Source organism: Sanguibacter suarezii NBRC 16159 (assembly GCF_001552735.1).
GTDB lineage: Bacteria > Actinomycetota > Actinomycetes > Actinomycetales > Cellulomonadaceae > Sanguibacter > Sanguibacter suarezii.
On record NZ_BCRT01000021.1, the window covers coordinates 1 to 115,343 of the forward strand.

103 protein-coding genes (1 of these 103 running past the window's edge) are annotated in these 115,343 nt (G+C 69.2%); 41 read left to right on the forward strand and 62 right to left on the reverse strand.

Annotated features, from left to right (window positions below):
• The first annotated feature begins 202 nt into the window (after window positions 1-202).
• A complete protein-coding gene (locus SS2_RS13505; protein WP_245643576.1) occupies window positions 203-826 on the forward strand; it encodes a GDSL-type esterase/lipase family protein in 624 nt (207 codons plus the stop codon).
• Window positions 827-882: 56 nt separating this feature from the next.
• Here SS2_RS13505 and SS2_RS13510 read toward each other — a convergent pair whose 3' ends face one another.
• Window positions 883-1,749: a DUF4097 family beta strand repeat-containing protein gene (locus SS2_RS13510; RefSeq protein ID WP_066465015.1), complete on the reverse strand. Its 867-nt coding sequence runs from the start codon at window positions 1,747-1,749 to the stop codon at window positions 883-885.
• Window positions 1,750-1,810: 61 nt separating this feature from the next.
• A complete protein-coding gene (locus SS2_RS13515) occupies window positions 1,811-2,899 on the reverse strand; it encodes a type IV pilus twitching motility protein PilT (RefSeq protein ID WP_066465017.1) in 1,089 nt (362 codons plus the stop codon).
• A gap of 210 nt (window positions 2,900-3,109) precedes the next feature.
• On the opposite strand from SS2_RS13515, the gene SS2_RS18305 reads away from it, so the two are divergent.
• The gene (locus SS2_RS18305) at window positions 3,110-3,184 is read left to right on the forward strand and encodes a 50S ribosomal protein bL37 (RefSeq protein ID WP_099052597.1); all 75 of its coding nucleotides are present in this window, start codon (window positions 3,110-3,112) and stop codon (window positions 3,182-3,184) included.
• A gap of 123 nt (window positions 3,185-3,307) precedes the next feature.
• Here SS2_RS18305 and rsrA read toward each other — a convergent pair whose 3' ends face one another.
• A complete protein-coding gene (rsrA, locus tag SS2_RS13520; protein WP_066465019.1) occupies window positions 3,308-3,553 on the reverse strand; it encodes a mycothiol system anti-sigma-R factor in 246 nt (81 codons plus the stop codon).
• The gene (locus SS2_RS13525; protein ID WP_369405217.1) at window positions 3,550-4,251 is read right to left on the reverse strand and encodes a sigma-70 family RNA polymerase sigma factor; all 702 of its coding nucleotides are present in this window, start codon (window positions 4,249-4,251) and stop codon (window positions 3,550-3,552) included. Before SS2_RS13525 ends, rsrA begins: the two co-directional genes overlap by 4 nt.
• Window positions 4,252-4,439: 188 nt before the next feature.
• On the opposite strand from SS2_RS13525, the gene SS2_RS13530 reads away from it, so the two are divergent.
• The 5 genes from SS2_RS13530 (at window position 4,440) to hisN (ending at window position 8,989) form a co-directional block, all read left to right on the forward strand.
• On the forward strand, window positions 4,440-4,985 hold the full coding sequence (locus tag SS2_RS13530; protein ID WP_066465021.1) for a ferritin: 546 nt from the start codon (window positions 4,440-4,442) through the stop codon (window positions 4,983-4,985).
• Between the two features lie 128 nt (window positions 4,986-5,113).
• The gene (locus tag SS2_RS13535; protein ID WP_066465022.1) at window positions 5,114-5,671 is read left to right on the forward strand and encodes a DoxX family membrane protein; all 558 of its coding nucleotides are present in this window, start codon (window positions 5,114-5,116) and stop codon (window positions 5,669-5,671) included.
• 103 nt (window positions 5,672-5,774) lie between these two features.
• Window positions 5,775-7,106: a 3-phosphoshikimate 1-carboxyvinyltransferase gene (aroA, locus tag SS2_RS13540; protein ID WP_066465026.1), complete on the forward strand. Its 1,332-nt coding sequence runs from the start codon at window positions 5,775-5,777 to the stop codon at window positions 7,104-7,106.
• Between the two features lie 7 nt (window positions 7,107-7,113).
• The gene (gene rsgA / locus SS2_RS13545) at window positions 7,114-8,148 is read left to right on the forward strand and encodes a ribosome small subunit-dependent GTPase A (RefSeq protein ID WP_066465790.1); all 1,035 of its coding nucleotides are present in this window, start codon (window positions 7,114-7,116) and stop codon (window positions 8,146-8,148) included.
• A 37-nt stretch (window positions 8,149-8,185) separates the two neighbouring features.
• Window positions 8,186-8,989, forward strand: a complete 804-nt coding sequence (gene hisN / locus SS2_RS13550) for a histidinol-phosphatase (RefSeq protein WP_066465028.1) — start codon at window positions 8,186-8,188, stop codon at window positions 8,987-8,989.
• Window positions 8,990-9,035: 46 nt separating this feature from the next.
• On the opposite strand, the gene SS2_RS13555 is transcribed toward hisN, so the two are convergent.
• The 3 genes from SS2_RS13555 to SS2_RS13565 are packed head-to-tail and all read right to left on the reverse strand — an operon-like array spanning window position 9,036 to window position 11,813.
• The gene (locus tag SS2_RS13555; RefSeq protein WP_066465030.1) at window positions 9,036-9,524 is read right to left on the reverse strand and encodes a DUF6912 family protein; all 489 of its coding nucleotides are present in this window, start codon (window positions 9,522-9,524) and stop codon (window positions 9,036-9,038) included.
• Between the two features lie 4 nt (window positions 9,525-9,528).
• Window positions 9,529-11,124, reverse strand: a complete 1,596-nt coding sequence (locus tag SS2_RS13560) for a CpaE/TadZ family protein (RefSeq protein ID WP_066465032.1) — start codon at window positions 11,122-11,124, stop codon at window positions 9,529-9,531.
• Complete coding sequence (locus tag SS2_RS13565; RefSeq protein ID WP_066465037.1) at window positions 11,121-11,813, reverse strand: hypothetical protein; 693 nt, start codon at window positions 11,811-11,813, stop codon at window positions 11,121-11,123. Before SS2_RS13565 ends, SS2_RS13560 begins: the two co-directional genes overlap by 4 nt.
• A gap of 131 nt (window positions 11,814-11,944) precedes the next feature.
• Here SS2_RS13565 and SS2_RS13570 point away from each other — a divergent pair, with 131 nt between their 5' ends.
• Window positions 11,945-12,160: a helix-turn-helix domain-containing protein gene (locus tag SS2_RS13570; RefSeq protein ID WP_066465792.1), complete on the forward strand. Its 216-nt coding sequence runs from the start codon at window positions 11,945-11,947 to the stop codon at window positions 12,158-12,160.
• Window positions 12,161-12,188: 28 nt separating this feature from the next.
• Here the strand turns inward: SS2_RS13570 and SS2_RS13575 are convergent, their stop codons facing one another.
• The gene (locus tag SS2_RS13575; protein WP_066465039.1) at window positions 12,189-12,848 is read right to left on the reverse strand and encodes a hypothetical protein; all 660 of its coding nucleotides are present in this window, start codon (window positions 12,846-12,848) and stop codon (window positions 12,189-12,191) included.
• Window positions 12,849-13,014: 166 nt separating this feature from the next.
• Here SS2_RS13575 and SS2_RS17445 point away from each other — a divergent pair, with 166 nt between their 5' ends.
• Window positions 13,015-14,085, forward strand: coding sequence for a LysM peptidoglycan-binding domain-containing protein (locus tag SS2_RS17445; protein WP_066465041.1), 1,071 nt, complete (start codon window positions 13,015-13,017; stop codon window positions 14,083-14,085).
• A 128-nt stretch (window positions 14,086-14,213) separates the two neighbouring features.
• The gene (locus tag SS2_RS17450) at window positions 14,214-14,834 is read left to right on the forward strand and encodes an Rv3235 family protein (RefSeq protein WP_157607344.1); all 621 of its coding nucleotides are present in this window, start codon (window positions 14,214-14,216) and stop codon (window positions 14,832-14,834) included.
• Between the two features lie 189 nt (window positions 14,835-15,023).
• Here the strand turns inward: SS2_RS17450 and secA are convergent, their stop codons facing one another.
• The 7 genes from secA to mtrA all read right to left on the reverse strand — a co-directional run bounded on the left by secA (window position 15,024) and on the right by mtrA (window position 25,560).
• A complete protein-coding gene (gene secA, locus SS2_RS13590) occupies window positions 15,024-17,819 on the reverse strand; it encodes a preprotein translocase subunit SecA (RefSeq protein WP_066465045.1) in 2,796 nt (931 codons plus the stop codon).
• 118 nt (window positions 17,820-17,937) lie between these two features.
• Complete coding sequence (locus tag SS2_RS13595) at window positions 17,938-19,224, reverse strand: winged helix-turn-helix domain-containing protein (protein ID WP_245643578.1); 1,287 nt, start codon at window positions 19,222-19,224, stop codon at window positions 17,938-17,940.
• Window positions 19,225-19,424: 200 nt separating this feature from the next.
• The gene (gene hpf / locus SS2_RS13600) at window positions 19,425-20,084 is read right to left on the reverse strand and encodes a ribosome hibernation-promoting factor, HPF/YfiA family (RefSeq protein ID WP_066465048.1); all 660 of its coding nucleotides are present in this window, start codon (window positions 20,082-20,084) and stop codon (window positions 19,425-19,427) included.
• A 114-nt stretch (window positions 20,085-20,198) separates the two neighbouring features.
• Window positions 20,199-21,059 carry a ComF family protein gene (locus SS2_RS13605; RefSeq protein WP_245643579.1) on the reverse strand — a complete coding sequence of 287 codons (861 nt, stop codon included), beginning with the start codon at window positions 21,057-21,059 and terminating at the stop codon, window positions 20,199-20,201.
• 102 nt (window positions 21,060-21,161) lie between these two features.
• Window positions 21,162-23,120 carry an LpqB family beta-propeller domain-containing protein gene (locus SS2_RS13610; protein WP_066465050.1) on the reverse strand — a complete coding sequence of 653 codons (1,959 nt, stop codon included), beginning with the start codon at window positions 23,118-23,120 and terminating at the stop codon, window positions 21,162-21,164.
• Complete coding sequence (gene mtrB / locus SS2_RS13615) at window positions 23,117-24,880, reverse strand: MtrAB system histidine kinase MtrB (protein WP_083942244.1); 1,764 nt, start codon at window positions 24,878-24,880, stop codon at window positions 23,117-23,119. Before mtrB ends, SS2_RS13610 begins: the two co-directional genes overlap by 4 nt.
• Window positions 24,877-25,560, reverse strand: coding sequence for an MtrAB system response regulator MtrA (mtrA, locus tag SS2_RS13620; protein ID WP_066465052.1), 684 nt, complete (start codon window positions 25,558-25,560; stop codon window positions 24,877-24,879). The genes mtrB and mtrA overlap by 4 nt, the downstream gene beginning before the upstream one ends.
• Window positions 25,561-25,669: 109 nt before the next feature.
• Between mtrA and SS2_RS13625 the strand changes: the two genes are divergently transcribed.
• The 6 genes from SS2_RS13625 to SS2_RS18155 are packed head-to-tail and all read left to right on the forward strand — an operon-like array spanning window position 25,670 to window position 31,519.
• A complete protein-coding gene (locus SS2_RS13625) occupies window positions 25,670-27,064 on the forward strand; it encodes a hypothetical protein (RefSeq protein WP_157607345.1) in 1,395 nt (464 codons plus the stop codon).
• Window positions 27,061-27,750: a DUF4129 domain-containing protein gene (locus tag SS2_RS13630; RefSeq protein WP_083942245.1), complete on the forward strand. Its 690-nt coding sequence runs from the start codon at window positions 27,061-27,063 to the stop codon at window positions 27,748-27,750. Before SS2_RS13625 ends, SS2_RS13630 begins: the two co-directional genes overlap by 4 nt.
• Window positions 27,747-29,051: a DUF4350 domain-containing protein gene (locus tag SS2_RS13635; protein WP_066465056.1), complete on the forward strand. Its 1,305-nt coding sequence runs from the start codon at window positions 27,747-27,749 to the stop codon at window positions 29,049-29,051. Before SS2_RS13630 ends, SS2_RS13635 begins: the two co-directional genes overlap by 4 nt.
• A gap of 47 nt (window positions 29,052-29,098) precedes the next feature.
• A complete protein-coding gene (locus tag SS2_RS13640; RefSeq protein ID WP_066465795.1) occupies window positions 29,099-30,085 on the forward strand; it encodes an AAA family ATPase in 987 nt (328 codons plus the stop codon).
• Window positions 30,086-30,101: 16 nt separating this feature from the next.
• Window positions 30,102-31,394 carry a DUF58 domain-containing protein gene (locus tag SS2_RS13645; RefSeq protein ID WP_066465058.1) on the forward strand — a complete coding sequence of 431 codons (1,293 nt, stop codon included), beginning with the start codon at window positions 30,102-30,104 and terminating at the stop codon, window positions 31,392-31,394.
• The gene (locus SS2_RS18155) at window positions 31,394-31,519 is read left to right on the forward strand and encodes a hypothetical protein (protein WP_281178690.1); all 126 of its coding nucleotides are present in this window, start codon (window positions 31,394-31,396) and stop codon (window positions 31,517-31,519) included. The genes SS2_RS13645 and SS2_RS18155 overlap by 1 nt, the downstream gene beginning before the upstream one ends.
• 242 nt (window positions 31,520-31,761) lie before the next feature.
• Here SS2_RS18155 and SS2_RS13650 read toward each other — a convergent pair whose 3' ends face one another.
• Window positions 31,762-32,751 (reverse strand): stage II sporulation protein M, encoded by a 990-nt coding sequence (locus SS2_RS13650; RefSeq protein WP_066465060.1) that lies wholly within the window; start codon window positions 32,749-32,751, stop codon window positions 31,762-31,764.
• Window positions 32,752-32,813: 62 nt separating this feature from the next.
• Here SS2_RS13650 and SS2_RS13655 point away from each other — a divergent pair, with 62 nt between their 5' ends.
• Window positions 32,814-33,632: an RDD family protein gene (locus tag SS2_RS13655; RefSeq protein ID WP_066465796.1), complete on the forward strand. Its 819-nt coding sequence runs from the start codon at window positions 32,814-32,816 to the stop codon at window positions 33,630-33,632.
• 65 nt (window positions 33,633-33,697) lie between these two features.
• On the opposite strand, the gene SS2_RS13660 is transcribed toward SS2_RS13655, so the two are convergent.
• The 3 genes from SS2_RS13660 to ahcY form a co-directional block, all read right to left on the reverse strand.
• On the reverse strand, window positions 33,698-34,354 hold the full coding sequence (locus SS2_RS13660) for a response regulator (RefSeq protein WP_066465064.1): 657 nt from the start codon (window positions 34,352-34,354) through the stop codon (window positions 33,698-33,700).
• Between the two features lie 15 nt (window positions 34,355-34,369).
• A complete protein-coding gene (locus SS2_RS13665; protein ID WP_245643580.1) occupies window positions 34,370-35,785 on the reverse strand; it encodes a sensor histidine kinase in 1,416 nt (471 codons plus the stop codon).
• Between the two features lie 167 nt (window positions 35,786-35,952).
• Window positions 35,953-37,461: an adenosylhomocysteinase gene (ahcY, locus tag SS2_RS13670; protein WP_066465065.1), complete on the reverse strand. Its 1,509-nt coding sequence runs from the start codon at window positions 37,459-37,461 to the stop codon at window positions 35,953-35,955.
• A gap of 606 nt (window positions 37,462-38,067) precedes the next feature.
• Here ahcY and SS2_RS13675 point away from each other — a divergent pair.
• From SS2_RS13675 to SS2_RS13685, 3 genes are all read left to right on the forward strand, one after another.
• Window positions 38,068-39,579 carry a quaternary amine ABC transporter ATP-binding protein gene (locus SS2_RS13675; protein ID WP_245643581.1) on the forward strand — a complete coding sequence of 504 codons (1,512 nt, stop codon included), beginning with the start codon at window positions 38,068-38,070 and terminating at the stop codon, window positions 39,577-39,579.
• Window positions 39,576-40,460, forward strand: a complete 885-nt coding sequence (locus SS2_RS13680) for an ABC transporter permease (protein ID WP_066465067.1) — start codon at window positions 39,576-39,578, stop codon at window positions 40,458-40,460. The genes SS2_RS13675 and SS2_RS13680 overlap by 4 nt, the downstream gene beginning before the upstream one ends.
• A gap of 116 nt (window positions 40,461-40,576) precedes the next feature.
• Window positions 40,577-41,512, forward strand: a complete 936-nt coding sequence (locus SS2_RS13685) for a glycine betaine ABC transporter substrate-binding protein (protein WP_066465068.1) — start codon at window positions 40,577-40,579, stop codon at window positions 41,510-41,512.
• Window positions 41,513-41,620: 108 nt separating this feature from the next.
• Here SS2_RS13685 and SS2_RS13690 read toward each other — a convergent pair whose 3' ends face one another.
• From SS2_RS13690 to SS2_RS13710, 5 genes are all read right to left on the reverse strand, one after another.
• Window positions 41,621-42,568, reverse strand: a complete 948-nt coding sequence (locus SS2_RS13690; RefSeq protein WP_066465070.1) for a cation diffusion facilitator family transporter — start codon at window positions 42,566-42,568, stop codon at window positions 41,621-41,623.
• Window positions 42,569-42,621: 53 nt separating this feature from the next.
• A complete protein-coding gene (locus SS2_RS13695; RefSeq protein WP_066465072.1) occupies window positions 42,622-42,882 on the reverse strand; it encodes a Trm112 family protein in 261 nt (86 codons plus the stop codon).
• Window positions 42,883-42,982: 100 nt separating this feature from the next.
• Window positions 42,983-44,584, reverse strand: a complete 1,602-nt coding sequence (locus SS2_RS13700) for a phosphohexomutase domain-containing protein (protein WP_066465074.1) — start codon at window positions 44,582-44,584, stop codon at window positions 42,983-42,985.
• 9 nt (window positions 44,585-44,593) lie between these two features.
• A complete protein-coding gene (locus SS2_RS13705) occupies window positions 44,594-44,962 on the reverse strand; it encodes a hypothetical protein (protein WP_174523204.1) in 369 nt (122 codons plus the stop codon).
• A 4-nt stretch (window positions 44,963-44,966) separates the two neighbouring features.
• Window positions 44,967-45,323 carry a DUF3499 domain-containing protein gene (locus SS2_RS13710; RefSeq protein WP_066465076.1) on the reverse strand — a complete coding sequence of 119 codons (357 nt, stop codon included), beginning with the start codon at window positions 45,321-45,323 and terminating at the stop codon, window positions 44,967-44,969.
• A gap of 127 nt (window positions 45,324-45,450) precedes the next feature.
• On the opposite strand from SS2_RS13710, the gene SS2_RS13715 reads away from it, so the two are divergent.
• Complete coding sequence (locus SS2_RS13715; protein ID WP_083942248.1) at window positions 45,451-45,882, forward strand: metallopeptidase family protein; 432 nt, start codon at window positions 45,451-45,453, stop codon at window positions 45,880-45,882.
• A 21-nt stretch (window positions 45,883-45,903) separates the two neighbouring features.
• On the opposite strand, the gene SS2_RS13720 is transcribed toward SS2_RS13715, so the two are convergent.
• The 3 genes from SS2_RS13720 to SS2_RS18160 all read right to left on the reverse strand — a co-directional run bounded on the left by SS2_RS13720 (window position 45,904) and on the right by SS2_RS18160 (window position 51,404).
• Window positions 45,904-47,724 carry a DUF5719 family protein gene (locus tag SS2_RS13720; RefSeq protein ID WP_157607346.1) on the reverse strand — a complete coding sequence of 607 codons (1,821 nt, stop codon included), beginning with the start codon at window positions 47,722-47,724 and terminating at the stop codon, window positions 45,904-45,906.
• The gene (locus tag SS2_RS13725) at window positions 47,721-50,999 is read right to left on the reverse strand and encodes a glycosyltransferase (protein WP_066465080.1); all 3,279 of its coding nucleotides are present in this window, start codon (window positions 50,997-50,999) and stop codon (window positions 47,721-47,723) included. Before SS2_RS13725 ends, SS2_RS13720 begins: the two co-directional genes overlap by 4 nt.
• Window positions 51,000-51,068: 69 nt before the next feature.
• Window positions 51,069-51,404 (reverse strand): WhiB family transcriptional regulator, encoded by a 336-nt coding sequence (locus SS2_RS18160; RefSeq protein WP_066465082.1) that lies wholly within the window; start codon window positions 51,402-51,404, stop codon window positions 51,069-51,071.
• 228 nt (window positions 51,405-51,632) lie between these two features.
• Between SS2_RS18160 and SS2_RS13735 the strand changes: the two genes are divergently transcribed.
• The 3 genes from SS2_RS13735 (at window position 51,633) to SS2_RS13745 (ending at window position 54,856) form a co-directional block, all read left to right on the forward strand.
• Window positions 51,633-52,460 (forward strand): TIGR03089 family protein, encoded by an 828-nt coding sequence (locus SS2_RS13735; RefSeq protein ID WP_066465801.1) that lies wholly within the window; start codon window positions 51,633-51,635, stop codon window positions 52,458-52,460.
• A gap of 249 nt (window positions 52,461-52,709) precedes the next feature.
• Window positions 52,710-53,252 (forward strand): hypothetical protein, encoded by a 543-nt coding sequence (locus SS2_RS13740; RefSeq protein WP_066465086.1) that lies wholly within the window; start codon window positions 52,710-52,712, stop codon window positions 53,250-53,252.
• A gap of 125 nt (window positions 53,253-53,377) precedes the next feature.
• Entirely contained in the window at window positions 53,378-54,856 is a 1,479-nt protein-coding gene (locus tag SS2_RS13745) for an LGFP repeat-containing protein (protein ID WP_169796309.1), read from the forward strand.
• Between the two features lie 70 nt (window positions 54,857-54,926).
• Here the strand turns inward: SS2_RS13745 and SS2_RS13750 are convergent, their stop codons facing one another.
• The 8 genes from SS2_RS13750 to rfbA all read right to left on the reverse strand — a co-directional run bounded on the left by SS2_RS13750 (window position 54,927) and on the right by rfbA (window position 63,507).
• On the reverse strand, window positions 54,927-55,922 hold the full coding sequence (locus SS2_RS13750) for a glycosyltransferase family 2 protein (protein WP_157607347.1): 996 nt from the start codon (window positions 55,920-55,922) through the stop codon (window positions 54,927-54,929).
• Window positions 55,923-55,942: 20 nt separating this feature from the next.
• A complete protein-coding gene (locus SS2_RS13755) occupies window positions 55,943-56,365 on the reverse strand; it encodes a DUF2304 domain-containing protein (RefSeq protein WP_083942252.1) in 423 nt (140 codons plus the stop codon).
• Window positions 56,362-57,102, reverse strand: a complete 741-nt coding sequence (locus SS2_RS13760; protein ID WP_439646321.1) for a glycosyltransferase family 2 protein — start codon at window positions 57,100-57,102, stop codon at window positions 56,362-56,364. Before SS2_RS13760 ends, SS2_RS13755 begins: the two co-directional genes overlap by 4 nt.
• A gap of 5 nt (window positions 57,103-57,107) precedes the next feature.
• Entirely contained in the window at window positions 57,108-58,397 is a 1,290-nt protein-coding gene (locus SS2_RS13765; RefSeq protein ID WP_157607348.1) for a hypothetical protein, read from the reverse strand.
• Window positions 58,394-60,319 carry a DUF6541 family protein gene (locus SS2_RS13770; protein WP_157607349.1) on the reverse strand — a complete coding sequence of 642 codons (1,926 nt, stop codon included), beginning with the start codon at window positions 60,317-60,319 and terminating at the stop codon, window positions 58,394-58,396. Before SS2_RS13770 ends, SS2_RS13765 begins: the two co-directional genes overlap by 4 nt.
• Before the next feature lie 128 nt (window positions 60,320-60,447).
• On the reverse strand, window positions 60,448-61,545 hold the full coding sequence (locus SS2_RS13775; protein WP_066465098.1) for an NAD-dependent epimerase/dehydratase family protein: 1,098 nt from the start codon (window positions 61,543-61,545) through the stop codon (window positions 60,448-60,450).
• A gap of 83 nt (window positions 61,546-61,628) precedes the next feature.
• Window positions 61,629-62,519 carry a glycosyltransferase family 2 protein gene (locus tag SS2_RS13780; RefSeq protein WP_066465100.1) on the reverse strand — a complete coding sequence of 297 codons (891 nt, stop codon included), beginning with the start codon at window positions 62,517-62,519 and terminating at the stop codon, window positions 61,629-61,631.
• Between the two features lie 127 nt (window positions 62,520-62,646).
• Window positions 62,647-63,507 (reverse strand): glucose-1-phosphate thymidylyltransferase RfbA, encoded by an 861-nt coding sequence (gene rfbA / locus SS2_RS13785; protein ID WP_066465102.1) that lies wholly within the window; start codon window positions 63,505-63,507, stop codon window positions 62,647-62,649.
• Between the two features lie 156 nt (window positions 63,508-63,663).
• On the opposite strand from rfbA, the gene rfbD reads away from it, so the two are divergent.
• Window positions 63,664-64,521 (forward strand): dTDP-4-dehydrorhamnose reductase, encoded by an 858-nt coding sequence (rfbD, locus tag SS2_RS13790; protein ID WP_066465104.1) that lies wholly within the window; start codon window positions 63,664-63,666, stop codon window positions 64,519-64,521.
• Here the strand turns inward: rfbD and SS2_RS13795 are convergent.
• Together SS2_RS13795 and SS2_RS13800 are read right to left on the reverse strand one after the other, a co-directional pair.
• Window positions 64,518-65,135 carry a dTDP-4-dehydrorhamnose 3,5-epimerase family protein gene (locus SS2_RS13795; protein ID WP_066465106.1) on the reverse strand — a complete coding sequence of 206 codons (618 nt, stop codon included), beginning with the start codon at window positions 65,133-65,135 and terminating at the stop codon, window positions 64,518-64,520. The genes rfbD and SS2_RS13795 overlap by 4 nt on opposite strands.
• Window positions 65,136-65,319: 184 nt before the next feature.
• Complete coding sequence (locus SS2_RS13800; protein ID WP_169796310.1) at window positions 65,320-66,429, reverse strand: acyltransferase family protein; 1,110 nt, start codon at window positions 66,427-66,429, stop codon at window positions 65,320-65,322.
• A 74-nt stretch (window positions 66,430-66,503) separates the two neighbouring features.
• Between SS2_RS13800 and rfbB (SS2_RS13805) the strand changes: the two genes are divergently transcribed.
• Window positions 66,504-67,499, forward strand: coding sequence for a dTDP-glucose 4,6-dehydratase (gene rfbB / locus SS2_RS13805; RefSeq protein WP_066465110.1), 996 nt, complete (start codon window positions 66,504-66,506; stop codon window positions 67,497-67,499).
• A 47-nt stretch (window positions 67,500-67,546) separates the two neighbouring features.
• Here the strand turns inward: rfbB (SS2_RS13805) and SS2_RS13810 are convergent, their stop codons facing one another.
• The 5 genes from SS2_RS13810 to glf all read right to left on the reverse strand — a co-directional run bounded on the left by SS2_RS13810 (window position 67,547) and on the right by glf (window position 73,615).
• On the reverse strand, window positions 67,547-68,779 hold the full coding sequence (locus tag SS2_RS13810) for a polysaccharide pyruvyl transferase family protein (RefSeq protein WP_500799068.1): 1,233 nt from the start codon (window positions 68,777-68,779) through the stop codon (window positions 67,547-67,549).
• 79 nt (window positions 68,780-68,858) lie between these two features.
• Window positions 68,859-69,605: an ABC transporter ATP-binding protein gene (locus SS2_RS13815; RefSeq protein WP_245643585.1), complete on the reverse strand. Its 747-nt coding sequence runs from the start codon at window positions 69,603-69,605 to the stop codon at window positions 68,859-68,861.
• Window positions 69,606-70,469 (reverse strand): ABC transporter permease, encoded by an 864-nt coding sequence (locus SS2_RS13820; RefSeq protein ID WP_066465114.1) that lies wholly within the window; start codon window positions 70,467-70,469, stop codon window positions 69,606-69,608.
• A 3-nt stretch (window positions 70,470-70,472) separates the two neighbouring features.
• Window positions 70,473-72,431: a glycosyltransferase gene (locus tag SS2_RS13825; RefSeq protein WP_066465115.1), complete on the reverse strand. Its 1,959-nt coding sequence runs from the start codon at window positions 72,429-72,431 to the stop codon at window positions 70,473-70,475.
• Window positions 72,428-73,615, reverse strand: coding sequence for a UDP-galactopyranose mutase (gene glf / locus SS2_RS13830; protein WP_066465116.1), 1,188 nt, complete (start codon window positions 73,613-73,615; stop codon window positions 72,428-72,430). Before glf ends, SS2_RS13825 begins: the two co-directional genes overlap by 4 nt.
• 177 nt (window positions 73,616-73,792) lie before the next feature.
• On the opposite strand from glf, the gene SS2_RS13835 reads away from it, so the two are divergent.
• The 8 genes from SS2_RS13835 (at window position 73,793) to SS2_RS17080 (ending at window position 82,670) form a co-directional block, all read left to right on the forward strand.
• Window positions 73,793-75,199, forward strand: coding sequence for a CDP-glycerol glycerophosphotransferase family protein (locus SS2_RS13835; RefSeq protein ID WP_157607351.1), 1,407 nt, complete (start codon window positions 73,793-73,795; stop codon window positions 75,197-75,199).
• A gap of 79 nt (window positions 75,200-75,278) precedes the next feature.
• Complete coding sequence (rfbB, locus tag SS2_RS13840; RefSeq protein ID WP_066465120.1) at window positions 75,279-76,274, forward strand: dTDP-glucose 4,6-dehydratase; 996 nt, start codon at window positions 75,279-75,281, stop codon at window positions 76,272-76,274.
• A gap of 87 nt (window positions 76,275-76,361) precedes the next feature.
• Window positions 76,362-78,092 (forward strand): nucleoside-diphosphate sugar epimerase/dehydratase, encoded by a 1,731-nt coding sequence (locus SS2_RS13845; RefSeq protein WP_083942254.1) that lies wholly within the window; start codon window positions 76,362-76,364, stop codon window positions 78,090-78,092.
• Window positions 78,089-79,243: a DegT/DnrJ/EryC1/StrS family aminotransferase gene (locus tag SS2_RS13850; protein ID WP_066465122.1), complete on the forward strand. Its 1,155-nt coding sequence runs from the start codon at window positions 78,089-78,091 to the stop codon at window positions 79,241-79,243. Before SS2_RS13845 ends, SS2_RS13850 begins: the two co-directional genes overlap by 4 nt.
• Window positions 79,240-79,872 (forward strand): sugar transferase, encoded by a 633-nt coding sequence (locus tag SS2_RS13855; protein WP_066465125.1) that lies wholly within the window; start codon window positions 79,240-79,242, stop codon window positions 79,870-79,872. The genes SS2_RS13850 and SS2_RS13855 overlap by 4 nt, the downstream gene beginning before the upstream one ends.
• Window positions 79,869-80,501, forward strand: a complete 633-nt coding sequence (locus SS2_RS13860) for an acetyltransferase (RefSeq protein ID WP_066465127.1) — start codon at window positions 79,869-79,871, stop codon at window positions 80,499-80,501. The genes SS2_RS13855 and SS2_RS13860 overlap by 4 nt, the downstream gene beginning before the upstream one ends.
• 25 nt (window positions 80,502-80,526) lie before the next feature.
• Window positions 80,527-81,465: an NAD-dependent epimerase/dehydratase family protein gene (locus tag SS2_RS13865; protein WP_066465129.1), complete on the forward strand. Its 939-nt coding sequence runs from the start codon at window positions 80,527-80,529 to the stop codon at window positions 81,463-81,465.
• 62 nt (window positions 81,466-81,527) lie between these two features.
• Entirely contained in the window at window positions 81,528-82,670 is a 1,143-nt protein-coding gene (locus SS2_RS17080; RefSeq protein WP_169796311.1) for a glycosyltransferase family 4 protein, read from the forward strand.
• On the opposite strand, the gene SS2_RS13870 is transcribed toward SS2_RS17080, so the two are convergent.
• The 10 genes from SS2_RS13870 to SS2_RS13915 form a co-directional block, all read right to left on the reverse strand.
• A complete protein-coding gene (locus tag SS2_RS13870; RefSeq protein ID WP_066465130.1) occupies window positions 82,603-83,676 on the reverse strand; it encodes a glycosyltransferase in 1,074 nt (357 codons plus the stop codon). The genes SS2_RS17080 and SS2_RS13870 overlap by 68 nt on opposite strands.
• A gap of 61 nt (window positions 83,677-83,737) precedes the next feature.
• Window positions 83,738-85,009, reverse strand: a complete 1,272-nt coding sequence (locus tag SS2_RS13875; RefSeq protein WP_245643586.1) for a nucleotide sugar dehydrogenase — start codon at window positions 85,007-85,009, stop codon at window positions 83,738-83,740.
• Window positions 85,010-85,110: 101 nt separating this feature from the next.
• Window positions 85,111-86,370, reverse strand: a complete 1,260-nt coding sequence (locus tag SS2_RS13880) for a hypothetical protein (RefSeq protein WP_157607352.1) — start codon at window positions 86,368-86,370, stop codon at window positions 85,111-85,113.
• Between the two features lie 15 nt (window positions 86,371-86,385).
• The gene (locus SS2_RS13885) at window positions 86,386-87,819 is read right to left on the reverse strand and encodes a hypothetical protein (RefSeq protein WP_066465134.1); all 1,434 of its coding nucleotides are present in this window, start codon (window positions 87,817-87,819) and stop codon (window positions 86,386-86,388) included.
• A 271-nt stretch (window positions 87,820-88,090) separates the two neighbouring features.
• Window positions 88,091-89,161: an O-antigen ligase family protein gene (locus SS2_RS13890; protein ID WP_169796312.1), complete on the reverse strand. Its 1,071-nt coding sequence runs from the start codon at window positions 89,159-89,161 to the stop codon at window positions 88,091-88,093.
• 432 nt (window positions 89,162-89,593) lie between these two features.
• On the reverse strand, window positions 89,594-90,409 hold the full coding sequence (locus SS2_RS13895; RefSeq protein ID WP_066465138.1) for a glycosyltransferase: 816 nt from the start codon (window positions 90,407-90,409) through the stop codon (window positions 89,594-89,596).
• A complete protein-coding gene (locus SS2_RS13900; protein ID WP_245643588.1) occupies window positions 90,406-91,380 on the reverse strand; it encodes a glycosyltransferase in 975 nt (324 codons plus the stop codon). The genes SS2_RS13895 and SS2_RS13900 overlap by 4 nt, the downstream gene beginning before the upstream one ends.
• A complete protein-coding gene (locus SS2_RS13905; RefSeq protein ID WP_066465808.1) occupies window positions 91,377-92,678 on the reverse strand; it encodes a nucleotide sugar dehydrogenase in 1,302 nt (433 codons plus the stop codon). Before SS2_RS13905 ends, SS2_RS13900 begins: the two co-directional genes overlap by 4 nt.
• A 123-nt stretch (window positions 92,679-92,801) precedes the next feature.
• Window positions 92,802-93,947 carry a glycosyltransferase family 2 protein gene (locus tag SS2_RS13910; protein WP_083942256.1) on the reverse strand — a complete coding sequence of 382 codons (1,146 nt, stop codon included), beginning with the start codon at window positions 93,945-93,947 and terminating at the stop codon, window positions 92,802-92,804.
• Window positions 93,944-95,059 carry a glycosyltransferase gene (locus tag SS2_RS13915; RefSeq protein WP_066465145.1) on the reverse strand — a complete coding sequence of 372 codons (1,116 nt, stop codon included), beginning with the start codon at window positions 95,057-95,059 and terminating at the stop codon, window positions 93,944-93,946. Before SS2_RS13915 ends, SS2_RS13910 begins: the two co-directional genes overlap by 4 nt.
• 112 nt (window positions 95,060-95,171) lie before the next feature.
• Here SS2_RS13915 and wecB point away from each other — a divergent pair, with 112 nt between their 5' ends.
• Complete coding sequence (gene wecB / locus SS2_RS13920) at window positions 95,172-96,236, forward strand: non-hydrolyzing UDP-N-acetylglucosamine 2-epimerase (protein WP_066465148.1); 1,065 nt, start codon at window positions 95,172-95,174, stop codon at window positions 96,234-96,236.
• Between the two features lie 65 nt (window positions 96,237-96,301).
• Entirely contained in the window at window positions 96,302-97,285 is a 984-nt protein-coding gene (locus SS2_RS13925) for a hypothetical protein (protein ID WP_245643590.1), read from the forward strand.
• On the opposite strand, the gene SS2_RS13930 is transcribed toward SS2_RS13925, so the two are convergent.
• The 10 genes from SS2_RS13930 to SS2_RS13975 are packed head-to-tail and all read right to left on the reverse strand — an operon-like array spanning window position 97,249 to window position 110,320.
• Window positions 97,249-98,409 (reverse strand): glycosyltransferase family protein, encoded by a 1,161-nt coding sequence (locus SS2_RS13930; RefSeq protein WP_066465150.1) that lies wholly within the window; start codon window positions 98,407-98,409, stop codon window positions 97,249-97,251. The genes SS2_RS13925 and SS2_RS13930 overlap by 37 nt on opposite strands.
• Window positions 98,406-99,554 carry a glycosyltransferase family protein gene (locus SS2_RS13935; protein WP_066465152.1) on the reverse strand — a complete coding sequence of 383 codons (1,149 nt, stop codon included), beginning with the start codon at window positions 99,552-99,554 and terminating at the stop codon, window positions 98,406-98,408. Before SS2_RS13935 ends, SS2_RS13930 begins: the two co-directional genes overlap by 4 nt.
• Window positions 99,554-100,696, reverse strand: a complete 1,143-nt coding sequence (locus SS2_RS13940) for a glycosyltransferase family 4 protein (RefSeq protein WP_083942257.1) — start codon at window positions 100,694-100,696, stop codon at window positions 99,554-99,556. The genes SS2_RS13935 and SS2_RS13940 overlap by 1 nt, the downstream gene beginning before the upstream one ends.
• Window positions 100,697-100,699: 3 nt before the next feature.
• Window positions 100,700-101,821, reverse strand: coding sequence for a glycosyltransferase family A protein (locus SS2_RS13945; RefSeq protein WP_066465154.1), 1,122 nt, complete (start codon window positions 101,819-101,821; stop codon window positions 100,700-100,702).
• Window positions 101,818-104,541, reverse strand: a complete 2,724-nt coding sequence (locus tag SS2_RS13950) for a glycosyltransferase (protein WP_066465159.1) — start codon at window positions 104,539-104,541, stop codon at window positions 101,818-101,820. Before SS2_RS13950 ends, SS2_RS13945 begins: the two co-directional genes overlap by 4 nt.
• Window positions 104,538-106,355: an ABC transporter ATP-binding protein gene (locus SS2_RS13955; protein WP_066465161.1), complete on the reverse strand. Its 1,818-nt coding sequence runs from the start codon at window positions 106,353-106,355 to the stop codon at window positions 104,538-104,540. Before SS2_RS13955 ends, SS2_RS13950 begins: the two co-directional genes overlap by 4 nt.
• A 51-nt stretch (window positions 106,356-106,406) precedes the next feature.
• Complete coding sequence (locus SS2_RS13960) at window positions 106,407-107,624, reverse strand: glycosyltransferase (protein ID WP_245643592.1); 1,218 nt, start codon at window positions 107,622-107,624, stop codon at window positions 106,407-106,409.
• Window positions 107,617-108,615 carry a Gfo/Idh/MocA family protein gene (locus tag SS2_RS13965; RefSeq protein ID WP_066465164.1) on the reverse strand — a complete coding sequence of 333 codons (999 nt, stop codon included), beginning with the start codon at window positions 108,613-108,615 and terminating at the stop codon, window positions 107,617-107,619. Before SS2_RS13965 ends, SS2_RS13960 begins: the two co-directional genes overlap by 8 nt.
• Window positions 108,615-109,724 carry a DegT/DnrJ/EryC1/StrS family aminotransferase gene (locus SS2_RS13970; RefSeq protein ID WP_066465166.1) on the reverse strand — a complete coding sequence of 370 codons (1,110 nt, stop codon included), beginning with the start codon at window positions 109,722-109,724 and terminating at the stop codon, window positions 108,615-108,617. The genes SS2_RS13965 and SS2_RS13970 overlap by 1 nt, the downstream gene beginning before the upstream one ends.
• Window positions 109,721-110,320: an acyltransferase gene (locus tag SS2_RS13975; protein ID WP_066465168.1), complete on the reverse strand. Its 600-nt coding sequence runs from the start codon at window positions 110,318-110,320 to the stop codon at window positions 109,721-109,723. The genes SS2_RS13970 and SS2_RS13975 overlap by 4 nt, the downstream gene beginning before the upstream one ends.
• Before the next feature lie 85 nt (window positions 110,321-110,405).
• Here SS2_RS13975 and SS2_RS13980 point away from each other — a divergent pair, with 85 nt between their 5' ends.
• The 5 genes from SS2_RS13980 to SS2_RS17085 form a co-directional block, all read left to right on the forward strand.
• Window positions 110,406-111,116: a glycosyltransferase family 2 protein gene (locus SS2_RS13980; RefSeq protein ID WP_066465170.1), complete on the forward strand. Its 711-nt coding sequence runs from the start codon at window positions 110,406-110,408 to the stop codon at window positions 111,114-111,116.
• A gap of 28 nt (window positions 111,117-111,144) precedes the next feature.
• Window positions 111,145-111,513, forward strand: a complete 369-nt coding sequence (locus SS2_RS13985; protein WP_066465174.1) for a DUF2304 domain-containing protein — start codon at window positions 111,145-111,147, stop codon at window positions 111,511-111,513.
• A gap of 100 nt (window positions 111,514-111,613) precedes the next feature.
• Entirely contained in the window at window positions 111,614-112,735 is a 1,122-nt protein-coding gene (locus SS2_RS13990) for an LCP family protein (RefSeq protein WP_083942259.1), read from the forward strand.
• Between the two features lie 183 nt (window positions 112,736-112,918).
• Window positions 112,919-114,148 carry an LCP family protein gene (locus SS2_RS13995; protein WP_245643593.1) on the forward strand — a complete coding sequence of 410 codons (1,230 nt, stop codon included), beginning with the start codon at window positions 112,919-112,921 and terminating at the stop codon, window positions 114,146-114,148.
• An 11-nt stretch (window positions 114,149-114,159) separates the two neighbouring features.
• Window positions 114,160-115,343, forward strand: the 5' portion of a protein-coding gene (locus tag SS2_RS17085; RefSeq protein WP_083942326.1) for an LCP family protein. 373 nt of this gene lie beyond the right edge of the window; 1,184 of the gene's 1,557 nt are visible here — the first part of the coding sequence; the start codon lies at window positions 114,160-114,162; the stop codon falls past the right edge of the window.

A 115,343-nucleotide genomic window follows, 5' to 3' on the forward strand; every position in this document is an offset into this window, starting at 1 on the left:
ACGACGGCGGGGTGCACCGCACGCTTCGGCGTGTTGGCGCACCCCGTCGTCGCATTCCTCCAGGACAATGGGCACGACGCGCTCGGCCAGGCAGTGCGCTCCCGACCCGCACGGCGCTGCTCCTCGGCCCGTCACCACCGGGAGAGCGGCCCGGCAGACGCCCACTCACGCGCCATCCGACCGACCTCATTGGGAGTCCTCCGTGACCACGCCACCCCCGGACCAGCTGCGCATCTGCGTCGTCGGAGACGAGCTCGCCGCCGGGGTGGGTGACCCCAAGGGGCTGGGGTGGCTGGGACGGGTCACCGCACGCACCCACGCCCCCTCCCTGACCATGGTCTTCCCGCTCGCCGTGCCCGGTGAGACGACCACGGCGCTGAGCGCGCGCTGGGAGGACGAGTTCAACCGACGGGCCTCCCACGACCCGCGCATCGATCAGCGGATCGTCATCGCCCTGGGACGCTCCGACCTCGCCGCGGGCCTGACCCTGGCGCGCAGCCGGCTCAACCTCGCCAACATCCTCGACGTCGCCGACGACCGGCGGATCTCCGCCTTCGTCGTCGGTCCGCCGCCCGGCCTGGCCGCGGACCGCGACCGTCTCGCTGAGCTCTCTGCGGCCTTCGCCGACGTCGCCAACCGGCGCCGGGTGCCCTATGTCGACACCTTCACCCCGCTGGTCAACCACGAGCAGTGGCTCGGCGACCTGGCCGCCAACGGCACCGTGTACCCCGGGCAGGCCGGGTACGGCCTCATGGCGTGGCTCGTGCTGCACACCGGCTGGTACCGCTGGCTCGGCCTGCCCGACGACGAGGCCTCCGGCAGCTGACCCCAGCCCCCGTGCCTGCACCGGCTCGTCCTGGGGCAGGCACGGGGGCTTCTGGGCTACTCCGTGCGGGAGACGACGACGTCGCCGGAGACCGTGTTCGCGGTGAGGAACACCGTCGCGCCGGGCTCAGCGCGCTCGACGAGCGCCGTCCGGCCGCCCTGACTGCCGTCCTGCCCGCCCCGGTTGCGCAGGTCGGCGCCGTCGAGGCTGATGGTGCCGGTGACCGACCGCACCCGCAGGTCGACCCCGCTCTCGGCAGGCACCCGCAGGGCGACCCGGGAGGAGATGGACTTCGTGCTGATCGCGCTGGCCCCGGGGGCCGTCTCGATGCTCACCTCGCCGGAGATCGTGCTCACGTCCACCCGGCTGAGCCGACCCGTCAGGCGCACCGAGCCCGTGGCGGTCCGTACCGCGACCGGTCCGCTCTGGTCGGTCACCGACACCCGGCCCGCGGCGGTGGAGACGGTGACCGCCCCGGTCACCGCGATGGTCTCGACGCTGCCGTCGACCGTCGTCACCGAGACCGGTGCGGTGAGGTCCTGGACGGTCACGTCCGCGCGCACGGTCGTGACCCGCACCGAGGCGGCACGTGGCACCCGCACGATGATCTCCGCCGCGTCCTGGTCCCGCAGCCCCTGCACCCGCCGGGCGATGCCGTCGATGCCGGTGAAGTCGTAGGAGACCTTGAAGGTGTCGTCGGTCAGCGTCGCGGCCAGCGGCCGCTCGGAGAGGGAGACCACATCGAGCTCGACGTCGAGGCGGTCGTGCGCCTCCACCCGCACCGAGCCGGCGGTGGTCGCCACGACCACCGAGGTGATCGGCCCACCGGTCGCGGTGACGTCCGCGCCGACGTCGCTCGCGTTGGCGACCAGCGTGGTGCGTACCGTTCGTGGCTCGGCGATGACCCAGGACTCGTTCCTCATGCGTGCTCCTTCGTCGCGGTGTCCACCCACCGTAGACCGGAGCCCCGACCAGGACAACGGGTCAGGCGAGCAGTCCCGCCCCACGCAGCTCGACCGTGAGGTCCTGCGGGTTCGTGGAGGCCCCGCAGGCCTCCTCGTAGGTGATGACGCCGTCCCGGACCAGGTCGAAGAGGTGCTGGTCGAAGGTCTGCATCTTGTAGTACTCCCCGTCCTTGATGAGGTCGAAGAGCGGCGGGTTGTCGGCCGGGCTGACGATCGCCTCGGCTGTGCGCCCGGTGTTGACCAAGACCTCGGAGACCACGCGGCGGCCCGTGCCGTCCGCGCGGCGCACCAGGCGCTGGGAGACGATCCCGCGCAGCGCCTGGGACAGGGCCGTGCGGGCCTGCACCTGCTCGTGCGGGGGGAAGAAGTCGACGATGCGGTTGACCGTCTCCTGCGCGTCGATGGTGTGCAGGGTGGACATGACCAGGTGGCCGGTCTCGGCGGCCTGCAGCGCGGCGCGAACGGTCTCGGCGTCGCGCATCTCGCCCACGAGGATGACGTCGGGGTCCTGACGCATGGCAGCGCGCAGCGCGGAGTTGAAGTCGGCGGTGTCGTGGCGCACCTCACGCTGGGAGATGATCGCCTTCTTGTCGGTGTGCAGCACCTCGATCGGGTCCTCGATCGAGATGATGTTCACCTCGCGCAGGGTGTTGATGAGGTCGACCATGGAGGCCAGCGTCGTCGTCTTGCCCGCACCGGTGGGGCCGGTGACCAGGACGAGGCCGCGCGGCTCGAGCGCCAGCTCGCCCACCACCTCGGGCAGGCCCAGCTCAGAGATGGACAGCACACCCTCGGTCACGCGACGGAAGACCATCCCGACGTGCCCGCGCGCCTGGTAGGCGTTGACGCGGAACCGCCCGACGCCGTCGAGCTGGTAGGCGAAGTCCGCCTCGTGGGTGCGCTCGAAGTCGGTGAGGAAGGAGTCCGGGAGCACCTCGGAGAGCATGCTGATGGTGTCCTCGGGCGTCAGCTCAGGCGTCTGCAGACGTCGCAGCCGGCCGTCGACCCGCACCCGTGGGGAGGATCCGACCTTGCAGTGCAGGTCGGAGGCACCGGTGCTCGCAAGGGCGTGGAGGAGCGGGATGATGGACTGGCGCTGTGAGCTCACGCCCCATCATCGGCACTCAGGCGGCCCCACTTGAGGGACCCGCACACCTCGTCGGCGTCTCCTGCGACCCCCGCCCAGCCCCCGCCCGAGCCACGATCTGGCGCTGGCGCAGGCGCAGGTGCGGGGCACCCCCGGTTTTGTGGGACCATAGTAGCCAGGCACGTGCGGCCACACGCGCGGCTTCCAGTCCTTCGATTCAAGGAGATCACTATGAGCAAGCGCGGACGCAAGCGTCGTAGCCGCAAGGGCAACGCAGCGAACCACGGCAAGCGTCCCAACGCCTGATTCGCGTTGTGAGCATGCAGAAGGGCCCCGTCGCACAGCGACGGGGCCCTTCGTCTTGCTCTGTATCTCTCGCTCCGACCAGGACAGCGACCCGACGCTGGGTCGTCCCGGTCCGGGGCCCGGTCAGCCCTGTGAAGCGAGCTTGCTGATCTGCAGGTGGATCTTGAGCCGCAGGTGCTCCGGAGCCTGCTCCGTGCACGAGCGGCGCAGGAGCCGCTTGACGAGCTCGTCGATGCTCAGCTCGGCCAGGCACGGGCTGCAGTCCGCGACATGGGCCCGCATCCGTTCAGCGTCGCTGTCGGTCATCTCCGAGTCGAGGTACTCGAAAAGATGAGCGATGACGTCGTCGCAGTTGTCGTTGGTGCTCACCGCACATCCTCCTTACCGTCGTGTCCTGTCGTGGCGGGGCCCTTCTGACCCGAGCCGGTAAATCCTCGGTCGATCGCGTAGTCGTTGAGCAGCTCGCGCAGCTGCGCACGCCCCCGATGCAGCCGGGACATGACCGTCCCGATCGGGGTGCCCATGATCTCCGCGATCTCCTTGTACGGGAAGCCCTCGACATCGGCCAGGTACACCGCGATCCGCCGGTCCTCGGGGATCTCCTGCAGCGCTCGCTTGACGTCGGAGTCGGGGAGGCGGTCCAGCGCCTCGGCCTCGGCCGAGCGCAGACCGGTCGAGGTGTGCGACGCGGCACGCGCGATCTGCCAGTCCTCGACGTCCTCAGCGGCCGACTGCAGCGGTTCGCGCTGCTTCTTGCGGTAGGTGTTGATGAAGGTGTTCGTCAGGATGCGGTACAGCCACGCCTTGAGGTTCGTGTCTGGCCGGTACTGGTGGAAGGCCGCGAAGGCCTTCGCGAACGTCTCCTGGACCAGATCCTCGGCGTCGCTCGGGTTGCGCGTCATGCGCAGCGCGGCCGAGTAGAGCTGGTCGAGATGCACCAGAGCATCCTTCTCGAACCGCTGGGTCCTCGCGAGGTCGCCCTCGGTCTCGGGCGCGCGGTTGGTGTCCTCAGTCATCACGACCGAGCCTAGTGCCACCATTGCCCCCCTGCCTGCACGCGTGCCCACCCGGGGGCCGCTGTCTTCGAGTACACATGTCGTCACTCTGCCTTCAACACGGCCACCCAGCTGCTCATTCCCGCCGCCTCACGGCGAGGTGCCCGCGGCGGCGCCCGGCGCCGCGCCCGGGTGCGCCACCACCCCGGCGACACGTCTCACCAGGCCAGAGGCCGACGTCGGGCGCTACGGTGGACCTCATGACGACGACAGCCAGCGACTCCCAGTTCCTCTCCCTCCTGCGCGCACAGGTCGGCCACGAGCTCGACGCGCACCAGCAGTACATCGCGATCGCCGTGTGGTTCGACAGCGAGGACCTGCCCCAGCTCGCCGCGCACTTCTACGCCCAGGCCGTCGAAGAGCGCAACCACGCGATGATGCTCGTCCAGTACATGCTCGACCGGGACATCCGGGTGACCATCCCCTCCGGCGGCCCGGTGCGCAACGAGTTCTCCACGGTCGTGGAGCCGTTGCAGCTCGCCCTCGACCAGGAGAAGCAGGTCACCGACCAGATCGAGGCGATCTTCCGTGCCGCGCGCGCCGAGGGTGACGCCCTCGGCGAGCAGTTCCTGCTGTGGTTCCTCAAGGAGCAGGTCGAGGAGGTCGCCTCGGCCAACACGCTGCTGACCATCGCCCGCCGCGCCGGGGACAACCTCTTCGACATCGAGAACTACGTCGCCCGCGAGCAGGTCGGCGACTCCGGCAAGTCCTCTGACGCGCCGTCCGCCGCCGGCGGCGCACTCTGACCTGCCCGACGCCGGGGACCTGCGCTCGCACGCCGGGTCCCCGGCGTCGGACCTCTCGCCGCGGGAGCAGCGCACCGCGACCGTCGGCGATACAGTGACCTGGACACACGCCTGTAGGGAGACCACCGATGCTGCTCCGCAAGATTGCCCGTCCGCTCCTCGCCACATGGTTCATCCGCGACGGGCTCGACGCAGCCCGCCATCCCGGCGTGCACGTCGTGACCGCACGGGGCACGGTCGACCAGGCGACGAACGCGCTGGGGCGCGCTCCGCTCACCGACCGTCAGCTGCGCACGATCATCCAGGTGCACGGCGGGCTCACCGTCGCAGCCGGGATCTCCCTCGCCGTGGGACGCACCCCGCGCGTGGCCGCCCTGACGCTCGCCGCGCTCTCCCTGCCGCTCGCGGTCGCCGAGCAGCCCTTCACCTCAGGCCCGCGCAGCCGCGGTGACCGCACCGAACCCTTCGTGCGCCGGCTCGGCGCGATCGGGGCGGCGCTGCTCGCCGGCGTCGACTACGAGGGACGCCCGGGCATGGGCTGGCGCCTCGAGCACGCTCGCGCGGAGCGTGCCGCGGTGAAGACCGCCACGCACACCGCGGAGATCAAGACCGCAGCCAAGGTCGCCAAGAAGACCGCCAAGAAGACGGCGAAGCAGACGGCCAAGAAGCTCTCCAAGGAGGCCTGAGCCCGGCCGGTGAGCATCCTCGCAGCACCCACCGGTCGCGCGAGCGACCGTGGGACTGCGAGACCACACCCCTGACCGCTCCCAGGTGCCATAACCTTGGGGGATGACGACCACATCTCCTGGCCTTGACCTGTGGACCGCGCCGACCCTCGCACCGGCGCCCGGGCAGCTCTCCGCGACGGTGGAGGTACCCGGGTCGAAGTCCCTGACCAACCGCTACCTGGTGCTGGCCGCCCTGGCCGACGCACCGGGGGTGCTGCGCGGGGCGCTGCGCAGCCGGGACACCGACCTCATGGTCGAGGCGCTGCGTGCCCTCGGCGCCACCATCACCCAGGGCGCGAGCCCGAGCGAGTGGCTCGTCACCCCCGGCACCCACGCCGGTGACGTCACCATCGACTGCGGCCTGGCCGGGACCGTCATGCGCTTCATCCCTGCCGTGGCGGCCCTGTCCACCGGGCAGATCACCCTCGACGGCGACGCGGGCGCGCGGGTGCGCCCCATGGGCCCCATCCTCGACGGCCTGCGCGGCCTGGGTGTGCGCGTGGACGACGGCGGGCGCGGGCTGCTGCCCTTCACCATCACCGGGGCCGGCGCTGTCCGCGGGGGCTCGGTCGACGTCGATGCCTCCGCCTCGAGCCAGTTCGTCTCCGGGCTGCTGCTCGCCGCCGCGCGCTTCGACCAGGGCCTCACCCTGCGCCACACCGGGGCCACCCTGCCGAGCCTGCCGCACATCGACATGACGGTGGCGGTGCTGCGCGAGGCCGGCGTCGAGGTGGACGACTCCCGCCCGACGATCTGGCAGGTGCGTCCCGGGCCGATCGCCGGCCGTGACGTCCGCGTGGAACCCGACCTGTCCAACGCCAGCCCGTTCCTCGCCGCCGCCCTGGTGGCCGGCGGCACCGTGCGGGTCCCCGGCTGGCCCGCCCAGACCACCCAGCCCGGCGCGATGGTCCCGGAGATCTTCACGGCGATGGGCGCCACCACGAGCCTCGACGGCGACGTGCTCTCGGTCACCGGGACCGGCGCCGTCCACGGGATCGACATCGACCTGCACGCCGGGGGCGAGCTGGCACCCACCGTCGCTGCCCTGGCCGCACTGGCCGACTCTCCCAGCCGCCTGCGCGGGATCGCGCACCTGCGCGGACACGAGACGGACCGGCTGGCAGCGCTGGCGACCGAGATCACCCGGCTGGGCGGTCAGGTCGAGCAGACCAGCGACGGCCTGGTCATCACCCCGCGCCCGCTGCACGGCGGCGTCTTCCACACCTACCACGACCACCGGATGGCCACCGCCGGCGCCATCATCGGGCTGCGCGTGCCCGGGGTCGAGGTCGAGAACGTCGAGACGACCGCCAAGACCCTGCCCGGCTTCACCGGGCTGTGGGGCTCGATGCTGGGCAGCGATCCGTCCGCGAGCACGGGACCGGCGATCTGACCTGATGATGTCGCGCCGCCCCACCGACGAGTCGGACTTCCACTCCCGCCCCAGCAAGCGCGGGAGCCGACCGCGGACCAAGACCCGCCCCGAGCACGAGGACGCCGTGACCGGCCTGGTCACCGGAGTCGACCGCGGCCGGTACACCCTGCTCATCGACGAGAACCTGCCTGACGAGCACTCCATCATCGCGATGAAGGCCCGCGAGCTCTCCCGCAACCGGGTGGTCTGCGGCGACCGGGTCGACGTCGTCGGCGACACCTCCGGGGAGGACGGCACCCTCGCCCGGATCGTGCGGATCACCGACCGCACGACCGTGCTCCGCCGCACCGCGGACGACACCGACCCCTACGAGCGGATCATCGTCGCCAACGCCGACCAGCTCGTCATCGTCACCGCGCTGGCCGAGCCCGAGCCGCGTACGCGGATGATCGACCGTTGCGTCGTCGCCGCCTACGACGCGGGGATGGACGTGCTGCTCTGCCTCACCAAGGGCGACCTGGCCTCCCCCGACGCGCTGCGCGCCCTGTACGAGCCGATCGGCGTGTCCGTGGTGACCACCTACCGCGACGCCGACGGCGCCATCACGCCCCTCGACGAGGTGCGGGCAGCCCTGGCCGGCCGCACCTCGGTGTTCGTGGGTCACTCCGGTGTTGGCAAGTCCACCCTGGTCAACGCCCTCGTGCCGGGTGCCCGGCGCACCGTCGGCGTCGTCAACGACGTCACCGGACGCGGCCGGCAGACCTCGACCTCGGCGGTCGCGCTGCGGCTGCCCGAGTACGACGGTGAGCGCGGCTGGGTCATCGACACCCCCGGTGTGCGGTCCTTCGGTCTGGCGCACGTCCAGGTGGAGAACCTGCTCACCGCCTTCGACGACCTCGCCGAGGTGGCCGAGGAGTGCCCGCGCGGGTGCACGCACCTGGAGGGCTCCCCCGACTGCGCCCTCGACGAGTGGGTGGCTGCTGCTCCGGACGAGACGGTCCGCGAGGCCCGTGCCGCACGGCTGGACTCCTTCCGCAGGCTCCTCACAGCGCGCGCCTAGTCGCTGGTCACCACCGCGCAGCGCTACGGTGAGGACCATGATTGCGCGCCCCCACTACGACGACGACCTCCGCCTGGCCCTCGTCATCGCCGACCAGGTCGACTCCCTGACCATGTCCCGGTTCAAGGCCCTCGACCTGCACGTCGAGTCCAAGCCGGACCACACCCCCGTCTCCGACGCTGACCGGTCCGCCGAGGAGATCATCCGCGGGCAGCTCAGCCGGGCTCGTGGGCGCGACGCGATCCTGGGCGAGGAGTTCGGGGCCACGGGGCACAGCTCACGGCGCTGGATCATCGACCCCATCGACGGGACCAAGAACTTCGTCCGCGGCGTGCCGGTGTGGGCCACGCTCATCGCCCTCGCCGAGGGTGACGACATCGTCGTCGGTGTGGTCAGCGCGCCGGCGCTCGGCCGACGGTGGTGGGCAGCCAAGGGCACCGGCGCGTGGACCGGGAAGTCCCTCGCCGCCGCGTCGCGCCTGCGCGTCTCCGGCGTCACGGACATCGCTGACGCGTCCTTGTCCTACTCGAGCCTGAGCGGCTGGGACGAGCGCGGCAAGCTCGACCAGTTCGTCGACCTCACCCGCCAGGCCTGGCGCACCCGCGCCTACGGCGACTTCTGGTCCTACATGCTCGTGGCCGAGGGCGCCGTGGACGCGGGGATGGAACCTGAGCTCGAGCTGTACGACATGGCCGCGCTCGTGCCGATCGTCACCGAGGCCGGCGGGCGGTTCACCTCGCTGGACGGCGTGGACGGACCGTACGGCGGCAACGCCCTCGCCAGCAACGGGCTGCTGCACGACCACATCCTGGCGTCGCTGGCGGACAAGCCGAGGCACTGACCCCGCGGGTCAGCGCCTGATCAGCAGGTCAGGGCTGATCAGCAGGTCAGCGCGGGATCGCGGTCAGCTCGGTCGCGTCGTACCAGAGCAGGTCGCGGTCGGCGAGGCGCTCGATGGCGTCGTCGTCGCCGCCCATGACGGCTTCGATGTCGGCTGCGGCGTCGGGCTCGTCGACATGGACGCAGACGATCTTCACGCCGCTGACCGGCTCCGTGGTCTCCACAGCGCTGGGTGCGACGTCGTCGTCGTCGCCGTCACCCGCGAGGAGCGGGCGGACGACCGCGTCGGGGACGTCCACCGACATGACCACCCGCAGCCACGGGACGGCCGGCCCGGAGGCGATCGCCACGAGGGAGTCGTCCGCAGCAGCGAGCTGCGCGACGTACTCGACCTCTTCGAGGTCGTCGATCCCCTCGTCGGCGAGCTCGGCCACCAGTGCCGGCGTCGCGGCGTGCGCGCGGCGAGGTGCGAGCGTGATGGTCGTGGAGGTCAGGGCATCAAGCTCGGCGAGCGTCGAGGGGACGTAGAGGCGCATGGCCTTAGTGTGCCACCGTCGGCGACCACGCGGAGGCAACCGGTGACCCGGCGGCGGGCTCTGCGCCCCGGCCGTGCGCTGCGGGGTGTCCCGCGGGCGCCCGCTCGCGCACTGCCTCCGCCAGCTCGCTGATCGCCCGGCGCGCCGCAGAGGCCGGCGCCACCTCCCCCAGCGCACGCCCGGCCAGCAGCGCGGCGTCGCAGGAGGCCTGGTCCTCGGGCACGAGCTGGACGTCGGTGACGTTGGCGTAGCGCAGCAGCGTCTCTCGCAGGACCGTACCGGCCTGGCGTCCTACGGCGGAGGCGCGGACCCGGTTGACCACGACGACCGGCTCGTTCGTCGCCACGCCCGTCCCGCGCAGGTCGTCGAGGGCGCGCACCAGACGCTGCATGCTCACCGCGTCGGCGCCTCCGACCACCACGACCACGTCGGCCGCCGCGAGGGCGCTGAGGGTCGCGGCGTTGCGCTGGGGTGCCCGGGTGTCGTAGGTGAGCATCTCGTCGCTCTCGACCGCGAAGCCGCAGTCGATGACGGTCCACCGCGCGAGCCGGCGGCACTCCTGCCACACCGTCTCCAGCCCCGCGGCGGACAGCTCGGGCCACCGGCTCGCCCGTGCGATCCCGGTGAGGATGCGCAGGCGCGGCGTGAGGGCTGGGGTGATCGTCGCCAGCTGATGCAGGGTCAAGGTCCCGTTCCCTGCCGCGCGGCAGGCCGCAGCGATGCCCGAGGACTCGTCCAGCAGCCCCGTCATCTGGGCGAGCGCACCGGAATAGGTGTCGGCGTCCACGAGGAGGGCGGTGTCTGCGGCCGGCGCAGGAGAGCTGGACGGCTGCCCCGGCACACCAGGCGCCTGCGCGAGGTCGGTCCAGGGGTCCGCGGCCGGTCCGTTCGCCCACCCGCTCGGGGTCCGGCCCTGCCGGCGACGACGCTCTCGCCGGTCGCGTCGGTCGCGTCGGTCGCGTCGGCCGCGTGCGGGGTCGGCGACCAGCTCGGCTGCGAGGTTCAGCGCGATGGTCGACCGCCCCGGCGCGCCGGTGGGGCCCCATACCGCGACGACGATCCCCAGGCCCGCAGCGCCGTCTCTGGTGCCGGTGCCCGCTCCCCACCCGTCACCGGCGCCCGTCTCCCACTCCCACGCCGCGCGCGGGTCCGCGGTTCCGGGCGCGGCCCCATCGGGGTGCCCGACGGCCGCGAGCGCGCCGGCACCGGAGACCGCGGCCGACCGGACGAGGTCGACGAGCTTCGCCGGCACGTCTGCGTCCTCACAGACCGCGTCGACTCCCAGCGCCTGCACCCTCTCGCGCTGCCACGGCACGTCCGGGCACAGGGCGAGGACACGGGTGCCGTCAGCGTGCAGCGCAGCCACGACAGGTCGGTCGAGCCCTGGCAGGTCGCAGGAGACGACCGCCACCCGTCCCAGGCCCGCGGCGGAGGCCGCCAGCAGCTCCGCGATGTCCGCGCACCGGCGAGTGAGGTCGACGGCGTCCGGGACGGTGGCGAGCGCAGCGACCGAGACCGCCTCGACCGGGCCGACCACCGCGCACAGCACAGTCACCGGTCCGCGCGCCTCGGTCTCGTCGGTGCCGTGGACGGGAGTCACAGCTCTGGCCCGGGCACCGGCACGATCGCCACCTCGCCGTCGCCGGCAAGAGCGGCGAGGACCTGCGGCAGTGCGCTGGTGGGCGTGAGCACATGGACGGTGGGCGCACCCCCGGCGAGCAGGCTGCTTCCCCGTTCACCGAGCTCGGCGACGACGAGCCCGTCCGCGAGCAGCACGGGCGCCGGAGCGGCGGTGCCAGCGGTCGCGGCGCCGGCAGGCTGAGGGGAGACGAGCCAGAGGTCCACGAGCGAGCCCGCGGTGACCTTCGAGGAGAGCGCGTCGGTGACGGGGATCGCGACCGACCGGTAGTCCAGCTCGGTCGCGGACCCCACCGCCGACCGCGCGAGCAGCTCTCGCTCGCCCACCGTGCGCAGGACGACGAGCCCTTCGGGCGGCGAGGCAGAGACGGGATAGTAGAGGTCCAGGTCGTCCCCCAGGCGCACATCCACCGCGACGAGGTCCTGCGGCCCGACGGCGTCCCCCGGCGTCAGGGTGGTGGCGACGGCGTAGACGGCGACCGTACGCCCGGCGTCGGCCACGGCCCAGGTACCCAGCGCCACTGACCCTGCCACGAGCAGGATGCCGAGGGCGAGCCGCGGGTCCCGCCACGTCGGTCGCCGCAGGCGCACGGCGGCGGGCGCCGGGAGGTCTGGGGCCGTCGTGGACTCACGGTGGTACGTCTCGAGCATCGCGATCTCCGTCCTTATTCCACCCGTTTGCCTCACATCCTGCCTGGCTGTGATGAAATCCGCGCGGCGCCTGTGGACGAAGCGGTGTGGACGACGCATTCTCAGGCTGCGGTGCGTGCCAGACTGGTGCCATGCCGACCCGCTTTCTCACTCTCGCCGACGTGACCGAGGCGTTGAACATCTCCGCCGCGCAGGCCTACGCCCTCGTCCGCTCGGGCGACCTGCCGGCGATCCAGGTGGGTGGACGGGGTCAGTGGCGCGTGGAGACGACGGAGCTCGAGGCATACATCCAGCGCCTGTACGCCCAGACCCGCGCGAAGGTCGATGCCAACGGCTTCGAGGACTGAGCCGGCGCCCACGGCAGGCCACGGGACGTCACTGCACGGTCGAGCCGATCATCACGACGCCGTCCACACCGATGACCACCCGGTGGTCGCTCCCCCGACGCCGCTCGCCCCACTCCTGAGCCAGGACCGGCTGCAGGTCGAAGTGGTCACGCCCCACCCGCTCGATCCGCCCGTGATGCTCCCGCGACGCGGTGTGCACGACGACGACCGCACGGTCCCGGGACAACCGGCGCAAGGCCTGCCCCAGGCCGAGCACCGCCCCGGTGGGCCGCTGCCCGCCTACCCCCTGCGCCGTCGCGCCCTGTCGAGGGCCCTGGGACGCCCCGGCGCCTGATCCCTGGCCCTGCGGCGCACGGAGCCAGGCGACCGCCTCACGGACGCTGGGCGGCGTCGCTCCTACCCCGAGGCCGGACCAGGACTCCACGGCGCGCAGCGGCACGATGACCTCGCGGCCGTCGACCGCGAGCAGCACCCACTCCGGGAAGACCTCGCGCACCTCACCCTCGATGTCGCGGCCCGTGGTCAACGCGGCGCGCACCGCGCTGCCCCGCAGTCCGCGCAGCCGGTCGGTGAGGACGATCGTGGCCGCCTCGGCACGGGTGAGGTCGGCGGCGGCAGCGTCGCGATCGAGCGACTGCACGGCGTCGACCTGGGACTCGAGGTCCGCGAACAGCATCTCCCATCGCATGCGACCACTGTGCCGCAGCGCCGCGGGTCCCGCCCGCCGGCCTCGCCCTCGCTCGCGTCGTCGTCCACAGGGGCGCCTTCCGGTGGACAGGGGACCACTCGGTCGAGTTATATCGAGTGACATCAAGATGCATCAAACGCCATCAAGCATGATCAAGGGAGATCCCATGGCATCCCCGGTATCCCTCGCCGGCGGCCGATCCCGCGCCCGACGCTCCGGGCCGCTCGCCACCGCAGCTCTGGGCACGGTCGCGCTCGCCGTCACGACCACCGTGCTCGCCGCCCGGCTGGTGGCCGTCTGGCCCGAGGCTCTGGCTGCCGGCCGCCAGTGGCCAACTCCAGGCACACTCACCATCGACGTCCTGGTCGCGGCACCGCTGCTCGCGACGGGTGCGCTCGTCGCGGCCTGGTGGACGCTGAGCCTGCTGCTGGTCACGGCCACGCTGATGGCGGACCGGGCCGGCCTGCACAGCGCCGCCCTCATGCGGTGCGTCCAGTCCGTCGCACCCCGCACCCTGCGTCGCCTGGCGGTCGCCGGCATCGGCGCCGGGCTCACCTTCTCCGCCCTCCCCGCCCAGGCCGCCCAGGAGCCGCCAGACGTGGGATGGACGACCACCCAGGAGCACTCCGCCCCGGGGACGACCATCCCGGCCCAGGAGCAGCGCGGCGCACCAGCGGACCCGACAAGCCTGGGCGCCCTCGTGCCGCTCGCCGAGGCGCCGACGCCAGCAGTCCCGCCGGCGACGCCCTCGGACACCGCCTCCCCTGCCCCGGTCCCGCCGCCGGAGGCCGCCCCGACGGGGGCGCCACCGGTCACCGAGCAGCCCGCCGGAGCAGCGCACGTACCGGCACCTCCGGCCGCTCAGCCCCACGTACCTCAGCCCCACGCACCTCAGGTTCCAGCCGCCCCATCAACCTCAGCTCAGCCGGGGGCCGGACCGTCAACGACGGGGTACCAGCGCGCCGTCCAGGAGCGCGGGATCCACGAGCGCGCGGCCCAGCAGGACGCAGCCCAGCCTGGCGACACCGCTCGGCCGGATCTCGCTGCGGGCGTCATCGTGGTCGCCCCGGGGGACACCCTGTGGGACCTCGCCGCCGGCACGCTGCCCCCTGGGTCCACCGACGCCGAGATCACCGCGTCCTGGCACGCCTGGTACGAGATCAACCGGGCGGTGGTCGGGGACGACCCGGACCGGCTGCACCCCGGACAGCTCTTGCAGGCTCCGCCTCTCCCGTGACGCACCTGCCCCCGATCCTCATCCGACCGACCCCAGCCCGCTGCCTCGCTGCCCGTCCGCACCGCCCGACCGTCCGCACCGCCCGACCGTCTGCACCGTCCGACCGTCTGCCCGCCAAGGAGCTCGTCATGACCGCATCGACGCTACGCACCGCACAGCACACCCCGTCCCGCACCCCGGGTGCACCGCGCACCCCCGCAGCAGCCGCCGGGAGCACCCGGACTGCCCCGCCCCGGGCGGAACCGCTCGCTCATCCCCTGCGGGCGCTGCACCGCACCGACTTCCTTCCCCCGACGCACCAGCCGGACGGCACCCAGCGGCGCCGGGGTGGGCTCCAGGAGTTCAGCCACCGGCCCGACCGCTCGGCCGAGCTGCCGCTGCGCCCCTCGTCCTCCTCGGCACCCGCGCTCGACGACCCGACGGGCCTGTGCTGCGCGGTGGCCCGAGCCGCGATGGAGTCGCTGCGCGGTGTGCGACCGCTGTCCCAGCTGGTGCGCTCGGTCTCCCCCGAGGTGTTCGACGCCCTGCACGCCCGCTATCAGGTCCGGGAGCAGGCACGGACCCGCCCCGGCGCCCCGCCGGTCTCCCAGTCACGCGCCCGGGTGCGTGCCGCTCGGATCATCCGCCTCGCACCCGACGCCGCAGAGGCGAGCGTCGTGGTCGACGACGCCGACCGGGTCCGCGCAGCGGCCCTGCGGGTCGAGGAGCACCGCGGACGGTGGTGGGTCGTGGTCCTGGAGATCGGATGACGTCACCCATGCCGTCCCCTGGCGTGGTCCACCGGCGGCGCCTCTCGACGTCGCTTCGCCGGCGGCCGGGCAGGTACGCAGATGAGGGCGCCTCCCCTGCGGGAGGCGCCCTCATCTGTGTGTCATGGCCGGACCGGGAACCGGCCAGCCGGGCTGATCAGCTGGCCGAACAGTTGGTCGAACAGCTGGTCAGATCTGCTTCTTCTGCTTGGCTGCCTTGCGGCGGGCCTCACGGTTGACGGGCTCCGCCCCGACCTCCTCGTCGATCGAGCGGACGGCCTTGACGCGGCCGGCTCCGTCGGTGACCACTGCAGCGTCGTCGCCGTCCTCGCTCGGGGCGGTGTAGCTGAGCGGGACCTTGCGCTCGGGGCCTTCCAGGCCCTTCGCGACGAGGACCGGCTCGCCCGCACCAGCGCCCAGCGCCTGAGCGGCGGCCGTCCCCGCGGCAGCCGCAGCACCCGCTGCGGTGACGGCGGGAGCAGCCGGCTCGACCTTGACCTCGAGGTTGAACAGGAAGCCCACGGACTCTTCCTTGATCGCCTCGGTCATCGCCTGGAACAGCAGGAAGCCCTCACGCTGGTACTCCACGAGCGGGTCGCGCTGGGCCATGGCACGCAGGCCGATGCCCTCCTTGAGGTAGTCCATCTCGTAGAGGTGCTCGCGCCACTTGCGGTCCAGGACCGAGAGCACCACGCGGCGCTCGAGCTGACGCATGTTGGCCTCGCCGAGCTGGGCCTCACGGGCGTCGTAGGCGTGCCGGGCGTCGGAGAGCACCTCGGTGAGGATGAGGTCGTGAGTCAGCGCGTCGACGGACCCTGCCTGCTCGATGACCTCCTCGACCGTGATCGAGACGGGGTAGACGGCCTTGAGGGCGGTCCACAGCGCGTCCAGGTCCCAGCCGTCGGGGTTGCCCGCAGCCGTGGCTCCCTCGACGTAGGCGGTGAGCACATCGGTGAGGAAGTGCTGGATCTGCTCCTGCATGTCCTCACCGTCGAGCACCCGGCGACGCTCGCTGTAGATGACGGTGCGCTGGCGGGAGAGCACGTCGTCGTACTTGAGGACGTTCTTGCGGATCTCGAAGTTGCGGCTCTCCACCTGGCCCTGGGCCGAGGCGATGCCGCGCGTGACGATCTTGGACTCCAGCGGCATGTCGTCGGGGAAACCGACGCGCTGCATCATCGACTCGGCGAGACCGTTGCCGAACAGGCGCATGAGGTCGTCCTGCATGGACAGGTAGAAGCGGGACTCCCCCGGGTCACCCTGACGTCCGGAACGACCACGCAGCTGGTTGTCGATGCGGCGCGACTCGTGCCGCTCGGTGCCCAGCACGTAGAGACCACCGAGACCGGCCACCTCGTCGTGCTCGTCCTTGACGGCCTTCTTCGCCGCGTCGATGGCCGCCGGCCAGGCGGCTTCGTACTCGTCGGGGGTCTCGGAGGCGTCCAGGCCGCGTGCGGCGAGGTCGGCGATGGCGAGGAACTCGGCGTTGCCGCCGAGCATGATGTCGGTTCCACGACCGGCCATGTTCGTGGCCACGGTGACCGCACCCTTGCGCCCGGCCTGGGCGACGATGCTCGCCTCACGGGCGTGCTGCTTGGCGTTGAGGACCTCGTGCGGGACGCCCTGCTTCTTCAGCTTGGACGCGAGCAGCTCGGACTTCTCCACGCTCGTGGTCCCCACGAGGACCGGCTGACCGGCCGCGTGACGCTCGACGATGTCCTCGACGACGGCGTTGAACTTGCCGTCCTCGTTCTTGTAGACGAGGTCAGGCTGGTCGATGCGCTGCATGACGCGGTTGGTGGGGATCGGGACGACGCCGAGCTTGTAGGTGCCGTGGAACTCGGCAGCCTCGGTCTCAGCCGTACCGGTCATGCCACCGAGCTTGTTGTACAGGCGGAAGTAGTTCTGCAGGGTGATCGTGGCGAGCGTCTGGTTCTCGGCCTTGATCGCCACACCCTCCTTGGCCTCGATCGCCTGGTGCATGCCCTCGTTGTAGCGGCGGCCAGCCAGGATACGACCGGTGTGCTCGTCGACGATGAGCACCTCGCCCTTGATGACGACGTAGTCCTTGTCGCGCTTGAAGAGCTCCTTGGCCTTGATGGCGTTGTTGAGGAACCCGATGAGCGGGGTGTTGAGGGACTCGTAGAGGTTGTCGATGCCGAGGTAGTCCTCGACCTTGGCGATCCCGGGCTCGAGCACACCGATGGTGCGCTTCTTCTCGTCCACCTCGTAGTCCTCGCCGGCCGTGAGGCGGCGGGCCACCCGGGCGAACTCGCCGTACCACTTGTCGGCGTCGCCGGAGGAGGGGCCGGAGATGATGAGCGGGGTGCGCGCCTCGTCGATGAGGATCGAGTCGACCTCGTCGACGATCGCGAAGTTGTGCCCGCGCTGGACGAGGTCGTCGATGGACCACGCCATGTTGTCGCGCAGGTAGTCGAAGCCGAACTCGTTGTTCGTGCCGTAGGTGATGTCCTTGGCGTACTGCTCACGGCGCTCGGCCGGAGTCTGCCCGGACACGATGCATCCGGTGCTCATTCCCAGGAAGCGGAAGACGCGTCCCATGAGCTCGCTCTGGTACTGGGCGAGGTAGTCGTTGACCGTGACGATGTGGACGCCCTCGCCGGTCAGGGCGTTGAGGTACGCAGGCAGGGTCGCGACGAGGGTCTTGCCCTCACCGGTCTTCATCTCGGCGATGTTCCCCAGGTGCAGCGCCGCCCCGCCCATGAGCTGGACGTCGAAGTGACGCTGACCGAGGGTGCGGCGAGCAGCCTCACGGACCGTGGCGAAGGCCTCCGGCAGCAGCTCGTCGAGCGTGGCACCGTCGGCCAGGCGCTCCTTGAACCGGTCGGTCTCCTCGCGGAGCTCCTCGTCGGAGAGCGCCTCGAAGCTGTCTTCGAGCGCGTTGACCTGCTTGGCCATTCCGGACAACTTCTTGAGAATCCGACCCTCGCCGAAGCGTAGGACCTTCTCGAGGATCGCAGCCACGCAGTACTCCCGGTTCGAGTTTCGCTCTCTCGCCCGTACCGAACAGCACGGACCACATACAACTGCCCATCGTATGCGAGGAGCGGTGCTCCCCGTCACATCGCTCCATCTCTGCGCGTCACAGCCCTGGCGCGGGGTGCGGACCTCCTCGGCCACCCTCGAGCACCGCAGCGGCTGCCTGTGGCCCACCTGCGGCGCGCGCGGCGGCCACGGCGGTGGCGAGGTCGACGGCGAGGTCGCCACGGCCGGCCACCACGATCTCACCCAGTCCCAGCCATCCGGCCAGCACGACGAGCTCGTCGGCGAGCAGCCGGGCGGTGCTCGTCGTGGCGGCTGCGTCACGGTATGCGGCCTGCACCCGCAGCACCCCGGCCGCCCGGTCGGCCTTGAGGTCCACCCGGGCGGTGATCTCCTCCCCCTCGAGGAAGGGCAGGACGTAGTAGCCGTGCACCCGGTCCTTGGCCGGGACGTAGATCTCGATCCGGTAGTGGGTGGCGAAGAGCTCGGCCAGGCGTCGCCGCTCGAAGATCAGCGGGTCGAAGGGGCTGAGCAGGGTGCGCGCGGTCGCCATGCGCGGGGTGACGGCGTCGCGGTGGACGTAGGTCTCTCGGTCCCAGCCGCGGACAGTGACCGGGACCACCGTGCCCTCCTCGACGAGCTCGGCCAGCGCTGCGCGCGGCGCGGGCCCCTTGAGGCGGAAGTAGTCGGCGAAGCAGCGTGCGGTGCCCACCCCGTGCGCTCGGGCGCCGATCTCGACGAGGGCACGCACGGCGTCGGCGTCGGCGACGGGTGGGGCGGCGAGCACCGCGGGTGGCAGGACCCGCTCGGTGAGGTCGTAGACCCGTTCGAAGGTGGTGGTGCGTCCGGCGGCGGTGACCTCGCCGGTGAAGAACAAGAACTCCAGCGCCCGCTTGGCCGTGCTCCAATTCCACCCCCAGGCGCTCGTGTCGCGCGGGTGGCTCTCCACCAGGAGCGCTTCGACCTGGGCGGCGGTCAAGGGCCCGCGGTCGTGCAGGATCGCTCGGATCTCGGCGATCTCGGCGGAGTGGTTCATCTCCGCGGCGCTGATCTGCCCCCACGCCTCGGTGCGGTAACGGCGCTGACGCCACTCCAGCAGGCGATAGGTCTGGGGCGGGACGAAGGACGCCTCGTGCGCCCAGTACTCCACGAGCCGGCGAGGCTGCTGCTGCGTCGCGCGGGTCAGCAGCGCCGGGTCGTACGGTCCCAGCCGGGAGAACAGCGGCATGAGGTGCGCCCGCGCGAGCACGTTGACCGAGTCGATCTGCAGCAGGCCCAACCGCCCGACGACGCGGTTGAGACCCGCCATCGTCACCGGCCCGGGCTGGCGCGGGCGGTGCAGACCCGAGGCGGCGAGCGCCGTGCGCCGCGCCTGGGACAGCGTCATGGTGCGTTCGGGGGGACGCGCGGGCATCAGCGCGTGCCGTCGCGGCGCAGTCCGGAAGAGGTCATGGCGACATTCTGCCTCGGGCCGGTGACATCCCCGCGCGCAGCGACGGCGTGGAACCCGGAGGTTCCACGCCGTCGTCTCGCGAGGTCTCGCGCACTGCTGGATCGTCAGGTCAGCGCGAGGTCACCGAGGGGTCGTCACGACTGAGCCGCGGCCACTGCTGCCTCGACGTGCTCGAGGCTGCATGACGTGTCGAGGGCGATCACCCCGTACGTCCACCCCCGGCGGCGGTAGACCACGGACGGGCGGGCGGTCTCGGCGTCGATGAAGAGGAAGAAGTCGTGACCGACCAGCTCCATCTCGTAGAGCGCGTCGTCGATGGTCATCGCGGACGCGGAGTGCAGCTTCTGCCTGATGACGACTGGCGAGTCGCCCAGCTGGATCTCGACCGTCTCACCCGGCTCGGTCGGCGTGGTGGGCTGGGCCGGCGCGGGCTCGGGCTCAGGGACGAAGGGCCGGACGTCGACGGTGTCCATCGGCGTCGGCTGGCGGAACCGGTTCTTGCGGCGGTCGTTGGCGCGCCGCAGGCGCTCGGAGAGCTTGTCGAGCGCTAGGTCGAGGGCTCCGAAGCGATCGTCCGCAGCAGCCTCGGCGCGGACCACAGGGCCCTTGCCCCGCACGGTCAGCTCGACCCGTTCGCGGTTGCCGGACTGGCGGGGGTTGTTCTCGTGAGTGACCTCGACGTCCACGCGCTGCGTGGTCGGTGCGAGCTGCTCGATCTTGCCGAGCTTGTCCTCAACGTGTCGGCGAAAACGATCGGCCACTTCAGTGTGCCTACCGACGACAACAATCTCCATAAGAGCCTCCAAGGGAGCGGGGGCGTTGTTCACGCCCGGACGATGATCAGGTCGGCGCCATTTCTGGGCACCGCTACGAACCACCTCCCAACGCTGATGAGATCTTGCTACAGGCTATCGCGCTTGCGGGTGTGCTTGCACCGACGCGCCCGCCGAGAGGCCCCGGGAGCCCGGTGCGGGCGTCGCCGCGAGGACCACACCGGCCAGCACGAACCCGCCGCGCCGACCGATCGCCCGGGCACACTCGGCAAGGGTGGCCCCGGTGGTCAGCACGTCGTCCACCAGCACGCAGAGGACGGGCTGGCCGCCGCCCGCTCGTCCCTCCAGGGCCGGGCGCCAGCGCCGGCGGACGTCGAGGGTCCCGGCGAGGTTGCCGCTGCGCGCCCGGACCCCCAGACCGACCTGGTCGCGGACCGCGGTCAGCCTGTGGACGTGGGCGAGCGCCCGGACCATGCGCGCGCCCGCGGACAGGCTCACCTGGTCGGTCACGATCCGGGCCAGCTCGGTGACCGGTTCACGGCCTCGACGCCTCCGGGCGGCAGGGGTCGAGGGGACCGGCACGATCCAGATCTCGCGCCCGCCGGGCACCTCGCCCAGCAGCTGCTCGGTCAGCCCGTCGGCCAGCCGCCGCACGGCGGGGGCCAGGGCCGCGGTGAGGTCCGCCCGGTCCCGGTCCTTCCACGCCACGACGAGCTCACGGACCGGACCGGTGTAGTCCCCTGCTGCGAGGACGGGCCACGGCGCTCCGTCATGGAGCCGGTCCAGGCGCGGCGCGCCGGCCTCGGCACGGCGCACGCCAGCCAGATGCGCGGCGCACCCCTCGCACAGGCGTACGTCGGGCTCACCGCACCCGCCGCACTCCAGCGGCACGAGGAGCCGGGTCAGCTCGCCGCCCGCGCTGCGCAGCGCTGCCAGCACCCGCCGCGGCTCGCCGGCTGCGCCCGTGGCGCGTGCCTCCGCCCTGTTCTCCCCCATCGCGCCACCCTGCCCGACGCCGGCCTGGGGCTCCGGAGCGCTCCGGAGCCCCGGCGGGCCCGGGGCTCCGGGAGCGGGCTGTGGACCAGCCGATCCGAGTGCTCAGCCCGGGAAGGCCGGCACCCGGATCCCGGCGACCACCACGGACCAGGTGCTCCCGGTCGCCGCGCGGGAGAGCAGCTCACCGTCGGAGGTCGCCACGTAGACGGACCGCAGCCCCTTCCCAGCAGAGATCCACACGGTGTCGTCCACGCCGGACAACGCCGCCGACCGACCCGACAGCGGCACCTCGTAGACCGTGGCGATGCCGGAGGACACCCCGCGGGCCAGCACCCCGACGGTCGACTCGTCCACCCACACCACCTGCGTGGCCGCAGGCACCGAGGCGCCGATGGCCAAGGCCTCGTCGGACAGGCGCACCGGGACGTCGGAGTCGTCGCGGACGATCGCCGCGACGTCGATCCGGCTCTGCCCGGCCAGGCTGGACACGACCGCGATCCGCGCGCCGTCGTGGGAGACGCGGATGGACTCCAGAGTCCGTCCGCTCAACCAGTCGGCGGCGATGGTGACCTGCACCCCTGTCTCGGTCACCGCGCGCAGCCCGTCGTCGGCCACCCGGTCACCGGTCCACACCCAGCCGAAGCGGTCGATCGACGGTGCGACCAGGTCCGTGCCGGTGACCAGCGTCGCCGCGTCGGAGACCGGGGTGGGTGCGGTGAGGATGGCGGAGCTCCCCGAGCGCAGCACGACGAGGTCTGCGGCGTCGTCGGTCGCGAGCGCCGTCGGGTCCAGGCCGGTCAGGGCCCGGAAGGTGGCCACGGGTGTGGCACCGTCGGCGCCGAGCTGACTGATCTGATCGCCGGCGAGCACCAGCGGCGCGATGAGGGAGGGTGACGGGTCACGGATCGGGTTGACCGAGGTCGGTATGGACAGCGGGAGGGAGTTGGCGAAGATCACGACCGAGCGCACCCGAGGGATCTTCATGAGCACCGCGCTGAGCTGAGCCTGGAGCAGGGCACGGTCGGCGTCGGAGGCAGCCAGCACCTCCTTGGTGAGGTCGATCCTGGCCACACCGCTGTCGTCGATGGTCACCGAGTCCAGCAGCAGGCGGGTGCCCCCGGGGGCCACCACCGCGACGGAGTCACGCAGCCACGGTGACGGCCCGGCCAACACGGCGTTGACGGCGTGGGTGGCGGTGTTGATCTTGGAGTACCACCGGACCTCGGGGACGAGGAAGGCCCCGTCCTGGGACGGGAAGTACAGCGTCGTCGCCCGGTAGACGAGCTGGAAGTTGGGGTCGGAGACGAAGATGCCGTCCTCGGTCGTGGCGATCCGCCACTCCCCCGCCGCCGACTTCTCCAGGGTGAAGGTGAGGTCTTGGACCGTGCCCTGCGCGGCCTCGGTGAACCGGCCGTCGGCGTCCAGCGTGGCGACCACGGACACCCTGCTGAGGATGGACACGGAGGTCGCCGACTCCGGGGTGTCGGTCGTGGGCTCGGGGACGGGCGGCGCGGAGGGCTCGGGCACGGCGTCGCCCGGCTCGGCGTCGGCGGCCGGCGCGATACCGGGACCGGGTCCCGCAACGGTGTCGATGTCGGTGACGGAGTCGGAGTCGGAGTCGGTCTCTGGCTCCGTCTGGGCGTCGCTCTCCGTCTCGGTGGCCGGTGCTGGTTCCTCAGCGGTGACGGACTGGGTGAAGTTGGCCTCCCCGGAGTAGACGATGGTCCGCACGGACGGGTCCCACGCCTGCGCCCCGCGCGGGGTGAGGAACTCTCGGGCCGTGGCCCAGTCGTCGTTGAGACCGACCGGCTGCGCGCTGAGGAAGCCCTGCACGATCTCCGCCGGGCTGGCGCCCGGAGCCGGGCCGTAGGACTGGGGGAAGATCGGCCCCAGCTCGCTGACGGTGACGTCGCGGCGTTCGACCGGGCCGCTGCTGGGGATGGTCGCGCAGGCGGTCAGGGCACCGACGAGAATACCGACACCGACCACCCGGGCGAGCGCGCGGCGGGCGATCCGCGCGGCGGCTCCACGAGACGGGATGGCATGGCGCACTGAGCTCACCGGTTTCCCTCCTTCAGGTCGTGGCGGGAGTCGTCTGTGCCAGCGCCAGCGCCAGCGTCACTGGCTCCGGATGCGTCGAAGCCGTCGATGTCCGGCAGGCTCGACGGACCCGCCGCCTGGGGCTCGCGGGCGTCGAGGTCTCTCACATCATCTGTCGTCAAGGGCTCCAGGTCGATGGGAGAGCCCGTCAGGACGATGCCCGCCCGCCGTGGGAGGGTCAGGCGGAAGGCCGCGCCCAGGCCGGGGCGGCCCCACACCTCGAGCCAGCCGCCGTGCAGCAGGGCGTCCTCGAGCGAGATGGCCAGTCCCAGACCGGTGCCGCCGGACGTCCGCGCACGCGCCGGGTCCGCACGCCAGAACCGGTCGAAGACGTGACTCACCTGCTCCTTGTCCATCCCGATGCCGTAGTCGCGCACGTGCACCGCGACCGCCGTCTCGTTGGCGGCCACGCGGACCTCGACCGGGCCGCTCTCGGCGTACTCGACCGCGTTGACCAGCAGGTTGCGCACCACCCGCTCGACGCGGCGCCGGTCGATGTCCGCGGTGGCGCGTTCGTCGTCGAACAGCACCGACAGCCACACGCCCTTGTGCGCCGCCAACGACGTCGCCTGGTCTACCGCGGAGCTGACGACGTCGCGCAGGTCCAGGGACTCCGCGTCCAGGACGGCCGCACCCGCGTCGAAGCGGCTGATCTCCAGGAGGTCGGCGAGCAGGTCCTCGAACCGGTCCAGCTGGGTGAAGAGGAGCTCCGCGGAGCGCTTGACCACGGGATCGAAGTCCTCACGGCTCTCGTAGATCATCTCGCTGGCCATGCGCACCGTCGTCAGCGGGGTGCGCAGCTCGTGGGAGACGTCAGAGACGAACCGGCGCTGCACGGTCGAGAGCGCGTCGAGGCGCTGGATCTGGTCCTGCAGGCTCGTCGCCATCTCGTTGAAGGAGCGGCCGAGGGTCGCGATCTCGTCCTGCCCCTTGACCACGAGGCGCTCGTCGAGGTGACCGTCGGCCAGCCGCTCAGCCACCTGCGCGGCCTGCTGGACCGGCCGGACCACCTGGCGGGCCAGGGTCCACGTGCTCACCGCGAGGAAGGTGATGAGCACGACCCCGGCGATCCCCAGCACCCGCTGCATGAAGCTCAGAGTCTGCTGCTCGGGTGCGAAGGAGTAGAGGAAGTAGAGCTCGAAGGTCCCCGCCACCGGGACCTCGAGGGTGGTGCCGACCATGACACCCGGGACGGTGGAGCTTCCTTGCGCGAGAGGGATAGCCACGGACTGCCACTGCTGCCCTTCACCCTCCGCCGTCGCCTCGCGCAGGCTCGGGGAGATGAGGGAGCTCAGCTGCGGTGCGGTCGAGATGTCGAGCACGCCGACCGGGGTGGTGTTGGACTCGCTGCGGAGGAGGAACACCTCGCGGCCGCCCGAGCCGCCCGCCTGCAGCGCCGGGACCATGTCGTTGAGCAGCTGCTGGACCTGAGGTGCGGTCGAGGCGGTCGTCGAGGACAACGTGGCCTGGGCCTGGACGGCGGAGCGGGTGCTCTCGGTGAGCACCTGGTCGATGCGCTGGTCGAAGAGGCCGTCGCGGATCGTGCCGGACAGGTAGGCGCTGAGCACCATGACCGCCACCACGCCGATGGCCAGCGCGGTGGAGGTCACCCGCAGCTGGATGGATGACCGCCAGGTGCGGACCCAGGACTGCGCCCAGGTCCGCACCGCGCGAAGGCCTCGCCGGACGGCCAGGGCCACCCGGCGCGCACGCCGTCTCATGGTTGCGCTGCGCCCGCCTTGTATCCGACGCCGCGCACCGTCAGCACGATCTCCGGGACCTCCGGGTCGTGCTCGATCTTTGACCGCAACCGCTGGACGTGGACGTTGACCAGCCGGGTGTCGGCAGCGTGCCGGTAGCCCCAGACCTTCTCCAGCAGTACCTCGCGGGAGAACACCTGCCAGGGCTTGCGGGCCAGGGCGACAAGAAGGTCGAACTCCAAGGGGGTCAGCGAGATGGCCGCGCCGTCTCGGGTGACCCGGTGGCCGGTGACGTCGATCTCGAGGTCGCCGATGGACAGCCGCTCGGGAGCAGGTTCGTCCGTGCGGCGCAGGCGCGCGCGGATCCGCGCGACGAGCTCCTTGGGCTTGAAGGGCTTGGAGATGTAGTCGTCCGCTCCGGACTCCAGCCCGAGCACGATGTCGACCGTGTCGCTCTTGGCGGTGAGCATGATGATCGGTACGCCGGACTCCGCACGGATCTGACGGCACACCTCTGTGCCGTCCTTGCCCGGGAGCATGAGGTCGAGCAGGACGATGTCCGGAGCTGAGCTCCGGAAGATTCCGATCGCCGAGTCACCGTCTGCGCAGAACACCGGATCGAAGCCCTCCGACTTGAGGACCAGTCCGATCATCTCTGCGAGCGCAGTGTCGTCGTCAACCACCAGCACACGTGACTTCATGTCGTCATCTTGCCATCTCCCCCTCACGCCTCGGGTCGTGGCACGATGGGCACGCCGGATGATCTTCCGATGCAGGTCAGCATGTCCCCGACACAAGAGGTCAGCACCCATGACGACGCCCGACGACGCGCCAGAGCCACGACCTGCGCCGTTCGCCCCTCCGGGGGGAGGTGTGCCGTCCGAGGACGCCACGCCGACGCCCGACGTCGCGCCCCCTGCCGCACCGGCAGACCCGGGTGCTGCGGGTGCACCGGGCGGATGGGGCCAGCCGACCGGGTCCGTCGGCTACGGCCAGCCGAAGTACGGCCAGTACGCCCCTGGCGGCGGGCCTGCGCCCGTCGCGGGCCAGCCGGCAGCGAACCCGCAGTATGGGCAGCCGCAGTATGGGCAGCCCGGCTACGGGCAGCCGGGCTACGGTCCGCAGTACGGCCAGCCGGGGTACGGGCAACCGGGGTACGGCCCGCAGCACGGCCAGCCCGGCTACGGCCAGCCGCAGTACGGCGGACCGCAGTACGGCCAGCCGCAGTACGGCGGACCAGCCGGGTTCGGCGGGCAGGGTTGGCGCCCGATGGCCGCCAAACCGGGCATCATCCCGTTGCGACCGCTGAGCCTGGGTGAGCTCTACGACGGCGCCTTCGCGGCCATCCGCACCAACCCCAAGGTCATGCTCGGCGTCGTCGGCCTGGTCATCTCGGTGGCCACGATCATCCCGGCGCTCCTCAGCTACCTGCTGTCCCCCTCGACCAACCGGTGGTTGGACGACTGGGTCGGTGACGTGGACCCGAACGGCGAGCTGGGCCTGACCAACGTCGGTGGGCAGCTCTCCCAGTCCGTCTTCATCAGCATCGGGGTGTACCTGGCCACCATCATCACCACCGGTCTGCTCATCGTGGCGATCTCTCGCGCGGTGATCAACAAGCCGTTCAGCGTCTCCGACCTGTGGCAGCAGGTGCGCGGCAAGCTCCTCGGACTCATCGCGATCTCGCTGCTGCCGGCGATCGGGGTCCTCGTCGTCTCCGCCGTCTTCGGTCTGCTGGCCTTCGGCGCGGCCCAGGCAGGCATGGACGGGCTGGCCGTGATCGCCCTGCTGGTGCTCATGGCAGCGGTCATCGTCGTCGCGATCTGGCTGACGGTGCGGTTCCTGCTCACCTCGGCGGCCTACGTCCTGGAGGGCCAGCGTCTGGGTGCCTCCATCCGCCGCGGGTGGCTGCTCAGCCGGGGCAGCTTCTGGCGACTCTTCGGCATCTACCTGCTCTCCTCGATCATCACCTCGATCGTCTCGGGCCTGGTGGCACTGCCTGGGTCGCTCATCGCGGAGATCTTCTACCCTGGTGACTACGCGTCGCACCTGGGCGGCGTCGCGATCATCGTCGTGACGCAGATCCTCGCCTCCACGATCTCCACCACCTTCCTGTCCTCGGTCATCGCGCTGCTCTACATCGACGTGCGGATGCGGCGTGAGGGCCTGGACGTCGAGCTGGCAGCCGCGGCAGAGGCGGTGTGAGCAGCTCTGCGACCGCCGCCCTCGTGCTCGCCTCCGTGACGGCGGCGAGCGCGAGGTGCGAGGTGCCGGTGACCCCCGACGCCCCGACGGCACGCGAGTGGCTCCAGGACGAGCTGACCAACCCGATCTACCATCAGGGCCCCTCGCTGCTCGAGCGGTTCCTCATGTGGCTCCAGGAGACCTTCGCCGGGACCTCGGCCCTCGGCCTCTCCGGTGCGTGGGTCGCGGCCGTGCTCGTCGTGGTCATCGTCGTGATCTCGGCTGTGGCGCTGTACGTGTCCGGTCCCCTGCGACGCACCCGGCGTGCGCACCACGCGCCCGTGCTCGGCCTGGACGACACCCGCACCGCAGACGACCTGCTCGCCGCCGCTGCCCAGGCAGCCTCCCGCGGCGACTACACGGCCGCGACCCTGGACGCCTTCCGCGCGCTCGCCCGGCGCAGCGAGGAGCGGGCGATCCTCGATCCCGCCCCCGGGCGCACGGCGCACGAGGCCGCCGTGACCATCGGCCTGCGGCTGCCCTCCCTCGCTCCCACCCTGGCCGGGGCAGCCAGCGCCTTCGACGCGATCTACTACGGCAAGCGTCCGGCCGACGCCGCCAGCTACGAGCAGATGCGGACCCTGGAGGCGACTGCCGCAGCCACCCGCCCCGCCCCGCTGCCCTCCGCCGCGATGGTGCGCTCATGAGCCCCCGCGACGCGGCACCGGACCTGGCGCCCCCGCCGGTCTCCCCGGCCCCGGCCCCGGCCGAGCCGCGTTCTGCCGCCTCGTCCACCACGACCACCTCGGTCTCTGCCGCCACCACCACCGTCCGCGGCGACGGCACGACGACCGCCTCCCGGTTCAGGGCGCGCCTGCGCTCCTGGCGCTGGCCGGCAGCCGCGCTGGTAGCGACCCTGCTGGCCGGCGCGGTGCTGGTGTCGCTGACGACCCAGACGTCCACCGTGCGATTCGCCCCCGACAACCCCTCCGACGACGGTGGCATGGCCCTCGCCCAGGTCCTCGGGGACCGCGGCGTGGAGGTGGTGCACACGACCTCGGTCGCCGAGGCGATCGGGGCGAGCGGACCGGGATCCACCCTCCTCGTCGCCAACGACTACGGCATGGCCGAGGACGTGGCGCGCTCCCTGCTGGAGACCGGTGCCGAGGTGGTGCTCGTGGCCCCCGGCGCGGATCTTCTCGCCGCCGCGACCTCGCAGGTCACCCACGCCGGCACCACCTCGGCGGGCGCCGCCACCGCCCAGTGCACCGATCCCGACGCCGTGGCAGCCGCAGAGATCACGAGCTACGGGTCCGGCTTCCGCCTGAGCGAGGACTCCACCTCTGCGACGCTGTGCTTCCTGCAGCCCACCGCCGCCGGCCCGCCGGTCGGTCACTACGCCGTCGCTCCCCTGGACGGCGCCGCCGACGGGCAGACCGTGCGGGCCCTCGACGACGCGACGGCCCTGACCAACGGCTCGATCACCGAGACTGGCAACGCCGCTCTCGGGCTGCGCATGCTCGGCCAGACCGACCGCCTGGTGTGGTTGCTTCCCGAGCAGCCGCCGGTCGGCGACGAGCCCCCCGGCCTGGCCGGCATGCTGCCCCCGTGGGCCGGTGCGGTCGGCGCCCAGCTGCTGCTGCTCGTCCTGGTCACCGCGCTGTGGCGGGGACGACGCCTGGGGCCGCTGGTCACCGAGGACCTGCCCGTCGTCGTGCAGGCCTCCGAGGCCACGCGTGGTCGCGGGCGGCTCTACCGGCGCTCGCGCGCCTACGGCCATGCCGGTGCCGCGCTGCGCGCCCGGTCCGCCGACCGCATGGCCCAGCGCCTGGGCGTGCCACGATCTGCCGGGGCGGACGCCGTCGTCGACGCCGTCGCCCGGGCCAGCGGCCGACCTGCCCAGCAGGTCGGTGCGCTGCTGTACGGCCCACCACCCTCCGGCGACGTCGAGCTGACGCGTCTGGCCACCGATCTCGACCAGTTGGAGAGCGAGGTTCACCGCGCGTGAGCACATCTGAATCCACCAGCCCTGTCCCCGGTGCCTCTGCCGGGGCCCTGCACCAGCCGGCACCCACCTCGGCCGGCGCGCCCCGCGCCGACCTGCGCGCCGCTCTGGCGGGCGTGCGCACCGAGGTCGCCAAGGGCGTCGTCGGGCAGGACGCCGCGGTGACGAGCCTGCTCATCGCACTGCTGTGCCGCGGGCACGTGCTGCTCGAGGGCGTGCCCGGGGTCGCCAAGACGCTGCTCGTACGGACCCTCGCCGCGAGCCTGGCGCTGGACACCAAACGGGTGCAGTTCACCCCGGACCTCATGCCTGGAGACATCACCGGGTCCCTCGTCTACGACGCGCGGACCTCGGAGTTCAGCTTCCGCGAGGGCCCCGTCTTCACCAACCTGCTGCTCGCCGACGAGATCAACCGCACGCCCCCCAAGACCCAGGCCTCGCTGCTGGAGGCGATGGAGGAGCGTCAGGTGAGCGTGGACGGCACCCCCCGCCCGCTGCCCGACCCGTTCCTGGTCATCGCCACCCAGAACCCCGTCGAGTACGAGGGCACCTACCCGCTGCCGGAGGCCCAGCTCGACCGGTTCCTGCTCAAGGTGCTGCTCCCGCTGCCCGAGCGCGACCAGGAGATCGAGGTCATCGCCCGGCACGCGGCCGGCTTCAACCCGCGCGACCTGGGCGCGGCCGGGGTGCGTCCCGTCGCCACCGTCGCCGACCTGGAGCAGGCCCGGGCCGAGGTCGCCCAGGTGCAGGTCTCCCGGGAGGTGCTCGGCTACATCGTCGACGTCTGCCGGGCCACGCGGCACTCCCCCTCCCTGTCCCTGGGTGTGTCCCCGCGTGGTGCGACCGCGCTGCTGGCGACCTCGCGCGCGTGGGCATGGCTGTCCGGACGCACCTTTGTCACCCCCGATGACGTCAAGGCGCTCGCGCACCCCACGCTGCGGCACCGGGTGCAGCTGCGCCCCGAGGCCGAGCTCGAGGGCGTCAGCGCCGAGGGCGTCCTCAACACCGTGCTCGCCTCCGTCCCCGTCCCCCGCTGAGCGGCCTGGCTGTCCCATGGTCCTCACCTGGCGCGCGGTGGTGCTCACCGCGCTCGGCATCGTCCCGGTCCTGCTGTCCGGTGACCTGGGGATGGTCCTCGTGTGGACCGTCGCCGTCGCGGTCGTCGCCGGCGGCGACGCGCTGCTCGCCGCGTCGCCGCGCCTCCTCGCGATCCAGCGGACCGTGCCCCGCACGGTCCGCCTGACCGAGCGCGCCCAGTCAGTGCTCGTGGTCACCAACGAGTCGCGGCGCACCGTCACCGGTCTGGTGCGCGACGCGTGGGTGCCCTCGGCCGGGGCGCTCGCCAACCGGCACCGGGTGTCCATCCCGCCGGGTGAGTCCCGGCGCCTGACCACCGAGCTGGTGCCCACGCGCCGGGGGGACCGCCGCGCTGACCGGGTCACCGTGCGGACTCTCGGGCCGCTCGGTGTCGCCGGGCGTCAGGCGTCCATCCCCGTCCCGGGTGTGCTGCGGGTGCTGCCGGAGTTCGCCGCCCGCAAGCACCTGCCCAGCCGGCTCGCCCGGTTGCGCGAGCTCGACGGCCAGGCCGCGGTGCAGATCCGCGGGGAGGGGACCGAGTTCGACTCCTTGCGCGAGTACGTCATCGGCGACGATGTCCGGTCCATCGACTGGCGGGCCTCGGCCCGGCGCACCGAGATGGTGGTGCGGACCTGGCGTCCCGAGCGTGACCGCCGGGTGCTCATCGTCGTGGACACCGCCCGGACCTCCGCGGCGCGGATCGGGGACGAGCCTCGCCTGGACGCGAGCATCGAGGCCGCGCTGCTGCTGGGCGCGCTGGCCGCCAAGGCCGGGGACCGCGTCGAGCTCATCGCCTTCGACCGGACGCTGCGTGCCCGGGTCGCTGGTGCGGCCGGGCCACGGCTGCTGCCAGCTCTCGCCGACGCGATGGCTCCCCTCGAACCAGCGCTGCTGGAGACGGACTGGCCCGCCCTCGTGGGACTGGTCCGTGAGCGCCTGTCCCAGCGCGCCCTCGTGGTGCTGCTGTCCACCGCGGAGCCGGCGGCCTTGGAGACCGGGTTGCTGCCCGTGGTCGAGCAGCTGAGCTCGGTGCACCAGGTGGTGCTGGCCTCGGTGGCCGACCCGGACGAGGCCGAGCTGGCCGCGCAACGCGAGACGGCGTCGGAGGTCTTCGACGCGGCGGCGGCCGCCCGTACCGAGCTCGAGCGGATTGCGGCGACAATGGTGCTGAGCCGTCGTGGAGTCGAGGTCGTCTCGGCACTGCCGGACGATCTCGCGCCGCGGCTGGCTGACATGTATCTCTCACTCAAAGCCGCAGGAAGGCTCTAATGCGTCCCACGATCCAGCGAACCCCGTCCCGTGAACGCCGCAACCGCCGGATCGCGCTCTTCGTGATCATCGCGATGGTGCTGGCTGTCGTGGCCCCGGTCCTCTTCCTCCTCCTGACCGCCTGACCCCCTGCCCGTCCACCGCCCCTCGCTCCACCCATGAACCCCTCGCCCACCTCGTGAACCGTTCGCCGAACTCGTGAACCGTTCGTCGAACTCGTGCACCAGGGCCCGCTGCGCTGCCATCCGCCGACCGGACTCACGAGTTCGCGGGCTGGGTCACGAGCTCGAGGGGTGACTCACGAGCTCGGGGGCTCACGAGCTCGGGGGGCACGAGTGCCGGGCGGGTCAGGGACGAGGGCGGTGGGTCATGCCGCGACCGGGCGGGTGGCGCCGGCGAGGTCGGCGTCGAGATCTCCGGTCTCGCCCTCGGCGACGGCGCGGCGGCCCAGCACGATGACGTAGACCCAGAAGGCCGCGAGCGCGAGGGCTCCGATGACGATCTTGAGCCACCACGGCAGGTCCGAGCCGGTGACGAACCCCTCGATGAGACCTGACACCGCGAGGGTCAGGACGAGCCCGCCGGCCACGGTGAACAGGGCACGGCCGTCCTCGGCCAGGGCGCGAGAGCGCGGGCGCGGACCGGGGTCGACGAGGGTCCAGAAGATCTTCAGCCCGGCCGCGCCGGCCACGAAGATCGAGGTCAGCTCGAGCAGCCCGTGCGGGGCGATGAGCTTGAGGAACATCCCGAGCTCCCCGTAGTGGGCCATCATCCCGCCGATAGCCCCCACGCTCACCGCGTTCTGCACGAGCACGAACACCGGCCAGATGCCCGAGATGCCGAAGGCGACGCACTGCGCGGCGATCCAGGCGTTGTTGGTCCACACCACCGCGGCGAAGCCGGCGCCGGGGTCGTAGTAGGAGGCGAAGGCGTTGGTGACGTACTCCTCGCGGAAGCTCGGCGGCCCGACGGCGGCCAGGCCCTGCGGCGTCGTGGCCACCCACACCCCGGCGATCACCGCCAGGACCACGCACCCCAGCGTCACGGCGTTGATCCACCAGCGCAGCCGGAACAGAGCCGCAGGCAGTGACACCAGCAGATAGCGCTGGACGTCGCGCCAGGCGGGCTCGTGGGCCCCCGCGATGGTCGTGCGGGCGCGGTTGAGGGTCTGGGAGAGCTGGGAGATGAGCACCGGGTCCGGGGCGGAGGACCGGATGGTCGACAGGTGGGTCGCCACAGCCTGGTAGAGGCGGACGAGCTCGTCGGCCTCCGCGCCGCTGATCCGGCGCCGCGTGCTCAGCTCTTTCAGGCGCGCCCACTCGTGGGAATGCACGTCTGCGAAGGCGTCGAGGTCCACGGACGATACCCTGCCATAGAACGTCGGTCCGCGGCGTGCACATCGAGGGCTTGGAGGGTCGCATGGACGACGGCGTCGTCATCGGCGAAGGCGTCATCATCGATGCGCGCCCGGCATCCTTCGCCACCCGCATGCTCGGGTCGGCGCTGGACATCACGGTGCAGGTCGTGGTGCTCGTCGCGCTGCTGCTCCTGGTGACCGGCAGCTTCGACGTGAGCGGGGAGAACGTGGCCCCCGCGGTCATCATCGCGGTGATGGTCCTGGTCATGGTCGTCATCCCCACGACCGTGGAGACCCTGACCCGGGGGCGGTCCCTGGGCAAGCTCGCGACCGGCATCCGCATCGTGCGCGACGACGCGGGCCCGGTGCGGCTGCGTCACTCCTTCATCCGCGCCCTGGTGGGCGTCGGGGAGCTGTGGCTGACGGCGGGCACCGTGGCCCTCTTCGCCTCGTTGACCAACACCAAGGGCAAGCGGGTGGGCGACATGCTCGCCGGCACGTACGCGATCCGGGTCCGGGGCGGCGGCACCGCCTCCGTCCCGGTGGTCATGCCCCCTCCGCTGGCAGCGTGGGCGGCCGCGGCGGACATGCGGCGTCTGCCTGACGGTCTGGCGCTGGCCACCCGGCAGTTCCTCGCCCGGGCACCGCGGATGCACGCCGCGTCGCGGGTGCGGGTGGGTCGCGACCTGGCCGGGCGGCTCGAGCAGTTCATCGCCCCGGGACCGCCGCCGGGCACCCCGACCGAGATGTTCCTCATGGCGGTGCTCGCCGAACGGCGCACCCGTGAGTGGTACGCCGCCCAGCGTGCCCGCGCCGTCGCGCAGGAGCAGTCGGAGATGGTCCGCCGCCTGCCGTACAGCATCCCCGACCCCACCACCTGAGCGGATCGCTCCCCGCGCACGGGCGGGCGAGCGGGACGCGGGTGGACGACCCGGCCCGGTCCGGCTCAGGCGTTGAGCATCCGCAGCACCGCGAGGACGCGTCGGTGGTCGCCGGCGTCCTGGGGCAGGTCGAGCTTGGTGAAGATGGACGAGACGTTCTTCTCCACCGCCCCGTAGGACAGCACGAGGAGCTCGGCGATCGCGGAGTTCGACCGTCCCTGGGCCATGAGCTCGAGCACCTGGCGCTCGCGCGGGCTGAGCCGGGCGAGGCCGTCGTCGTCGTGCGCTGCGCCCATGAGCTGGGTGACCACCTCGGGGTCGAGCACGGTGTGACCGGCGGCGATGCGCTCGAGGGCGTCGAGGAAGTCTGAGACGTCGGCGACCCGGTCCTTGAGCAGGTACCCCACCCCGCGGGCGTCCCCGGTGAGCAGTTGGGCCGCGAAGCGGGTCTCCACGTACTGGGAGAACAGCAGCACGCCTTGGCTCGGGTCCTGCGCCCGGATGGTCAGGGCTGCGTGCAGTCCCTCGTCGGTGAAGGTCGGCGGCATCCGGATGTCGATGATGACCACGTCGGGGCGGCGCTCGGGCGCCAGCGCAGCGAGCTCCGCGCACAGCGCCTCACCGTCACCGACCGCGCCGACGACGTCGTGCCCGCGCCTGGTGAGCAGGGCGACGAGACCGTCGCGCAGGATGACCGAGTCCTCGGCAATGAGCAGTCGCATGGGGTCCTCTCGACGCTAGACGTGCATAGGAAGGGTGATGGTCACCAGTGTGGGGCCACCGGCCGGGCTGGAGATGACAAAGCCCCCGTCGACCGACCCGACCCGCTCGGCGAGTCCGGCCAGGCCGGAGTGGTGACCGTCGACGTCGGGCACGAGGATCACGGCGCCGCCGATGCCGTCGTCGCTCACCCGCAGGGACAGCGCGCCCTCGCGCGCCTCGACCACGATGTACATGCCGGTGGCGTTGGCGTGCTTGATGGTGTTGGTGAGCAGCTCGGTGACGCAGAAGTAGGCGATGGTCTCGATCGCCTCGGCCGGGCGCGGGGCGGGTGGGCCGGGCAGGTCGATGTCCACGGTGACCGGCAGCGGGCTGCGCGCGGCGAGGGTCTCCAGCGCCACCGCGAGGCCGTTGTCCAGCGCCGGGGGGTGGATGCCCCGCGCGAGCTCACGCAGCTCGACGAGGGTGTCCTTGGTGGCGGCATGGGCGTCGGCGATGAGCTGGGTGAGCTCGGGCCCCGCCTCGCTGGCGACCGCCTGCTCCTTCGCCTCGCCGAGCTGCATGGCGATGGCCACCAGGCGGGCCTGGGTGCCGTCGTGCAGGTCTCGCTCGATCCGGCGCAGGGTCGAGTCGGCGTCCTCCACGGCGCGGCCGCGGGACTGCTCCAGGCGCGCCACGCGCAGGCTCGCGGAGGTCGGCCCGAGCAGCGCGCTGGCCAGCATGCGATGCAGGTGCGCGACGCCGCGGACCACCGCGGTGCCCACGAAGAGCAGGAACAGTCCGACCAGGGCCATCCCGAGGTTGCGCAGCGGGGTGTCGATGAAGACGCCCTCGACGATCTGGGAGCCGTTGTGCAGGAGGCCGTCCGCACCCTCCTGGGTGGGCAGGTAGCGTCCCCAGGCCCAGTGCGTCATCGCGCCGAGGGGCACTGCGATGAACGTCACCGCAACGGCGAAGGTGACCAGCGACAGCGGGAACTGGATGACCATGTAGGCGATCGCTCGCCACCCCGCGCCGTCGGAGATCATCGACCACACCGCACCCCAGAATCCGGGACGCCGGCGGAAGGGGGTGGGGCTGTCGATCGGTGACCGGAGAAGTCCGCGGGCCAGCCCGCGGTCGATGCCGGTCATGCCCCGCGCGCCCACCACCATGATGGCCAGGACCCCGGTGCCGCCGACCACCGTGATGAGGAGACCGACGGTGAGGGAGATCATCATGACGAAGTACACGAGGCCGACGAGCGACCAGGGCAGCGCCAGGACGATGTAGCCGAACTCGCGCCACGACCGGGTCGCGAAGGGACCGCGCCAGAAGCCGACCCGCTCCAACGGCGGGACCGCTGCGCCGGCCGGGGTGGACGGACCCACCGGGGCGGCGGAGCCCGCTGGGCTGGCCGCGCTGGCTGCGCTGGGCTCGGTGCTCGTCAACATGGCATCCATCGTCGAGGGTGCGGGGCTGTCCGGTCTACGGGGTCGCGCGTCGCGTGACCAGGGGAATCCCCGCCCGAGGGCGAGGACAGGTCAGACGCCGCCGCCCGTCGTCTCGTCCTGGCAGGACGAGACGACGGGCGGGGCGGCGGCTGGAGAGCCGGGTGGGCTCAGTAGCGGTAGTGCTCGGCCTTGTACGGTCCGGCCGGGTCGATGCCCAGGTAGTCGGCCTGGGACGGGGTGAGGGTCGTCATGCGCACGCCCAGGGCGTCCAGGTGCAGGCGGGCGACCTTCTCGTCGAGGACCTTCGGCAGACGGTGCACCGCGACGGGGTACTCCTCGTCGGTGCCAGCCTTGGTGAAGACCTCGATCTGCCCGATCACCTGGTTGGCGAAGGAGTTGCTCATGACGAAGGACGGGTGGCCGGTCGCGTTGCCGAGGTTGAGCAGACGCCCCTCCGACAGCACGATGATCGAGCGCCCGGGGTTCTCCCCCTCGGTGAAGGTCCACTCGTGGACCTGCGGCTTGATCTCGGTGCGGGTGACGCCGGGGACCTGGGCCAGGCCGGCCATGTCGATCTCGTTGTCGAAGTGACCGATGTTGCCGACGATGGCCTTGTTCTTCATCGCCGACAGGTGCGCGGCGGTGATGACATCCTTGTTGCCGGTCGTGGTGATGAAGAAGTCGGCCTCGTCGAGCACGTCCTCGATGCGGGCGACCTGGTAGCCGTCCATCGCCGCCTGCAGGGCGCAGATCGGGTCGATCTCGGAGACGATGACACGCGCGCCCTGGCCGCGCAGCGCCTCCGCGGCGCCCTTGCCGACGTCGCCGTAGCCGGCCACGAAGGCCACCTTGCCGCCCATGAGCACGTCGGTGGCACGGTTGATGCCGTCGGGCAGGGAGTGGCGGATGCCGTACTTGTTGTCGAACTTGCTCTTGGTGACCGAGTCGTTGACGTTGATCGCGGGGAACAGGAGTTGGCCCGCCTCGGCGAGCTGGTACAGGCGGTGGACGCCGGTGGTGGTCTCCTCGGTGACGCCGAGGATGTTCTCCCCGATCGTGGTCCAGCGCAGCGGGTCCTCCTGGAGCACGCGACGCAGCAGCGCGTGCACCACGTTGGCCTCCTCGGAGTGGTCAGGCTCCCCGGGGACCGTGTCGGGCGGGACAGCGCCCACGCGCTCGTAGGCGAGACCGTTGTGCACCAGGAGGGTGGCGTCGCCGCCGTCGTCGAGGATCATGTTGGGGCCGGCGTACTCGCCGTCCTCGTCCTGGGGCCAGAGCAGGATCTGCTCGGTGCACTCCCAGTACTCCTCGAGGGACTCGCCCTTCCAGGCGAAGACCGGCACGCCGGCGGGGGCCTCGGGGGTGCCGTCGACGCCCACGACGACCGCCGCGGCAGCCTCGTCCTGGGTGGAGAAGATGTTGCAGGAGGCCCAGCGCACCTTCGCGCCCAGGGCGGTGAGGGTCTCGATGAGCACTGCGGTCTGCACGGTCATGTGGATGGACCCGGCGATGCGGGCACCGGCCAGCGGCTGGGCCTCGCCGTACTCGGCGCGCAGCGCCATGAGTCCGGGCATCTCGTGCTCGGCGAGACGGATCTGGTGGCGTCCCGCCTCCGCGAGGGAGAGGTCGCGGACCTTGTAGTGGCCGGGGGACTCGCTGAAGCTGGACGTCGACATGGTGCTCCGAGATTGGCGCGGTTGGGGTCACCTCAGCCTACTCGGGCAGGCCAGCGCGGGTAAGGGTGTCCGGTCGTCGGTCGGGGGCGGGGTCTGACGGGCCGACGGCGGGCCGACGGCGGGCCGACGACGCGGGGTGCAGCCGGGTTATTTCATGACCTCGCTCACATTCTTGCCGTGACCGGAAACACATTCTTACCGGCCCGGTCGCTCCTTTTCTCCTCGCCACCACGTTATTGATCACGAATGGGTAACAATTCAATTACTGGCAAAATCGCTGGTAGACAGCGCCGTTGCAGGTAAAGACTTGGCCTCGTTGACACCCTGTTTCGCCTCACGCCGGTAGAAATTCGGGCTGCAATGAGGCATGGTGGACAAGACCGATCATGGAAACGATCGGCCTGCGAGAAGTCGTCAGAGTCGTGTGAGCCGTGTGGGCATTACCCACGCCAGGCCCGATCTCCGACGCTCAGCGGCGCAGCAGCCAGTCTGCTGCGCGTCGCCTCATGAGGTGACCACCGCACCCCCAGGTGCGGGTCGTGACGCTTCGCAGGCCGCACCGTGCCCCCCGCCTGGGGCTGGCACGGACACGCGAACGGGGAACCAGTGACAGCAGGACCGCAGCGCGCCGACGAGCGCGCACAGCTTGACGCAGCATCCGCAGGATCCGCAGCAGTCGTGGAGGACGTGCCCGCAGCAGCGGGCGTCGACCGTGACAGCGCGACCGCCGCGAACGGTGCCGTCGGCACCGACGGCACCACGTCGGTCGTCGTCCAGGTCGACAACGTCTACAAGGTCTTCGGTCGCCGGCCGAACGAGGCCGTCCGCCAGCTCAAGCAGGGCGCGGGCCGCGACGCGGTCAAGCACCTCGGCACAGCGGCAGTCATCGACGCCAGCTTCGCGGTTGGCCGTGGCGAGATCTTCGTCATCATGGGCCTGTCGGGATCAGGGAAGTCCACGCTCATCCGCATGCTCAACGGGCTGTGGAAGCCGACCTCTGGCAGCGTCCAGATCGGCGGCGCCGACCTGAGCAAGGTCTCCACCAAGGAGCTGCGCGCCATCCGCCAGCGCAGCGTGAGCATGGTCTTCCAGCACTTCGCGCTGCTCCCGCACCGCACGGTGCGAGACAACGCCGCCTACCCCCTGGAGATCCAGGGCATGGCCAAGGCCGAGCGTCTCGCCAAGGCGCAGACCGCCCTCGACCTCGTGGGCCTGGCCGGCTGGGAAGACCACCTGCCCTCTCAGCTCTCCGGTGGGATGCGTCAGCGCGTGGGCCTGGCCCGTGCCCTGGCCGCGGACACCGAGGTGCTGCTCATGGACGAGGCCTTCTCCGCCCTCGACCCGCTCATCCGGCGTGAGATGCAGGAGCAGCTCGTCGAGATCCAGCACAAGCTGGGCAAGACCATCATCTTCATCACCCACGACCTCAACGAGGCCATGTTCCTCGGTGACCGCATCGCCGTCATGCGCGACGGTGAGATCGTGCAGATCGGGACGAGCGAAGAGATCCTCTCCGACCCGGCCAACGACTACGTGGCGCAGTTCGTCGCCGACGTCGACCGCACCCGGGTGCTCACCGCAGCCTCGCTCATGAACAGGCCTGCTGCCGTGGTGCCCCTCTCCGCCGGTCCGCGTGGCGCCTCGCGCACCATGCGCGACGCGCAGGTGTCGGCCGCCTACGTCGTGGACCGCTCGCGCCGTCTGCGCGGCGTCGTCTACGACTCCGAGGTGGTCGCCGCCCTGCGCGCTGGCACCACCTCCCTCGAAAGCCTGGTGCGCGACGACGTCACCGCCGTCACGCAGGACACCTCGCTCTCAGAGATCTTCGCCCCGGCTGCGGAGTCTCCGCTGCCGGTGCCCGTGACCGACGCCGACGGCCGCCTCGTGGGGGTCATCCCCCGCGTCGTGCTGCTCGAGGCGATGGTTCCCCCGCAGCTCGAAGAGACCTCCTCCGAGGGCACTGAGGACACCGTGGACTCCAAGGAGTCCGTGGACTCTGTCGAGCCCGCCCTCGGACTGCACCTCGCCGCGCCGACGGACGACCCGCGACCGCTCGAGACCGCAGACCCGACACCCCCGGCCGACCCGACCGAGCCGACGACAGGAGCACGCCCGTGATCACCGCAGCAGCCACCACATCAGGCCTGCCCCGCATCGCCCTCGGCGACTGGGTCGAGTCCTTCATCGACTGGGTGACGGCGACCTTCGGGTGGTTCTTCGACCAGCTCAAGACCATCCTCGTGTGGTGCTACGACCAGATCGACGTCGTCCTGTCGAGCCCGCCCTTCTGGGTCGTGGCGCTCGTGCTGGCGGCCCTGGCCTTCTGGGCCAAGGGCTGGAAGCTGGGCCTCGGCACCCTCGTCGGCTTCGTCGTCATCGACGTCGTCGGTCAGTGGACCAACGCGATGGACACCCTCGCCCTCGTCATCCTCGCCAGCGTCATCGCGCTGGCCATCGGGATCCCGCTGGGCATCTGGGCTGCGCGCAACGACGTGGTCTCGTCCGTCCTGCGGCCGATCCTCGACTTCATGCAGACGATGCCAGCCTTCGTCTACCTCATCCCCATGGTGGTCATCTTCCTCACCGGTGTGGTCCCCGGGATCGTCGCGACGGTGATCTTCGCCCTCGCCCCGGGCGTCCGCTTCACCGAGCTGGGCATCCGCGGCGTCGACAAGGAGGTGGTCGAGGCCGGCCACGCCTTCGGTGCCACCGACGGACGCATCATGCGCCAGATCCAGCTCCCGCTGGCGATGCCGACCATCATGGCCGGCGTCAACCAGGTCATCATGCTCTCGCTCTCCATGGTGGTCATGGCTGGCTTGGTCGGCGCGCCCGGCCTGGGCCGTGACGTCATCGCCTCGCTCCAGCGCGTCAACATCTCGCTCGGCTTCGAAGCCGGCCTGTCCGTCGTCGTCCTGGCGATGTTCCTCGACCGCGTGACGTCTGCCCTGGCAGCGCGCGCCCCCGTCTCCAAGGCGCTCTCAGCGGCCTCGGTCTGACCAGGCAGCAGCAGCCCTGACGCACAGCGTCAGGGCCGCTGCCTCCCGGTTCTTCGCACCACCCCCAACCCCGCGGCGGCAGGTCAACCGGACCCGTCGCCTTCAGGAAGGAACCCATGTTCAACCGCACCACCGCCCGCACCAGCATCGTCGCTGCCTCCCTCGCGCTGGCACTCGGCGTCGCAGGCTGCTCCAGCACTGACTCCAGCGAGGGATCGACGTCGTCGAAGGGCGCCACCGTCGCCAACGGCGACCAGTCCACGGTCTCCATCGGGGTCCACTCGGGCTGGGACGAGGGCATCGCGGTCTCCCACCTGTTCAAGGTCATCCTTGAGGAGGAGGGCTACACGGTCGAGACGACCGAGGCCGACGCCGGGATCGTCTACACCGGTCTGACCGGGGGCGACTTCGACATCAACTTCGACATGTGGCTGCCCGTCACCCACGCCCAGTACCTGGAGACCTACGGTGACGAGATGGAGCAGCTCGGCGCCTGGTACGACAATGCCAAGCTGACCATCGCGGTCAACGAGGACTCCCCCGCGACGTCGCTGGCCGACCTCGCCGCCAATGCCGACGCCTATGGCAACCGCCTCGTGGGCATCGAGGCCGGTGCCGGTCTGACGAGCATCACCGAGGACAAGGTCGTGCCGACCTATGGCCTGGAGGACATGGACTACCTCATCTCCTCGACCCCGGCGATGCTCGCCGAGCTCAAGGGTGCGACCGCCGCGGGCAACAACATCGCTGTGACCCTGTGGCGTCCGCACTGGGCCTACGACGAGTTCCCCGTCCGCGACCTCGAGGACCCTGAGGGTGCGCTCGGCGAGGCCGAGGAGATCAACTCGGTCGGCCGTCTCGGCTTCACCGAGGACTTCCCGACCCTCTCCTCGTGGGTCTCCGCCTTCACCCTCACCGACGAGCAGCTGTTCTCCCTCGAGAACATCATGTTCAACGAGAACGACGGCGCGGACAACGACGCCTCGGCTCGCACGTGGCTGGACCAGAACCCGACCTTCGTCGACGATCTGAAGGCTGCTGCGACCGCGTGACCCTTCCCGGCACAGCCGGGAGCACGACGGCCTCAGTGCCGGATGCACGACGACGGCCGATCCCCGAGGGGGTCGGCCGTCGTCGTGCATCGGGGCGTCGGGTGTGCGCTAGTGGTCACGCCCCGGCGCAGCACTCACGCGCACATCCCGGTCACGCAGGTCCGGCTCGAGGTAGATGCGCGTGGCGATGGGTACAGCGGCACGCACCCGTGCCTCGGCCGCGTCGATCGCGTCAGCGATCTCGGGGGCACCGCTGCGCACGTCGACCTCGATCTTCGCGGCCACGAGGAGCTCCTCGGGGCCGAGGTGGAGGGTCTTGACGTGGATGACCGACGGGACGCCGGGGCCGACCAGGGCCGCCTCGATCGCCGCGACGTCCTCCTTCGTGGCCGACTCCCCCAGCAGCAGCGACTTGGTCTCCAGCGCCAGGACGATCGCGATGAGCACGAGCAGGATGCCGATGCACGCGGTGCCCGCGGCGTCCCAGCGGCCGTCACCGGTGATGAGGGTCAAGCCCACCCCGAACAGCGCGAGGACCAGACCGATGAGCGCGCCGAGGTCTTCCAGCAGCACCACGGGCAGCTCAGGGGCCTTGGCCGTGCGGACGAACTGCACCCAGGTCTTCTTGCCGCGCACCGCGTTCGACTCGTGGATCGCTGTGCGGAAGGAGTAGCTCTCCATGGCGATCGCCGCGACGAGGACGACGACCGGGACCCACTTCCACGCATCGATCGGGTGCGGGTCGTGGAACTTGTGATACGCCTCGTACAGGGCGAACAGACCACCGACGGTGAACAGCACGATGGAGACGATGAAGGCGTAGATGTAGCGTTCGCGGCCGTAGCCGAAGGGGTGCTTCTCATCCGCGCCGCGCCGGGCCTTCTTGCCGCCGAGCAGCAGCAGGGCCTGGTTGCCGGAGTCTGCCAGGGAGTGCACCGATTCCGCCAGCATCGACGAGGAGGCGGTGAGCAGGAAGGCCACGAACTTCGTCACGGCGATGCCGAGGTTCGCCGCCAGGGCCGCGATGATCGCTTTGGTTCCGCCGTGCGTGGACATGGAGCTCCCGGTCGTTCGAGGTCTGACGCGGTCGGTGGTACCGCGGCGACAGACTACACGCGCCCGGGAGCGCCGGCCGGCCAGAGCCGGCGGGCGTCGTCCACCAGGAGCACCGGGATGCCCTCCCGCACGGGGTAGGCCAGCGGGTCGACCTCAGCGGTGGAGTGCAGCTCTGCCTGCCCGTCCGGACCGACGCCGTCGACCAGGGTGGCTCCGCTCACCGGGCAGCGCAAGATCTCGCGTACCCACGGGTCCAGCGGGAAGGTCCCCGCGTGGCTGCCTGCCGTGCTGCCCGACGACGTGCGCTGGCTCATGAGTGTGTCTCGCCTTCTGTGGTCCGTGAGGGGGTGGCCGCCGAGGCGGCTGGTGTGCGGGTGGTCGCAGCGGCTGCGACCACCGTGGTCGTGGTGGCGGTCATGGCTGGGTCTCCTCGCGGACGAGGGAGAGCACGTCGTCGCGGACCTTGACCATGATGTCCTCGTCAGCCGCCTCGACGCTCAGGCGGACCACCGAGCCGGTGGTGCGCAGACTGAACCACCACTGCGGGTGGTCGTCCCAGTGGGACACGGTGAGCCCGTCGAGCTCGTCGACGGTGACGTCGCCGGCGCCGCGACGGGTGACATAGGCGTCCACGACCCGATCGCGGGCCGCCGCCGTGTCGGTGACCGTGGAGCTGATCTCGCCGCTGGAGGTGTACGGCTCGTACACCTCGGCGAGGGCGGACAGCGGGTGCGGCTGACCGCCGAGGGTGGCGATCACGTGCAGCGCGGCGAGCATCCCGGACTGGGCGTAGAAGAAGTCACGGAAGACGTAGCCCCCGCTGTGCTCCCCGCCGAAGACCGCGTGGTGGGCGCGCATCTGGGCGGAGACGGCAGAGCGACCGACCCGCGTGCGCACGGTCTGCGCGCCGGCCGCGGACATGAGGTCCGGCAGCGCCGCTGAGGTCACGGCGTCGTGCACGACGGTGGCTGGACGGCCCTCCGCCTGCTCGCGCACCACCTCGCGCAGCCCGATGAGGGCCATGATCGCTGACGGGCTCACGAGGGCTCCGCGCTCGTCGACCACGATGCAGCGGCCCGCGTCGACGTCGAAGGACAGCCCGAGGTCCGCGCCGTGGGCGAGCACCGCCGCCTGCAGGTCCACCAGGCCCGGCGCGAGCGGCGGGTCGGTGTCGGGGTCGGTGTCCAGGCTCTGGTCGCCGGCCTGGTCCCAGGTTGCCAGGGGCGCCGAGCCGTCGTGGTCGAAGAACAACGCGACGAGGTCGAGGGAGAGGTCAGGCTCGTCGCCCGCCTGCAGCACGGCGGGCACGGTGCGCCCCGCCATGCCGTGACCGGCGTCGACGACGACGGTGAGCGGGCGAATGGCCGACAGGTCGACGAGGTCACGCACGAAGCTCGCGTAGTCGGTGAGCACGTCCCGCTCGGTGCGCTGGCCCAGCTGGGTGGCCGGGCCGGGCATCCCGTAGGTGAGGTACTGCTCGGCGAGCTCACGGACCCGGTCCAGGCCGCTGTCGGAGTCGACCAGCCGCGCACCGGCACGTCGCAGGGTGAGCCCGTTGCGCTCGGCGGCCTCGCCGTCCGCGGCGATCATCACCGCGGGCACCTCGAGCACGCCGCTGGCGTAGGTCACCTCGTCGCTCGAGCAGGGTCCGAGGGCCAGGACGTCGACGCCGGCGCTGGTGAGCCCCTGCGAGAAGGCCGCGGCCAGCTCCGGTCCCGAGCTGCGCACGTCCCAGCCCAGGACCACCACGGGGCGGGGTCGGGTGGCTGTCGTGGCGGCGATGTCTGTGGGGGTGGCCTGTGCGTCTGCGTCCACGGGGCCGTCGAGCTCGGCGGGGGTCTGGTCGTCGCCGGACTCGGGGAGCACCACGACCGTGGCGAAGGCTGCTGCGACGGCGGCGGCAACCTGCGGGCTGAGCGGGTCGGGGACTGCTCCGCGCACGTCGTCGGAGGTGAAGAGGTCCGCGAGGTCCACGGGGTCCACGGGGTCCGGGGCACCAGGTTCCATGGTCGGCATGGGGAAAGCCTACGTCTCCGGTGTGCCGTCCGGCTCCGCAGCCGTGAGGAGGACGGTGTCCCGGCTGACCTCGTGGCCGCCGTCGACGGCGAACCAGCCTGACCGCTCGCAGTCGTGGCAGGAGACGAAGACCGCGGGCACCCCCACGGGGTTGGCCACGACGAGGCGAGTCAAGGAGGCGGAGGAGCAGTCCGGGCAGGCCGGTGGGCCGGCGACGGCGCCCTGGGGCTGGCTCAGCGAGCCGAGCGGGACCTCGGGAACGGCCGCCTTGCGACGACGACGGACCGGCTTGGCGGGGCCGCCCCCCTCGGTGGAGGCGCCCGGAGCGCTCGGTACGTCTGGCCCGTCGACGGTGACGGGTCGCGTGGTCTTGGTCATGCGGTCAGCCTTCGCCTCGAAGGACTCGCAGGTGCCCGCGGCGTGAGACCTCACCGGTCTGGACCGGCTCGGGATCAGCCAGATGCTTGGGACGCCCGGCCTCACGGACGGCGTCGGCCAGGGCGGAGAGGTCGTCCTGGGTGGGCCCCTGCTCGACGTAGGCAGGCGCCAGGCGCACGATCTCCCAGCCACGGGGCGCGGTGGTGCGCTCGGAGTGCACCTCGCACAGGTCGTAGCTGTGGGGCTCGGCGTGGACGGCCAGCGGTCCGAGCACGGCGGTCGAGTCCGAGTACACGTAGGTCAGGGTCGCCACGGCGGCGCGCGCGCAGGCAGTTCGGGAGCATTGGCGTACGGGGATCACAGCACACACCGTAGCCCCCTGGCCGCCCACCGACGGTCTCCCACGCCGGAGTTCCAGGTCACACCACGTCCACCGGTCCATCACTGTTCCCCCACCCTTGCACGGTGCGGCGACTACAGTGGCTCAGATGAGCCCGTCCTCCCTGCCCACCCGCCGCCGCGACCGTCGTGGACGCGGTCTGCGCGGTCCCGTGCTCCCTCCCACGGTCCCGGCGCACCGCACCCGCGCGGAGAAGTTCGACGAGTGCGTCCTGGTGACCGTGCAGCGCCTGGAGATGTCATGGGGCGCAGAGCTGGTGGGCACCGAGTTCGCCGTCGAGGACGTGCCGCCCTCCGACCCTGCTCCGTGGGAGCACGGCGGTGTGCCCATGGGACGCTACTTCCCGGCCGAGGCCGGCCAGCCGGGCCGCGTGGTCATCTACCGCCGCCCCATCGAGAACCGCGCATCCGACCCGGGCGACCTCATCGACCTGGTGCGGGACGTCGTCGTCGAGCAGGTCGCGCACCTGCTCGCGCGCTCACCGGAGGAGATCGACCCGCACTTCCGCGATCTCGGCTGACGGTCTGGGCGACGAGCCGGCTCAGTCGAGCGGCAGCCCGACCGCCGGCGAGCGGCGCACGGCCACCTCGCCGCTGGTGACCACCGGCGAGGTGGGCAGCACCACGGAGATCGAGCCGGAGACGTCAGGGGCGGTGAGCAGCACCGACCAGTCGAGGGTGACGCCGTCATTCGTGTCATCGGCATCGGCATCGGCATCGGCATCGGCATCGGCATCGGCATCGGCATCGGCATCGGCATCGGCATACGACACCACGGCGACTGCGCCGATCGCAGCGCCCTTGCTCAGCGTGGCCGGGTCGATCACCAGCGTCTGACCCGTGGCGAGGCTGATCGTCTGGGTGCCGACGAGGGCCCCGTCGGTCCCGTAGACCCGCAGCTCGCCGCGGTCGACCGGGGTCCACTCCGCAGCTCCCTGGTCAGCCTCGGCTGACTCGGCCTCCCCGGACGCGTCGGATGCAGGAGTCTCGGTCTCGGTCTCGGTCTCGGTCTCGGTCTCGGTGTCGGTGTAGACGATCGGCACGTCCGCGGCGACGTCGAGCCCGTCCGCGCCGTCGATCTGCGCGGGCAGCGCCGTCAGCACGACGCGCGCCTGGGTGCCGTTCGGGATCGCGGCGATCCCCGTGGCAGACCGGTCGTGGCGGGCGGCGACCCAGGCGCGGTCCGTGGGCGTCCCGACCACCGGCTGGTCAGGGTCGGCGACGCCGGTCCGAGTCATCTGCGCCCCGGCCACCACAGGCGTGTCGGCCTGCACCACGACCGTGTACGTGCCAGCAGGCAGCCCGGCCAGGCTCACGTCGGTCACCGCGCCGGCCTGCAGCTCGACGGTCTCCGCGCCGCGCAGCACCTGCTGACCCTGGGCACCCAGCACCCGGATCGAGGCGGTCCCGGCGGACTCAGGCGCCAGCAGCCGCAGCAGCGCGACGTCGGTGTCAGTCACCTCAGAGACCTCGACCGTGACGGCGCTGAGCACCTGCGCCGTGGCGGGCTCCGCGCCGGCGGTGACGTAGTCCACCCCGGCCGGGGTCAGCCCGTCGAGGACCGTGTGCTGCAGATAGGCGGTCACCAGGGCCCCGCTCGCGGTCACCCGGGCCACGAGTCGGTTCTGCTCGGCGGCCAGCCCTCCCAGCAGGGTGGTCACCTGTCCCCCGGGGGGCACCAGGTAGGTCGAGGGTCCGGCGAGGGTGAGCTCGCCGCCGGCGCCCCACAGGTCGACGGTGACGGTGGCCGGGGTGCGGCTGGGGTTGGACAGGACCAGCTCGGTGGTCGTCCCGAGCTCGGTCCCACCACCCACGAGCCACTGCGTGATGCCCGGGTCCTGGCACGCCGCGGCCGCGAGGCCGCGCAGGTCTCCCGCAGAGGTCACCGAGGCAGAGGCGGCGTAGGCGGCGGCGTCGTGCGTGGTGGAGGCGACGCTGCGCACGATCGTGGCGGTCGTGACGTCGTCCAGGCTGAGCTGAGCGCTGGGGTCCGCTCCGCGCAGCACGCGGGAGGTCTCGTCGGCCGACTCCGCGGCGGCGCCCGTCCCGGTGAAGAGCTCGAGGGTCGAGGTGGTCTGCGCGCCGAACAGCGACGTCTGGACGGTGGTGCGCGGGGCGACCGGAGAGGACCCGAACTGGGCGTCCCCGCTCCCGCCGGACCCTGCCTCGTCCGCCGTGAGGATCTCCCCCGCCAGCGCCACCGGCGCCGGGCAGACGAGGGTCGTCCCCTGGGCACCGAGCGCGACCGGCTCCCCCGTGACGTCCGCGTGCCCGCCCTGGCTGAACAGGTCCCCTCCGACCACGGTCAGCGCCGCGGTGACGGCGACGACGGTGACGGCCGAGAGCACCCGCCGCGCGCTCATCGCACGCCCCGACGGCGGCGGACGGGCACGGCGAGCAGGACGAACACGACGATCACAACTCCTTGGAGGACGAGCCACGGGGTCCGGCTCGCACGCTCGTAGCTCACGGTGAGGTGCCCGCCGTCGGCTCCCAGGGCGAAGGACTGGCGGTCGTCGCCAGCGACGGCGCGCAGCGGGACGCCGTCGAGCGCGCCGCGCCAACCAGGCGCGGAGTTCTCGGCGAGCACGAGGACACGGTCGGGGTCGCCGTCGGGGATCCGGGCGTCGATCGACAGGTTCCCGGCCGCGACCGGGACCACCACCTCGAGGGTGCCGGCGTCGCCGGGAGCGTAGATCCGCGCCCAGGACGGCTGGTCGATGAGCTCGAGAGAATCGTCGGGGGTCACCCGCCAGATGGTGCCGGACTCGTTCTCGGTGATCCGGGTGACCCCGGGCACGGTGTCGATGCGGGAGACGAGCTGAGCGCGGGCGAGGTCGTCGGAGGGCGGCACCAGCACGGCACCGACCGCCAGGGCGGCGAGGTCCTGCGCCTGGCCGGAGTCCATCCCGGCCGAGGTGCGAGCAACAAGCTCGGCGACGTCGTCGGGCCGGCCCGCCAGGCCGGCGACGTCGACCACGGCCGAGGAGTCGGTGAGCTGCGGCCCGTCGCCGTGCAGCAGCTGGTAGGCGAGCGATCCGTCGGCACGCGCCTCGAGGACGAGCACCCGGGCCTGGCGGCCCGAGGACTGCATCTGCTGGCCCACCGCCGGCACGATCGCCCGGTCGAGGGCACGCAGCGTGACGGTGGAGTCCTGCCCCGAGGCGTGGGCCGCCCAGATGCCCACCCCGGCCAGCGGCACCGCGGCGACGAGCACCGCGCCGGTGGCGAGCATCACCTGACGCCAGCCGAAGGTGTGCGTGAGGGCTTTCGTCGTCAGGCCGTCCAGGCCCAGCACCGCAGCCCCAAGCAGCCCGAGGACCAGCACGGACACCCCCGCCCCGGACCAGCCGGTGACGGTCGACTCGGTTCCGACGGCGACCACGGTGGCCGTGGAGGCGAGCGCCGCTGCCAGGCCGAGCGCGGCGACGGCCCAGCACACGCAGGCGGCCCGGCCCCGACCGCCGAGGCGCACCAGCCCGACGCAGGCCGCGATGACCAGCGTCGCGCCGTAGACGTAGGGCGCGTAGGTGCCCACCTGCCCCCACACGCCGTCGGCGGTGAACCACGCGTCCGGGTCGACCGGCAGCGCCAGGAGCTGGCGCCAGGCGGGCGCGCCCGTGGAGGCGAGGGGCAGACCCGGGTCGCCCAGCAGGATCCGCCAGCCCCCGCTCGACCACGTGACGACCGCGCGGACGATCAGCGGTCCCATGAGGGCGAGGGCGGGCAGCGGGATGAACGTGAGGTAGCGGCGGTGGCGCGGGGCACCGACAGCCACCACGACGAGGGCGAGGATGCCCGGCACGAGCAGCACCGGTGCACCGGCGACGACGACGGCGAAGGCGAGGGCCGCCGCGCCGAGCGCGGCGACGGAGGGGTGGTTCGTGACGGGTGCGAGCTCGGGAACGCGTTCGCGCAGTCGCTGGTCGGCACGCTCGGCCGCGCGCAGCCGCTGCCGGCCCCAGGTGTCACCGCGTTGCACCCCGATCGCCCGCGCCACGGCCAGGGCGAACCACGGCAGCGCGGCATGCGCGAGGACCGCACCCAGACGCCCCTGCCCGACGCCGAGCAGCAGCGAGGGCGCCGCGAACCACATGGTCGCCGCCCAGAACCGCAGCGCCACCGAGCGGGTCGCAGCCCCTGCGGCGAACCAGCCGCCCAGCCCGGACAGCACGAGCGCGCCGACGACGAGGAGGTTGACGGCGAGCTGGAGGTTGCCTCCGGTCAGGGCTGCGACGGGGGCCAGCGCGGTGAGCAACGGGTCGACCGGCGCTGAGGCACCGAGGCCGTCGCGGATCCAGCCGCCGGAGATCGCCTGCCAGAGGTCGGACAGCCCTTCTCCGGCCGGCTGCAGGGCCCCGCCGATGACGGCTGACCCGTCCGTGACCGAGCGCAGCACCGGGCGCAGCGCGATGACCGTGGCGGCGCCGGCGAGGAGGACGACGCCCAGCGCGGTGAGACGACGGCGGCGGGCGGTGGCGCGGATCTCCTCGCGGTCGAGCTCATGCGGGGCACCGGCGGCCTTGCGCCGGGCGGCGCTGGCGAGCCGGCGGTCCTGGTGGGCGTCGACGACCTCCCGGGTGGTGGCCATGAGCGGGGTGAGCAGGCTGCGTCTGGCAGACGCCGTCCTGGCCGCACCGAGCCGGGTGGTGAGCACCCGCGGCAGACGGGTGAACAACCAGAGCGGCGCCCAGAGCTCGTCGAGAGCGTGCCGGGGCACCTTCATGGTCACGCGGTACAGGGCCCGCACCGGCGCCGCCAGCACGGCACCGACGAGGAAGAAGGGCAGCAGCCAGGCGGTCATGCCGGTGGCGAGGAAGTAGAGCTGCGAGCGCAGCCGGGCACCGAAGGTCGTGTCTCGCTCGGTGCTGCGGTCGGCGCCGCCGGTGAGCGTGGCCTGGGCGTGGCGGACGACCGCGCGGGGCACCACGACCACCCGGTGCCCGGCGAGGCGGACCCGCCGGCACAGGTCGAGCCCGTCGCCGAAGACGCCGTAGGTGGAGTCGGTGCCGCGCATCTGGGTCCAGACGCTCAGCCGTACGAGCGCGCCGGTCAGGCCGACGGCGAGGACGTCGTCGCGGAAGTCGTGCTGGCCCTGGTCGACCTCTCCCGGCTCGACGCCGGTCATCCGTCGGCCGCTGCGCGAGACGGTGAACCCGACCTCGATGAGCTCGTCCGGGTCGTCCCAGCCGACCTGCTTGACGCCGGCGACCGCGACCGAGGCGGTGTGCTCGAGGGTGCGGAGTAGATGGCCCAGCGCGTCCGGCGCCGGGGCACTGTCATCGTGGAAGAACCAGAGCCACTCGGTGTCCACGGCGGGGGTGAGGGTGCGCAGCGCCGTCGTGACGGCGGCGCCGAAGGAGCGGGCACCGGGGGCACGGACGAGCGTGACGCGGGAGGGAGTCGCCGCGGCGCCGGGCGGCTCGGGAGCCAGGTCGGGGGGCAGCTCTGCGCTGGAGTCGGCCGAGGCGTCGACGACGATCACCCGTGCGGGGCCGGGGTCGCAGGCCAGCACCGCGCGCAGGGAGTCAGCCAGGTACGGCGTGGTCCCGCGGGTGACGAGAACAGCGGTCACAGTGCCCTCGAGGGTCTGGACCGCGGCGGCTGGTGCCGTGGGGGTGGTGGCCGGAGAAGTCATACAGTGGTCCATAGTGCCTCACCCGCCGGCCAGATCCGTGGAGCTGCCGGGTGTGGCGCGCGGCGACGATCAGATCGCGCGGCGCTTGAGCTTGCGGCGTTCGCGCTCGGAGAGGCCGCCCCAGATGCCGAAGCGCTCGTCGTTCTCGAGGGCGTAGTCGAGGCACTCCACCCGCACCTCACAGCTCACGCAGACCTTCTTGGCCTCACGAGTCGATCCCCCCTTCTCAGGGAAGAACGCCTCCGGGTCCGTCTGTGCGCACAGCGCTCGCTCCTGCCACCCCATGACGGAGTCTTCGTCCAGCGTGGCGAAGAGCGGCAGCACGGGTGCAAGTGGTTCGCTCGCTCCGGGTCCGCGCAGAGCGTCCGTGGGAAAGTCCCCATCCCCATCGAGCAGATTCCACATGCGCGCCCCCTCAGTGCAATGACCAGTGTCTCGACCCTCGTCGGTGTGCCGTCCCGACCGCTCCCCACGCAGCTCTGCGCAGTTCCGCACGGTCGGTGCCAAACCGTTATGTGAAATTACACGCGTGTCATCTCTAGGAGTCAAGCCCAGATGTGCTATTTGGTGACGCAGGTGGGGTGAATTCCGCGACACGCCCACATGGACACGCTCTCTGACTACGATCGGAGCATGACCTCCACGATCACCGAGCTGCTCACCCTGCTGTCCCGCGACGGCGGACAACCGCGCCTGACGTGGTACGGCCCGGACGGCGAACGCATCGAGCTGTCCGGTGCGGTCCTGGTGAACTGGGTCACCAAGACGACGAATCTGCTCGTGGAGGAATTCGACGCCGAGGCCGGCGTCGTCGTGGCCACGGACCTGCCGCCGCACTGGCGCACCCTCGTGTGGGCGCTGGCGACGTGGCGGGCGGGGGCGGAGCTGCGGCTGGTCGAGCCGGACGCTGCCGACGGCGATGGATCCGACGCGGTCGACGCCGGCGTGCCCAGCCCCGCGCTGACCGGCGCGCCTGACGTCGCCCTTACCGCCGACCCCGCGCGGTGGGCCCCCCGCCCCGGCGAGCGCAGATCACGCACCGCGATCGTGGCCGTGTCGCTGCCCGCCCTGGCTCGCCGCTTCGACGGCGAGCTGCCCGCCGGAGCCGTCGACGCGGCGTCGGCCGTGATGACCTACGGCGACCAGCTCGGCTACGTGCCCCCGGGCGACCCGGGGACGACTGCGCTCTCGGGTGCAGGCGTGCCGCTCGAGGTCGACCACGCGGCACTGCTGGGGTGGGCGGACGAGCACGCGGGCGTGACGGCGCGCGACGGCGCGCGGGTGCTGCTGCGGACCACCGCGGCGCCCGGTGGGGTGGCCGCCCTGCTCGCCGGAGCGGTGAGCGTCTGGGCGGGCGGCGGTTCGGTCGTGGTGCTCGCACCGGCGACCACCGGTGCGATGGAGGCAGACCCGGAGCGGCTGGCGCGGTTGGTGGAGACGGAGCGGGTCAGCGGGGCATAGATCGCTATCTGCCCGGATGCCGGCCGACCGGTCGTGCCGACAACGCGCCCAGGCGGGCCTGCCTCGGGCGTAGACGGCGCACCCTCCCCCGGCCGCGATTATCCATTGGGTGTCGGTGCCCGGAAACGGCTTCTCCCCTGGGTATCGTGACCACGAGCGCCGGGCACGAGGGCCTGGAATGTGCGGACCTTTCAACCTCGCCCCCGCCATCCACCCCTCGTACGCCCCGCAACCCAAGGGAACCTTGATATGAAGCGCCACACGATGTTGGCCGCAGTCGCTACGCCGCTCCTCGTCCTGACTTTCGCGCTCGGCGCCCAAGCGATCGCCTCGGACCCAATCGCGCCGAGCACCGCCTCCGACTCGCCCGGGGAAAACGACGACGGTGCGCCCACCACGGAAGACGCACCGTTGCCGGACGCAATCGTCCCTGAGGGCGAGGCTGTAGACCCAGACATCGATCCGGATCTCGCCCCATCCGCTGACCCGGCACTGGCACCGGCCAACGTCCAGATCACGATCGCGGCGACCGACATCGTCCCGCAAGCTATTCTCGTCAGCGGATTTGTCCCCGGAGTCGAGTCGTCAGGGACCTGCACCCTGAGCTTGGTCCGAGACTCAGAGATCTTCACCGTCGAGGGCACCGCGGAGCCCGACGCGACAACCACCGTCTGCGGCGGTTTGACGATGAGCACCGCTGGGTTCACTCCCGGGACATGGGACGTAACCCTTGCCTACACCTCAGACACCCAGACTGGCATCAGCTCTGCGACACAGGTCACCATCCGATGATCGCTGCGCGTCCGTCCACCCTGCGACGCAGGACGACTCTTGGCACGGTCTTCCTGCTCCTGGTCTTGCTGGCACCTGGTGTCCTTGCCACTCCCCCGGCGCAGGCCGCCAGCTTCAGAGCCGGCATGATCATTTCCGACGGAGTCTTCTACAACTCGTCATCGATGTCCGCCGGGCAGATCCAGACCTTCCTTGACCAAAAGGGGTCGGCGTGCCGCCCCGGTTCAACAGGCACACCGTGCCTCAGAGACTTCCGGGAGACGACCTGGACCCGCACTCCGGACACCAGATGCACCGGACAGTACACCGGGGCAGCAAACGAGTCTGCCGCTACGATCATCGCCAAGGTGGCCACGGCCTGCCGGATCAACCCGCAAGTTCTCCTTGTCCTGCTCCAGAAGGAACAGGGACTGATCACTGCGTCCGGCGAGTACTTGACTCCGCGCCGTTACCAGGCAGCAACCGGCTATGGCTGCCCAGACACCGCGCCCTGCGATGCCGAGTTCCGTGGGTTCTACAACCAGGTCTACAAGGCAGCCTGGCAGTTCCGGAGCTATGCGCTCACCCCCTATTCCTGGGCCCACGTCCCGGGCCGCACCTCGCAGACGATCGCGCTGCATCCCAGTGCCACGTGCGGCAAGGTCAACGTCTACATCGAGAACCAGGCGACCGCAGGCCTGTACAACTACACCCCGTACACGCCCAACTCGCCTCTGTTGAATGGCCGCCCAGATGGCTGCTCGAGTTACGGCAATCTCAATTTCTTCAACTTTTTCACCGAGTGGTTCGGGTCGACCCAGTATCAAACCTCGGGCGCGATCGGTGCCGTCTGGCAGGCGAACTCCGGGCTCCTTGGAGCAGCCACGGGAAACGAGCGCCCCGGGCTAGCCCAAGGCGGCTCGATGCAGAACTTCGCGAATGGGACGGTCTATTGGAGCCCAAGCGCGGGTGCCTACATGGTTCGCGGCGGCGTTCTCGCCTATTGGGGCACCAGAGGATGGGAGAACGGGACACTCGGCTACCCCACGACCAACGAAAAGCTCTTATCCCGTCTCAACGGAACAGTCCAGAGCTTCCAAGGAGGTCACGTCTACTGGAGCCCCGCGGGCGGCCCCCAGGTGGTGCTCGGCGCGATGTCCACTCGATGGGCCTCCATGGGCTGGGAATCTGGACCTCTGGGATATCCGATCACGTCAGAGAAGTCGCTCCGCGACGGCGGCGCTGTCCAGGCTTTCGAGGGCGGCCACATCTATTACAGTCCCCCATACGGCGCGCATGCTGTGCGAGGGGGCATCTATCAGGCCTGGGCTGCGCGCGGATGGGAGCAAGGACTGGGCTACCCGACCGTGAGCGAGCGGGGTGGACTCGTCGCCGGCGGCTCTGTCCAGAGCTTCGAGCGTGGAGCGATCTATTGGACCCCGGCGCACGGCACCAAGGCTGTCTCGGGAGCGATCCTCAGCTGGTGGGGCGCCAACGGGTGGGAGAACGGGCGACTGGGTTATCCGACCTCGGCTGAGGTCGTCTCCGGTGCCACCATCTATCAGACCTTCGAGCGTGGGCGCATCACCTACAACAGCGCAACGGGGAACATCACGGTCCGATAGCGGATGCAGTTTGCCGACGGGTGCGGTCCAGCAATGGCCGCACCCGTCGGCCCCATCCGCCTCCACGTGCTCAGGAGCCGCCGAAGGTCGCGCGGACGTGGCGACGGTACAACCAGGCGTACCCAGACGGGGTCACCTTCATAAGCAGTGCACCCGTCACGATCACAGGAGCTTGAGGCAGGTGCCTCACGAGGGATGCCAGCCGAAGCCGTTTGCGGCAGGCTCGAACGACGTCGCGGTCGTGAGCGGTCTTCGGTGTCTTGATGAGCGCCCGCTGCGCAAAGCTCAGCGTCAGGAAGACCATCGCGAGGTCCACGGCGCCCGACAGGTCTGGGTCACGGCCGCGGCGAGCCTCACCCAGCAGGGCCTCGCGAAGGTAATGATCGGCGGTGTCGAGCTCCTCGACCGGCGGGACAGCGCCCCAGGTGACGGAATCAGCTCGCACGTAGTACAGGTAGACGGGGATGTCGACGACGCGCACCGTCCGTGCGGCCGCGGCCAGCACAGGATTCGTGAGGAAATCCTCGTTGATGATCCCTTCGGGATACTTCACGGCCTCATACAGGGTGCGGCGGATGAGCTTGTCGCACGTGAACGGAGTGATCTTGTCCATCAGGCCAAGCTCGGCCGCGCGCCGTCCGGGAAAGTCTCCGGTGACGACGGGATGCCGCTCGCGACGAGAGCCATCGGGGCGAACGTACACGACATTGCCGACAACGATGTCGACCTCCGCGTCCAAGACGCCGGTCAGCGCTGCGAGGTAAGTCGGCAAGTACTCGTCGTCACTGTCAACAAACGCCACGAAGTCACCCCGCGCCAGGGCGACGCCGGTGTTGCGAGCCGCCGCCGCGCGCCGATTCGACTCATGTCGCACGTAGCGGACACGCGAGTCTCCTCCGCGCTGCTCCAGGTGCGACCTGACGAGTTCGATCGACCCGTCGGTGGAAGCATCATCCACCAAGATCAGCTCGAAGTCCTCGAGGGTCTGGTCGAGCACGCTCCCAACGGCTCGCACGATCGTGTCCTTGGCGTTGTACACCGCCATGATGACTGAGACCTTCGGCATCGCAGCCTCCCCGATTGCCTTCACTTGTCAGGCTGAGGGTCTGGCAAGATCTCCGGACCAGCACACGTCACGTCGCCCTGGCCTCGCCCCCCGCCGGCACCAGGGATCCCCGAATCATCGAGCGTGCAGCGGATCAGCGCGATCTCCTCAGCGAGAGTTCGGGACTGCTCCTCCTGGGCAGACAGTGCAACGCTCAGCTGAATACACACCGACAGCAGAATGACGATAGCCACGGCGAAGACAAGGTTCGACGGAGTCTCGACGCCGACGAGCCGCGCGAGGGATACCGCCAGGTTAGGCCAGACCCCCACGATGACGATGCCCACTCCGAGCACGATCCACATCGCCGCGTACTTCTCGCGGATCCGTCGGCTGCGCAGGAGTGCCACCAACAGGAAGACGACGAGGACCGCAAGGCCAATGACAAATCCGTAGCCGCTCACGCTGGCCTCTCTTCTGTGGGGATGCCGGGCCGGGTGAGGGCGATTCCCAGGGCCAAGAGCGCTCGGACCAAGAAGACCGCTGCCTTCACGGGGCTGTGCGAAGGCCTTCCGCCTGCGCGAGGCCGCATGCTCACACCAGTCTGATCCACCGTTAGGCCACCGCGGGCGGCGATCACAAGCGCCTCAACCGTGTCACCGAGGTACTCCGCTGGATACGTGGTCGAGAACAACGAGATAGCCCTCGGCCCACATGCCTTGAAACCTGAGGTCGTGTCGGTGAGCTCAGCTCGGGTGACTCTGGAGAGGATGACCGACAGAACTGTCATGGACCACCGACGGGGACCGCGGGTCTGATAGTCGCCTGCCCCGGCGAACCTTGCCCCGATCATCACGTCCGCTCCCGTCGAGACGAGGGCGTCGAGGATGGTCGGCACCTCCTTCGGCGGGTGCTGACCATCCGCATCGAGCTGGACCGTGTAGGTGTAGCGGTTGCGTGCGGCAAACTTGTAGCCGGCGCGCATAGCGCCGCCGACGCCAAGGTTGATCGGCAGCTGGAGAACGCGGACACCTTTGGCGCGGGCGACCTCCGAGGTACGGTCTGTGGAGCCGTCGTCCACGACGACGACGTCCACGGACGGCAGCTCCGCTGCAACCTCGTCGAGGACGTCCCCCAATGTCTCCTCTTCGTTCCAGGCAGGAATAATGATGAGCACACGCTCGTCTCGGAAGTCGGCCATGCGAGTCATCCTACCGATCCTGGCACCCGGGCCCGGACGAGCGCCCAGGTGTGGATCGCCACACCGACGAGCGGGCTGACCCACAGGCTGAGCAAGACGCGCTGCTGCAGCGTCCCCGGCAACAGGAGCATGACGACCGCCATGATGCTCGCGATCGCCCACCCTGCTGAATATGCTCGGTGACGGCCGAGGGCAAGCACGGCCGTCCCGGTCAGAGTGAGCAGCGCCAGCAGAGCGCCTGCTGCGGTGAGTCCCGCGAGCACGGCCGACCCGATCGTGTAGTCGAGGAGGACCTTCATGATCCAGGGACCGATGAGTGCGGCCAGACCGGCACCGACGGCCGCTACCGCGGCGACAATCCCCACCACGACTGTGAGGGTCCGAGCACGCCTTTCCGGGTGCTCGACGAAGTGCGCGATCGCCACCCCCTGGAAGGTATTGAGCGGGAGCAGAAGCGGGGCCCGAGTCAGCGAGATGGCCATGATCAGCGGCGCTGCCTGCTTGACGATGTCATCGTCCGTGGTGAGCTGGATGAGCACGGGGAATCCGACGACGAGCACGGCGGTGGAGGAGGAGGCGATGAGCGCGTGGCCCAGCCCCGAGAAGTAAGCCGGCGCAGGACGGTCTGCGCGCATCTTCAGGGTGCGTCGGCACTGCTCACTGCAAGACAACGCCAGGAGCCACGCCCCCGTGGCCATCGCAGTGGCAGCCATGTAGCCGATCAGCGTCACGCTTACTGCTGCCACGACCGCCACCAGGACTAGCCTCACAGCGGATTCGAGGGCGACCGCCCTCGCGTAGACACTCCACAGTCCGGCTCCTGCCAGCGCGCCCGTGACCGAGGCGTGCCCCGAGAAGGCGAGCGCGGCAACTGCTACGAGGATCACACCGGCCACTGTGTGCTCGGAGAGCACATGTGCGGACCACAGCGGTGACGAGGCAAGGACGACTACGGCGATGAGCCCGCCGACCGCGAGACCGACGGGAACCACCCGCACCCGACCCCGACCCCCAAGCCTTTGATCAACCTCGAGTCTCCCCAGCCCACTCATACCTGCCCGCACGGCCCGGGTCGTCTCGTTCTGGATGCCGCCGGTGATCCCGAGGACGGCGAACAGAAGCGACCAGAACACGAGAAAAGAGGCGGTGTCCGCCTCGGAGAGTGTGCGTCCGACCGCGATCTGGACGATGAACCCGGATGCGGCGACGAGCACCCCGGCGAGCGCCACGCCACGGGCCCCGCCGCCGTTCAGCTCTCCTGCGGGCGTCGAGAAGGGAACCGGTTCGGTGCTCAATCGACGATCCGGAAGAGCTGTGCCCCACCGACGCTGGCGACCAGCTCGAAGGCGGGGTTGTCCTCTAGATCATCGAGCCCGGGCGAGCGATTCATCCCGTGGATCGATCCCTCACCGACGACGACGTACTGGATGCCCTCTTCCTCGACTGCAGCTCGAACCTCAGGGTTCGTGGCGAGCTCATCGAAGCGGAAGAGCAGCAGTTCCTGGGTCGGAGCGAGTCCGGGCTGGTTCGGCACTGCGACGGCCATCCCTCCGAAGAATGGGCGCAATCCCTCCATCGCGAGCATCCACGTCGACCCGTCCAGCGGGTCGTTCATGACGAACTGCCCTTCCGGGATGATCTCTGCCGCCTGGTCCCACAGCTCGAGGTCGTCCTTGTCGACTACCGCGCCGCTCTGGAAGTTCCAGTACATCCGGTCGGCGTTCTGCCTCGCATATCCGCCGTGGCTGGTGACGAGGAACGCGCCGATCAGGGCAACACCGACGATGGCCTTGGATGGGGCGCTTCCTAGCGGTGTCCGGTCAGCGAGGACCCGGGAGCCGTTCCGCAGGATCATCTCGACACCAACAGCCGCCAGGACGACGACGAAGATCGCAACCATCGCAGCGAAGCGCCAGCGATCGTTCCACCATGGGGCTGTCAGTTCCTCGAGCCTGTGATAGTCATAAGCCGCAGATGCTACGAACAAGCCCAATGCGATAGCCCCGGAGACCCAGAACCACCACAGTCCGCGGAGCCGTCTTACACCGAACACCCCGATGACCGCGAGGACGACAATCGCCCACTGGGGCCCTGTCCGTGCGTGGTTGAGCAGTAGAGCCTCGCCGACCGCCTGGCCTGCAGTCTCGACAGCGGGCCAGTCCTGTCGCGCACCGGTGCTAGCTGCCATGGCTGACAGCAACGGTGAGATAGCCACAAGCACTGCCACCATGCCGACCGCGACGATCGTCAGCAGGTCTCCAACCACCAGACGCTTGCTGGTGATCCAGCGCTGGATCGCCCACGGCGCCAGGAAGATCATGGCCGTGTATGCCCCGCTCGGGTGGACCCCCACTGTTCCGCCTGCCGCTAGACCGGCGACGACGATCATCCCGCCTGTGCGCGTGGTGAGCGTCTTGTCGACCATGACCACGAGAGCCGGTACGAGGGCCAGTCCGACGGCGAAGGGGATGAGGGGGCCCCGCCAGAGAGTGTCAAAGACGAGCGCCGAGGGCATCGCCACGAGGATCGCAGCGGCGCCGGCGATGACGGGCTCGCGCGTCATCCGTAGAACGAGGGCCGCAATACCGAAAGCCAGGAAGACTGCGACCAAGAGAGAGCCTGCGTTGAGCAGTTGCGGGACCGAGTGCACCCCAAGGTCCCACCCGACCGATGCGAGACCATGCCAGGTATTCGGGTAGAAGAAGGTCTCGGCCGTCTCTCGGTTGTTGAGCTGCGCGACGGTGGACTGAGCCATGTCCTGGTTGTCGGCGATCCAGCGGACAACAGCGGCGTGGAACACACCGTCCCAGTCCTGGTTGATCGCATTGAGCGATCCCATCCCTCGGCGCAGAACCGTCGCTCCGAAGAGTCCTCCGACGGTTGCGCAAGCAGCTACTGCGGCATGCACGCGCCATGACCAGACCGGTGCTGCTGCCTCACCCTCCGCCGTGGCTCCAGACGGAAGAAGCTGGGGGACGAAGGCGGTGACCGCCACGACCACCCCGATGGTCACCGCCGTGCTCAGCAGTAGTCCTAGGATGGACCATGGCACGCCGAGTGCTGAGCATGCGGCCCCGCCCCACGTGACCACACCGTAGGTGACCAGCGGTGATGCGACGAGGACCCAGCCGCGCTGGCGCGCCGCGAGCATTACCGCGCCGCCGGGGACCACCGCAAGGAGAAGGCTCGCGCAGACGGCCCAGATCTCTTCGAACATGACTGATTCTCTTCCCTAGTTGCTGCCGACAGCGCCTGCTGACGGCTCGCACGAGCGGCACCGTCGTGAGCTGGCGCCGCTGGTCCCCACGCCCGTGGACCAGTCGCTCAGGTGGTCGTGACTACCTCTCAGCGGCCTGCGGCCTGCTCGGCGTCGATCCATTCCGCGAGTGCACGGATACCGTCTCGCAAGGACACCCGAGGCTCCCAGCCCAGGACCTTCTTGGCAACCGTCACGTCTGCCCAGGCATGCCGCACGTCGCCGTTGCGGAACTGCCCGGTCACGTGCGGCTCGGGTGCACCGTAGTAGTCGGCGATGATTGACGCCGCAGTCGCGATCGTCTGCACCTCGCCCGAGCCGATGTCGATCGCTTCGGGGTTCACCTCGGCGCTGAGGGTGGCCGCGAGCACCGCGCGAGCGACATCATCGATGATGATGAAGTCTCGGCGCACCTCGCCGTCCTCGTAGAGCGGGATCGAGGCACCTTCCTTCGCGAGGCGGCAGAAGAGCGACATGATCCCGGTATACGGGTTGATCAGCGATTGCCCGGGTCCGTAGACGTTCTGCAGCCGCAGGACAGCAGCTTCAACACCGTAAGACAACGCCCAGGCACGCAGGATGTCCTCCTGGGTGAGCTTGGTCGCGCCGTAGACGCTCACCGGGGCCGGGAAGACGGTGCCCGCGCGCATCGCGGTCGGCTCGGCCTGGGCGAAGTCCCACTCCCCGCGTTCGAGCTGGGCAAGAGTGCGCTGACCGGGATAGAAGACCTCACCATTGGAGTTGGAGCGCACCCAGGCGCCTTCTCCGTAGACGGCCCGACTCGATGTGAGCACGATTCGGCGCGGCAGCTTCTTGTGACGGTTGAGGGCATCGAGCATCTGCGTCGTGCCGACGACGTTGACCAGCGCATGACGGGTCGATTCCTCGAGGGACTGCCCCGTGCCGGTCTCTGCGGCCAGGTGCACGACGACCTCGGGGGTCACGTCTGCAAGCAGCCGGTCCCAAGCGGCAGGGTCGGTGATGTCTGCCTCGAAGAGCTCGACCCTTGGGTCGAGGGTGTCCGGGCGCGAGCGGGAGGAGTGGATCTGTGGATGCAGGTTGTCGAAGGCGATGACCCGCGAGAATGCGTCAGCTAGGCCTCCTGCGATCGCAGTCCCGATGAATCCCGCACCCCCGGTGACGATGACCGTCCCGGCGCTCGAGGTACTGTCGGTCGATTCAGCCATGATGTAGTGAACTCCCTGTTCTTCGTCGCGCCCGGGACGTCCCGAGCGAAGATCGTCCCGCGGGCGACATCCGCCCTCGGGGTTCAGCGGTTGGTGAAGGCGTGCGCGGCAAGGACCTTCGCACCTGCGATATTGCGTTCGAGCAGCGCCTTGGGCAGCAACGTCAGGGCATGAGCACGCGAAGTGAGGTGCAAGCGCGCCGCCAGCCTCGCCCGACGCCAGCCCAAACGTTGCATCTGAGCCGCCGCGAAAGTGAAGTAGTCTCGTTCTCCAACGAACCGGGACCCGTCACCGAGCTTGGCAGACGACGCACTGGCAGAGTGCCGTCGGTAGGAGAAGCACACGGTCGGTTCGATGAGCAGCGGACTTCCAGAACCGATGAGATCGATGACGATCGCGAGGTCCTGGATGATCGGGAAACCCTCCCGGAAGTCGACCTCAAGGAGCCGCTCACGCTTGAAGGCGAGCGAGGGCCAGTAGAGCCAGTCGGCTCGCAGGAGGCTCGCGGCGAGCGGCTCCCCCGACAGCACGCGAGGAGACGACGCCCGCGGCATGGTGAGCTTCTGCTTGACAGCGTCGACGAGCGTCTGGCCGACGGCGCCCTTCTCGTCGATGACCTGAACCCCGGGCTGGATGAGGTCCGCATCAGGGAAATCTCGGTGCGCCCGCAGAATCACCTCGACGTAGTTCGGCAGCAGCACGTCGTCGCAGCCCAGGATCATCATCATGTCCTGCGTCGCGAGCCGCACGCACGTCCGGTAGTTCTCCGTGATGCCCTTGTTGACCTCGTTACGCACGTAGGTGATGCGGGGGTCGGTCAACGTGGCAAAGTACGCCGCGACCGACTCATCAGGATATGCGTCGTCGACGACGGTCAACAACCAGTCGTCGGAGGTCTGGGCGAGCACGCTCTCGACCGTCTCACGAAGCATCTCAGGATCTCCCCAGAAGGGGACGAGGATGTCGAGGGTCAAGAGAGCCGCCTTTCGCGGTGGTGCGGGGCGCGCGCAGGCGAGTGCGCGACGCCAGTAAGTTCATCACTTTAGCCTAGGGAACTGAAGGCCCGGTTCGACGAACGGACCGCCTGCAGTCGCGCGCTCCTCAGCCGAGAAGGCCCAGCAGATACGTTCCGTACCCGGACTTCACGAGCGTCTCGGCGCGCTCGCGCAGCTCGTCGTCAGACAAGAACCCCTGACGCCATGCGATCTCCTCGGGGGCACCGATCTTGAGCGCTTGGCGTGCCTCGACCGTGCGGACGAAATTCGAGGCATCGGTCAGAGAGTCGAAAGTCCCCGTGTCGAGCCATGCGGTTCCGCGCGGGAGGACCTCGACGTGCAAGCGGCCAGCCTCGAGGTACGCCCGGTTCACGTCAGTGATCTCGTACTCACCACGCGCAGATGGTTCGAGAGTACGCGCGATCTCGATGACGTCGTTGTCGTAGAAGTAGAGGCCCGGGACCGCGTAGTTGCTCTTCGGATGGGTCGGCTTTTCCTCGAGGGAGAGTGCCTTGAACTCATCGTCGAACTCGACGACGCCGTATGCCTGGGGCTCAGCGACCTGGTAGGCGAAGACGGCGCCTCCATCGATGTCCTTGAACCGCGCGAGCCTGTTGCCTAGACCAGGACCATAGAAGATGTTGTCGCCGAGAGCGAGCGCCGCTCCCTCAGAACCGACGAAGTCTGCGCCGAGGACGAACGCCTGGGCGAGACCGTTGGGCTCAGGCTGGACGGCATAACTGATCGATATGCCGAACTGGGATCCGTCACCGAGGAGCCGCTCGAACTGCTCGGCGTCTTGCGGCGTCGTGATGATGAGCACATCCCGGATACCCGCCAGGAGGAGCGTGGAGAGTGGGTAGTAGATCATCGGCTTGTCATAGACCGGAAGAAGCTGCTTACTCACGCCGAGCGTGATCGGGTGCAATCGCGTGCCTGATCCGCCGGCCAGAATGATTCCTCGCATGGGACATCATTGTGCCTCATGTCTCCGGCCGAGGTGCCAGTCTCAGGGGGCGTGTTACGGCCCCTCGAGACCGCCGGGCGCCCGGGTCTGAAAGACTGAGCCGATCTCTACGACGCGAGCTCTCTCGCCGTCGCCCGACAAGAACTAGGAGACCCCGTGCGTTGGATCGTGACCGGAGCGAATGGAATGCTCGGGCAGGACCTAGTACGACTGCTGGAGGGCGAAGGCGAGTCCGTCGTCGCCTTGGGACGCCCTGACCTGGACATCACCTCGCCGGAAGCCGTTGCCACGGCTGTGCAGGACGTCGACATCGTCGTCAACTGCGCAGCTCACACCGCGGTGGACCTGGCCGAGACAGACGAACCGGCTGCCTTCTCGATCAATGCTGCCGGTCCCTCGTACCTCGCTGCCGCCGCACGCCGGGCCGGCGCCCGCATGATCCAGTTCTCGACAGACTACGTGCTCGCCGGGATGCGTCCCGTGTCCGGAGCACATCCCGAAGACGCCCCACTCGCTCCGGCATCGGCCTACGGCCGCACCAAGGCCGCCGGCGAGTGGGCCGTGCGCGCCGAGGCCCCAGACCACCTCATCATCCGTGTGGCCTGGCTCTATGGCGAGCACGGCGGGTGCTTCCCCAAGACGATCGCGCGGGCGGCCGGCCTTCGAGAGACACTCGACGTCGTCGAGGACCAGATCGGGCAGCCGACCTGGACAGTTGACGTGGCTGACCTCACTCTTCGGCTGGTGCGCGCACAGGCTCCGACTGGCACGTATCACGGCACGTCCTCGGGCGAAGCGTCGTGGTACGAGTTCGCCCGGGAGATCGTGGAGAGCGCGGGCTTCTCGGCTGACAAGGTTCTGCCGACGACCAGTGAAGCCTTCGTGCGCCCAGCGCCTCGGCCCTCGTACTCGGCCCTTAGCCACCAACGGCTGATCGACGTGGGCGTCCACCCGATCGGGCCGTGGCGGGAACGTTGGGCTGCCGCAGCACCCGCCGTCCTCGACCAGGGCTAGCGAGCCAGCGAATCGATGTATTTTCGCACGTCCGCCGCGTCCGGGAGCAGCCCGGACGCGGCTGCTGCCTCAAGGGTCGGGGCGTCGCGATCCTTGTCAGAGAGGACGTACGTCAGCGCCTGTCCGTCCCGGCCCTGAGTGGGCCAATCGATGCCGATCCTCGGGTCTAGCGGGTCGATCCCGTGCTCACGTCCAGGCGCGTAGCCGGTCGAGCACAAGTACATGACGGTCGAGTCGTCCTCAAGAGAGAGGAACGCATGTCCCAGGCCTTCAGGGATATAGATGGCACGTCGGTCGACGTCATCGAGCAGCACGCTGTCCCATTGCCCGAAGGTCGGCGATCCGACCCGGACGTCGACGACTACGTCGAGGACAGCTCCGCGGACGCAGGTGACGTACTTCGCCTGCCCAGGCGGTACGTCGGCGAAGTGGATACCCCGCAGTACCCCGGCCGCCGACACCGAGCAGTTGGCCTGCTGGAGGTCGAGGGCGTGCCCGGCGATCTCTTCGAGGTCGCTCGAACGGAACCACTCCAGGAAGGTCCCCCGAGAGTCGCTGATCAGTTGGGGAGTGAGTTCCCAGGACCCGGCTACGGAGAGTTCTCTGGTCAACATGCCTGACGGCCTCCTAGAGAGAGAGTTTCTGCTGAGCGACGTCCACCCTTGCGCAATGACCTACGCAGCCTACGGCACGGTCGCTCGACAGCATGGCTCGTCATGGGCTACGAACTGCCGGGGTGCGTCGTCGACAATCCCGTTGGCCCAACCCGGAACCCTGAGGCACTCACTACACATACCGCTAGATAGCGGGCTCAGCTCGCGCGATGGCTCGTACCCGATGGGTGTCATAGGTGCGCACGTGGCGCATGATCGGGCGCTCGAGGTACAGCCAACTAGCGGTCGCCGGCACGACGACGAGCACCGCTGTGAGTACGAAGTACAAGCCGAGATTCTGGTGCAGCCCGTAGTACGCGAGGAGCTGCTGGATCGGAAACGTGTAGATGTATACGCCGTAGGAGATGTCGTTCGTGGCAAAGAGTCGTGGTGAGGGGATGATGGAGGCTAGCCACAGGATAGACACCGCGAACAAAGGCGCAGCCAGCTGAGCCCCCCAAGCAGGCCACAGGACTACGCAGAAGTATGCAATCACCCCCGCGCCGATCCCAGTCACCGCGCGCAGCGGGATCCTGCTGCGAAGCATGTAGACGAGGGCGCCGCCGAGGAAGAACGGGAGCAGCTTTGCCATCATGACCGCGTCGAAGCTACCTCCAAACAGGCGATCGACTGCACCCACCTTGATCTGCGCCAGAACACTCACTGCGAAGGCGATCGCTACCGGCCATGGCGACCTCTTGACGATTGGTATCACGGCGAGGAACCCTACGAACAAGTAGCACAGGAACTCGTAGTACAGCGACCACAGCGAACCGTTCCACGCTCCGGGATACGGGATGCCCACGGGGGTGCCTGCGATCGAGTAGTCCCCCATCCGGAGGAACATGTTGGAGTACAGATAGTTGATCGGCGTGTTCGGCGTCGTCAGGTATCCCGAAAGAGTGCCATTGGTCTTGTAGTACCCGATCGGGGCGAAGATCACGACAGTCACGACGAGACACATAAGAAACGCTGGAAATATCCGCGCGATGCGGTGGACAAGGTACTCCGCCATGTGCGTCCGCATGCGACTAGCGGTGATGAGGTAGCCACTGATGATGAAGAACCCGGCTACTGCCCAAGCACCGAGACCTTCTCCCTGCCACGACGGCGCGGTGCGACCGGCGAGGATACAGCCGTGCGCGATGAGCACCCCCAACGCGAGGACCAGCCGGAAGATGTTGAGGCTGTTCTTGCGGGGGTCCAGCTCACGAGGGCTGAGCATCGAACGGAAGCGATCATTCGGCTGAGTCACTGACATAGTATGACGTGCACCCCGGTCCGGAGCCACAACCGTAGCCGGATCCACACCGTCCAGGAGGTCCCTCCATGCGCCTGCTCGTCACCGGAGGAGCCGGATTCATTGGCTCCAACTTCGTCCACCTCACGGCTCGCGAGCGCCCTGAGGTCGAGATCACCGTGCTGGACGCGCTGACCTATGCCGGGGACGAGACCTCCCTTGCGCCGGTCGCTGACAGCGTCCGCCTCGTCCAGGGCGATATCACTGACGGCAAGCTCGTCGATCGTCTCGTCAGCACGTCCGACCTTGTCGTCCACTTCGCCGCCGAGTCGCACAACGACAACTCCCTAGCGAACCCGTGGCCCTTCGTCCAGACAAACCTCATCGGGACGTACACGCTCCTCGAAGCAGTGCGCAAGCACGGCGTGCGCTACCACCACATCTCTACCGACGAGGTCTACGGCGACCTTGAGCTCGACGACCCCGCAAAGTTCACAGACGCGACTCCCTACAACCCGTCGAGCCCGTACTCCGCGACTAAGGCGGGCTCGGACCTCCTCGTACGCGCATGGGCCCGATCCTTCGGCATCGCGGCAACCATCTCGAACTGCTCCAACAACTACGGGCCCTACCAACACGTCGAGAAGTTCATCCCGCGTCAGATCACCAACCTCATCGACGGGATCCGTCCGCGGCTGTATGGCGCTGGCGAGAACGTCAGGGACTGGATCCACGTCGAGGACCACAACACGGCTGTCTGGACGATCATCGACAAGGGGCGTCTCGGCGAGACGTACCTCATCGGTGCTGACGGCGAGAAGAACAACCTTGAGGTCGTACAGGCGCTGCTGGAGGTGTTCGGGCGTCCTGCAGACGACTTCGACCACGTGACCGACCGAGCGGGACACGACCTGCGGTACGCGATCGACTCGCAGAAGCTGCGCACAGAGCTCGGCTGGGAACCACGATTCACCGACTTCAAGGCGGGCCTCGTTGACACCGTCGACTGGTACAAGGCCAACGAGGCCTGGTGGCGGCCGGCGAAGGCCGCCACCGAAGCAAAGTACTCCACGGCTGGGCACTAATCCTCAGCGTGCCCGGGCCTCCGCGCCCGGGCACATCGGGGCGGTACCTAGCGTCTGACCTGGTAGATCTCTCGAGCGTGACCGAGCACGATCTCGGAGTGCCGCGCGGACCGCGCAGGCAGCGTGCCTGGTGCACCTGCCTCCCCCGCTGTGTCGCCCGCAGTCACGCTGGTCCACTGCGACCCCATACGGCGCACGCCGTCGTGCTTGGCGTCGTAGTAGTCACCGCGGACCGAGAGCGTCACCCCGGAAGCCCCCGCTGCGGCGGCAAGGAGGTGGGCGTGGTAGCGGCTTGAGATCCAGCGCTGATGCGCTGCAGCCGGGAATCCGTCATTCAGGATCTCCCACAGGGAGAAGAACTGCAGTTGCGGGAAGGCTGGCAGCAGCTCGTCGTAGATCCGCCTGTCGACGCGCGGTATGCACTCCACCACGCCGATCGGACGTTCAGCTGCCCCCCACGCCCGCAGCGTGCTAGCCACGGTCTGCGCGACAGCTTCGAAGGGCCCGTCGAGCAGGTCCTCCTGGACGCAGATCATGAACTCCGGTGCAGCCCCCGCGGTGCGGGAGTAGACGCTGCTCAGGCCGCGCAGAAATATGTCGTCCGGTGCGAGGCGGGCCTGGGGAGCGCCGTCGAACAGGTCCAGAGACTCCTCGTCCCGTATCGTCAGGACGTCGAAGTCCGCAGCGGCCTTGAGCCACAAGTCGGCGGCTCCGTCGGTCGCTGGGACCAGACCGAGGCCGGTCCCCGCGACCCGCGACCGGGTTCTGTGCGACATCCATCGCGCCGCGGCGATGAGCCCCGTGTGACGCGGCCACACCGTGTTGATGTAGCCACCTCCCAGGATGTGGAAGACGTCGACGTCGCGGAGAAGGTTGATTCCAGGCATCCACCGTGGAGCTTGCCCGGGGTCATCGAGGGCTGCTGTGACGAACGCGTCCACCTCGAACGGATTCTCGTCTGGCGCGTCTGCGCACAACCTGAAGAGCGTGTCGGTGAAGTGGAGATTCGGGTGCGCACCCTTGAGCAGGGTCGCCGCCGGACCGGGCGTGGGACAGTCCACCCAGACCTCAGCCTGCGGTTCGACCAAGGCGATCGTCTCGAGCCACCGGCGTGCAACAACTTCCCCGCCATAGTTGGGGTGTCCGGGGTCCGCCACGAGGTAGATCAACCGGGACGGGTCCGGATCGGGTCGCTGAAGAATATTGAACACGAGTCCCTCTCGATCGCGGACGACTCCGCTCAGTCCCCGCGCCGGCGTCAGTGCAGGTCGCCACATCATGGCGTAGACCTACGACTGCTAGCAACACTCGGCCGAGAGAGCGAGAGGACCGGCGACTGAGCAGACGCCCCCCCCACTCTCAGCGGCGCATGTGCTTCACGATCTCGTGGCTGTCGCCATCGGCCACCACCTTGCCCTTCTCGAGCAGGATGCCGCGCTGACAGAGATCGGCCACCATGTCGAGGTCGTGGCTGACGATCACCAAGGTGCGCCCCTCCGACGAAAGCTCTCGGATGCGCGCCAGGCACTTGCGCTGGAACGGCTCGTCCCCCACCGCGAGGATCTCGTCGATGAGGAACACCTCAGGGTCGGAGTGTACGGCGACGGCGAAAGCCAGCCGCAGGAACATCCCGGACGAGTAGAACTTCACCTCGGTGTCAATGAACTTCTCGATCTCGGAGAAGGCCACGATGTCGTCGAAGCGAGCCTCGATGAGCTCTTCACTCATCCCGAGGATCGCGCCGTTCATGTAGACGTTCTCCCGCCCGGTGAGGTCGGGGTGGAACCCCGCGCCGACCTCTATAAGGCCAGCCACCCGCCCCCGGGTGCGGATCGCTCCCCCGTCCGGGTGCATGACGCCGGCGATGAGCTTGAGCAGCGTGGACTTGCCCGAACCGTTGAAACCGAGGAGCGCGACCGTCTCCCCCTCGCGGACCTCGAAGCTCACCCCGTCCAGGGCGTTGAAGCTGTTGGACCGATCCTTGCCCTTCACTGCGGCGACCAGGAGCTCCTTCATGGAGCGTTGGTGGCGCAGGGTGAAGCTCTTGGTGACGTCGGCGATCTCGATGTTGACCGGTGCCGCGGCGTCCGGAGCCATAGGTGACATCTAGAGCTCCTGGGCGAATCGGCCCTCGAGCCGACGGAAGACCGTCTGCCCCAGGGCAAGGATGAGGAGTGCGACGACAAAACCACTCACGGTCGTCTGCACCATGTTCTCGGGCATCTCCAGGTGTGCGTCCGGACCGCCGACCGGCACCCAGAAGGCGTAGTGGAACAGCTGGACCGCGACGGTGATGGGGTTGAGCTCGTAGATGGTGATGAGCCATGGGTGCTGCGCGAGCGCGTCCTTGACCTTGGTGAACGGGTACAGCACCGGTGAGGCCCAGGTCGCCACCAGCAGGAGCAGGTCGACGAAGTTCTCCGCATCGCGGAAGAACACGTTGGCCGACCCGAACAGCATGCCCAGTCCGAGCCCGAGGATCGCCACCAACATGAAGCCGAGGACAGCGGCGACCAGGCCGAGAGCAGTTGGACGCCACCCCACCAACACGCAGGCGATCAGCAGCACCACGAGCTGGGGCAGGAAGTGGACGACGGCGACGTAGATCGCACTCACCGGGAAGAGCTCGCGCGGTAGATAGATCTTCTTGATCAGCTGCGCGTTCCAGATCAGCGTCCGTGTCGCGTTCCCGAAGGCCTCGGAGAAGAAGTTGATGACGACGATGCCCGAGAACAGGTAGACCGCGAAATACTCGACCCCGCGGTTGAGGTCGAGGAACACACCCATCGCGAAGTAGAACACGATGAACTGCGTCGCCGGCTTGACGTAGGACCAGGCCATGCCCAGGACAGAGCCCCGATACCGCACGCGGAGTTCTTTGCGCACGAGGAGCTTGAGGAGATACCGCTGGGAGAGGACGCCGACGAGGCCGCGTCCCCTCCCAGGGGTAGTCAGTTCGGTAGCAGCCACAGGTCAGCGCTCGCCACCAAACGTCTGCTTCCATGCGTCCTGCCCGACGAGGTCGTCGATGGCGTCCTTGTACTCCTTCGACAGCGTCGGCCACGCACGCAGCACCTGCTGGTGGACGTTGATCGACCGAGTCATCAGGGTCCGGAACCGCTGAGGATCGCGGTGGTACCAGGCCGCACCGGTGCCGTCCGAGGTGGACACGACGGCGGAGTCGAACTGAGACAGCACCCACCACTTCGCGTCGGCCGCTGGGACCTCGGCCTCGGGGTGGTGCGCGGCGAGCTCGCGGGTAGGACGCAGCTGCTTGACGGCGCCGATCGCCGCCATCTTGAGCATGCCCAGTCGGTTGGTCGGAGCCGTGACCCCTTCACCCTTACGAGAGATCTTCTCCCGGCGCGGTGCTGGGAAGGCTCCCGGGTCCGTCGCGACCTTCGAGTCGGGGTTGGCCGCCCGGACCGCGCGGATGTCACCCAGCCTGGTGCCGATCTGGGCGTGCAGGTGCTCCGGCCCGCTGAGCAGGTCCTCCAAGGCCATGAGCCGTAGCTCCGCGACGGAGTACTGCGAGGCGAGCAGATGCCGGACCTGGTGGATGAGCGACTCGCGCACCACTCGCCCGCCATACTCGTACTGGGAGTGGAGGAGGGCCGCCACGAAACGGTTGCGCTCGTGATAGTAAGCCTGCCAGTCGAGGGTGTCGTCCTTGTCCGTCCATGGGACGTGCCACACGGCGGCGCCGGGCAGCGTGACAGTCGGGACGCCGGCCTTGCGGGCCCGCAGGGAGTACTCCGCGTCGTCCCACTTGATGAACAGCGGTAGCGACAGACCGATTTCGCGGACGACGGACACCGGGATGAGCGTCATCCACCAGCCGTTGTAGTCCACGTCGACCCGGCGGTGCAGCTCGCGGGTGCTGCGAAGCGACTCGCGGTCCAGGTGGTGGCCTTCGGAGTCCTTGAGAACCGGCCCCCACCAGAAACGCCAGGGTTGGATCCGCTCGCCCATCGAGTGCAGGTACGGGCGGTCGAACATGGAGAACATCTGCCCACCGACGATGGTTCGGCGCCGGGCAAGGTCGGCGAAGGTCGCAGCGCGGACGATGCCCTCGGGCTCGGTGCGGACGTCGTCGTCGGAGATGAGGACGTAGTCGCTCTTGTCAGCGTCGAGCGTCTCGCTCATACCGCGGGAGAACCCGCCGGAGCCGCCGAGGTTGGCCTGGAGGATGACTCGCAGGCGACCGTCGAGGCCCTTCTCCGCCTCGACAAAGCCCTCAGCGTCGGTCGGGTGCTGCTTGCCCTGGTCGACCACGATGACCTCGTCGAGGATGTTCAGCAGTGCCTCGTCGGCGCCATGCTGACCGAGCAGCGCGACGACGTCGTCGGGGCGGTTGAGCGTGGTGACCGCGATGGTCAAGGTGCCCGGGGTTGCGCGGTCGGCGGGGACCTCAGCCTCCCAGTGGGCAGACTCGACTGTGGCTCCAGACTCCCCAGCGATGACGTCGAACCAGTACCAGCCGCCGTCGGCAAAGGTCGACAACGGGAGCGTGAAGCTGAGCTCCTGAGCGCCTCCGGTCTCGGTGGTGCTCACGGAGTCGACGCGGTAGACGTTGCCCTTGGCGTTGGACCGGTAGACGATCAGGTCCGCAGCACCGGTCAGCTCCACCCGCAAGGTCACCTGGTCGATGATCGTCCACCGGCGCCAGTAGCTCGCGGGGAAAGCGTTGAAGTATGTGCCGAAGGATGTCCGCTCCTGGGCGCGCACCGCGTAGGAGCGCCGGGACAACACCTGGGAGAGGTCCTGGCGGTCCGCGGGCGCGCCGTGGGCGCGCTCGCCCGCGAGCAGAGCCACTGGCTGCTGCTGCGCTCCCTCGACATAGAGCGGGAGGATGTCCTGGTCTGCCTCGAGGGGCAGGACCACACGCTGCAGAACGCGGGTCACGGTCTGGGCAGAGGTCTCAGGGCTCATGCGTCAACTCCGCCGCTCAGGAGGTTCTCACCCTTGGCGAAGTGCGGGGCGAGCTTGTTGTCGACCATCGACAGCGCTGAGCCGATGGCCATGTGCATGTCGAGGTACTTGTAGGTGCCCAGGCGGCCGCCGAACAGCACGTCCTTCTCCTGTGCGGCGAGGTCGCGGTAGGCGAGCAGGCGCTGGCGGTCCGCTGCGGTGTTGATCGGGTAGTACGGCTCGTCAGTCTTCTCCGCGAAGCGCGAGAACTCCCGCATGATGACCGTCTTGTCCGTGGGGTAGTCCCGCTCGGGGTGGAAGTGACGGAATTCGTGGATGCGGGTGTACGGCACGTCCGCGTCGGGGTAGTTCATCACCGAGGTGCCCTGGAAGTCGCCGATCGGCAGGACTTCTTCCTCGAAGTCGAGGGTGCGCCAGGACAGGTCACCCTCGGCGTAGTCGAAGTAGCGGTCGACCGGGCCGGTGTAGATGACGGGGACGTTGCCCACGACGTTGGCCTTGTTGACCGGCTGGCTGGTGTCGAAGAAGTCGGTGCCCAGGCGGACCTCGATGTTCTTGTGGTCGGCCATCCGCTCGATCCACCGGGTGTACCCGTCGGTGGGCAGGCCCTCGTACTTGTCGGAGAAGTACCGGTTGTCGTAGGTGTAGCGCACCGGCAGCCGGGAGATGATGCTGGCAGGCAGGTCCTTGGGGTCGGTCTGCCACTGCTTGGCCGTGTAGTCCCGGATGAACGCCTCGTACAAGGGCCGGCCGATGAGGGAGATGCCCTGCTCGTCGAGGTTCTCCGGAGTCTTGCCGCCCAGCTCGGCCGCCTGCTCGCGCAGCAGGTCGCGGGCGGCCTGCGGGCCCAGTGCCGAGCGGAAGAACTGGTTGACGGTGCCGAGGTTGATCGGCATCGGGAAGACCTCACCCTTGTGGGTGGTGTACACGCGGTGCACATAGTCGGTGAACGAGGTGAACTGGTTGACGTACTCCCAGACCCGCTCGTTGGACGTGTGGAACAGGTGCGCACCATAGCGGTGCACCTCGATCCCGGTCTCCGGCTCGTCCTCGGAGTAGGCGTTGCCACCGATGTGGCTGCGCCGGTCGATGACAAGAACCTTGCGGCCGTGCTGCTCCGCAATCCGCTCGGCGACGGTCAGACCAAAGAACCCTGACCCAACGATGACAAGATCCGCGTCCACGCACACTCCTCCAGTAGGAACTCCAGCCCCTTAGGGTAGCGGGTGACAACGCCTGCCAATGGGCACCGCCCCGACCCCGCAGCGATATCGGACGAGCAGCGAAATCCCTTCACCCTTCAGGCACGACGACGCCGCAGTTACCACACACCGAGCCTGCGGCACGCTAGCCTTCGGTCCATGATCCGATCCCCGATGGTTCGCGCCCACAACCTCGTCCGCAGGCTGAGGGCACTGCCAGGCGCGGTGATGGACATCCAGATGATGACGTCGGAACTCCGGGCAGCGCAGTCCGAGCTCGCCGACCGGGCCGACCGTGCCCAGGCTGTCCGCCATGACGCCCTCCTCGACGCTGCCAACTACGCCGTGCGGCGCCAACCGCTCACGCGTGCGCGCACTCGGGTCCTGTTTCTGGTACACCACATCGAGGCATGGGACAGCTTGGACGGCGTGGTCCGGGCGTTGCGCGAGGCTCCTGACTTCGAGGTGATCGTGGCGTCGATCCCCCGGCACTTCCGCGGGTCGGGCGGGTTCGTGGACGAGGACCTTGTCCACGAAGGTCTCGTCGAGCGGGGCATACCGCATCTGCGGATGAGACAGACGACCGACGCCGATCGTCTTGCCGTCGTCCGGGCGCTCTCCCCCGACGTCATCTTCCGCCAGTCCCAGTGGGACGCGGACGTACCGGCGGCGTATTCCACACGCAATCTCGCGTTCGCACGGCTGTGTTTCATCTCCTACGAGATGATCGGGTTCATCGAGAATCTTCCTATGGATGACGTCGACAACACGGCCATCGACAACAGGTACCACCGCGCCGCGTGGCGCGTGTTCTGCTCCAGCCCTCTAATCAAGGCAATTGCCACTCGCGAAGGTGCGCTCGGCGGTGGGCAATTCGTCGTCACCGGGCATCCCAAGGCCGATCGGCTCCGGTCGGCCGAGCCGCTGTGGCCGATTCGGCATGACGACGGCGCTGAGCCCCGGGCGCGAGTGGTCTGGTCCGCACACCACTCGCTTACTGACGAATGGATCTCGTTCGGCATGGCGCACCTCGTCGCCGAGGGCATGCTCGAGTGGGCCCGGTCGAGCCCGGACATCGACTTCGTCTTCATGCCCCACCCGGCACTGCGCCCTTTCATCAACGACCCGAGCTCGCCGGTCACCCCCGAACAAGCAGACGCCTTCGTCGAGGAATGGTGCGCGCTTCCCAACGCCACGATGTTCGCCAAAGGCGACTATGCGCCGGTTCTCGCGGCCTCCGATGCGCTGATCGTCGACGGCGTGAGCCTGCTCGTGGAGTACCAGTTCCAGGGGAAGCCGCTCATCTTCCTCGAACGTCCGGGCCACCGCAGCTTCAACGAAATCGGCGAGATCGTGATGACAGGCGTGCATCCCGCGCCCGACCTCGAGACTGCCCGTGAGATCGTCCAAGGGTTCCTTTCCGGGGAGCCCGACCCACTCGCCAGCCGGCAGCGCTCAAACATGAAGGAACTCTTCGGAGACGGTTCGGCAGCAGACCGAATTGTGGCCGAACTACGGGCAGCCGTCGCGCAGGATCGCACCTGTTGTCATGAAGGTCTGCCCTGACCAACACCCCCTGGAGCATCTGGTCTGCGCAGTTTATTGGGTAGTCTGACTCCATCATCCCTCTGGAGGACTCACCCCTATGCGATTGCTCGTCACCGGTGGAGCCGGGTTTATCGGCTCCAACTTTGTCCACCAGACAGTCCGCGACCGCCCCGACGTGACCATCACCGTCCTGGACGCACTCACCTACGCCGGTGACCGCACCTCCCTGGCCCCCCTCGCAGACCGCATCACCCTCGTGCACGGTGACGTCGCCGACGCCGAACTGGTCGATCGCCTCGTCAGCACCAGCGACCTCGTCGTCCACTTCGCCGCCGAGTCGCACAACGACAACTCCCTGACCAACCCGTGGCCCTTCCTCCACACCAACCTCATCGGGACGTACACCCTCCTCGAGGCCGTCCGCAAGCACGGCGTGCGCTACCACCACATCTCCACCGACGAGGTCTACGGCGACCTCGAGCTCGACGACCCCGCCAAGTTCACCGACCAGACCCCCTACAACCCTTCAAGCCCTTACTCGGCCACAAAGGCTGGCTCGGACCTGCTCGTCCGCGCCTGGGCCCGGTCCTTCGGTATCGCGGCGACCATCTCGAACTGCTCGAACAACTACGGCCCGTATCAGCACATCGAGAAGTTCATCCCCCGCCAGATCACCAACCTCATCGACGGCATCCGACCGCGCCTGTACGGCACCGGCCAGAATGTCCGCGACTGGATCCACGTCGAAGACCACAACACCGCCGTGTGGACCATCATCGACTCCGGGACCATCGGCGAGACGTACCTCATCGGCGCCGACGGCGAGAAGAGCAACCTCGAAGTCGTCCAGACGCTCCTCGACATCTTCGACCGCCCCGTCGACGACTTCGACCACGTCACAGACCGCACGGGCCACGACCTGCGCTACGCCATCGACTCCCACAAGCTCCGCACCGAACTCGGCTGGCAACCTCAGTTCACCGACTTCGAACAAGGCCTGCGTGACACCGTCACCTGGTACCGCAACAACGAAGCCTGGTGGCGCCCAGCCAAAGCCACCACCGAAGCCACATACGCCGCTGTCGGCCACTGAGGCATCGCGCGACGCACCGCACCACCAAGATTTTTCAGTGCTACGTAAGGAAAGCTAGTGATCTATCGTCCTGGGTCCAGGCGCGCAATGCTCGCCGCGTGGGACGTCATGTCCTGGGCCATCGCCACCGTCGTCGTGGTCGGCGCCCGCTATGACTTCCTCGTCAATGATGTGCAATGGACCTCGATCCTCGCTTACCTCGCAGTGTCAGTCGTCCTGCTCGTCGGCATCGGGTACGCGGCGAAGATGTACCGAGGTCGCTTCCTCGTGGGCTCGTTCGAAGAAGCCATCGGTCTGGGCGTGCTCACGCTGAGCGTGGCTATCCTGACTATCCCGTTCTTCTACTACTTCGAGGTCGAGGACGGCAACCTCCCGCGAGGGATCTCCGTTCTCGTCCCTGCTTTCGCACTTATCGGAAGCGCGGGAGGGCGCTGGTTCTACCGCACGTTGCGCATGCGAACGCGTGGCAACGGCACACACGACCCGGAAACCAAGACAGTACTCATCTATGGAGCTGGTGACGCCGGGTACCAGTTGCTGAAACTGGTACTGATGGATCGGAACTCTGAGTACCGGGTTGTCGGCTTCATCGACGACAACCCGGGCAAGCGCAATCTCAAGCTGATCGGCGTCCCCGTTGTCGGGACCCGCGCTGCCCTTCCGAGCGCGGCGGTCAAGCACGGCGCCAACTCCGTCATCCTGGCGATCCCCTCAGCCTCCGGAGAGTTTATCGGGGCGGTCCAGGACGACGTCGAGCGGGCGGGCATGGAGTTTCTCTCTCTCCCACCTGTCAACCAGATCATCGGCGGCAGGGTCAGCCTCGAGGACGTCCGCAAGGTCGACATCGCAGACGTCCTCGGACGGCACCAGGTCAAGACTGACCTGGGATCGATCGCCGACTACCTCACTGGGCGGCGTGTGCTGATCACCGGAGCAGGCGGCTCGATCGGCTCCGAGCTGGCTCGCCAGGTGCACAAGTTCGGACCTTCAGAGTTGATCTTGCTCGACCGCGACGAGTCAGGGCTGCATTCTGTCCAACTGTCTGTGTATGGGAAGGGTTTGCTCGACACGCCAGACATGGTCCTCGCCGACATCCGCGACGTCGCTGCTCTTCGGCCGATCTTCGAACAACACATGCCCGAGATCGTCTTTCATGCAGCGGCTCTCAAGCACCTTCCAATGCTTGAGCAATATCCCGACGAGGGCTGGAAGACCAACGTCCTCGGCACGCTCAACATGCTCGAGCTCTCCCGAGAGTTCGAGGTCCGGCACTTCGTCAACATCTCGACGGACAAGGCCGCCGACCCGACTAGCGTCCTGGGTCGCACGAAGCGTCTAGCGGAGCAGCTCACCGCCTGGGCGGCAGGACATGTCGAGGGCAACTACATGAGCGTGCGGTTCGGCAACGTTCTCGGTTCTCGCGGATCGATGCTGCACACCTTCAACTCGCAGATCGAGGGCGGTGGGCCGATCACGGTCACTCATCCAGATATCACGCGATTCTTCATGACGATCCCCGAAGCCTGCGAACTCGTCATCCAGGCCGGAGCGATCGGCGGACCTGGCGAGGTGCTCGTCCTTGACATGGGCGCGCCGATCAAGATCCTCGACGTCGCCCAACGGATGGTCGCCCAGTCCGGCAAGCCCATCGAGATCATCTTTACAGGCTTGCGCCCTGGCGAGAAGATGCACGAAGACCTCTTCGGGGGGGACGAACAGGGCGCCCCCACCTCTCACCCGCTCATCTCGCAAGTCGCGGTTCCACCGTTGGCCCCTGACGCGGTTCTCAGTGCAACCCGAAAGGAGGCCGCCCTGTGAGTGGTCGGATCTACCTCTCATCCCCCGACATCACCCAGGCAGAGGAGGACGCGCTCGTCGGGGCGATCCGCTCCGGCTGGATCGCCCCCCTGGGGCCCGAGGTCGATGCATTCGAACACGAGATCGCGGCCTTCACAGGACGCGAGCATGCAGTGGCGCTTGCCTCCGGGACAGCTGCCCTGCACCTGGCCCTGCTGCATCTAGGCGCCCGGCCGGGAACCGTAGTCATCACGGCGTCAATGACATTTGCGGCAACGGCGAACGCCGTCGTCTACACGGGCGCCACACCGGTCTTTGTCGATTGCGACCCCAACGGAAATATGAACCCCGATCTCCTCGAGACGGCGCTCAAAGACCAGGTGGCCCAAGGGCGAACAGTCGTCGCCGTCCTGCCCGTCGACTTGCTGGGCAAGGTGGCCGACTACGAACGCATCGGAACCGTCGCTGACCGATACGGTGTGCCGGTTCTTGCCGACGCAGCGGAGTCGCTGGGAGCTGTCAGCAATGGTCGTCCCGCAGGCAAGGACGGCGTCGCCGCCGCGATCTCCTTCAACGGCAACAAGATCATGACGACCTCAGGCGGCGGCATGCTGGTGACCGATGATGCCGATCTCGCCCAGCGCGCCAGGTACCTCGCGACCCAGGCTCGCCAACCGGTAGTTCACTATGAGCACGTCGACATCGGCTACAACTATCGTCTGTCCAACCTGCTCGCTGGGCTCGGGCGCGCCCAGCTCAAGCGACTACCTTCGATGATCGACCGCCGCCGCAGCTGGCGGCTCGCCTACCGTGAACTTTTCGCCGGGATCGACGGCGCAGATGTCTTCGGCGGCGGCGATGGCTCGTCCGGGACCACGACAGACCATGACAACTTCTGGCTGACCTCCGTCGTCGTCGACGAGAGCCTCGCAGGATGGACGGCTGCGGAGCTGCAGCAGCACCTCGCAGCCCTGGACATCGAGGCTCGACCTCTGTGGAAGCCAATGCATCTGCAGCCTGTGTTCGCAGAGGCGGAGAGCTACGTCGACGGCACGAGCGAAGCCCTGTTCCGCTCTGGAATCTCCCTGCCGAGCGGGTCGGCCTTGAGCGACGAGCAGTTCTCGATGGTGACCGCCACTATCGCAGACTTCGCCCTGGAGCGCGTACGATGAGCCGCCGTAGCTACGACTCGGTCAAGCGCGCCCTCGACGCGACGACAGCCGGTCTCGGACTCGTCCTCTCCTCACCCATCCAGGCAGTCGTCGCAGGGGCCGTCGCTAAGAGCCTCGGGACGCCGGTGCTGTTCCGCCAGGAGCGACCTGGCTTGGACGGCAAGATCTTCACCCTCGTCAAGTTCCGGACGATGCGAGACTCTGACCCCGCCCACCACATAGTCACAGATGAGGACCGGTTGACCCGGCTCGGCCGTGTCTTGCGCTCCACCAGCCTGGACGAGCTACCGACACTGTGGAACGTGCTCAAGGGTGACATGAGCTTGGTCGGACCACGACCGCTGCTCCCGGCTTACCTCCCGCTCTACTCCGCCCAGCAGGCTCGCCGGCACGAGGTGCGACCAGGGATCACTGGGCTGGCTCAGGTGTCCGGCCGAAACCTCGTATCGTGGGACGACCGTTTCGACCTCGACGTCGACTACGTCGAGAGACGCTCGTTACGACTGGACCTCAAGATCCTGTGGGCGACTGTCCGCACTGTCATCGTGCGTGAGGGTATCTCCGCAGACGGCGAGGCGACCATGCGGCCCTTCACTGGAAGCGCCCGCCTCGCCGACGAGTCCGCGTGATTCCGCTCGTCGTAGTCGGCGCCGGCGGCTTCGGCCGCGAGGTTCTCGACATTGTCGAAGCCGCCGGAGCTGCCTCCGAGGTCAGGCTTGTCGGCGTGATCGACGACAACCCCAGCGCCGCAAACCTCGACCTCCTGGATCGGCGCGACGTGCCATACCTGGGCTCGGTCCAGGGATGGCTCACCTCAGCCGACACGAGCTCCTTCGTAGTCGGTGTGGCCAATCCCGCCCACCGTCGCTTGATCGACGAGCGAATGACAGCAGCCGGTCACACCTCAGCCACGCTGGTCCACCCAGCGGCCTCGCTGGGCTCCGAAGTGTCGGTCGGCCCCGGTGCGATCATCTGCGCAGGGGCGCGGCTTACGACCAACATCGACCTCGGCAGGCACGTCCACGTGCACGTCAACTCGACCATCGGGCATGACACCTCTCTCGGCGACTACGTATCGACCTACCCGCTCAGCGCAGTCTCGGGCAGTTGCAGGCTCGCTACCGGCGCAACAATCGGCGCCCATGCAACAGTGCTGCAGGGCCTGACCATCGGAGCCGATGCTTTCGTCGGCGCAGGTGCCGTGGTCGTGGCAGATGTACCTCCGCACTCCATCGTCAAGGGCGTCCCCGCCCGTTGACCCCTCAATCTTCAGGAGAACTACCATGCACGTGCTGATCACCGGCGGCGCCGGGTTCATCGGATCTAACCTCGCACGATTCCTCCTTGCCAAGGAGGACATCACAGCCGTTCGGGTCATCGATGACCTCAGTACAGGCGACATCAGGAACCTCGATGGCCTCGCAGTGGAGTTCATCGAAGCAAGCATCCTCGACTATCCCTCCCTGCTGACAGCGGTTGCTGGAGTCGACTCGATCATCCACCTGGCTGCCATCCCGAGCGTGCCACGCTCTGTAGCGAACCCTCGTGCCTCCCACGAAGCCAACACCACGGGCACGCTTAACGTGCTAGAGGCCGCCCGCGAGGCCGGTGTCGACCACGTCGCCGTCGCCTCCTCCAGCTCGGTCTACGGGAGCAATCCGAAGCTCCCCAAGAGTGAATTCGACTGGACCCGACCGATGAGCCCGTACGCCGTCAGCAAGCAGGCCACCGAGGGATACGCTCTCGCCTACCAGTTCTCCTATGGCCTGAAGACTCTGGCGTTCCGCTTCTTCAACGTCTATGGGCCTGGCCAGTCCGCCGGGCACGCCTACGCCGCTGTGCTTCCGAAGTTCCTCGATGCAGCACTCAACGGAAGGCCGCTCGAGATCCAGGGCGATGGAACCCAGTCCCGCGACTTCACCTACATCGACACGCTTTGCGCGGTCATCTATGACGCAATCAAACGAAAGGTGCACAGCCCCGACCCGGTCAATCTTGCCTACGGAACCAACACCTCCCTTCTCGAGCTCATCGCCCTGCTCGAGGAGCAGCTCGGCCAGTGCCTAGACAAGCAGTTCACCGAGCCTCGTGTCGGAGATGTCAAAGCCTCCCAGGCGGACAATTCCCGTGTCCACGAACTCTTCCCATCGATCGAGCCTGTCTCTCTCGATGAGGGGGCAGCCGCGACGATCACCTGGTTCCAATCCCAACTCGGGCAGTAACGATGCGCAGGAACGGACGCACAATTCTCCTGGCAGTCACCTCGGATGTGTCACTGTCCCTCATGACCGGGTTTCCCGCCTATCTGGTGAGCCAGGGCTGGGACGTCCACGTGGTAAGCGCACCGGGGCCGAAGCTGCAAGCCCTTGCCGAGCAGGGCGGAGTCTCCGTCCACGCCCTCGAGATGCGTCGTGACCCGGCCCCCCTGGACGATCTGCGGTCGCTCATCAGCTGGTTCAGGTTGCTCCGCAAGGTCCGTCCCGACGTCATGAGCGTCGGCACGCCGAAGGCGGGCTTGCTCGGCAGCATCGCCGGATTGCTCACACGGGTTCCGGCTCGGGTCTATCTTTTGCGGGGACTGCGGTACGAGACAACTGCTGGCCTCAAACGTTCATTTCTACTCGGCCTTGAGAAATTATCGGCCGCCTGCTCGCACAAGGTTGTAGCCGTGAGCGAATCCCTGCGGAAGACCGCAGTTGCCGATGGTGTGAGCCCTCCGCACAAGATGGTCGTGATCGGCTCAGGGAGCTCCAACGGCGTAGATATGGAGCGATTCGCAATGACAACCGAGGAGCGGACGCAAGCCCAGAACGACCGATGGCCGAACGACGTTCGCCCTGTCGTAGGCTTTATAGGCCGGATCCATCCGGACAAGGGGCTCGATCTACTGGCGGACGCAGCAGAGATCCTTGCTACGGATCGCGTGGCCGGGCGACTTCTCGTCGTCGGTGAATCGGATGCAGCCGAGGGAGAGGCTCTCAAGGAGCGGCTTAGGTCGTCTCCCTGGGAAGTCGAGCTCGTGGGATCCACGCAAGACATCGTGCCGTTTCTCAGGCTCATGGACGTGTTGTGTCTGCCCACCCTCCGCGAGGGCTTTCCCAACGTCGTGCTCGAGGCGGCCGCTGCGGGGATCCCTACTGTCGCTACCGCGGCGACCGGGGTAGTCGATGCCGTCGTCGACGGCACCACGGGCCTAATCTGCGCAGATCGTGACCCACGGCTTCTGGCCGGGCACCTGGCCTGGCTGCTCGGTGACCCGGGCAGACGGACCACCCTCGGAGAGAACGCGTTGTCGCTGACAGGAACGGAATTCTCGCAGCTCCTCGTCTGGCAGGGGGCCGAGGGGTTCTATGCCCGCGTTACCGCCGCAAACCAAGCAGTTCCTCGTAGAGGGCAAGATAGGCTTCCGCCGAAGACGAGATCCTGAACCGTTGGGCATCGCTGGCTGCTGCTGCTGCCAGTCGGTCGTAGAGCGCGTGGTCGCTGTCGAGGAGCTGGATCTGCTTGACGACCGATACCTCATCTTCGGGGTCGTAGAGGAGCCCTGTGCGACCGTGCAGGACGGACTCGGAGAACCCCGGGATCGCTGGGCCGATCACCGGGCGCCCGAGGGCGAGCGCCTCAGCCGCGACGAGCGAGAACCCCTCGAAACGCGACGTCGCGATGAGCGCGTCGTGAGCGAGGATCTGTGCCTTGACGTCAGAACGTCGGCCGAGGAGCGTCACGCGGTCCTCGACTCCGAGTTCCATCACCTGCGCCTCGAGGGCGGGCCGAAGGACCCCGTCGCCGACGATCGTCAGTTGGACACCTGGTACCGCCGCGACCGCTGCCACGGCGTCGGCAAAGTTCTTGCGATCGTCGAGGGTACCGACCGCGATCAGCCGCACGCTACGACCTGCCGTTCTATACGCTGGCTCCGCATCAACGAAGAATGTGTCGTCGATACCATTCGGGATCATTTCGACTGACGAGTTGACGGCTAACTCGGCAAAGTACTGCTCCAGACTACGTCGCACCCCGTCGCTGATCGCAACGACAGAGTCATACCGTCGATAGGCGATGCGATCGAGACAACGGAACACCTTCCTCGTCCGACGGCGGTTCCACGTGCTGTGCTCCGTGTACACAGAGACCGTCCCCGGTCGACTCAGGCCACCCAAGTAAAGCGCCGGAAAGAGGTGGGCGTGGACGACGTCAGCGGCCGCTAGGGCAGACCGCAGACTAACGATCACGCTCGGGTCCCGTGCGGACCGCCCGAGAGTCCGGACGACCAGCCCTCTCCCGTCCGCCGTATCTGCGGGCACTCCGCCCTCGGGTCCGATAGTCACGATACTCACGTCGTGCCCGCGCTCGCGCATGGCGGACACGAGGTTGACGACCAGGTTCTCAGCGCCACCAGTGGCGAGAGAGTTGATCAGGTGGACGATTCGCACTTTGTTCCCGTCGAGGAGTGGACTGAGATTGCGCCGCCGCGAGGTCGCGACACGGAATTCATCACAGCATGACGATGTTCGCGCCCTTGAGGCGGTTCTGGGTGTCCAGGACAGGAACTGGCGCCGTCTCGAGCAGTTCGTAGGGCAGGCCTGAGTGCGCGGTGATGAGAACGGCCAGATCGATGGACTCGACAGTCTCATCAGACAAACTCACCTTCGTGACGCCCTGAGGCCATCGGTGCGTCTCGATGAGATCGTCGACGGCGATAAGCTCGGCACCGAGACCGAACAGCAGATCGATGAGCTTGAGCGAGGGGGACTCGCGTATATCTCCTGTATTCGCCTTGTAAGCCAGTCCGACGAGAAGGATTCTGCTTCCCCGCACCGACTTAAGCTGATCGTTGAGCAGGGTGATCAGCCGACTGACGACGTACTCCGGCATGTGGTCGTTAACGTCATTCGCGAGTTCGACAAACCGGAAATTCTGCCCCAGTTGCTTGCGAACCTGCCACGAGAGGTAACTAGGGTCCACGGGCAGGCAGTGACCGCCAACCCCCGGCCCAGGGGTGAAGCGCATATAGCCAAAGGGCTTCGTCGACGCCGCATCGATCGACTCCCAGATGTCGATGCCCAGTTGGTGCGCGAATATCGCCAGTTCGTTTACCAGAGCGATGTTAACGTGCCGGAAGGTGTTTTCGAGCAGCTTGGTCAGCTCAGCTTCTTTTGGTGTCTTCACTGGGACCGTGCGGTTGACGAGGGTGTCATAGAATCCCTGGACCTTGGCAAGACACTCCGCGCTCAGCCCAGAGACGACCTTTGGGGTCGTGACGAAGCCATACTTAGCATTTCCTGGGTCGATTCGCTCGGGAGAATAGCCGACGTGGAAATCACGCCCTGCGACCAGCACGCCTCCCGCGGACAGCAATGGTGCAAATAGCTCCTCAGTCGTCCCGGGATACGTCGTCGACTCAAGGATCACGGTCGATCCTGCGGACACATGCGGGGCGAGGGCACGCGCTGAGGCCTCGATGAACGACAGATCAGGAAGTGATTCTTTGAGCGGCGTAGGAACAGTGACGACCGCTATGTCAAAGCCGGCCGCCTCCTGGTAGTCGGCTGTTGGAAGGTAGCGTCCCGAGTCGAGCGCGGTCTGCAACTCCTTGGAGGAGATGTCCCCGACATAGGAGTCCCCCGCGGCCAGCTGAGCGACGCGGCGCTGGTCTGCATCAAGTCCGACCACCCTGTAGCCCTTCTCCACCGCACGCATGGCAACGGGAAGACCCACGTACCCCTGACCGACGACTACAACAGTTCCGTGGTGCTGCCCGCTCACGTTGACTCCTCAAGATTGTCGTGACGATCGTGTGGACCGTCGCGCCAACGATACAGGTTCAGACCTTCGACTCGAAGCCTTCCGAGGACCATTTCCACGTCTCAGGTGAGGGAACGGTCCAAGTCACCGCGCTCGGCTCGTGCATGCACTCTCATCGTGAACACCATCCACATCACCGCGACGACTGTGGTGAAGACCGTGGTCCCGATCAGGGCGCCAGCCAGCCCTCCAACGAGCGCTCCGGTCAATGGAAGAATAATTCCCAGACCTGTGGCAGCGATACGCCCGGCCAACAAGGTGCGCTGGTCGAAGTGCGCCCTGCCGATCAGGTAGTAGACCCCATTGAGGAATGTCGCGGCCACGAACACAGCCACCAGGGGCCAGAATTCGGCTAGAGACCGCAGGGTTCCGAGCTCCAACGAACTCCGCTGAAGCAGACACAAGACGCCTCCCCCGGCAGCCCCGATTGCTACAGCCGCAAGACAAGCTAGCCCCGCCACCTTTGAACGCGCGAACCAATGAATACTTCTGGTTGAGAACAATGGTCGCATTGGGAACAGGACCAGTTTGACTGGTCCAGAGAAGTTCGAGAGCGCGCGGTACGTGCCGAATCCCGAGATCGACAAGGTCGGTATGAGGGCGTACGGGACCCCAATGCCAGACGCATCCAAGATGATCGAGTCCGTGAGCAGTGTGCGGATCTCGCGACCGTGCTTCGCCCTCCAGACCGACAGGACTGTCACCCGGATTGAGGTCGGCCACTTCGAGGCGAGGCCTGCGACGAGCGAGCTCACCGCCCAAGCCCAGACCACGGCATTGAGCCGGGCGCTGTCAGGAGCCCAAGAAAGGACCCATACCCAGGCGCCCGCAAGGACGACGACAGATCCGAGATCACCGTATATAACATAGCGATTCTGCCCCTGCTGGACCGCGTAGTACCGGGCCCCTGTGCGGTAGACGGCACAGAGGAGCGCGATCGCTGCGGGCACCCCAACAGCACGGAGACTGTCAACCATCAGGCAGATGCTCCCCGCAAGGACGCTAGCAGCCAGAGATAACCAGAAAAGGACGGAGCCGTAGTCGTCCCAGTCTGAGTGGGGCTTCTTCCGCTGCCATGCTTCGCAGACTATCGACAGGAGAAATGAGGTGCCGAAGCCGAACATCAGGTAGACGGCCGAGAACCGACCGAAGTCGGCCGGCATCAGAGCGACAAGTGCCAGAACTTGCAGCAAGAGAACGGAGATCGAGTTGACCATCGTCATAAGACCGAGGCTCATCACTCGTCTGAGGCGGCCAGCGCCCATAGATTCACAATCCTTTTTGTCGTGCACGCGGTTCCGCAGCCTGACCTTGGCTAGCATGGGCCGATCAGTCGCTCAGCGACTGTGCTTCATGAGCACTCTCGGCGCCTGCTCTTCACGAGTCACCACTTGCTCACCAGCGCTCCGTAGCATGACAGCTGCGACCATGAGCGGCAGAAAGACTGGCCACATGTGGCCCGGAGCCTGCATGTACGGGTTGGTCGCGTTGCCCACTAACGTCGCGAGCGCACCGACGACGCTCACCAGGAGGATGCCCCTCAACGAGACTTCACGCCGGAACGCCTTTCGAAGCACCTTCACCGCGAAGAACGTGACGACCAGGAGCAAAAGCACACCAACGAGGCCCGCCCAGGAGAAGAGCATGTGGTACTGAAGCTCAGTCTGCCACGGAGCCATGTCACGGACGACCGCTCCGCGGTCGATGGAGGCGCCGAACCCGCGGCCGAAAAGCAAGCTCGTGAGGTCAGGCGCATGGGTGAGGACGTTGGACTCGTTCACCCGCAACGCATCGGCAAGCTGGTCATCCTGCGACGTCAGCTCCGAGCGGACCAGGTTGGGCAGGTCTATCGATGACGGGTCGACCGACGGATCGTCGAATCCCAACGTCACTGCGACTGAACCAGCGCCGCGCGCCAAGATCGTCACGAGTTCAGTCTGGACGAGGAACGCTGTCGATCCTGCCACGGCCAGGAATCCAGCGACTGGAACCAGCCACGACTGGATCCGCTGACGAGTGACCGGGATCTGGGCGCTGTTACGGAAGGCCATGCACAGCCACGCGACGAGGATCAGTACAGGAGTCAGCAAGACCGCGACGACAATCCCGCGCCGCCAAGCGACCATAGTGCCTGCGACAGCGAGACCGGCAGCGAGGATCCTGAGCCATGTCGGTGGAAGGTACTTGTTGTGACGCCCACAGAAGAGAGTCGCGATCCACATGGGAGCCCACCACAGCAAAGACGGAAGGGCATGAGCCGACAACGCCACAACGCCCTCAGCGTCGATGACATAGCGCAAGGTCTGAGGTGCGGTGACCCAGGTCGGCAAGACATCGAACGGTAGGCGACCTGACGCGGTCAACGCTCCGACAATGAAGAGTCCGCCAATGAACACGGTCACAACAGCCGCCGCCCAGAACAGTATCCGGATAGCCCATCGTCGGAATCCGAGAACCAACAATGCGAACAGGGCTGGCCAGAACGCCGTGAACACGAGCACCCGGACCCAGGATTCGGCACCTCGCAGCACTGCCACGGTTACACCAAAGGCAACGAAGAGCGCCCATGTCGCGGCCATGATCACCAAGGAGCGATCGACCTTCCGGTCTGAGCGCACGAAGGCGATACCCGAGATCACGACCACGCTGATCAGCATCGGGTAGAGCACGAAGTTGTTCGAGACCGGCTTGTAGACGATGTACGCACATACGATCGCAACCCACACCGCGAGCAGCAAGTGCCGGTGACGAATGCTGTTGGGGCCCGTCACAAAACTCTCCTCGGTTCTTCGCAAGACGGTGGGGTCGAGGCTGGGACGACGACCAGGTCGGTGAGGTCCGCGAGGTCACGCAGGCTGGGCGCGAATCCGCAGTTGCCAGGGGCCGACGACAACGTCGCGATCTCAGTTTGGCAGAGGGACGATCCCACCTCCTCCACACTCGCTCCACAACGACGGGCAAACGGGGCGAGGGGCAACGACACTAGACAGACAATACCTCCTCGGTATCAGAACTCGTGACATCCCTGTCGCTATGGCCGCACTATCTCGCCAGCCTTCGCGAGTGCGCAAGCCTCTGCGCGTCCGCTGCCAGTATCACAAGAAGGAACCACCCCACCGGGACGGCGAGCATAGGCTCCGTGATGCTGTAGACGACAAAGCCGAGTATTCCTACCGCGATCCATCGCACCGTGGAGAACTCGACAGCGTCCAAGGAGACAAGAACCCAGCGCACTGCCACTGCAACGATCAGAACGAATGCGACGACGCCGACCACACCGAGCTGCGGCAGTAGGTCGAAAACAGAGTTGTGCCCGTGGGCGTACCAGAGGCCTGCCTTCTGGTCGATGTTCCACTTCTGGGGAGTAACCTGCGGGTGGAACCATGAGTAGGGCCAGATCGCTCCCCATCCATAGCCACCCACAGGGGCATCGGACCAGACCTCCACGATCGCGCTCCAGACCGGCATCCGCCCCGAGAAGTCCCCCGTCTTCCCCAGGAGCTCGGAGATGGTGCCGAAGCTTGCCAGGCTCACGAGAAATGCAGCGGCGACCAGGGAACAGCCGATGACCCGCGATCGGACGGTGGCGAACGGGTTCAGTCGACGCACAAACTCGAACGCTATCGCCCCGACGATAACGACTGCCGCGGAGACGAAACCTGTTCCAGAACGGGCCGCGACCAGCGTGCCGAGCACTACCGAGAATACGACGATCAAACGCAGCAGCTTCAGTCTCCCGCGCGGTCGATAGCACAGAACGGCACACAGGCCGATGAACAGCGTGTAGGACAGGACGTTGCGGTTGCCGTGGACGCCCACCACGGGATTGACGCCGATGGGCCCCCCTGCGCCGATACGCTCGGTCCACACCGCCCAGAGCGCAATCCCGGCGACGATAAGCGCCCCCCAGATGACACCGCGCAGCAGGGCTGGCGTCTCGGTGTTCGCCACGACTAGACATGCGAACAACGCAATCGCCCCGTACAGACCCACCGATCGCTCCGTGTCCGACGGTCCGACAGACCAGAGCACGCTTGCTGCGCAGATTCCGAGAAAGAGTAGGATCGTCCATGGCGGAGCCGACCACCGGACCCTCCTGACGTCGATGAGCACGACCACGACGCTCAAGGCAGCCAGCCGCCACAACGAGGTCGTCAGGACGGGGAACAAGTCACGCGGGTGTGACAGCAGGAAGAACCCGACCCCTATGAGCAACGACCACATCGAACCGCGCCAAGTGCCGTCTACGGCAGGCAGACGCAGAGTCTGGACTCTCCGAGCGTGACGGGGAGCGTCTACCGTCGCCAAGGTCATCGCCTGCCGATTCGGCGCGTGCGATCCACGATCCCCGGCCCCCTCCAGAACGCCACCCCCAACTGACTGCGCCACGTGAACTCTCCACTCCGTCTCGACCGCAAGTCTGCAGTCGACAAGGATCCTACGTGTGGGCGTAGCCGTCGCGCCTCCGTCCTTCCGCATCGACCCGCGGCGCGCTCTATTTGCTCGCTACAGCGAGTTCGCCGAGGCTCCGACGACGTTCCGAGATCATTTCCAGCCCTTGCGGATGAACGCTCGGTAACCAACCTTCCGGATTCCCTCTGGTACCAACCGGTAGACACCGCGCACCGCACAGTTCCGCAAGAACTGGGGCCAGCTGAGGAATCCGATGGAGAGCATCTTCCGCTGGAACACCAGCTCAGAACGCAGGATGCCGCGTCCTCCACGCCGGGCATAGGCACCCGCGCCGATGCGGTAGAGCACGAGCGGTTCCGGGATGTTGGCCGCGCCGGCGCCCGCCGCGAGCATCCGGGCGAAGAGCCAGTAGTCCTCCATGAGGGGCAGGTCCTGGTAGCCGCCGGCGTCGCGGACAGCGCTCTTGCGATAGACGACGGTGGGGTGGTTGAACGGCGAGACGAAGCGCGCGCGTCGTCGGATCTCCTCGGCACCCACCGGTGGGCACCGGACCAAGCCGGGCTCAGACTCCTCGGCGAACTCCTGGATGGCTGACCCGACGATGTCGAGCCCTCCGGCCACGAGCGGCACCTGGGCGGCGAAACGCCCCGGCAGTGAGATGTCATCGGCGTCCATCCTCGCCACGATCTCGTGGGCGCAGGCAGCCAATCCGACCTCCAGCGCCGCGGCAAGCCCACCGTTGACGGGCAGTGCGACGATCCGGGTGGGCACCTCGCCAGCGCCGAGCTCGTCGAGAAGGGCGCTCAGCGCCTCCCCCACCGGGCCGTCTCGGACGATGACGACCTCATCGGGCCGCAAGGTCTGCTCGGTGGTCACGGAGTCATAGGCCCGTCGCAAGAAGTCGGGCCGGTCGCCGGCATAGACCGGCAGCAGCACGGAGAAGTTCACGGCGCGGGTCGCCCTCCTTCAAGCCGGGCAACAGCTGACGTGACGTCCCCAAGCCCTCCCAGGATGTCGACGGTCGCCTTCGGGCGGCGGATGACGCCGTCCCGCAGGCCGCGCAGGGCCGCCCGCACCAGCACACCACGGTTCTTCGACCGAGCGAAGGTGCGCACCCAGCGGCGCACCGACGCACCCGTGTAGAGGACCCGCTCGAACGGGGAGAGCGCCGAGGACCGCGTGATCATCCAGATCTTGTTGCGCACCTCGTAGTAGAAGCGCGGGCCCGGGTCCGCGTCGGTGGCGCCGAAGGTCTTCGTGCGGTGCTCCACGACGCTCGCAGGAACGTAGAGACCGGTCCCGCGGCGCAGCAACCGGCAGGAGTACTCGAAGTCGTCGTTCCAGATGAAGTAGTCGGCGATCGGCAGCCCGAAATGCTCTACTGCGCGTGTATTGACAAGCATCGAGACGAAGGACGAGGACCGGACCGGCACCGCGCCTGCCTGGTCCGCCCGGTCCATGAACTCGGCGGCCACCCGCGGGCGGCGTCGCGGGGTATTCATCGGGTGGTCGCGACCGTCGTGCCAGACGACCCGGCTGCCCAGCAGGGCCACCGGCCCGTCGTACGTGTCCGCAGCACGCAGCAGCTCAGCAAGCGCGTCCGGTGTGGGGATGGTGTCGTCGTCCATGAGCCACACCCACTCCGGGACGGCCTCAGCGGGAACGTCGAGGGCTGCCGCGATCCCGGCGGCGAAGCCACCTGCCCCGCCCGTGTTGCGGTCCAGACTGATGACACGGGCACCGACCGGGTGCACAGCCGCGACGGCGGCGGAGTCGTCGTCGGAGTTGTTGTCCAGGACCACCACCTGGTCGACCGGCCGGGTCTGAGCTGCGAGCGCATCAAGGGCGTGTGTCAGCAGGTCTACACGGTTGAAGGCGACCAGCACCGCAGTCACGCGGTGCTGACGCTCAGTCGTCACGCCGTCGCTCCAGAGCCGATGACGACGCGGGGCACTCCAGCCCAGATCGCAGCGTCCGTCACACGTCGACCATCGACCAAGAGCCTCAGCCCCGGCACCTGCACAGGAGTGATCGTGCGGTACTCACCGTGGTCGGCCTGGACCACCGCGACGTCCGCCGCTTCCCCGTAGTGGTAGGCGTCGAACCCGAGATCGGCGAGCTCGGCGTCGGAGTACATCGGGTCGTGCACGACGACCCGGGCACCGCGAGTGCGCAGCGCGTCGACCGTCGCGAAGACCCCGGAGAACGCCGTCTCCTTCACTCCCCCGCGGTAGGCAGCACCAAGCACGACGACGCGCAGCCCGTCGAGCGAACCCAGCAACGACTCCGCCTGGGCCACCACCCGCTCAGGCACCGCGGCGTTGACCGCGCGGGCCTCCCGGACGATCGAGGCATCCGGGTCGACCGAGAGGTACAGGCGCGGGTACACCGGGATGCAGTGCCCTCCCACGGCGATGCCCGGACGGTGGATGTGGCTGTACGGCTGGGAGTTGCACGCCTCGATGACGGAGTACACATCGATGCCGACCTTCTCGGCGAAGGCGCCGAACTGGTTGGCGAGGCCGATGTTCACGTCGCGGTAGGTGGTCTCGGCGAGCTTGGCCATCTCCGCGGCCTCCGCCGACCCGAGGTCCCACACGCCGTTGGGGCGGGCGAGGTCGGGACGCTCGTCGAAGGTCAGCACCGCCTCGTAGAACTCCCGAGCCCGGCGGGCGCCCTCCTCGCTCAGGCCGCCGATGAGCTTGGGGTACTTGCGTAGGTCGGCGAAGACCCGGCCGGTGAGCACGCGCTCGGGCGAGAACACGAGGTGGAAGTCCTGGCCCTCGGTGAGCCCGGAGACCTCTTCCAGGAGCGGCTTCCACCGTCCGCGCGTCACTCCCACGGGCAGCGTCGTCTCGTAGGAGACGAGCGTGCCGGGAGTCAGGTGCGCACCGAGGGAACGGGTCGCGGCGTCCATCCAGCCGAAGTCGGGAGCAGCGGTCTCCTCGTCCACGAACAGCGGCACGACGAGCACGACGGCGTCGGCTCCCGGGATCGCGTCGGCGTAGTCGGTCGTGGCACGCAGTCGTCCGGCGGGCACCAGGTCGGCGAGCTTCTCGGCCAGGTGCGCCTCCCCCGGGAACGGCTCGGTCCCGGCGTTGACCAGGTCGACCACCGTCGGGTTCACATCGACCCCCACCACGTCGTGGCCCTGGTCGGCGAACTGGACGGCGAGCGGGAGGCCGATCTTTCCGAGAGCAACGACTGCGATGCGCATGAACACCTTCATCTGGTCCGATAGCGGGGAGACATCAGGCCGCCGACCCTTCACGAGCCGGGGCCACGGCATGTCTCCCCGAGGATACTGCCCCCGCTGAGCACCGGGTTCACGCCGTCGTGGTCACCACCTGGCGAGGACCGAGGCAGCCATGAGCCGCAACGGGGCCTCACGAGCGAGCAGCCGCGTGAGGTCCGCGGTGACGAGCGTCGCCGGCTGTCCGTGCCGGCGTCGCTCGGCAGCGAGCGCGAGAAGCTGCCCGACGTCGCTCGCCGGGTCCACGACCGCGCGCAGCACCGCGCAGTCGGCCCGGGAGAGCACTCGCTCACAGCCGGGTGCTGCGTGCAGGATCTCACCGACGACGCGGGCCAGCTCGACCCGCTCGCGGGGCGTCCAGAACTCCTCCGTCCGGTGGATCAGGAGTCCGAAGACATGGATCCGGAGAAACTTCACCGCGGCGGCGCGGCGTGCGGGCAGCGGCAGGGCGAGGAACCAGTCCTGGTCGACGAGGTCCACCAGGAAGGCGAGCTCCGCCGCGACCGGGCGGGCGACCCCGGTGGTGCGGTCCCCGGCGTCATCCTGGACGAGGTAGGCGGGACCGCGCCGGTCGAAGGCGATCGGCGCACCGGAGAACCACAGCCGGGTCACGAAGGCCACGTCCTCCCCGACCTCGTGGCCGAGGGTGAACCGCAGGCCGAGCCGCTCGAGCGCAGCCCGGTCGAGCAGACCCAGCGGTGCGGACCTGTAGGAGAGCCGGTCACGAACTCCGTCGAGCATCGTCGTGCGCAGGGGACGGGTGGGAGGGGTCGGCACGATGGCGGCGATCGATCCGTCGGAGCGTGCCGCCGCCAGGCGCGCGACGACCGCGGCCGCGCCGTTTCGACGCGCCAGGTCGAGCCAGGAGGCGATGGCACCGGGGGCGAGCCGGTCGTCGGAGCCCATGACGGCGACATAGGGCGCCCGGGCCGCATCGAGGCCGTGGTTGAACGGTCCTGCGGGGCTGCGGGTGGTGTCGGTGAAGGCGAGGACGCGCACGCACGATCCTGGCGGGACGGCGACCCCTGCGAGGTTGTCCTCGATGAGGGCGGGATCGACGTTGTGCGCCACGACGGTCACTCGGACCTGGACCGGGGATGCGAGCGCGGAGCTGACGGCGCGCGCGATCGGGCGCTGCGCGGTGTGCACCGCGATGACGACGTCGACCATCACCTCCGTCGCGACGTCCCCCGGGCGCGGCGCGCCAGCCACGCCCGGTCCGCCACCGCTCATCCAGCACGCTCCGCGCGTGCCAGGTCGTAGACGTCGAGGTAGCCGCGTCGGACCGTCTCCGGGCTGAACCGGTCACCGATGGTCGCGGCGACCTCCTCGGCGCTCAGCTCCGAGGTCGTGGCCACCACCCACTCGACCGCGTCGGCGTAGGCCTTGACGTTCTGACGGCCCACCAGCTCCCCGACGCTCGCGTCGATGTACTCCCCCTGTCCCCCGGTCGAACCGACCACGACGGGTCGCCCGTGCACGAGCGCCTCAGCCGCCGAGACGCAGAAGTTGTCGGCCTTGGTCGGCAGGAAGAACAGGTCTGCGGCGTCGAGGGCGGCGCGCACCCCATCGGCGTCGACCGTCCCGAGCAGGGTGAGCCGGTCGGCGACGGCAAGGTCCACGGCGAGGGCAGCGACGTCGTCGCGCAGGGGGCCGGTCCCGGCCCAGGTGAGGCGCGCGTCGTGGCCGCGGGCGACGAGCTCGGCGAGGGTCCGCACCGCGAGGAGCGGGTCCTTGCGGTCGATGAGCCCCCCCACGCTCACGAGCTCGAGCGCACGGCCGACCGGGCGGCGCGGGGCAAGAGCTGCCGGGGCAGGGACGATGCACGGCACGATCTCGGTGGGCTTGCCCTGGCGGGCAGCGCGGATGGGTCGGGCGAGATAGTCGCACACGGCCGTGACGACGTCGGGCTGGCCCAGCAGGGGACGCAGCGCCGGCAGCGCCAGACGCCACGTGGGCGGGAGGGTGGCCGGGGTTGTCAGGCCGGACCAGTGCTCGGTGTGCACCCACGGCACGCCCGGACGAGACCGGGCGAAGGCCAGCAAGGTCGGGAAGGCCATGGTGTGCACGAGGTCCGCGCTGGCGAGCAGCGGCTCGAGCAGGCGGCGGGCTCGCCTGATCTGGAGGGGGCGCTGGGGTGACATGACGATCCGGTGCACCCGCAGGCCGTCGTGGTCGATCGTGTCCACGTCCGCCTCGCGGGGGTCGGTCAGGTGCGGTGCCACGAGGTGCACCACCTCGACGTCGTGGTCGCGGGCCAGGACACGGACGTCCTTCTCGACGAAGGTCCCCATCGTCGGCGCCTGGGGACTGGGGAACCACGTGGTCACGACGATGATCTTCACGCCCCGACGCTATCAGCGCACGGGCCGAGCCCTCGGACCTCCGGGAACCCGGGTGCGCCCCTCCCGGGCATGTCGGGCCTGGTCGGCGCGGTGAGCCCTAGACTCGGGCATCGTGAAGCTCCTCTCCGTGGTCGGCGCCCGCCCGCAGTTCGTCAAGCTCGCCCCGATCGCCCACGCGGCCGCTGCAGCCGGCGTGGAGCACGTCATCGTGCACACGGGCCAGCACTACGACCCGATGCTCTCCGACGTGTTCTTCTCCGACCTGTCCATCCCTGCCCCCGACGTGCACCTCGGTGTGGGGTCCGGGAGCCACGGTCAGCAGACCGGGTCCATCCTCGCGGCCATGGACGACGTGCTCGCCGACGCCCGTCCGGACTGGGTGCTCGTCTACGGCGACACCAACTCCACGCTCGCCGCCGCGTTGTCCGCGGTCAAGCTGCACCTGCCGGTGGCGCACCTAGAGGCTGGGTTGCGGTCCTTCAACCGGGCCATGCCCGAGGAGCACAACCGGGTGCTCACCGACCACGCAGCCGACCTGCTGCTCGCCCCGACCGATGTGGCCGCAGCGCACCTGCGGTCGGAGGGGCTGGGCGGGCGGACCGTCGTCGTGGGCGACGTCATGACCGACGTGCTGGGCACCGTGCGCGAATCACTGACCGGCGAGCCGGCCACGGTGCTGGCGAGCGCCGGGGTGAGCGCCGGGGACTTCTACGTGGCCACCATCCATCGGGCGGAAAACACCGACGACCCCGCCCGCCTCGCCGAGATCGCCGCGAGCCTCAAAGCCCTCGACCGTCCCGTCGTGCTGCTCGCTCACCCGCGCCTGGTCGCCCGGTCGGCTGCGGCCGGCATCGACTGGTCCGGTGGCGCGGTGGTGCTGCACCCGCCGCTGGCCTACCCGGACCTCATCGCCGCGGCCATGGCGAGCGCCGGGGTGGTGACCGACTCCGGCGGTCTGCAGAAGGAGGCCTTCCTCCTGCGGGTGCCGTGCACGACGGTGCGCACCGAGACCGAGTGGGTCGAGACCGTCGAGCTGGGATGGAACGTGCTGGCCACCTCCGCCGCTCAGATCCTCGCCGGCGTCCAGCGTCGGGCCCCCGAACCGACCGATGCTGCGCCGTACGGTGACGGGCACGCGGCCGACCGCGTGATCCAGGAGCTCCTCCGCCGAGCCTGACCGCCCGTCTGTCACCCTGTCCGTCTGTCACCGCCGCTTGTCACCCGATCTCTGGAGCCCCTCTGATGCCCATCCCGCTGTCACCTGGCCGTTGCACCGGACGCTCCGCACGCCGGGCCGCCGTGACCAACCTCGCCGTCGTCCTGGCCCTCACCACGATCGCCACGCTCGCCCTGGTCACCGTCACCGGGACCGCCCAGGCAGCCGGCGACGAGCCGGCCCCTGCCAGCACGGCCTTCAGGTCCATGTGGGTGTGGGACAACTCCCTGACCACCGCCCAGGACAACCGCGGGACCGGCTACGCGGCCGCAGCCCCGCAGACCATCGTGGACTTCGCCCGCGCGCACAGCCTCGACCGGGTGCACGTCGCCGCGCCGTGGGTCTCCGATGAAGGACCGATCGCGGCCTGGATGGACGAGACCACCACTGCCCTGCACGACGCCGGCTTCGAGGTCGGTGTGCTCGGCGGTGACGCCGGGTGGCTCGATGACCCGTCCCTGGCGGTGACGTGGACCCTGGATGCCATCAGCACCCGTCCCGTCGACTACGTCGCGCTCTCGCTGGAGCCGTGGACGCTGCCGTCCTGGACCACCGACCAGGCCGGGACCGTCGCCCGGTGGGAAGCGACGATGGACGCGGTCAAGGCCGCTCTGCCCGCCGGTGTCCGGCTCGCACTGGACGCCCCCTACTGGCTGGCCACGACGCCTGCCCCGGACGGCGGGACCCTCTTCGACGCCGTGCTGGAGCGAGCCGACTCCCTCGCCATCGTCACCTTCGTCGACCACGCAGACGCCTTCGACGGGATCATCGCCCTGTCGGCGCCGGCCCGCGCCGCCGCCGGCGCAGCCGGCATCCCCTACACGGTGGGCCTGGAGACGGACACCCCGGAGATCGCGGGAGGGGCACCCTTCACCTTCTACGACGACGGGGCCGACGCCCTGGTGCGCGAGGCCGGGCTGGTCCAGGAGGCTCTGGCCGGTGACCCGCTGTTCGAGGGAGTCGCAGTCGAGCACTACCGGGCGTGGCGGTCCTTGCTCGGCCTGGTCTGAGCCTCACGGGCGATCTGGTCCACGGCCCTGGCCCAGCCTGCGGACTGCACCTCGGCGGAGAGCTCGCGGGCGCACGCGGCGGACTCGCGCTTCCAGGTGGCGACCTGGGCCGGGTCGAGGGCGTCGAGGACTGCCGCGAAGGCACCGGAGGTGAAGCCCTCCGTCACCGCACCGAGCCCGCGCGTCTCGACCTCGCGCGCCATCTCCGGGCTCGGCCCGACGATCACACCCAGCCGCGCCTGGACGTAGTCGAAGAACTTGTTCGGCAGCGTCCACTCGTAGTTGTAGTTCACCGGCGGCAGCACGAAGACCCCGACGTCGTAGCCGTTGAGGGTGCGCACCAGGTCCGCGTAGGGCACCGGGTCGAGCACCCGCACGCGCGCCGAGCCCGCGCACCGCGCACGCAGCTCGGCGAGGTAGACCGGGTCGTTGGGCATGAGGAGCAGGTCCAGGGTGACGTCGGCGGCAGACTGCTCGACGCCGTCGATCATCACCTCGAGGGTGCGGTTGCGCTGGGCGTTGCCGGAGTGCACGAGGCGGATCGGGGAGCCGACCGGCTGCGCTTCCAGCTCGGCGTAGGGCGCGGCGTTCGTGACCACACCGACCGGCACCCCCAGCTCGCGGCTGTACCGGTCCGCGATGCCCTGCCCAACTGTGGTCACCGACGCGGCCCGGGTGACGAACCGGCGGCAGATCCACCGGATGTACGGCGCGACGAACCAGCGCCACCGAGGCAGCTCGCTGTTCTGACCGGGGGCGTACTCGTGCAGGTCCGCGTGCACCCCGCTGCGCGGGGCGAGGGACAGCGCGAGCGGAACGGTGTCGACGTCGTCGGCCAGGATGACGTCGAAGGCACCCACCGGCAGGACCGAGCGGGCATGCGCGACGGCCGCGTTGCCCCAGTACACCCGCCGGTACTGCCGAGCCAGCAGCCACCTGGGGTCCTTGCGCCATGCCGGCAGGTCCGCCGGGACCTCGATGTGGGCGACGACGCCCGCGGGAGCCGGACCATAGCCGCAGGTGGTCACGTCGTAGCGGCCTGAGAAGAGGGCGACCTGCTTGAGGACGCGGGCGTCGTCGGCGATCGGGGAGAAGGACAGGATGAGCAGGGACGGGCGGCTCATGCCTCACCTCCGAAGAGCGCGTCGACGGCCGTCCGCCAGCCGGTGACCTCGACCTCGGCCGACAGCTCGCGAGCACGGGCGTGGGAGGCAGCCTTGAGACGACGGACAGTCTCCCGGTCGAGGGTGGTCAGCACGTCGGCCAAGGACTCGACGGCGAAGTCGGGTGAGACGACCCCCACGCCCCAGCCCTCGACCCGCCCAGCCATCTCCGGCGACGGACCGACGACGATCCCGAGCCGGGCCTGGACGTAGTCGAAGAGCTTGTTGGGCAGCGACCAGCGGATGTTGAAGTTGACGAAGGGGAAGACCGCCAGGCCGACGTCGTAGCCGTTGAGGGTCGCGATGAGCCGCTCGTAGGCCACGGGTTCGCGGAACCGAACTCGGCCGCGAGGGTCCGCAGCGGCCTGCGAACGCAGCTCGAGGAGGTGCGCAGGATCGTTCGGCATGAGGAAGAGGTCGAGGGTGACGTCGGCGGGTGTGGCGTGCACGGCATCGATGAGCAGGTCGAGACGCCGTTTACGCTGCGCTACCCCGCTGTGGACCAGGCGGAGCGGGCCGGCGTCGAGATCGCAGACCGGTCCGGGGGCGAGATCGTGGAAGGGGGCCGCGTTGGTGACCACACCGGCGGTGATGGCGAAGACTCTCTGGTACTCGGCAGCGATGCCGTCTGCGACGGTGGTCACCGACGCGGCGAGGGTCACGTATCGACGGCAGATCCAGGCCTTGTACGGCGCGATCCGGCGCTTCCACGCGGGGTTCTCGTCGTGCTGGGCGGGTGCGTACTCGTGCAGGTCAGCATGGACGCCCAGCCGGGGCGAGAGACCGAGCGCGACCGGCACGGCCTCGACGTCGTTCGCCAGCACCACGTCGACGTCGATCCCGCGCAGGGCACGGCGCGCCCAGGCGACCGCCGACGTCGACCAGAATGCCCGCCGGTACCACCGTGCAGTGATGAGACGGCCGTCCACGTCGGTCGCCGACAGCCCGGCAGGGATCTCGACGTGGTGGACGACCCCCTCCGGAGCAGGGCCAAAACCGCAGGTGGTCACGTCGTAGAGGTCCTTGAAGAGCTCGACCTGCTTGAGCACGCGAGCGTCGGCGACGATCGGCGAGAAGGACAGCACGAGCAGAGAGCCGCGAGGCATCAAGGGTCCTTTCGGGAGCGGCCTGTCAGGCTCGCGTATCGGTCCTGCAGCTCAGCTGCGCTGGCCCGGAGGCTGCGCCGGGCGACGGTGAAGTCACGAGCGGCCCGGCTCATGCTACGGCGATCCTCGGGCGCCAGACGGAGCAGGTCACCCACCGCTCCGGCGAGCGCTCGGGTATCGCGCTCGGGGACGAGGACCCCGGTCACACCGTCCTCGACCATCTCGGGGGCACCTCCGCTCGCGTAGACGACGACCGGGACTCCGCACGCCTGCGCCTCGAGGGTCACCAGGCCCGCAGCCTCGCGCCACTCACCGTCCTGCTGGGTCGGCAGCACGAAGACGTCAGCGTGACGCATCGCCTCGCGCACGCCCGCGCGGTCCCGCATCCCCTCCAGGCGGATGTGCGGGTGCTCGGCCGCAGCGGCGCGGACACGCAGTTCCAACGAGCCGGCGCCGATGACGCGCAGCGTGTGGGGGGTCGTCCGGGCGAGCTCCACGGACGCCTCGACCGCGTCGGTCACGCCCTTGCGTTTCTCGAGCGCGCCGAGGAAGAGCACCTCGGGGACGTCCCTGGTGCCAGGATCGACCGGCGGGGTGAAGAAGTCCGTGTCCACACCCTGGTAGTGGACGGCGACCTTGTCCGCCGGGTAGCCGCGCCGGACCGCCTCAGCTGCGAGCCACTCGCTCACCGCGAGCAACGTGGTGGCCCGCTCCCCGCACGTGCGGAGGTTGCGCGCGGTGATCCAGGTCCAAAAGTTGCGGACCTCATCAGACCGACGGAAGACGTCGTAGCCGTGCAGGGTCGCGATGAACGGGACCCCGAGGTCCCGAGCTGCTCCTGAACCGGCCAGGCTCCACGTGCCGAAGTGCTGGTGGACGACGTCGGGCGCGAAGGCGCGCACTGCGGCGCGCTGGCGGCGGACGGCCGCGAACGCTGCGAGGCTCCCGCGCACGCCCGGGACCCCGTAGGGGGTGGCGCCCTCCACCAGGCGTGCGACCTCAGGGTCGTCGACCTGCGCAGAGAGGGAGAACACCCGTCCGTCGACGCCGTCCATGTGCAGCAGATGGTTGATGACGAAGTACGTGGGCGGGATACGCACAGGTCCGGTCGTGACTGCGATCCGCAGGTTCGTGCTCTCCATCGTCTACCGGAACCTGTCGGCGAGGTAGTACCGCAGGGTGCTCTCACGATCGAGGGCGTTCCACGGCGCGGGAGGCAGCAGGTGCGCCCACCGCCCCGCCACGGCACGGGCAGCCGTCGCCGCGACGATGTCGCGCGCGGTGGAGGTAGGTCTCAGGATCGTGTCCAGGACACTGCGGTCCGCGCGCGAGAACGGACGCAGCGCTGCGGGTCCGCACCTCAGCAGCTCAGTGACGACGTGACGTACATAGGCCACCTCGCCCTCGCCCCACGAGTCCACGGAGGAGCGCCGCGAAACCGTGTCGAGCACGTGGATGCGCATGATCTTGATGGCGACGGCCCGCCGGTACCCGGCCGGCAGAGCTCTGAACCAGTCACGTGAAAGAAGCGCGGCGTAGGGCGCGAGGGAGACAGTCACGGGGCGCACGGTGGTAGTCACGCGCGTGCTGGCATCCACACCGACCACGTATCTGGGGGCGCCGGCGGCCAGGTCCACGCGCGACGCGGCGTGCCAGAGCTCGACGGTGAAGGCGATGTCACCGCCGACGGCCATCCCCTCCTCCAGCCGCAGCCCCATCCGGTCCAGGGTGGACAGGCGCAGGAGCCCAAGCGGCGCGGTGCGGTACGCCATCCGGTCGGCGACCGGGTCGAGCTGCTCGGTCCGGCGTGGCCGCACCCGAGGCGTGTTGATGACCTCGCCCGTCTGCAGCCGCATGGGCGCGAGCACCACGTCGACCTGCTCGTCAGCCGCGGCACACCATGCCTGCAGGGCTCCCGGTTCGTAGTAGTCGTCCGAGCCGATGATCGTCACGAATTCCGCAGAAGCCACGTCCATGCCGGCGTTGTAGGGCCCCGATGGGCTGCCGAGACCGTCGCGGACCTCCAGCAGCCGGGTGAAGGGCGCTGCGTCCTGCGGCAGGAGCGCTGCGACGTCGTCGGCCTCGAGCTCGTGGCAGGCGACAGTGACGCGGACGGCGCCGCTCCGGTCCCAGTCGGTGGTGAGCGCAGAGGCGACGGTGCGCGCCACCGGCCGGCCCAGGTCGTGCACGGCGACGACGACGTCCACCACCGGCGCCGGCGCCGCCACGGCGTCGAAGTCGCGCCGGGAGATGATCGCGGCGGTCACCTCGCAGCGTCCCTGCTGGCGGGCATGCCGGTCCCGGCGAGGAAGGGCGCCAGCACCTCAGCGGAGGCGCGACCATCGTGGACCCGGTCGACGTAGGCAGGTCCGGCTGCGGCAAGCTCTTGGAACCGAGGTCGGTCAGCGAGGATCTCGTGGATCCTGTCGGCGACGCTGGTGGCGGTCGTCTCCAGGACGGGAAGGTCGAGGCCATACGTCCCTGCCGCAGCCTCGCGGACAGCATCGGTGACGTGCGAGAGGACCAGTCGCCCGGCTGCCATGGCCTCGCACGCGGCGACCCCGTAGTTCCCGATCCTGAACTGGTCCAGGACGATGTCGGCGCGGGCATAGAGAGCAGGCATCTCCTCCCACGGCACCCCCTGGACACGCTGGTACTCGATGATCCCCTCGGCGGCGAGCGCCTCCAGGGCGGGCTCGATGAGGTCGCTGCCCTTGACCGCAGCACTGCTGGGCGCATGCACGACCACAGGCACCGCCCGCTGCAGCGGGAGAGTGTCGGTACGCCACCGGGCTGGCTCCACGACGACGGGCCACCACGTCGCATAGGGCACGTCGGCGAGCAGGTCGGGGGTCGTCACGAAGACCGAGACGCCACGGGCGTGGAGAACGTCGGCGTCGTTGCGGTGAGCCTGAGACTGCGCCTCGAACACTGCAGTGTCCCCGAGCGCGCCGTCGGCGAAGGGAGACCACGGCGTGAGGGTGACGTGCCGGCTCGGCAACCGGATGTCGGTGCCGTGGAAGAGCAAGGCGACCTGCATGCCGTCGTCGAGGAGGCGCAGCAGCTCGGTCCTGCTGGCCCCTGGCCCGTCCGGGGAGAACAGCGGCTGCCCGGACTCGGCGATCACGTGGGTGAAGGAGCCCACATAAGCGCGTTGGTCGCGTTGCCAGATGCGTGACCCGAGATACACGTTCTTGGGCACGGCGTAGTCCACCGGGTACGAGAAGGCGGGCCTGCGACCCGCCCCCGCGACGGCCTTCATCGACACCGCACCCGTTCCACGATGGCGTTCAGCCGTCCGGGCGAGGGCACTCCCCTGACCGGCGTAGTTGGTCGGTGCGACGTAGAGGCGGTTGCTCGCGAGCGGCAGCGCTGGCGGGGGCACCCGGTCGTGCGAGGTGAACCGGTACATCGCCTGGTCGTAGGCGTCTCCCAGCCGTGGCGGCAAGAGCCGAGCCCTCGCCTCCACCGCAGTGGTCACGCGTCGAGGGAGGCGGCGCTGGTGCTTGACGTAGAAGGCCGCCACCCCCTGAGCAGCTCGTGCGACGCGACCAGTCCCGCGTCGAGCGGACCCGGTCCTCGCACCGCCGCCGTCCTGCCCTATGACCGTGGAGTACAGGCCCACCAGGCGCTCTGCCTCCTGCTGCCAGTTGAGGGCTCGAGCTGCCCGGACGGCTGCCTCCCGGAACTGCGCGGACTGGGCGATCACCTTGGTGATGGCCTCCGCCGTCTCACGCGGACCGGTGAGGTCGAAGACCTCCCCGACGCCGTGCGAGGTGACGATCTCCGCCATGTCTGGCACGTTGGTCGCCGCGATCGGCAGACCCGCGTGGATGGACTCGAAGAGCTTGTTGGGCAGGCAGTACCGCTGGTTGAGCGTCACCGGACGCACGAAGACCACCGAGGCGTCGGCGTCCATGAGCGCCGCAGGGACCTGCGCCGAAGGGACGATCCCCGCGAAGTGCACCCGGTCGCTGAGCGACTGGGCCTCGATGCTGGCCCGCAGCGTGTCGAGATACACCTCGCTGCCACGCCCCAGCAGCACCAGGTGGGTGGAGTCGTCGAGGTACGGCAGCGCCGCGACCGTCTCCTCGATGCCGCGGTTCGCGGTGATCGCTCCGCAATAGGCGATGACCCGTGCGGAGAGGTCCAGCCCAGCGAGCTCGTGCAGCCGTCCGTCCGCGCGGGTGAGGTCGCGGTCCTGCAGCGGGGGGATGTTGCGGATGAGGGTGGGATCTTGCGTGAGGCGCAGGTTGGTGCGCATCCAGTCGACGATGCTCGGCGAGACGGTGATGGTCCCGGCAGCGCGAGGCGCGAGGCGCTTCTCGACCCACGCTTCCCATCTCCGGGCCACCGGACGCTTGCCTGCCTTGACTCGGTGCGTCCAGATCTCGTGCGCGTCGTAGACGTACGGCACACCGGCGGTCCGGTGGATCTGCCATGCGGGCAGCAGGGTGTCGGCGTCGTTGGCGTGCACGACGTCAGGCGCCCATGCCGCGACCGCTCGCCGGACGCGGTGCTGGAAGGACGCGAGGCGCAGCGTGTAGTGGGCTCGCATCCACAGGTCGACCAGGCTCGCAGCAGGGCCCGCTGGACCCGGCGCGCTGACCGGCGCTGGACCGCTCGGCACGTCCGTGACGTAGGACGTCGCCGGTTCCGTGATCCGGGAGCCCTCTGCGCGTCCACCTCGCAGTCTCGCGACGGCCCTCCGGGCTCGCGCGCCGACCCGCGCGGGCACGTGGTCGATCTCCACGAGCGGCAGCCGCTCGAGCTCCACGCCGTCATCGAGGACCGTCAGCCCCGGTGCCATTCCCAGATAGCTCGAGAAGGCGAACACACGGACCTGCGCCCCGGCGGCCGCGAAGGTCTGTGCCGTCTTGAGGACCCGGGTGTCCACGGTGAAGTCGTTGAAGACGAGGACTGCGACCCGTGGCGCGCGGCCGTCCACGGTCGGCAGGCTCGTCGAGGTCAGGAGGGGGGCGTTCACAGCACACCGCCCAGACCGAGGTCGTCAGAGCGTTCTGCCAAGCCAGCGAGAGCTGCTTGAGCAGCGAACTCGGGGACGGCGTCGACCAGCTCGTCGAAGGTGCCCCGGGCCGCGATCCGGCCGTCCTTCATGAAGCACACCTGCTGGCTGTGACGGATGGTCGACAACCGGTGTGCCACGGAGATGACAGTCACCTCCCCCTCCAGCTGAGCGATGGCCTGAGACACGTCGAACTCGGTCTTGGTGTCGAGGGCGCTCGTCGCCTCGTCCATGACGAGCACGAGCGGGTCGACGTAGAGTGCCCGCGCGATGCCGATGCGCTGACGCTGCCCGCCGGACAGCGCCATGCCCCTGTCACCGATGCGTGCGTCGAGACCGCCCTCGCGTGCCTCGATGACATCGAGCAGCTGAGCGCGACGCAGGGCCTCGCGCACCCGCTCGCGGTCGTAGTCCTCGGTCCACGTCAGGGCGACGTTCTGAGCCACGCTCGCGTCGAAGAGCGAGACGTCCTGCGGGACGTAGCCCACCCGGGAACGCCATGCCGCCAGCACGTTCTCCAGCGGCTCTCCGTCCAGCTCGATCGCTCCCTCGGACGGAACGAGCAGGCCGAGGAGGATGTCGACGAGCGTCGTCTTGCCCGAGCCGGACGACCCCACGAGGGCGAGCGACGTGCCCAGCGGCACCGAGAGGTCGACTCCGGTCACCGCCGGCGTGCGCGAGCCGGGATAGGTGAACTCGACACCGTGCAGATCGAGGCTCATGGGCTGGTCTGCGATCGGGTCCTGGCCCACCCTCTCGGCGGTGGCGATGTACACCTTCGACGCCGTGACGTCCGCGATGACCGCGCGCACGTGCGGGATGGTCGATGCCGTCTGCGTCATGACGGCCTGGAAGGCGGTGAGCGCGGGCACCATGCGGAATCCCGCGACGCCGAAGAAGGCGACGGCGCTGATGGCGGCCGTGGCGCCGCCACCCGCGTAGGTGACAGCGCCGATGAGCAGGAAGCCTCCCACGAGCGCTGCCTCGAGGACGTACCTCGGCAGCCCGCCGAGGAAGGACAGGTTCGACCGTGCCCGCGTCGTGTGCTCACGGTTGGCGTGCACCACGCGCGCCACCTCCGGCGCCTGCCCGCGCAGGGTGATCTCCTTGAGCGCCCCCACCATCTCGGTCATGAGACTGGCCACCTTGAAGGAGTAGTCCCGGTTCACCCGGCCGGCGATGAGCGCACGCTTGGACACCCCGAAGTACAGAGCCGCGGCGATGACGCCGAGGTAGAGAAGGGTGATGGCCGCGGTGAGCGGCTGAACGAGGACGAGCATGAGGAGCACCGCGACAAAGGTGGTCAGCAGCGACGGGAGGGTCGCGACCGGCAGCAGGAAGCCTGCTGTGGCGTTGGCGATGCCCACGTCCGCGAGCCGGACGAGCTGAGCTGTGTTTCTCTTGAGCCGTTCTGTCCACGGCGCCTTGATGTACGCGTCGAAGAGCTGATCGCCGATCTCCAGCTCGTAGGTCGCGAAGCGGCGCGTGGCGACCCACTGGAGGGCGACCGCAAAGATCCCCTTGAGCACGATGAGCGCGGAGACGACTCCGAGCAACCAGACCGCCGATCCCTCCGGAAGATCACCGATCAGGGGCAGCGTGACCGTCGCACTGTCTCCGACCATCGTCGAGAGAGTGAGGGCGAGGAGCCCGAGCGCAGCGATGTCGAGGAGCGCAAGGGCGCTCGTGGCCGCCACGTAGAACCCGAGGAACCGTCTCGCCTTGGCGGGCAGCAGCGGCAGCACGTCGTGCAGCGTCCGCCAGATGAGCTTCACGTCAAAGTGTCCTGTTCACGAGTGGTCTGTGGGCATCAACGTCGATGGACATCACCGTCGACCGCGTCCACCGGCGTTCTGCACGACGCCGGCGGCAGTCTCCGCGGATCGCGTCGCTGATGCGTTCTCACGCGCCCAGTCTGCCCGAGCAGCCCTGGATGCCGAGGACGGTGGCGACCTGAGGAGTGCGATCATCGCACAAGCCACCTCATCGACGGAGAAGTCCGTGACGATCCCCAGCTCATCCTTCGCCAAGACGTCACGGGCGGGGCCGGGGCCCGCGTAGAGGACGGGAGCGCCGCAGGCCACCGCAGCGAACACCTTGGTGGGGAAGGCGAAGTCATACCCCAAACCGGGGCGCAGCGAGACCAGCGCCCCGTGCGCACCACGCAGCCACTGCGCGGCGACCTCAGGAGGGACCGCACCCCGCAGCTCGACGGAACCGTCGGGGAACGCGGCAGCCTGCGCCGCGATCGTCGCCCACGCGCTGCCCTGGCCGAGGAAGACCACCCGGGCGTCTGGGACGCTCTCGCGCACCCGCGCCAGGGCCTCGACGAAGATCTCCGCGCCCTGCCACTCCGACGCGGTCCCCGCGTAGACGAGGTACGGCACGTCCGGGGCGTCGACCGGCACCGGGCCGTCGGGGGTGAACACCGAGGTGTCGATCCCGTTGCGCACCACGGTCACCGCGGCCGGGTCCACGCCCAGCTCGCCGAGGCGAGCCGCGACGCCGTCGGACACGGCGATCACGGCGCGCGCCCCGCGCAGCGCCCAGCGTTCCATGGCCGCGACCACCCGCACGAGCGGCGCCGGCGCACCGGTGCTCGCTGCGGCGTCGGACCAGATGTCGGCGGCGTAGTAGACGTAGGGGACGCGGCGCAGCGCGCTGACGACGCGGACCACGACGCCGGTGGTCGGCGGCGGTTCGCTGACCACCACCGTGGGCCGCGCGACGAGCAGCAGGCGCAGGGCGAGCGGGGCGTCGAAGCTCAGGTACTGGACGTACCCGCGCACCACACCTGCGGCGTCGCGCAGCACCGGCCAACGGGTGATGGTGACGTTCGCCGGGACGGTGGCCGCCGCGGCGGCGGCAGCGGCGTCCGCGGTGGGGCGCACGGTGAGCACCGTGACCCGCCGTGCCCAGCGGCTCAGCGCACCGGTGAGCGCGGCGAGCCGGAACGACGCCGCGGCGGCCTCGGGAGCGAAGATGCGGCTGGCCAGGACCACGTGCGCGGTAGGCGAGGGCGCTCCGGGCCCCGCCTCAGCCAAGACGGACGCTCTGCCCGCTCTGCGCAGAGGCGACCATCGCCTCAGCGACCCGCAAGGTCGCCAGGCCCTCCTCGAGGGTGACGATGTCCTTGCTGATCCCCAGGATCGCGTCGCGGAACGCCTCGTGCTCGACCCGCAGCGGCTCGCGCTTGGCCAAGGCGTACCGGATGACGTCCCCCTCGGAGACCCCGCGGAAGGCTGCGATGGAGTCCCACTCGGTCGGCACGGTGCCGTTGGCGTAGAAGGTGAGGTCGGCGCTGGCCGTGTCGGCGACGAAGGCGCCGCGCTCCCCCGTGACGACGGTGACCCGTTCCTTCATCGGAGAGAGCCAGTTGACCGTGTGGTTGACCATGATGCCGTTGGCCAGGCTGCCGGTGGCGAGCACCATGTCCTCGAACTGACGCCCGCTGCGGTGAGCGACCTGGGCCGAGATGGTCGCGTAAGGGCTCTGCGCCACCCACGCGGTCAGGTCGATGTCGTGGGAGGCGAGGTCCTTGACCACACCGACGTCGGCGATCCGGGCCGGGAACGGACCCTGGCGCCGGGTGATGATCTGGTAGATCGCTCCGAGCTCGCCGTCGGCAAGGCGGCGCCGCAGCTCCTGCAGAGCCGGGTTGAAACGCTCGATGTGCCCGACCGCCCCGACCAGACCGGCGGCGACGAAGGCGTCGACGATCCGCTGTCCGGCGGCGCCGGAGTCGGCGACGGGCTTCTCGATGAGGGTGTGCACGCCGGCCTCGGCCAGCGCCAGGGCGATCGGCTCGTGGTAGATCGTGGGGACCGCGACGACCGCCATGTCCAGCCCGGCTGCGATGAGCGCCTGGACGTCGTGGAGCACCGGCAGCGCGCCGGCGACGCCGTGCGGGTCACCGGCGGGGTCGGCGACGGCGACGAGCTCGACCCCGTCCATCTCGCGCAGCACCCGGGCGTGGTGGCGGCCCATCGCACCGAGACCGATGAGCCCGGCACGCAGGTTCCGTGAGCCCGCCATCAGGAGCCGGCCTTGACGACCGCGACGACGCCGGCGACGATCCGCTCGAGGTCTCCCGTGGTCAGCGACGGGTGCACCGGCAGGGAGATGACCTGCCCGGCTGCTTCCTCGGTGCGCGGCAGGTGCAGTCCCGGCGCGTACTTCTCGAGGGAGGGCAGGCGGTGGTTGGGGATCGGGTAGTACACCCCGCAGCCGACGCCGTGCTCCTCGCGCAGCGCCTTGACCATCTGGTCGCGGTCGCCTGCGACGCGGATCGTGTACTGGTGGTAGACGTGGACCGCGTCGGCGTGGACGGGCGGGACAGTGACTCCGGCCAGGCCACCGAGACCGGCGTCGAGCAGGCCGGCGTTGGTCTGACGCTGCTCGGTCCAGCCGGCCAGCTTGGTCAGCTGCACCCGACCGATCGCGGCGTGAATGTCCGTCATCCGGGCGTTGAAGCCGACCACCTCGTTGGCGTACTGGGTCTCCATGCCCTGGTTGCGCAGCAGCCGGACCCCGCGGGCGATGTCGTCGCTCGCGCAGGCGACCATGCCACCTTCACCGGAGGTCATGTTCTTGGTCGGGTACAGGCTGAACATGGCGAAGTCACCGAAGGAGCCGACCGGGGCGCCGTTCAGCTGGGCCCCGTGGGCCTGGGCGGCGTCCTCGAAGAGCTGGAGGGAGAACTCGTCGGCGATGGCGCGCAGCTCGGTCATCGCGGCGGGGTGACCGTACAGGTGCACCGGCATGATCGCCTTGGTGCGCTCGGTGATCGAGGCCCGCACCGAGGCGGGGTCCAGGCAGAAGTAGTCCGGCTCGATGTCGGCGAAGACCGGTGTCGCTCCGGTGAGGGCGACGGAGTTGGCGGTCGCCGCGAAGGTGAAGGACGGCACGATGACCTCGTCGCCTGGGCCGATGCCCGCTGCGAGCAGCCCCAGGTGCAGTCCGGAGGTCCCGGAGTTCACCGCGACGCACTGCCGACCTGCCACGAGCTGGGCGGCGAACTCCGACTCGAAGGCCTTGACCTCGGGGCCTTGAGCGATCATGCCCGAGCGCAGCACGCGGTCGACCGCGGCCCTCTCGTCATCGCCGATGATGGGCTGTGCTGCGGGGATCAGGGGAAGACTCACAGTCGGACGACCTCTCTCAGGGTGGCGTCAACAGCCTCGTACACGGTCGCCGTCACAGGACAGGACCAACGTCCGTCGCCGTCGTCGACCAGGGGGTGGCCGGCCTTGCCGACCCATCCGCGCTGGCGGGCGGGGACGCCCGCGACGATCGCGAAGTCGGGCACGTCCTTGGTGACCACGGCCCCGGCGGCGACGGTGGCCCAGGCGCCGATGCGGACGGGCGCCACGCACACCGCGCGGGCGCCGATCGAGGCGCCGGTGCCGACCTCGACGCCGACCGCCTCCCAGTCGTGGGCGCTCTTGATCGAGCCGTCGGGGTTGATGGCACGGGGGTACCGGTCGTTGGTCAGGACGGCCGCAGGGCCGATGAAGACGCCGTCGGCCAGGGTGGCCGGCTCGTAGACCAGGGCGTAGTTCTGGATCTTGCAGTCAGACCCGGCACGCACACCGGAGCCGATGTAGGCACCGCGGCCCACCACGCACCGCTCACCGAGCACTGCGCCGTCGCGGACCTGGGCGAGGTGCCAGATCTGCGTGCCCTCACCGATCTGTGCGTCTGCGTCGACGTCAGCAGACGCTGCGATCTTGACAGCCATTCACCACTCCACATCGCCTGGGAGCACAGACACGACGTCCGCGCGCATTCGCGAGCCTAACGGAACTCGGTGCGAGAATGACGCCATGGTTGACACCGCCGCGCCGCAGCATCCGCGCTCTGCCACGGACTACGCCGCCGACTGGCTCGTCATCCCCCTCTACAACGAGGCCTCTGTCGTCGCCTCCGTGATCGCCGGTGCGCTCCCCACCTTCCCCAACATCGTGTGCGTCGACGACGGCAGCACCGACGGCTCGGGCGCAGCGGCCCGCGCTGCTGGTGCGACGGTCCTCAGCCATGCCGTGAACCTCGGCCAGGGCGCGGCGCTGCAGACCGGGATCTCCTTCGTCTGCGAGCAGCCGGACGCGCGGGCGTTGGTGACCTTCGATGCGGACGGACAGCACCAGGTCTCCGACGCGCGTGCCATGGTCGATCTCATCGCCAGCGGCACGACGGACATCGTCTTCGGCTCCCGGTTCCTCGACGGACGGACCAAGCCAGGCCTGGTCAAGACCATGGTGCTGACCTTCGCCGTGTGGTTCACCAAGCAGAGCACGGGGATGCGCCTGACGGACGCGCACAACGGGCTGCGCGCGATGACCGTCCCCGCCGCGGCCAGGGTCGACCTCACCCAGGACCGGATGGCCCACGCGAGCGAGATCGTGCTCCAGCTCGGTCGCACCGGGTTGCCCTGGCAGGAGCACCCCGTCCACGTCCTCTACACCGACTACTCCCGCGGCAAGGGCCAGTCCGTGTGGAACTCGGTCAACATCCTCGTCGACCTGCTCTTCAAATAGTCCGCACCACCCTGACCGAAGGAGCTCCATGGGCGGCAACGTGCTGCTGATCCAGATCATCCTGCTCGCCGCAGTGGCCGGCATCGCCGTGCTGCTCACACGCTCGACCGCGGGCGCACGTCACCAGGCCATCCGGCGTGTGTGCCTCATGCTCTTCGTCGTGGGCGCCGCGGCGTCGGTCATCTTCCCCCAGGTGCTCACCCGCCTTGCCAACGCCCTGGGCGTCGGTCGTGGGGCGGACCTGCTGCTGTACGCCCTCGTCATCGCCTTCCTCAGCTACATCTCCACCAGCCACCGGCGGATGAACCGGATGTCCCGGCAGATCACCCTCCTCACGAGGGAGCTCACCCTCGCCGAGGCGCGCACCCAGGAGAAGCCGACGCCGGCTGACCGGTAGCGCGGTGCCGTAAACTGGGCATCAGTGCCTTCTCGTCCAAACGTCGTGGACGGTGCTCGATGCTGAGCCCGCCCCTCACTGCCACAGAGTCAGGGCCTCCATGTCCAAGCCGTCCTCGCCGCCTGAGGAGTCAGTCAATCCCGGGCACAACCCCGCGCACGCGCGCTCGCACGCCCGGTCCCGGACGGGGCGTGTCCTCGCCATGGTGGGGCTCGGCGCCCTGACCTTCGTCGCTGTGGGTGCCGGTGCGGCGATCTACACCCTGAACAACAACGTCACGACCCTCGCCGTGACGGACCTGCTCAGCGACCGGCCCGCTGCGCCCGAGCCTGACCCCGACGACCCCAACGCTGGCGTGCCGGTCAACATCCTGCTCCTGGGCTCGGACACTCGAGAGGGTGGGAATGCGGAGATCGGCGGTGCGGACGCGTCGGTGGCCTCCGACACCACTCTCGTGGTGCACCTGTCTGCCGACCGCAGCCGGGTCGAGGTCGTCTCCATCCCCCGCGACTCCCTGGTCGACATCCCGGAGTGCCGGACGAGCGACGGCAGGGTGCTGCCTGCGGTGCAGGACACGATGTTCAACCATGCCTTCAGCCGCGGCTGGTTCAACGGGGGCGATCTCGCCTCGGCGACCGCCTGCGCGATGTCCACCGTCGAGTCACTCACCGGGCTGTACCTCGACGGCGCGGTGGTGGCCGACTTCAGCGGCTTCTCCGCGATGGTCGAGGCTCTCGGCGGAGTCCCGATCACCATCCCTGAGGCGATCTCCTCCCCCAAGGCCGGGGGCCTCACACTGGCGGCCGGGCCGCAGGTGCTCACCCCGCTTGAGGCCACGCAGCTCTCACGCGCACGGACGGGGACTGGGTGGGGACTGGAGATCGGGTCGGACCTCAAGCGCATCGAACGCCAACAGGCTCTGCTGAGCGCCATGGCTGCCGCTGTCGCGGACAAGAATCTCCTCACCGACCTGCCGTCACTCACCCGGTTCCTCGACGCTGCGACCGAGTCGTTGACGGTCAGCGACTCCATCGGATCACTGCGAGACATCACCGGTCTAGCACTGAGCCTGCGCAGCACGAAGATGGACGAGATCGTCTTCACCCAGGTGCCCACAGTGGCCTCTCCGAAGGACCCCGCCCGCGTGGTGTGGACCGAGGAAGCAGCGACGTTGTGGGAGCGGATCGCCGCGGATCAGCCAATCCAGAGCGCTGACCAGTAGCGATCTCCACAATCCCTCCACCAGGAAGCCGCTCGCACTTCTCCGGCTCTGCGCCCCACCAACCTAGGATTGCCAATCGTGACGAATCCTCATGCCCCGACCCGGGCCGCGCTCCGCGCACAGGACTCAGCTGCTGCTGGGCGCGACCCTCGGCATGCTCGGATCACCCGCAAGCACCACGTGATGCGCGGCATCTCTCTGGTCCTCGCCGGCACCTTCGCCTTCATCGCCACCGGGGCGGGTGCCGTGATCTACAAGTTCCAGAACAACATCGAGTCGATCGACATCTCCGATCGCCTCGCCGCGGTCGAAGGGCTCCCTGCCGCTCCCACGGCCGACCCGGAGGACCCGAAGGCGGGACTCCCGGTCAACATCCTGCTCATGGGCTCTGACGACCGCAGCGGGGAGAACGCCACGATCGGCGGCGACGCCGGCGGGATGCGGTCTGACACGACGATCGTCATGCACATCTCGGCTGACCGGAGCCGGGTGGAGCTCGTCTCCATCCCGCGCGACTCCTTGGTCGACATCCCCTCGTGCGAGATGACTGATGGATCCATGACAAAGCCGCGGTCGAACGCGATGTTCAACTCGGCCTTCGCTCTCGGCTGGGATACCGGTGGAGACATTGCCTCCGCCGCCACCTGCGCGATGGTGACGGTCATGTCTCTCACCGACGTCTACCTCGACGGGTTCGTCGTCGTGGACTTCGCCGGCTTCCAGTCGATGATCGATGCCATCGGAGGGGTGCCGATGTGCATCCCCGAGGCCATCGTGGCCCCTGAGGCGGACCTCAACCTCGAGGCCGGTCAGCAGACTCTCAACGGCGCACAGGCCTTGGGCCTGGCCCGGGCACGCAAGGGCACCGGGCTCAACGGCTCCGACCTCACACGGATCACGCGCCAGCAGGAGCTCCTCGGGGCCACCGCGAAGGCGCTGCTGGACCAGAACCTCCTCACCGACGCACCCGGCCTGCTGCAGTTCCTCAACGCCGCGACGTCGTCGCTCAAGGCCAGCCAGAACTTCGCCTCACTGCAGAATCTCAGCGGGCTCGCCCTGTCGCTGCGCGGCCTGGACGCCGCGGGTATCAACTTCCTCACCGTCCCGGTCGCAGACGCTCCCTCGGACAAGAACCGTGTCGTGTGGACCTCTGCTGCAGACACGATCTGGGAGAACATGGCCGCCGACCGACCGATCGACGGATCGACGCCGGTCGAGGAAGCCCCGGTCGAGACGCCTCAGCTGCCCGCAGCGGGCGCGGGTACGACAGACGCAGCCGACACGGCTCCGGCCGACACCGCCACCCCTGAGGTCACGACGCCGGAGGCAGCTCCCCAGCCGACCCCCACCACCACGTCAGCCCCGCCGAAGGGCCTGACCACCGCCGCCGACACGCTTGTGACGTGCGGCTGAACGGGGCATCCATGACTCCCAACGACGAGCCCCGGCCCAGCGCGATCCCTCCGCCGAGCTTCACGCCGCAATCGGGGCGTCCACCACGCCCCTCAGCGCGTGAGGCCACGATCGAGGTCGGCGACACCGGCGACGGCGTCCTGCGCGCCGTCCCAGCCGCCAGCTCGGGTGGCTCGCGGCCACCGGTCGTCCGCCGGACCTCCTCCGACGCCGATGGTCACCTGAGCAGCAACGCGCCACGCAGCGGGTCCTCCGGACGCATCCCCGCGGCCGCACCGCGTGCCGCTACGCCGCCCCCTGCACGCCCCGCCCGTCCGGTGTCCAGCGGCGGTACGCCGCGGCCCGCCGCGGGTGCGGCACAGCCGGCGGCTGACCCTTCGCGGCCAGCCGCCTTCGAGCCCGCTGTCCGCACGAGCCGGCCAGGTGCAGACGCCGGGCCGGCGCGTCCGGTCCAGACGCCCCGGTCCGCGTCCCCCCGTGCACGGACAGCGCCGCCCCTGGCTGGTGCCGTCACCGCAGCGGACAGAGCAACGCCCCGAGCGGCACAGAGCGCCGGGCGCGCACAGGCTACCCGCGGCGGCGCCCCGGGTGGTCCCGTCGGGCCACTCCCCACCCAGCGCGCGACGCCCCGGTGGGGCCGGATCGCCGCGCTCGGCGTCGCCCTGCTGCTCATCCTGGCCATCGCCTGGCCGGTCGGCCTGCTGGTGTGGGCCAACGGCAAGATCAACCACATCGAGGCGCTCTCCGGCGCCTCGGGAACGGCGGGTACCACGTATCTGCTCGCCGGTTCCGACTCCCGCGCGGACGGCACCGTCGGTGACGACGGCACGGTCGGTGCACGCACAGACACCATCATGGTGCTGCACGTGCCCGACTCTGGAGCGACGTCCCTCATCAGCCTGCCGCGCGACTCCTACGTCGACATCCCGGGGCACGATCCGAACAAGCTCAACTCCGCATACTCCTGGGGCGGGGCACCGCTGCTCGTCCAGACGGTCGAAGGCATGACCGGCATGACGGTCGACCACTACATCGAGATCGGCTTCAGCGGGGTCGAGACGATCGTGGACGCCGTAGGCGGGGTGGAGCTCTGCCTCGACTACGACGTGAACGATGAGCTGAGCGGACTGGTCTGGACGGCCGGCTGCCACACCGCAGACGGCACGACGGCACTCGCCTTCTCGCGCATGCGCTA

Excerpts from the sequence above, each read along its gene's own strand:
- SS2_RS13510 (WP_066465015.1), bottom strand. The coding sequence starts at position 1,749 with ATGAGGAACGAGTCCTGGGTCATCGCCGAGCCACGAACGGTACGCACC.
- SS2_RS13530 (WP_066465021.1), top strand. The coding sequence starts at position 4,440 with ATGACGACGACAGCCAGCGACTCCCAGTTCCTCTCCCTCCTGCGCGCA.
- SS2_RS13535 (WP_066465022.1), top strand. The coding sequence starts at position 5,114 with ATGCTGCTCCGCAAGATTGCCCGTCCGCTCCTCGCCACATGGTTCATC.
- aroA (WP_066465026.1), top strand. The coding sequence starts at position 5,775 with ATGACGACCACATCTCCTGGCCTTGACCTGTGGACCGCGCCGACCCTC.
- rsgA (WP_066465790.1), top strand. The coding sequence starts at position 7,114 with ATGTCGCGCCGCCCCACCGACGAGTCGGACTTCCACTCCCGCCCCAGC.
- hisN (WP_066465028.1), top strand. The coding sequence starts at position 8,186 with ATGATTGCGCGCCCCCACTACGACGACGACCTCCGCCTGGCCCTCGTC.
- SS2_RS13555 (WP_066465030.1), bottom strand. The coding sequence starts at position 9,524 with ATGCGCCTCTACGTCCCCTCGACGCTCGCCGAGCTTGATGCCCTGACC.
- SS2_RS13565 (WP_066465037.1), bottom strand. The coding sequence starts at position 11,813 with ATGCTCGAGACGTACCACCGTGAGTCCACGACGGCCCCAGACCTCCCG.
- SS2_RS13570 (WP_066465792.1), top strand. The coding sequence starts at position 11,945 with ATGCCGACCCGCTTTCTCACTCTCGCCGACGTGACCGAGGCGTTGAAC.
- SS2_RS13575 (WP_066465039.1), bottom strand. The coding sequence starts at position 12,848 with ATGCGATGGGAGATGCTGTTCGCGGACCTCGAGTCCCAGGTCGACGCC.
- SS2_RS17445 (WP_066465041.1), top strand. The coding sequence starts at position 13,015 with ATGGCATCCCCGGTATCCCTCGCCGGCGGCCGATCCCGCGCCCGACGC.
- SS2_RS17450 (WP_157607344.1), top strand. The coding sequence starts at position 14,214 with ATGACCGCATCGACGCTACGCACCGCACAGCACACCCCGTCCCGCACC.
- SS2_RS13595 (WP_245643578.1), bottom strand. The coding sequence starts at position 19,224 with ATGACGCTGTCCCAGGCGCGGCGCACGGCGCTCGCCGCCTCGGGTCTG.
- hpf (WP_066465048.1), bottom strand. The coding sequence starts at position 20,084 with ATGGAGATTGTTGTCGTCGGTAGGCACACTGAAGTGGCCGATCGTTTT.
- SS2_RS13605 (WP_245643579.1), bottom strand. The coding sequence starts at position 21,059 with ATGGGGGAGAACAGGGCGGAGGCACGCGCCACGGGCGCAGCCGGCGAG.
- mtrB (WP_083942244.1), bottom strand. The coding sequence starts at position 24,880 with ATGAGACGGCGTGCGCGCCGGGTGGCCCTGGCCGTCCGGCGAGGCCTT.
- mtrA (WP_066465052.1), bottom strand. The coding sequence starts at position 25,560 with ATGAAGTCACGTGTGCTGGTGGTTGACGACGACACTGCGCTCGCAGAG.
- SS2_RS13625 (WP_157607345.1), top strand. The coding sequence starts at position 25,670 with ATGACGACGCCCGACGACGCGCCAGAGCCACGACCTGCGCCGTTCGCC.
- SS2_RS13635 (WP_066465056.1), top strand. The coding sequence starts at position 27,747 with ATGAGCCCCCGCGACGCGGCACCGGACCTGGCGCCCCCGCCGGTCTCC.
- SS2_RS13645 (WP_066465058.1), top strand. The coding sequence starts at position 30,102 with ATGGTCCTCACCTGGCGCGCGGTGGTGCTCACCGCGCTCGGCATCGTC.
- SS2_RS18155 (WP_281178690.1), top strand. The coding sequence starts at position 31,394 with ATGCGTCCCACGATCCAGCGAACCCCGTCCCGTGAACGCCGCAACCGC.
- SS2_RS13655 (WP_066465796.1), top strand. The coding sequence starts at position 32,814 with ATGGACGACGGCGTCGTCATCGGCGAAGGCGTCATCATCGATGCGCGC.
- SS2_RS13660 (WP_066465064.1), bottom strand. The coding sequence starts at position 34,354 with ATGCGACTGCTCATTGCCGAGGACTCGGTCATCCTGCGCGACGGTCTC.
- SS2_RS13665 (WP_245643580.1), bottom strand. The coding sequence starts at position 35,785 with ATGTTGACGAGCACCGAGCCCAGCGCAGCCAGCGCGGCCAGCCCAGCG.
- ahcY (WP_066465065.1), bottom strand. The coding sequence starts at position 37,461 with ATGTCGACGTCCAGCTTCAGCGAGTCCCCCGGCCACTACAAGGTCCGC.
- SS2_RS13685 (WP_066465068.1), top strand. The coding sequence starts at position 40,577 with ATGTTCAACCGCACCACCGCCCGCACCAGCATCGTCGCTGCCTCCCTC.
- SS2_RS13690 (WP_066465070.1), bottom strand. The coding sequence starts at position 42,568 with ATGTCCACGCACGGCGGAACCAAAGCGATCATCGCGGCCCTGGCGGCG.
- SS2_RS13695 (WP_066465072.1), bottom strand. The coding sequence starts at position 42,882 with ATGAGCCAGCGCACGTCGTCGGGCAGCACGGCAGGCAGCCACGCGGGG.
- SS2_RS13700 (WP_066465074.1), bottom strand. The coding sequence starts at position 44,584 with ATGCCGACCATGGAACCTGGTGCCCCGGACCCCGTGGACCCCGTGGAC.
- SS2_RS13705 (WP_174523204.1), bottom strand. The coding sequence starts at position 44,962 with ATGACCAAGACCACGCGACCCGTCACCGTCGACGGGCCAGACGTACCG.
- SS2_RS13715 (WP_083942248.1), top strand. The coding sequence starts at position 45,451 with ATGAGCCCGTCCTCCCTGCCCACCCGCCGCCGCGACCGTCGTGGACGC.
- SS2_RS13720 (WP_157607346.1), bottom strand. The coding sequence starts at position 47,724 with ATGAGCGCGCGGCGGGTGCTCTCGGCCGTCACCGTCGTCGCCGTCACC.
- SS2_RS13725 (WP_066465080.1), bottom strand. The coding sequence starts at position 50,999 with ATGACTTCTCCGGCCACCACCCCCACGGCACCAGCCGCCGCGGTCCAG.
- SS2_RS18160 (WP_066465082.1), bottom strand. The coding sequence starts at position 51,404 with ATGTGGAATCTGCTCGATGGGGATGGGGACTTTCCCACGGACGCTCTG.
- SS2_RS13735 (WP_066465801.1), top strand. The coding sequence starts at position 51,633 with ATGACCTCCACGATCACCGAGCTGCTCACCCTGCTGTCCCGCGACGGC.
- SS2_RS13740 (WP_066465086.1), top strand. The coding sequence starts at position 52,710 with ATGAAGCGCCACACGATGTTGGCCGCAGTCGCTACGCCGCTCCTCGTC.
- SS2_RS13745 (WP_169796309.1), top strand. The coding sequence starts at position 53,378 with ATGATCATTTCCGACGGAGTCTTCTACAACTCGTCATCGATGTCCGCC.
- SS2_RS13750 (WP_157607347.1), bottom strand. The coding sequence starts at position 55,922 with ATGCCGAAGGTCTCAGTCATCATGGCGGTGTACAACGCCAAGGACACG.
- SS2_RS13760 (WP_439646321.1), bottom strand. The coding sequence starts at position 57,102 with ATGGCCGACTTCCGAGACGAGCGTGTGCTCATCATTATTCCTGCCTGG.
- SS2_RS13770 (WP_157607349.1), bottom strand. The coding sequence starts at position 60,319 with ATGTTCGAAGAGATCTGGGCCGTCTGCGCGAGCCTTCTCCTTGCGGTG.
- SS2_RS13775 (WP_066465098.1), bottom strand. The coding sequence starts at position 61,545 with ATGGCTGAATCGACCGACAGTACCTCGAGCGCCGGGACGGTCATCGTC.
- rfbA (WP_066465102.1), bottom strand. The coding sequence starts at position 63,507 with ATGCGAGGAATCATTCTGGCCGGCGGATCAGGCACGCGATTGCACCCG.
- SS2_RS13795 (WP_066465106.1), bottom strand. The coding sequence starts at position 65,135 with ATGTTGACCAGAGAACTCTCCGTAGCCGGGTCCTGGGAACTCACTCCC.
- rfbB (WP_066465110.1), top strand. The coding sequence starts at position 66,504 with ATGCGCCTGCTCGTCACCGGAGGAGCCGGATTCATTGGCTCCAACTTC.
- SS2_RS13810 (WP_500799068.1), bottom strand. The coding sequence starts at position 68,779 with ATGATGTGGCGACCTGCACTGACGCCGGCGCGGGGACTGAGCGGAGTC.
- SS2_RS13815 (WP_245643585.1), bottom strand. The coding sequence starts at position 69,605 with ATGTCACCTATGGCTCCGGACGCCGCGGCACCGGTCAACATCGAGATC.
- SS2_RS13825 (WP_066465115.1), bottom strand. The coding sequence starts at position 72,431 with ATGAGCCCTGAGACCTCTGCCCAGACCGTGACCCGCGTTCTGCAGCGT.
- SS2_RS13835 (WP_157607351.1), top strand. The coding sequence starts at position 73,793 with ATGATCCGATCCCCGATGGTTCGCGCCCACAACCTCGTCCGCAGGCTG.
- rfbB (WP_066465120.1), top strand. The coding sequence starts at position 75,279 with ATGCGATTGCTCGTCACCGGTGGAGCCGGGTTTATCGGCTCCAACTTT.
- SS2_RS13845 (WP_083942254.1), top strand. The coding sequence starts at position 76,362 with ATGCTCGCCGCGTGGGACGTCATGTCCTGGGCCATCGCCACCGTCGTC.
- SS2_RS13855 (WP_066465125.1), top strand. The coding sequence starts at position 79,240 with ATGAGCCGCCGTAGCTACGACTCGGTCAAGCGCGCCCTCGACGCGACG.
- SS2_RS13865 (WP_066465129.1), top strand. The coding sequence starts at position 80,527 with ATGCACGTGCTGATCACCGGCGGCGCCGGGTTCATCGGATCTAACCTC.
- SS2_RS17080 (WP_169796311.1), top strand. The coding sequence starts at position 81,528 with ATGACCGGGTTTCCCGCCTATCTGGTGAGCCAGGGCTGGGACGTCCAC.
- SS2_RS13880 (WP_157607352.1), bottom strand. The coding sequence starts at position 86,370 with ATGCTAGCCAAGGTCAGGCTGCGGAACCGCGTGCACGACAAAAAGGAT.
- SS2_RS13905 (WP_066465808.1), bottom strand. The coding sequence starts at position 92,678 with ATGCGCATCGCAGTCGTTGCTCTCGGAAAGATCGGCCTCCCGCTCGCC.
- SS2_RS13910 (WP_083942256.1), bottom strand. The coding sequence starts at position 93,947 with ATGAGCGGTGGCGGACCGGGCGTGGCTGGCGCGCCGCGCCCGGGGGAC.
- SS2_RS13925 (WP_245643590.1), top strand. The coding sequence starts at position 96,302 with ATGCCCATCCCGCTGTCACCTGGCCGTTGCACCGGACGCTCCGCACGC.
- SS2_RS13930 (WP_066465150.1), bottom strand. The coding sequence starts at position 98,409 with ATGAGCCGCCCGTCCCTGCTCATCCTGTCCTTCTCCCCGATCGCCGAC.
- SS2_RS13935 (WP_066465152.1), bottom strand. The coding sequence starts at position 99,554 with ATGCCTCGCGGCTCTCTGCTCGTGCTGTCCTTCTCGCCGATCGTCGCC.
- SS2_RS13940 (WP_083942257.1), bottom strand. The coding sequence starts at position 100,696 with ATGGAGAGCACGAACCTGCGGATCGCAGTCACGACCGGACCTGTGCGT.
- SS2_RS13965 (WP_066465164.1), bottom strand. The coding sequence starts at position 108,615 with ATGGCGGGCTCACGGAACCTGCGTGCCGGGCTCATCGGTCTCGGTGCG.
- SS2_RS13975 (WP_066465168.1), bottom strand. The coding sequence starts at position 110,320 with ATGGCTGTCAAGATCGCAGCGTCTGCTGACGTCGACGCAGACGCACAG.
- SS2_RS13980 (WP_066465170.1), top strand. The coding sequence starts at position 110,406 with ATGGTTGACACCGCCGCGCCGCAGCATCCGCGCTCTGCCACGGACTAC.
- SS2_RS13985 (WP_066465174.1), top strand. The coding sequence starts at position 111,145 with ATGGGCGGCAACGTGCTGCTGATCCAGATCATCCTGCTCGCCGCAGTG.
- SS2_RS13990 (WP_083942259.1), top strand. The coding sequence starts at position 111,614 with ATGTCCAAGCCGTCCTCGCCGCCTGAGGAGTCAGTCAATCCCGGGCAC.
- SS2_RS13995 (WP_245643593.1), top strand. The coding sequence starts at position 112,919 with ATGCGCGGCATCTCTCTGGTCCTCGCCGGCACCTTCGCCTTCATCGCC.